Origin of the sequence: Aeromicrobium alkaliterrae (assembly GCF_039529015.1) — a bacterium.
GTDB lineage: Bacteria > Actinomycetota > Actinomycetes > Propionibacteriales > Nocardioidaceae > Aeromicrobium > Aeromicrobium alkaliterrae.
On the sequence record NZ_BAAAME010000004.1, the window covers coordinates 344,639 to 451,814 of the forward strand.

Genomic DNA, 107,176 nt, shown 5'->3' on the forward strand with positions numbered 1-107,176 from the left:
CGCCCGCCCGGACGCGGAGCCGCGCGGGCGCGAGGACGGGCCCGAGGACTTGCCCCGGCCCGGCCCCGACGACCCGCGCGATCCCGCCATCAGCTCAGAGCGACAGACGCGGGAAGGCCGACGCGCCGGCGTAGCTGGCGGCCGAGCCGAGCAGCTCCTCGATGCGCAGCAGCTGGTTGTACTTGGCCACGCGGTCCGACCGGGCCGGGGCGCCGGTCTTGATCTGGCCGCAGTTCGTCGCGACCGCGAGGTCGGCGATCGTCGTGTCCTCGGTCTCGCCCGAGCGGTGGCTCATCATGTTGGTGAACCCGGCACGGTGGGCGAGCTCGACGGCGTCGAGGGTCTCGCTGAGCGAACCGATCTGGTTGACCTTGACGAGCATCGAGTTGGCCGCGCGCTCGGTGATGCCGCGCGACAGGCGCTCCACGTTGGTGACGAACAGGTCGTCGCCGACGAGCTGGACCTGGTCGCCGAGGTCGGCGGTCAGGCCGATCCAGCCGGCCCAGTCCTCCTCGTCGAGCGGGTCCTCGATCGAGACGATCGGGTAGGCGGCGACGAGCTCGGCGTAGTAGGCCGACATCTCCTCGGCGCTCTTGGTCGCACCCTCGAAGGTGTACGAGCCGTCGGCGTAGAGCTCGGTGGCGGCGACGTCGAGCGCCAGCGCGATGTCGGTGCCGAGCTTCAGACCCGTCTTCTCGACGGCCTTCGCGATCAGGTCGAGCGCGGCGCGGTTCGACGACAGGTCGGGCGCGAAGCCGCCCTCGTCGCCGAGGCCCGTCGACAGGCCGTCGGACTTCAGGACGCCCTTCAGCGCGTGGTAGACCTCGGCGCCCTGGCGCAGGGCCTCGGCGAAGGTCGGGGCGCCGATCGGCGCGATCATGAACTCCTGGATGTCGACGTTCGAGTCGGCGTGGGCGCCACCGTTGAGGATGTTCATCATCGGCACGGGCAGGACGTGCGCGTTGGGCCCGCCGACGTAGCGGAACAGAGGCAGGCCGGCCGACTCGGCGGCCGCGTGGGCCGTCGCGAGCGAGATGCCGAGGATCGCGTTGGCGCCGAACGTGGCCTTGTTGGGCGTGCCGTCGAGGTCGCGCAGGGCGTTGTCGATCGCGCGCTGGTCGTCGGCGTCGAAGCCCTCGATGGCCTCGCCGAGCTCGCCGTTGACGGCGGCGACGGCCTTGAGGACGCCCTTGCCGACGTAGCGGTCGCCACCGTCACGCAGCTCGACGGCCTCGAACTGGCCGGTCGAGGCGCCTGACGGGACCGCGGCACGGCCGATGCTGCCGTCGTCGAGGGCCACCTCGACCTCCACGGTGGGGTTGCCGCGCGAGTCGAGGATCTCGCGTGCTCCGACGGCTTCGATGCTGGCCATGGGTCTCCTCAGAGAAGGGGTGTGACGTGCGGGGTCCAGCCTAGGGCCCCGAGGTTCCCGGGCCGGAGAGGCTCGACCGTCCGTGAGAGGACGAACCCCCTTCGAGGCTCGTACCTCGCACCTCAGGGGGCGGAGGGTCGACCGCGCCCTACGAGCAGCCTCGACGGGTGCACGTCAGCCACCGATAGGGGTGTCCGGGAGGGCGCGGACGGTGCGGCGCAGGGCCTCCTCGGCGTCGACGCCCTGGGCACGGGCCTCGGCCACGAGGGCCAGGAGGCGTGATCCGAGGTCGGCACCCGTCACCCCCAGCTCTGACAGCGGGGCGTCGCCCAGGCGCTTCAGCACCTTGTCGGCGTAGGCCAGGGCGGGCAGGGTCGCCGGGATGCCGTCGTGGACCGACGCCGCTCCCCCGCGCTCGGCCTTCTCCTGCGCCTTGACGGCCTGCCACGCCGCATCGATCTCGTCGGGCGTGCGGGCCTCGCCGTCGCCGAAGACGTGCGGGTTGCGGCGACGCAGCTTGTCGGCGATGCCGCGCGCGACGTCGTCGACGTCGAACCGCTCGTCACCGGCCTCCTCGGCGATGCGCGCGTGGAACACGACCTGCATCAGGAGGTCGCCCAGCTCGTCGCGCAGCGCGGTCCGGTCGCCGGAGTCGAGCGCCTCGAGCACCTCGTGCGTCTCCTCCAGCACGTACCGCGCCAGCGTCTCGTGGGTCTGCTCCGCGGTCCAGGCGCACTCGCGGCGCAGCCGGTCCATGACCTCGACCAGCTCGAGCAGTGCGTGCCCCTGCGGCGGCTCGCTCACGGCACGAGGCGGTACGCGCCGTCGGAGGCCGAGGTCGCCATCGAGGCGTAGGCCCGCAGCGCGGCCGAGACCGGGCGCACGCGGTCGACCGGGGTGTACGGCTTCTCCCGCGCCTCCTGCGCCTCGCGGCGACGCTCGAGCTCGGCGTCGTCGACGACGAGCGAGATCGAGCGGTTCGGGATGTCGATCGCGATCTCGTCGCCGGTCTCGACCAGCGCGATGAGGCCGCCCGACGCGGCCTCCGGCGAGACGTGCCCGATCGACAGACCCGACGTGCCGCCGGAGAAGCGACCGTCGGTGATCAGCGCGCACGCCTGCCCCAGGCCGCGGCCCTTCAGGAACGAGGTCGGGTAGAGCATCTCCTGCATGCCGGGGCCACCCTTGGGGCCCTCGTAACGGATCACGACGACGTCACCCGCCACGACCTCCTTGTTGAGGATGCCGGAGACCGCGTCGTCCTGGGACTCGTAGACCCGGGCCGATCCGGTGAAGGTCCAGACCTCCTCGGGGACGCCGGCGGTCTTGACGACGCAGCCGTCCGGGGCGATGTTGCCCGCGAGGATCGCCAGCCCGCCGTCGGCGGTGTAGGCGTGCTCGAGGTCGCGGATGCATCCCTCGGCGGCGTCGGTGTCGAGCGTCGACCAGCGGTTCTCGGTCGAGAACGCCTCGGTCGTGCGCACCCCGCCGGGCGCCGCGTGGAACAGCTCGAGCGCCTGCTGCGTGGCGGTGCCGCTGCGGATGTCCCAGGCGCCGAGCCACGTGTCGAGGTTCTCGGAGTGGATCGAGTGCACGTCCCGGCGCAGCAGACCGGCGCGGTCGAGCTCGCCCATGAGGGCCGGGATGCCACCAGCGCGGTGGACGTCCTCCATGTGGAACTTCTGGCTGTTCGGGGCCACCTTCGACAGGCACGGGACCCGGCGGCTGATGGCGTCGATGTCGGCGACCTGGAAGTCGAGCTCGGCCTCCCGGGCCGCGGCCAGCAGGTGCAGGATCGTGTTGGTCGAGCCGCCCATCGCGACGTCGAGCGCCACGGCGTTGTCGAACGCCGCGCGCGAGGCGATGTTGCGGGGCAGGACGGACTCGTCGTCCTTGCCGTAGTAGCGGTTCGCGAGGTCGACGGCGACGCGGCCGGCCTCCAGGAACAGGTCCTTGCGGGCGGCGTGCGTGGCCAGCGTCGAACCGTTGCCCGGCAGCGCCAGGCCGATCGCCTCGGTCAGGCAGTTCATCGAGTTCGCCGTGAACATGCCCGAGCAGGAGCCGCACGTGGGGCACGCGGCCTTCTCGATCTCGGAGAGCCGCTCGTCGCTGACGTCGTCGTTCGAGGCCGCGATCATCGCGTCGATCAGGTCGAGCTTCTCGTGCACCACGCCGTCGACGGCCACCGTCTTGCCGGCCTCCATCGGCCCGCCGGAGACGAAGACCGTGGGGATGTTGAGGCGCAGGGCCGCCAGCAGCATGCCGGGCGTGATCTTGTCGCAGTTCGAGATGCAGACCAGCACGTCGGCGCAGTGCGCGTTGACCATGTACTCGACCGCGTCGGCGATGAGCTCGCGGCTGGGCAGCGAGTACAGCATGCCGCTGTGACCCATCGCGATGCCGTCGTCGACCGCGATCGTGTTGAACTCGCGGCCCACGCCACCGGCCTCGGCGATCGAGCCGGCGACGAGCTGGCCCATGTCCTTCAGGTGGACGTGGCCGGGGACGAACTGGGTGAAGCTGTTCGCGATCGCGACGATCGGCTTGCCGAAGTCGTCGTCGGTCATGCCGGTGGCCCGCCACAGGGAGCGAGCGCCGGCCATCATGCGTCCGTGGGTGGACGTGCGGGAGCGCAGTTCTGGCATGCCCACATTCTCCACCCGCCCCCTGGGCGGTGAGATTGAGGCCGTTCCTCCCCTTGGGCGGTGAGCTGGCGTCCGTTTCTTCTGCCGCAACGGACGCCTGGTCACCGCCCGACGGCGGGTCAGAGGGCCTGGCCGCCGGAGGCCTCGATGCGCTGGCCCGTGACCCAGCCGGCGCTCTCGGACGCGATCGCGCGGACGGCCCCACCGATGTCGTCGGGCTCGCCGATCCGGCCGAAGGCGACGAGGCCGGAGATCATCGCGCGGTAGTCCTCGTCGTCGCGGATGACACCGCCCGCGAAGTCGGTCGCCGTGGCGCCAGGCGCGAGGACGTTGACCGTGATCGCGCGGGCGCCGAGCGCCTTCGCGGCGTACTTCGTGTACACCTCGATCGCGCCCTTCGCCGAGGCGTAGGCGGAGTAGGCCGGGTTCGCGACGAACCGGGTCAGGCCGGTCGAGACGAACACGATGCGTCCCCCGTCCGCGACGGACGGAGCGAGCAGCTCGGTCAGCAGGATCGGGCCCTTGACGTGCACGGCCAGGAGCTCGTCGAGGACCTCCTCGGTCATCTCGCCGAACGGGGTCCAGCCGGCGTACCCCGCGTTGTTGACCAGGACGTCGAAGGTCTCGCGGCCGAAGACGTCCTGCAGGGTCGCGGCGAGCGTCTCGGCGAAGGCGGCGAACGAGCCGGGCACCGTGGTGTCGAGCTGCAGCGCTGCGGCGCGACGGCCGAGCGCCTCGACCTCGCCGACCACGGCGGTCGCCTCGTCGGCGTTGCCGCGGTAGGTCAGGACGACGTCGGTGCCGTCGGCGGCCAGGGCGAGCGCGGCGGCGCGGCCGAGGCCCCGGTTGCCGCCGGTGATGAGGGCAGTGCGAGAGGAGGGGCGCGTCATGGGAGTTCCTTCCGATCGATGTGCCTCCAGCCTGCGACCGCCGATCTGGCCGCACCAGGCACGCCTCATCCCTGGATCGCGGATCCCTGGATGCGCGCGGGTCGGCGGGGGAGAATGGGGGAATGGACCGCGAACAGCTCGCCGACTTCCTGCGGACGCGCCGCGAGGCGCTGCAGCCGGAGGACGTCGGCACCGTCCGTGGCGCGCGACGCCGCACCGCGGGGCTGCGTCGCGAGGAGGTGGCTGCCCTGGCCGGCATGTCGACCGACTACTACAGCCGGCTCGAGCAGCGGCGCGGCCCGCAGCCGTCGACCCAGATCGTCGGCGCGCTCGCCCGGGCCCTGCGGCTCGACCTGCCCGAGCGCGACCACCTGTTCCGCCTCGCCGGGCACGCGGCTCCCGCGCGCCTTCCCACGAGCGACCACGTCGCGCCCGGCGTGCAGCGGATCCTCGATCGGCTCACGGACACACCTGCCCAGGTCGTCACCTCGACCGGCGAGACCCTGGTGCAGAACCCGATGGCGGTCGCGCTGCTCGGCGACCAGACGTCGTTCACCGGGCTCGCGCGCTCGACGGTCTACCGCTGGTACACCGATCCGGCGAGCCGCGACGTCTACCCCGCCGCCGACCACCCGCTCCGCGGGGGAATCTTCACGGCGGAGCTGCGGTCGGCCGCGGCGACCGCGGGCCCACGCTCGCGGGCGGCGGAGATCGTGGCGGCGCTGACGCGTGAGAGCGCGGAGTTCCGCGAGGTCTGGGCGCAGCACGACGTCGACGAGAAGCACACCCAGACCAAGCGTTTCGTGCACCGCGAGATCGGGCCGCTGGAGCTCGAGTGCGAGTCGCTGCTCGACACCGAGACGGGCCAGCGGCTGCTGGTGTTCACCGCACGCCCCGGCTCCGAGGACGCCGAGAAGCTCGCCCTCCTCGGCGTGGTCGGCACCCAGCGCCTCACCACCCCCTGACCCCCGGCGGGCGGTGAGCTAGTCGCCTATCCGCACCCCGAGCGGTGAGACAGTCGCCTTTCAGCCGTCTCGGGAGGCGACTAGCTCACCGCGCACCACGGCGATGGGCGACTAGCTCACCGCCCCACGGGTGGGTGGGGTCAGGCGGCGAGGGTCTGGATGACCGTGCGGGTCCACTCCAGGAGCTCGCGGCCGGCCAGCGGCTTGCCGCCGACCTGGGCCTCGCGCGGACGCGGGACGAGGACGATGTCGCTCGTGGGCTTGTAGAGGCTCTTGGGGTAGACCCGACGCAGCCGCATCTGGGCCGAGTCGGGCAGCTTGATGCCCGCGAAGCGGATGTTGCTGCCCGCGCTCGTGACCTCGTCGACACCCGCCTCGGCGACCGCGACGCGCAACCGTGCGACCTCGAGCAGCGTCTCGGTGACCTCGGGCGGCTCGCCGTACCGGTCGACGAGCTCGGCCCGCAGCTCGGCGATCTCCTCGACCGAGGCGACGGCCGAGAGCCGCTTGTAGACCTCCAGCCGCAGGCGCTCGCTGGGCACGTAGTCGGTCGGCAGGTGCGCCTCGATGGGCAGCTCGATCTTGACGTCGCGCCGCGCCGGCTCGGTGTCGCCGCGGAACTCCGCGACCGCCTCGCCGACGAGCCGCACGTAGAGGTCGAAACCGACGTCGGCGATGTGACCCGACTGCTCGCCGCCGAGCAGGTTGCCCGCGCCGCGGATCTCGAGGTCCTTCATCGCCACGGCCATGCCGCCGCCCAGCTCGGAGTGCTGCGCGATGGTCGCGAGACGGTCGTGCGCGGTCTCGGTCAACGGCTTGTCGGGCGGGTAGAGGAAGTAGGCGTACGCCCGCTCGCTGCCTCGACCCACGCGGCCGCGCAGCTGGTGCAGCTGCGACAAGCCGAGCACGTCGGCACGCTCGATGATCATCGTGTTCGCGTTCGACACGTCGAGGCCGGACTCCACGATCGTGGTGCACACCAGCACGTCGTAGCGCTTCTCCCAGAAGTCGACCATGACCTGCTCGAGCTCGGTCTCGCTCATCTGGCCGTGCGCCCCGGCGACGCGCACCTCCGGCACGAGCTCCTTGATGCGCGCGACGGCCTTGTCGATGCTCTGCACCCGGTTGTGGATGAAGAACGCCTGGCCCTCGCGCAGCAGCTCGCGTCGGATCGCGGCGACGACCTGCTGGTCCTCGTAGGCACCGACGAAGCTCAGCACGGGGTGACGCTCCTCGGGCGGCGTCGCGATGGTCGACATCTCGCGGATGCCCGTGATCGCCATCTCGAGCGTGCGCGGGATCGGCGTCGCCGACATCGACAGCACGTCGACCGCCGCGCGGAGGTGCTTCAGCGCCTCCTTGTGCTCGACGCCGAAGCGCTGCTCCTCGTCGACGATGACGAGGCCGAGGTCCTTGATGTGCACGCCCGGCTGCAGGAGCCGGTGGGTGCCGATGACCATGTCGATCGTGCCGTCGGCCAGACCGGCCATGGTCTCCTTCGACTCCTTGTCGCTCTGGAACCGCGACAGGGGCCGGATCGTGACGGGGAACTGGCCGAAGCGCTCGGCGAACGTGGCGTGGTGCTGCTGCACCAGCAGGGTCGTCGGGACGAGCAGGATGACCTGCTTGCCGTCCTGGATCGCCTTGAACGCCGCACGCACCGCGATCTCGGTCTTGCCGTAGCCGACGTCGCCGCACACCAGGCGGTCCATCGGCACGGTCCGCTCCATGTCGCGCTTGACGTCGGTGATCGTGACCAGCTGGTCGGGCGTCTCGACGTGCGCGAAGGAGTCCTCGAGCTCGCGCTGCCAGGGGGTGTCGGGTCCGAAGGCGTGGCCCTTGGTCGACTGCCGGGCCGCGTAGAGCTTGATGAGCTCGCCGGCGATCTGACGGACGGCCTTGCGGGCCTTGGCCTTGCGGTTGGTCCAGTCGGCCCCGCCCATCTTGTCGAGCGTGGGGTTCTCACCGCCGACGTAACGACTGACCTGGTCGAGCTGGTCCATCGGGACGAACAGCCGGTCGCCCGGTTGGCCGCGCTTGCCGGGCGCGTACTCGATCAGCAGGTACTCGCGGGCGGCGCCCTGCACGACCCGGTTCACGAGCTCGACGTAGCGGCCGACGCCGTGCTGCTCGTGCACGACCGGGTCGCCGGGCTTGAGCTCGAGCGGGTCGACCTGCTTGCGCCGGCGGGCGGGCATCGAGCGCGTGGACCGCTCGGCGGCGCGCTGGCCGACGAGGTCGTCGTGCGTGAGGACGGCGAGGCCGAGGGGGCGCGCGACGAAGCCGTGGGCGAGCTCGGCGCACAGCACGCGGACCACACCGGTCGCGGGCTCGTCGCCGCCCTCGGTGATGTCGGCGCCCGCGAGGTCGACCTCGGCGAGCCACTCCAGCGTGCGCTGCACCTGGCCGTGGCCCGGCACGACCAGCAGGACCTCGAGGTCGTCGGCGAGCCACCCGCGGATCGTGGTGGCGGCGGCTGGGAGGTCGCCGCGCAGCGCCGGCGCCTCCTCGACGTCGAGGTCGAAGACCGCGGACGACGCGGCGGTCTCGGCGTCGAGGCCGAACGGCGTGACGCCCCACCAGTCGTGGTCGAGCGAGAGGGTGTGCGCGCGGACGTCGTCGAGCGTGTGGAACGCGGCGGACCGCAGGTCGATGGGCGCCTCGGCACCCGTCGCCGCGGCGGCCCAGGAGGCCTGCAGGAACTCCTCGCTCGTCGCGACGAGGTCGTGGGCGCGGGCCCGGACCCGCTCGGGGTCGCACAGCAGCACCGCAGCACCGGCGGGCAGCAGGTCGACCAGCAGCTCCATCTCGTCGACCAGCACGGGGGCCAGCGACTCCATGCCCTCGACCGCGTGGCCCTCACCGACCTTGGTGAGCAGCTCGGCGAGCGACGGGTGGGCGGCGGCGAGCTGGCGGGCCCGCTCGCGCACCTGGTCGGTCAGCAGCAGCTCGCGGCACGGCGGGGCCCAGACCCGGGTGACGGCCTCGAGCGAGCGCTGGTCGGCGACCGAGAACTGGCGCAGCTCCTCGACCGTGTCCCCGAAGAACTCGATGCGGACCGGGTGGTCCTCGGTGGGCGGGAAGACGTCGACGATGCCGCCACGCACCGCGAACTCGCCCCGGCGCTCGACCAGGTCGACGCGGGCGTAGGCGGCGTCGGCCAGGTCGCGCACGAGCGCGTCGAGCTCGTAGTCGTCGCCGACCGACAGCTCGACGGGACGCAGGTCGGCGAGCCCCCGCACCTGCGGCTGCAGGATCGAGCGGACCGGCGCGACGACGGCCTTCAGGGCCACGCCGCCGGCGTTGGACTCCGGGTGCACGAGTCGGCGCAGCGTCGCCAGGCGTCGTCCGACCGTGTCGGAGCGCGGCGAGAGCCGCTCGTGCGGGAGCGTCTCCCAGGCCGGGAAGGCCGCGACCGCGTCGGCGCCGAGGGTCTCGCCCAGCGCCGCGGCGAGGTCGTCGGCCTCGCGTGCGGTGGCGGTGACCACCAGGACGGGGCCGTCACGACCCGCGAGCGCGTGCGCCACGAAGGGACGGATCGACGACGGCCCCCGGACCTCGACCTCGTGCACGCCGTCCGCGCTGTCGGCCAGCGCGGAGGTCAGCCCGGGAAGACCCGTGACACGGTCGGCGAGGGCCCGCAGCGGCAGTGCTGTGGGCTCAGCGGTTGAAGGCACTCTGCGTCTCCACCAGACCTCGGGTGATGAGCGACTCGACGGCGTCGGCCGCCTCCTCGACGTTGATGTCGAGCTCCTTGCGCTCGACCGACGACCACGGCTTGAGCACGAAGTCGTGCACCGTCTGCTGCCCCGGCGGGCGGCCGATGCCCACCCGCACGCGGTGGAAGTCGCCCGTGCCGAGCGAACCCCGCAGCGACTTGAGCCCGTTGTGCCCGTTGTCGCCGCCGCCGAGCTTGACCCGCAGACGACCGAAGTCGATGTCGAGCTCGTCGTGGATCACGACGAACTGCTCGGCCGGCACGTCGAAGAAGCCGCCGAGCGCCTTGAGGGGCCCGCCGCTCTCGTTCATGTACGAGCGCGATCGGCCCAGCACGACGCGCTCGCCGGCGAGGCGACCCTCGACGACGTCGGTGCGGCTCTTGCGGTGCGACGTCCACTTCCCACCCATGCGGGCGGCGAGGACGTCGGTCACCAGGTACCCGACGTTGTGTCGGGTGGTGGCGTACGCCGGGCCCGGGTTGCCGAGCCCGGCGATCAGCCAGGTCACTCCGACTCGGCGTCCCCGGCCTCGGCATCGTCCGAGTCGCCCTCGTCGCCGTTCTCGGCGTCGGGCTCGTCGTGCTCGATGCCGGCCTCGGCCTCGGCCTCCGCGAGCTCCGCGTCGACCTCGGCCGCGGTGGGCGCCGCGGTGACGTTGATGATGAGGAGGTCCTCGTCGACCGCGAGCGTGGAGCCCTTCGGCAGGACGAGGTCCTTGGCGAGCACCTGCGCGCCGACCTCGAGGCCCTCGATGCTCACCTCGATCTCGTTCGGGATCGCGGTGGCGTCGACCTCGACGGAGATCGTGGTGTTCTCGGTGACGACGAGCGCCTCACGCACGGCCTCGCCCGTGACGTTCAGCGGGACGTCGACGGTGACCTTCTCGCCGCGCTTCACGATGAGGAGGTCGACGTGCTCGAGGAAGCCCTTGAGCGGGTCGCGCTGGACCTGCTTGGGGATCGTCAGGTGCTTCTCCGAGCCCAGGTCGATCGTCAGCAGCGCGTTGGAGTTCTTCAGCGCGAGCATCAGGGTGTGGCCCGGGAGGGTCACGTGGACGGGATCGGAGCCGTGGCCGTAGAGCACGGCGGGCACCTTGTCGTCGCGACGGATGCGGCGGGCGGCGCCCTTGCCGAACTCCGTGCGGGTCTCGGCGGGAATCGTGATGTCGGCCACGGGAACTGCTCCTCGAATTGCTGATGCGGGGTTCTGGGGGTGAGCCACGGGCGCGCGACACAGCACTCGTACGAGCGCCCTGTCGATCACGGTCGGTCCTGCCGACCCTCGCCGAGGCAACCTGGCGAGCCTACCGCAGCAGCGCCCGAGCTCGGAAATCCGGCACGGGCGGCTCCCCGTTCCGCCTAGGATGGCGCCATGCCGCTGGGAGCCGACGCCGCTCGGGTCCCGGTATCACCGGGTCGATTGTTCGCGACCCAGACTGCGCTGCTGCTCGCGAGCGTCATCGTCACGGGCCTGACGCTTGGCTCCGACGTGCCGACCTCCGAGCCACGCCTCGTCTTCGGACTGGTGCTCCTCGTGCTCGTCACAGCCTTCGTCGGCCTGGCGACGTGGGACCGACCCTGGGCCCGGTACGTCGTCATCGTCATCCCGCTGTTCGACCTCGTGGCGATCAACCAGCTCCGGGCGGCATCACCGACGAGTGGATTCGGCTTCCTGCTCGTGCTGCCCGTCGCGTGGCTCGCACTGAACGCCGGACGCGTCGGTGCGGCGATCGGGATCGTCGGTGCCACCACCACGGCGTGGGCGCCTCTGCTGCTGGGCGAGCTCGGCTTCAACCCCGGCAACGTCGGCACCCCGTCGGTCGCCTCCACCGCGAGTCTCAACGTGACGGTCCTCGTGGTGGGCGGCGTCATCGCGGTCTCCAGCGAGCGCCAGGCCGCCCAGCGTCGCCTCCTCGCGACCCAGGCCCGACGGTCGGCACAGTCCTACAACCAGGCCCGCCGTGACGAGGGCGTGCTCAACGCCGTGATGGACGCCGTGCCGTTCGGGGTCGTGTCGCTCGATCCAAGCGGCACGTACCGCGGCAGCAACCGAGCGGCCCGCGCGATGGGCCGTCACCTGGGGCTCCCGGTGTCGACGACGCCACACGGCATGCCGATCTACCACCTCGACGGCGTCACGCCCGTCGCCGTCGAGGATCTGCCCTACGCCCGTGGACTCGCCGGCGACGCGATCGACGGCGAGACGTACTGGGTCGGCCACCCGGACGCCGTCCGGGTCGCGGTCGAGGTCAGTGGGCGACTGGTGCTCGACGCCGACGGCGCAATCGACCGGCTCGTGATCGTCTTCCGCGACGTCGGCGGATCGATCGAGGCGGAGGCGGCGCGTGACCAGGCCGTCAGCTCCGTCTCGCACGAGTTCCGCACGCCGCTCAGCTCGATCCTGGGCTACATCGAGCTCGCTGCGGACACGCCGGGGATGCCCGACGAGGCCGCCGAGCACCTCGCGGTCGCCGAGCGGAACACGACCAGGCTGCTGACGCTGGTCAACGACCTGCTCGCTGCGCGGGGCCGGGCACCGCGCACGGCCGTGCCGATGACCCTCGCGGGCTTGGACCTGGCCGAGGTCGTCACGGAGTCGGTGACGGCGCTCCGGCCGCTCGCCACGGACCGGGTCATCGCGATGACCCTGGACGCCCCGGAGTCCCAGGCCCTGCTCGGTGACGCGTTCCGGCTGCGCCAGGTCGTCGACAACCTCGTGACCAACGCGATCAAGTACAACGTCGAGGGCGGATCGGTGACGATCGACCTCACCGGCGACGACACCGCCGTGACCCTGACGATCACCGACACGGGCCACGGCATGTCCGAGCAGGACCACGTCGAGGTCTTCCAGCCCTATCACCGCACGGCGGAGGCGGTGGTCTCGACGGTCCCCGGCTCGGGCCTGGGGCTGGCCATCTCGCGCGAGATCGCCGAACGACACGGCGGCACGATCAGGCTGGAGAGCGCGGAGAGCGGCGGCACGACCGCCGTGCTCGTGCTCCCCCGCGACGCCGGCGGCGCCCGATGAGCCTCGACGCCACGACGGCGCAGCTCACCAGCTCGGCCCTGCTCGCCGCGATCACGGCCCACCTGATGCTGACGACCGTCCTGCAATACGACACGCGAGCCGGCCGGATCATCTCGGTTGCGTACGTCACTGTCACCGGGACCGGCGTGCTGACGGCGTCGCTGGCCGGCGACGGCACCCAGATGGGCCTCGGGGCCGTCGCGGCCGGCGGCATCACGCTCTCGTTCGGCCTGCTGCGATCGGGACTGCGGCTGCAGCAGCTCGGGAGCTCGCCCCAGCTCCCGCTCGCCCTCGGCGCGGCCGCCGTCACCGCTGCCTCGGTCGTGTTCGTGCCCCTGGCCGCGGACCGGCCGGTGCCGCTGGCTCTGTCCGTCGTGTTCTCCGCCGCCTTCGCCGTAGCCGCGGCCACGGACTCGCTGCGCGGACCCGCGGCCGAGCGGCCGTCCGCGCGGGTCCTCCAGGCGGTCATGGCCCTCGTCGCCGCGACGATCGTCGTGATCTCGGTCCTGATCGTGGTCGACACGATCGACTGGGACGGATCGATCGACCTCGCGGTCGCGATCGGGACCACCATCGCGTTCACCCTGGCCGCGCTCTGCGTCACCTCGCTGCGCGCCGAGGACGCGCGCACGACCTGGTGGGGCGACGACGCCCGGGGCGCGATCTCCGACTTCGACGTGGCCGGCGCCGCCGCCTTCCGACGGGACGCGGAGGACCGCATCGGACGGTCGTCGGTCGCCGGCGCCTCGGTCGGGCTGGTCTGGATCGAGATCGACGCCCTGGAGGACCTGGCCGAGGTGTACGGATCGGCGGTCCGTGATCGCGCTGTCGTCCACGTGGGCCGCGTCCTGAGGAGCCACGTACCGCCGTTCGCCCTCCTCGGCCACCTGGGCGGGGGACGGTTCGCGGTGCTGACGACGGCTCGGGCCCGCCGGCCGATCGACCGCGTGGCCGGAGCTGTGCGCACCGGTCTCAGTGAGCGTCCCGACGACCTGCCACTGCTCATCACCTGCCGCATCGGCACCAGTGTCGATCACCCCGGCACGGCGACCCTGGATCGTCTGCTCGCTGCGGCACAGGCCCGTTCCCGCCGGGACACCTACGGCGACCTCGACGCGCCAACCTCCTCCTGAGCAGATCCTGAGCCGAAACTGACGATCGACCGCGGTCCGACCTGAGGTCGCGCTGGTGGACTGTCTCCATGCGACCACGAAGCGCGGGGACGAGGGCAGCACGGTGACCGTTCCCACCGGAGATGCCAGCTGGGCCGTCGACCTGCTCGAGGGCATGGGTGGTCCCGCCACCCGACGCTCCACGATCGGTTGCGTCATCCCGGCCTACAACGAGGAGGACGCGATCGCCGGCGTCCTCGACTCGCTGCTCTCGCAGACGCGCCTGCCGGACGTCGTGCACGTCGTGGTCAACAACACGACTGACGCGACGGCCGAGATCGCCGGCCACTACGCCGGGATGCACGTGCGCGGCGAGGGCCCCGCGATGCAGCGGACCGAGATCTTCGTGCACGACATCGGCGAGAACCCCGACAAGAAGGTCGGAGCGCTCAACTACGGCTTCATGCTCGTCGAGGGCCTCGACTACCTGCTGGGTGTCGACGGGGACACGACCGCCGACCCCCGGGCCGTCGAGATGCTGGTCGGCGAGATCGAGGACGACGACCGGATCGGCGGCATCTCGGCGATCTACAGCATCGACGACACCGACGTCGACGGCTGGTTCGCGAAGTTCCTGATCGCGGGCCAGCGGGCCCAGTTCGCGGCCTTCAACCTGCAGAACCTCCTGCGCGGACGAAACATGGCCGTGCTCGGTGGTCAGTACTCGATCTTCGCGGTCGAGGCCCTGCACAAGGTCATCGAGCAGACCCACCAGCGGTTCCCGTGGGTGCGCGACAGCGAGATCGAGGACTCCCTGCTGTCGCTGCAGATCAAGAGCGCCGGCTACCTGACCAAGATCAGTGCGACCGCTCGCGCCAACGTGGGCGGGATGCCGAACCTGCGCTCCCTGGACGCCCAGCAGGTCAAGTGGAACACCGGAGCGATCGACCTGATGTGGCCCGGCCAGCGTGGCGACACCAAGGGGCAGCCCTTCCACCCCAACCTGCGACTGCGCTGGTTCGAGAACATCTCGATGGTCGTCAACGGCTTCACCCGCCTGGGCTTCATCGTGCTGCTGGTGTGCGCCCTGTCCTTCGACGCGTTCGAGTTCAGCCCCCTGTGGCTCGTGCCGCCGCTCGTCGCGACCTTCCTCAACGCCCGCGTCGCCCTGGCGATGCACGACGCCAACCGCAAGGACTACGTCTTCGCGATGGCGCTCGTGCCGGCCGAGCTCTACATGTGGATCCGGCTCGGCCACTTCTCGCGCTCGTGGGTCAAGTTCGCCAGCAGCTCCCAGACCGACAACTGGGCCCTCCAGGCCCGGGCCGAGAGCGGCGGCGCCAGTCCGACGTACCTCGTGCCGTTCGCGATCGTCACGGTCCTGCTGACCGCCGTCATCGCGGCCTGGTGGCAGCTCCCGGACGACCTGAAGTCCGACACCCTCGTGATCGGGTGGACGACGCTCGGGATCGTCACGATCGCCCAGACCGCCTGGCTCCTGCTGCGGGCCCTGCGCCGCCACCGCGGCTTCCGCGCATGACCCGCCCGACCCCCGCCCTCTCCTCGCTGCAGAACTGGACCACCCACCATGAGTCGACGTCCCCGTCCCGAGCGCCTGATCGCGCGCACCGCCCTCGTCGTCGCCCTGGCCGTCACCGCAACGGCCTGCTCGAACGGGTCACCGTCGGCCGAGCCGTCGCCCGTGCCGACCGAGGCGGCGTCGGCGACGGGTGCGGACGAGCCGACGGGCTCGATGTTCACCGACAACGGGACCTTCACGTCGTCGACCGTGATCGACGGGATCGACTACGTCCTGACGATCTACCCGACCGCGGCGACGCCCTTCACGCACCAGTGGTACCCCGGGGGCGACAAGCTCTTCACGATCTCGATGACTGCCTACGACACCGACCGCGGCGAGCGCGACCCGTTCTCGACCAAGCGCGTCGTGTTCCTCGACCGGGTCTCGGTCACCTCCGTCGCGACCGACGAGAACGGTGACACGGTCGGGACCGAGCCGTACCGGCTCGACGAGCAGGCCTCACGGGTGACGCTGGACCCCGAGCCCCTCGCCGACCCGCTGTACGGGATGGTCATCACCTCGCCCAAGGGCGCCTTCGAGCTGCGCGACCAGGTCATCGGCGACCTCGGCGCCCAGGTCCGCGAGGTCACCTTGTCCTTCCGGGCGACCGTCTGGGCGCAGAACGCCGCGGGGAGCGCTCAGGTCAACCGCCAGGAGATCACCGCCGAGATCCCGATCGTGATCTACGCGTCCGACAAGGACACGACGACCGTCGAGGACCCGACCACCGACCGTTGACGGTGCGGGGTCAGTCGGCCGCGAGGCGGTAGCCGACACCGCGCACCGTCTCGATCCAACGCGGTGTCGTGCTCGAGTCGCCGATCTTGCGGCGCAGGTTGGCCATGTGGACCTCGACGGCGCGCTTGTCGGCGTCGTTGACGTAGTACGTCGTGACGTACCCCTCGCCGCGCAGAGTCAGCACGAGGTCGGCCTTGGAGCGCACTCGTCGGCCCGACGCCAGCAGGGCGGCCAGGAGGTCGAACTCGCTGCGGGTGAGGTCGACCATGGAGCCGTCGACCGTCGCGACCCGCGTCGCCCGGTCGACCGCCAGGCCCTTCCAGTCCAGGACCTCGTGGCCCGCACCCTCACCGGGCGGGCTGATGCCCGCCGTGCCGGGGCCCGGGTCCGCGGCGACGGGCTGTCCGGACGGCGCGTGCTGCGGCCAGGACGGCGGGGCCGTGGGCGTCGGCGCGACGGGGGTCGGCGCGATCACCTCCGGCGGTGCCGCGGGCTGCTGGACCGGGGTCGGCTGCACGGTCGCGGGCGCCGGGGTCGGGGCGACCGGTGGGGTCGCCGGCTCCGGGGCGGCCTGTGGTTGCGCCGCCGGGGCGGCGGGAGCCGTGGGCTCGGCCCCGACCGTGCGGGGGCGACGCAGGAGCGAGTCCACCCGGGCGCGCAGCTCCCGGGGTCGGAACGGCTTGACGAGGTAGTCGTCGGCGCCGGAGTCGAGGCCCTGGATGATGTCGATCTCGTCGGTCTGGCCCGTCAGCATGATGATGTACGTGCTGCTGAACTCCCGGAGCCGCTTGGCCACCGCGAAACCGTCCATGCCCGGCATCTGGACGTCGAGGGTCGTCAGCACCGGCTCGTGGACCCGCACCGCCTCGATGCCGTCCTCGCCGTTGCTGGTCAGGATCGGCGAGAACCCGCTCTGCACGAGGATCGTGCGGAGCAGGTTACGAATGTCCGCATCGTCCTCGATCACGACGGCGATGCGCTGATCCGTCGATGAATCCATGGTGGGCACGGTAGCGGCAGCCGGGGTCAGACCAGCACGGGTCGCGCCCGGCTGTGGCGGTGGTCACAGTCCGCCAGCAAGCTCCACGGCCTGGTCGAGCCAGAATCGGCCGGCCTCCGGACCCCCGTGGCAGCGCCCGTCGCTCTCCCCCGGCGGCTTGATCCACAGCCGCGCGTCCAGCGCCGACCCGTCGTCGACCGCGGCCGGCCGCGAGCCGAGGACGCGCCCCGGCGGGTTGCACCAGTCGTCGGTCGCGCCGGCTCCGTTGCGTCCGGAGTCGACCACGTACCGCGCGTCCGGCAGCTCCTCCCGGATACGCTCGGCGTAGTCCAGCTCGTCGGCGTCGCTCTGGTAGTTCGCCACGTTGACGCTGAACCCGCGCACGTCCTCGACCCCGGCTCGGCGCAACCGCTCGGCCATGTCCTTCGCCGGCACCCAGGCCGAGTGCCCGGCGTCGAGGTAGACCGTCGCCCGGTCGCGCAGGAGGTTGGCGGAGTCGCGCAGCAGCATGTAGCGCTCGTCCGGGTCGCCGCACTCCTCCACGGTGGCGAGCGCGTCGGGCTCGAGCACGACCGCGACCCTGCCCTCGAGGGCGTCGTGGATCTGGCGCAGCCAGGCACCGTACTGCGCGGGCTCCAGTCCGCCGGCGGACTCTCCCCCGACGCAGTCCCGGTCGGGGATCCCGTAGACGACGAAGACCACGACGCGGTCGTCCGCCTCGTCCAGCACGTCCTCGACGAAGGCGCCCACCGCGCCCGTGCCGTGCGCCTCCGGGGTCAGCCAGACGGCGGTCGGCACCGCAGCGAGGTCGGCGAGCGCCTCGGCGTCCGCGCCGTCGACCCCCGCGGCAGCGGCCGCGGCACCGGAACCCGACCAGACGAACAGGTCGCGGCCGGCGAACGGGTTGTCGTCCTGCGGCGTCCCACGGGTCGCCAGGACTACCACCGCGACGAGGACGAGCGAGATCACCACCGCCACGACGAGCCCGCGGCGACCGAGGGCGCGCACGCGGGCCACGGCGAGGTCAGTCCTTGAAGAGGCTCGTGACCGAGCCGTCCTCGAAGACCGCGGCGACGGCCTGGGCCAGCAGCGGGGCGATCGAGAGGACCGTGAGCTTGTCGAACGTCTGCTCCGGGCTCAGGGGCAGCGTGTTCGTGACGATGACCTCCGACGCGACCGAGTCGCGGAGCCGCTGGACGGCCGGGCCCGAGAACACCGGGTGGGTCGCGAGGATGACGACCCCGGCAGCACCGTCGGCCATCAGGGCCTCGGCGGCCTGCACGATCGTGCCGCCGGTGTCGATCAGGTCGTCGACCAGGATGCACGTGCGGCCGGCGACCTCACCGACGACGCGGTTGGCCTTGCTCTCGTTGGGTCGGGTCACGTCGCGGGTCTTGTGGATGAACGCCAGCGGCGCGCCGCCGAGGGCGTTGGCCCACGACTCGGCGACCTTGATGCGGCCCGCGTCGGGCGAGACCACTGCGAAGGAGTGGTCGGCGTACTTCTCGCGGACGTACCGGGTCAGGATCGGCATCGCCAGCAGGTGGTCGACGGGGCCGTCGAAGAAGCCCTGGATCTGCGCGGTGTGCAGGTCGACCGTCATGAGCCGGTCGGCGCCGGCCGCGAGGAACAGGTCGGCCATGAGGCGGGCCGAGATCGGCTCGCGACCCAGGTGCTTCTTGTCCTGACGGGCGTAGCCGTAGAACGGCAGGACGACCGTGATGCGCTTGGCCGAGGCGCGCTTGAGCGCGTCGATCATGATGAGCTGCTCCATGATCGCCTGGTTGATCGGGGCCGCGTGGCTCTGGATCACGAAGGCGTCGCAGCCGCGCACCGACTCGTCGAAGCGGACGTAGATCTCGCCGTTGGCGAAGTCGTAGGCCGTCGTGGGCACGAGGTCGACGCCGAGGAGCTCGGCCACCTCCTGCGCCAGCACGGGGTGGGTGCGCCCCGAGAACAGCATGAGGTTCTTGGTGGTCGTCCGCTTGCTGGACGAGCGACCCGTCGTGGTCTCGGTGGTCACGCGTGGTTCTCCCGTGCTCGACGTGCGGCCTCGGCGGACGAGGTGCCGGGTCGCTTCGCCTCGACCCACCCGTCGATCATCCTCTGTCGCCCCTCACCGATCGCGAGCGCCCCCGACGGGACGTCGTCGCGGACCGTGGTACCGGCGGCGGTGTAGGCGCCGTCGCCGATCGTGACGGGAGCGACGAAGACGTTGTCGGACCCGGTGCGCGCGTGCTTGCCGACGGTGGTGCGGTGCTTGTGCTGGCCGTCGTAGTTGGCCGTGATGGTGCCGGCGCCGATGTTGGAGCCCTCCCCGATCTCGGCGTCGCCGACGTAGCTGAGGTGCGGGACCTTGGCGCCGGGACCGATGTGGGCGTTCTTGGTCTCGACGAACGTGCCGATCTTGCCGCCGGCGTCGAGCAGCGTGCCCGGGCGCAGGTAGGCGAACGGGCCGACCGTGGCGTCCGGCCCGACGACGGCGTCCGAGCCGTGGGTGCGCACGACCGTGGCCCGCTCCCCCACCTCGACGTTGCGCAGCGTGGTGTCGGGGCCGATCGTGGCGCCGGTCGCGACGACCGTGGCGCCGAGGAGCTGGGTGCCGGGCAGGAGGGTCACGTCGGGGGCGAGCTCGACGGCCGAGTCGATCCACGTCGTGACCGGGTCGACCACCGTGACGCCCTGGCGCATCCAGTGCTCGACGAGCCGCTCGTTGAGCTTGCGGCCCAGCTGGGCCAGCTGGACCCGGTCGTTCACGCCCTCGGTCTGCCAGACGTCCTCCAGCACGTGGGCGCCGACCGGCAGGCCCTCGCCGACCGCGTGGGCGACGATGTCGGTCAGGTACAGCTCGCCCTGGTCGTTGTCGTCGCGCAGGGCGGCGACCGCGCGGAGCAGGAAGTCGGCGTCGACCGCGAGGACGCCACTGTTGATCTCGGGGATCAGGCGCTCGACGTCGGTCGCGTCGCGGTGCTCGCGGATGGCCAGGACGCGGCCCGCCGCGTCGCGCACGATGCGGCCGTAGCCGCCGGGGTCGGCGGAGATCGAGCTGAGGATCGTGACGGCCCGCGCGTCGCCCTCGTGCTCGGCGATCAGGCCGACCAGCGTCTCGGTCGTCAGCAGGGGGACGTCGCCGTACGTCACGACGACGGTGCCGGTGGGTGCCTCGGCCAGGGCGTCGAGGGCGACCTTGACGGCGTGCCCCGTGCCGCGCTGCTGCTCCTGCACGACCTGGAGGACGTCGGGCGCGAGGCCCGCGACGACCTCCGCGACCTGCTCGCGGCCGTGACCGATCACGGCGACGGTGCGGTGCGCCCCGAGGCCTGCGACGGCGGCCAGCGCGTGGCCGACGAGCGGGAGCCCGCCGATCTCGTGCAGGACCTTGGGGCGCTCGGAGCGCATGCGGGTGCCGGCACCGGCAGCGAGGACGATGGCGGTGACGTGGGCAGACTCGTGGGCTGACACGTCCGCCAGTGTAGGGACGGACGCCGACGAGGGCCCACGGGCGGCGGCACGCTCGGGGTGCTGAGGCGGGCTGCGCCACCTAGGCTCACGGCATGTCGTCCTCGCTCACGGTCCTGGTCACCGGGGCCACCGGATTCATCGGCCGCCGTCTCGTCCCCGAGCTCGTGGAGCGTGGTCACGACGTCCGCGCCATGACCCGCCGTCCCGAGGAGTACGACGGCGAGGGCACACCGGTCGGCGCCGACGTCGAGGACTCGGAGTCGCTCGCCACGGCGCTCGACGGCGTCGACGTCGCGATCTACCTCGTGCACTCGCTCGACCAGGAGGACTTCGAGCGCACCGACGCCGAGGCTGCGTCGCGCTTCGGCACGATCGCCGCCGAGGCCGGTGTGCGCCAGATCGTCTACCTCGGCGGGCTCGGGGCCGACGACGACGACCTCTCCGCGCACCTGCGTTCGCGCCGCGAGGTCGAGGGGCTGCTGGGCAGCGGTGGGGTGCCCGTCACGGTGCTGCGGGCCGCGATCGTCGTGGGCCACGGTGGCATCTCGTGGGAGCTGACCCGCCAGCTCGTGAAGAACCTGCCCGCCATGGTCGTGCCGAAGTGGACCGCGACGATGACGCAGCCGGTCGCGGTCGACGACGTCATCCGGTACCTGGCGGGCGTGATCGACCACCCCGACGCGATCGGCCAGACGTTCGAGATCGGCGGGCCCGACGCGATGACCTACCGCGACATGCTGCAGGGCGCGGCCGAGCAGATGCAGGGCCACCGCGTCCCGATCGTCACGGTCCCGGTGCTCACCCCCAAGCTCTCGTCGCAGTGGCTCGCGTTCGTGACCGACGTCGACGCCACGACCGGCCGCAACCTGATCGACTCGATGGGCGTCGAGGTCGTCGTCACCGAGCAGCGCATCCGCGAGGTCGTCCCGGGCGAGCCGCTGACGTACGAGGAAGCCGTCCGGCGGGCCCTCGCCGAGCGCGCCGCCGAGGCCTGATCCCGCCCCCTCCGCGGGTTCCCACGAGACCGTCGGAATCCCGCGTCGAGCGCACGAAGCTTCGTGCGCTCGACGCGGGATTCCTGGGTTCACCCAGGAATCCGCACGTCAGCGGAACAGCAGCGGGAGCACGAACAGCATCGAGAGCGACCACGTGCAGTGCGTCAGGATCGGCGCGAGCACGCCACCGGAGGCCCGTCGCTGCAGACCGACGACGGCGCCGAGCAGGATGCCGGCGAACGCGAGCATCACGTTGCCCGTGGCCAGCGTCGCGACGACGTACGCGACCGTGGTCCACGCGACGGGGTTCCGCGGCACGGCGGCGTAGGCGGCACCGCGCCAGAAGACCTCCTCCGCGACGCCGTTGACCGCCGTGATCAGCACCAGCAGCACGATCGATCCCTGGTTCGCGATGTCGACGACCGAGCGCACCTGCTCGTCGAGCCACGGGATCTCGCGCACGACCAGCCCGCCGACCACGAACAGCGCGACGAGTGCCAGACCCAGCACGATCGGCTCGACGACCGGCCTCACGGACCGCTCGGCGGCGGGATCGCGGACGATCCGGCCGAGGTGGAGGCGTCCGGAGGCGAAGGCACCGGCGGTCCAGACCGCGGCGAGCGCCAGGGTCGCGGGGTAGAACCACGAGCTGCCCGGCTCGATCCGCAGCGAGATCCCCAGCAGCACGGCGCCGAGGACGATCGTGACGACGACGACGACCTGCCGGCGCCGCAGCCCGGCCGGCGTGTCCTGCTGGTCGCGGGGCACGACGTCCCACACCGACCTGCGGACCCAGCGCATCGACCACTCCTGTTCGTCCGGCTCCACCGTCGCCTCGAATCTACGGGGGAAGCCGCATCGACGCACGGCCACTAGATTCCAGCCATGACCGTGACCCGCTCGATCGTGCTGTTCGTCGTCGCCGCGCTGTTCGAGATCGGCGGCGCCTGGCTGGTGTGGCAGGGCGTGCGCGAGAACAAGGGGCTGCTCTGGGTCGGCGGCGGCGTGATCGCGCTCGGCATCTACGGCTTCGTGGCCACCCTCCAGCCGGACGCGAACTTCGGCCGCATCCTCGCGGCGTACGGCGGGGTCTTCGTCGCCGGGTCGCTCGCCTGGGGCATGGCCGTCGACGGCTTCCGGCCCGACCGCTGGGACCTGATCGGCGCCGCCGTCTGCCTCGTCGGCGTCGCCGTCATCATGTACGCCCCCCGCGACGCCTGACCCCGCAAGATGTGGTCACTCCGGTCACGCTTTCGCACCGATCTCGTGACCGAACTGACCACATCTTGCGGCAGCGACGGGTGGCGGTGCGCCCCGGACGGGGTGACGATGGAGCCATGACCAACCCGATCGACCCGACCAGCGACGCCGCGACGCAGGACGCCGTCCGCGCGCTGGAGAAGGCGCTGGAGGACCCGGAGATCGCCGAGGCCGTCCGCGGCGTCCGCGAGCACCTGGGTTCCTTCACCTTCGACCCCGTGGGCACCCTCGACGAGAACTGACCCCCGCCACCTGGCCCGCGAGGGGCGGGAACTCACTCCGCGAGGGGCGGGAATCCACTCGCCGAGGGGCGGGAATCCACTCGCGAGCGGTCGTTCGTGGAAGTGGCTCCCCGGGCAGGAGTCGAACCTGCGTCGCTTGTCCTGATTCAAAGTCAGGCGGGCCCTGCCGGCAGACCAACCGGGGATCGTGCGGGAATCAGGCTACCGGTCCGAGCGGGTCGCCACCGCGAACGTGCGCGCGAACGGCAGGACCGTGCCCCACGAGCGCTGCGGGTAGGCGTCGCGCAGCTCGGCCTGGTACTCCGCGACGAACTGCTCGCGCAGGCCCTCCGGCAGCGCCTGCACGTACGGTCGCGCGCCCGTTCCCGAGACCCAGCCCCACACGGCGTCGTCGCCCTGGAGGACGTGGAGGTACTGCGTGGTCCACGCGTCCGCCTGCCAGCCGAGTCCGGCGAACAGCTCCAGGTAGGAGGCGGCGTCGGTCCGCGAGAAGCGACGGACGCCTCTGGCGTGCTCCGCGAACGCCGGGCGCGCGGCCACCTCGCGCATCAGGGCGTGGCTCGGCGCGTCCTGGTTGTCGGGCACCTGCACCGCGAGCGCCCCGCCTTCCTGCACCGACTCGAGCAGCCGGGTGATGACGTCGAACGCCTCGGGGACCCACTGGAACATCGCGTTCGACACGATCACGTCGTACGGCCCGTCCGGTTCGAACGTCACGACGTCGGCCACCTCGTAGTGCCCGTCCGGGTCGACCTGGCGGGCGCGGTCGATCATCTCGGGCGACGAGTCCACGCCCGTGATCTCGGTTCCGAGCCAGCGGTCGCGCAGGACCGCGGTCAGGTTGCCCGCCCCGCACCCCAGGTCGAGCACGCGGGCCGGGGCCGTGACCGGAACCCGAGCGAGCAGCTCCACGAACGGGCGACCCCGCTCGTCGGCGTGACGGAGGTACAGGTCCGGGTCCCAGCGGGTCATGAGTCCACTGTCCCCCGAGCCGCCTCGAGCTGCGCCGCGAGGCCCATGAGTCGGACGTCGTCGCCGCGCCGCGCGACCAGCTGCACCGCGAGCGGCAACCGGTCCTGCGCCAGGCCCGCTGGCAGCGAGACGGCCGGCACGCCGGCGTGGTTCCACTGCACGGTGTAGGGGTAGAACGCGTTCATCGCCAGGACCAGGCCGAGCGCGCCCTTGCCCTCCCAGCGGCCGACCGGCAGCGCCGTCGAGCTCATGACCGGCGACAGGATGACGTCGACGCCGAGCTTGTCGTGCACCGCGCTCCCGAACTTCTCGCCGGCCCGCTGTGCCCACGCGATCGACCGACGTCCGAACGGCGCCCCGAGCCGGACGATCGCGCGCGTGCGCTTCTCGAGCAGCGACGCGTCGTCGACCCCGGCCGCCGCCGCCCGGATCCCACCGAGGTAGCGGACGGTCGAGGCCTTGGCGTCCAGGCCGTACGGCACGTCGACCTCGACGACCGTGTGGCCCGCGGCCCGCAGCAGCGCCGCGGTGCGCTCGAGCGCCGCGTCGACCTCGGGGTCGAGGTCCTCGGCGGAGGTGGCCGCAGCAGCGCTGCGGGTCAGGCCGATCCGCAGCGCACCCGGCGCCCCCGTGATGGCGGCCTCGGTCAACGACCCGTCGAACGTGCCGACGGCGTCGAGGTAGAGCGCCGTGTCGGCCACGGTCGGCGTCACGCAGCCCTGCGTCGAGAGTCCGCACCAGCCGCCGGAGCCGGGCACCGTGCCGTTGGTCGGCTTGAACCCGACCAGACCGCAGCTCGCGGCCGGGATGCGGATGGAGCCGGCGCCGTCGGAGGCCGTCGCGATCCCCACGGCGCCCGCAGCGACGAGTGCCGCCGACCCGCCCGAGGAGCCGCCGCTGGTGCGGCCGCGGTCGATCGGGTTACGGGTGACCCCGGTGAGTGCCGGCTCGGTGAAGCCCACGATGGCCAGCTCGGGCAGCGTCGTCGTCGCGACCGGCACGGCACCCGCGCGGCGCAGGGCCGCGACGAGGTCGCCGTCCGCGGGCGCGGCGTGCGTGACGCTCCGGCTACCGAGCGTCGTGATGTGCCCGGCGACGTCGAGGTCGTTCTTCAGCGCGATCGGGACGCCGGTCAGCGGACCCGCCGAGCCGTCGGCCCGTCGCCGGTCGGCCTCGTCGGCGGACGCCAAGGCCTCGGCCTCGAGCACCTCCACGACGGCGTTGATCCGCGGGTTCTCGCGGGCGATCGCCGCGAGCGTCGCCTCGGTCAGCTCGCGCGAGCTGATCTCCCTGGAGGCGAGCAGGTCGGACTGGTGGGCCGCACCGGCGGCGACGACGTGGTCGAGGGACATGTCGCCACGGTAGGGCGGCAGGGCCTCGCGCGTCCCGACATGTCGTCACTCACAGCCGATCAAGAATCTCGACATCAAGAATCTTGAGGAGTAGCGTGACGGCATGTCCGCCGAACCCGACGAGGTCGACGCGATCGTCGAGGCCTGGCTCCGCGAGCGTCCCGACCTCGACGTCACCCCGATGCAGGTCCTGAGCCGTGTCTCGCGCCTTGCGCGTCACGTCGACAGCGTCCGCAAGGAGGCCTTCGCGGCGCACGGCCTGGAGTCGTGGGAGTTCGACGTCCTGGCCGCCCTGCGTCGCTCGGGCGAGCCCTACGCGCTCTCCCCCGGCCGCCTCGTCGCCCAGACCCACGTCACGAGCGGCACCATGACGAACCGCGTCGACCGGCTCGCGGCCCGCGGCCTGGTCGAGCGTCAGCCCGACCCGGGCGACCGTCGCGGCGTGCTCGTGCGTCTGACCGGCGCCGGTCGCGAGCAGGTCGACGGCGCGATCGCCGAGCTCATGCGCAGCGAGGCCGGTCTGCTGGAGGACCTGTCCCCCGCCGAGGCCGAGGCCCTGGCCACGGCGCTGCGCACCCTGATGCGCCCGTTCCACACCGCCTGACGACACCGCGTCTCAGCCGAGGGACTCCGAGATCTCGAGCCAGCGGTCCTCGAGCTCGGCCAGACGGGTCGCGACCTCGGCGTGCTCGGTCGCGAGCTCGGTGAGGCGCGGGCCGTCGGAGGCGTGATCGGCCATCAGGCCCTCGAGCTCCTTGGTGCGCTGGTCGGACTGCTTGATCCAGCGCTCGACCCGCGTGAGCTCCTTGCGCAGCTCGCGGTCCTGCTGGGCGTCGCGGGCCGGGGCCGAGGCGGTGCCGCCCGCCGTGTCGGGGCGGGTCGAGGACGCGACCGCCGCTCCCCCGCCCTTCGCGAGCGTGAGGTACTGGTCGACGCCTCCCGGAAGGTGCCGCAGGTGGCCGTCGACGACCGCGAACTGGTGGTCGGTGACGCGCTCGAGCAGGTACCGGTCGTGCGAGACGACCAGCAGCGTGCCCGGCCAGGTGTCGAGCAAGTCCTCCACGGCCGCGAGCATGTCGGTGTCGAGGTCGTTGGTCGGCTCGTCGAGGATCAGCACGTTCGGCTCTTCGAGCAGCACGAGCAGGAGCTGCAGACGGCGTCGCTGCCCGCCTGAGAGGTCCTTGACCGGCGTCGAGAGCTGTCCGGTGCGGAAGCCGAGCTGCTCCAGCAGCTGGGTGGGCGTCTGCTCCTTGCCGCCCGCGAGGACCGTGGTGCGCTGCCGCGAGATGACGTCGGTGACACGGTCGTTCGCCACCGCGTCGAGCTCGCTGAGCGACTGCGTCAGCGTGGCGATCTTGACCGTCTTGCCGCGCTTGACCTTGCCCGCCGACGGCGTGACCTCGCCCGTCACGAGCCCGAGGAGCGTGGACTTGCCCGCGCCGTTGCGGCCCAGGATGCCCGCGCGCTCGCCGGGCCCGATCCGCCACTCGACGCGGTCGAGCACCTGCGTGTCGCCGTACGACACCGAGACGTCGAGGATGTCGACGACGTCGCGGCCGAGTCGCGACGTCGCCATCTTCTTGAGCTCGACGGTGTCGCGCGGCGGCGGCTCGTTCGAGATCAGCTCGGTCGCGGCGTCGATGCGGAACTTCGGCTTCGACGTGCGGGCCGGGGCGCCACGACGGAGCCACGCGAGCTCCTTGCGCATGAGGTTCTGGCGGCGCCCCTCGATCACGGCGGCCTGACGGTCGCGCTCGACACGCTGCAGCACGTAGGCGGCGTACCCGCCCTCGAACGCCTCGACGATCGCGTCGTGCACCTCCCAGGTGGTCGTGCAGACCGCGTCGAGGAACCACCGGTCGTGCGTCACGACCGCGAGGGCCTTGTCGCGCACGGCCCAGCCGTTGAGGTGTCGCGCCAGCCAGTCGATGCCCTCGACGTCGAGGTGGTTGGTGGGCTCGTCGAGGAACAGCACGTCCCACTCGCCGGCCAGCAGCGAGGCCAGCGCGGTGCGGCGCCGCTGCCCACCGCTGAGCGAGCCGATGGGGGCGTCCCACGCCAGGTCGGCGAGCAGCCCGCCCACGATGTCGCGGATGCGGGCGTCGCCGGCCCACTCGTGGTCGGGACGGTCGCCCACGACCACCGCGCCGACGGTCGCGTCGTCGTCGAGCACGTCGGCCTGGTCGAGGAACCCGACCCGCAGGTCGCGCCGCCAGGTCACCCGGCCCGCATCGAGGGTACGACGGCGCGCCAGCGCGCCCATCAGCGTCGACTTGCCGTCGCCGTTGCGCCCGACGACGCCGATCTTGTCGCCCTCGCCCAGGCCGATCGTCACCCCGTCCAGCACGCGCTTGGCGGGGACGTCGATGACGACACCCTCGCCCACGATGAGCGGGTTCACGCGATGATGCGGGCGCCAGGCGCCGGGCCGTGGGTGTGGATGACGTCGGCGCAGCCGGGCGCCGACCAGAGCTCGGTCGTGAGCACCTGGGCGTCGGCGTCGTCCTCCAGCAGGAAGACGCAGGTCGGGCCGGAGCCGGAGACGATCCCGGCGAGCGCCCCGGCGTCGACCCCGATCTGCAGCACGCGATCGAGCTCGGGCCGCAACGAGAGGGCCGCCACCTCGAGGTCGTTCGAGAGGTGCTCACCGAGGCGCTCGGCGTCGTGACCGCGCAGGGCCGCCATGAGCTCCGGAGCGATCCGCGGCGACTGCGGATCGGGCTCGAGCCGGTCGAACTCGGCGTAGACCTGGGGGGTCGAGAGACCCTCACGCGCCACGACGACCAGGAAGCCGTAACGGCCGCGGGACAGCACGGGCGAGATCTGCTCGCCGCGTCCGGTGCCGATGCCGACGCCTCCGTGCAGCAGGAACGGCACGTCGCTGCCGAGGTCGGCCCCGATCTCGGCCAGCTCCTCGCGGCTCCATCCGAGCCCCAGCTCCGCGTTCGCGCCGACCAGGGCTGCGGCGGCGTCCGCGGACCCGCCGGCCATGCCGCCGGCGACCGGGATGACCTTGCGGATCACGAGGTCGACGCCCGTCGAGACGCCGGCCGCGGTGCGCAGCCGCTCGACCGCGCGCACGGCCAGGTTGTCGGCGTCGAGCGGGACGTCGACCGACTCCTCGCGGTCGTCGGCGTCGACGTGCACCGCGACCGTGATCCGGTCGTCGTCCCGCAGGGACACCCGCACCGTGTCGTGGAGGTCGAGCGCCATGTAGACCGTGGCCAGCTCGTGGAAGCCGTCGTCGCGAAGGGGGCCCACCGACAGACCGAGGTTGATCTTGGCGGGCGCCCGCACGGTGGTCGACGTCACCCGACCAACCTAGCCGTCATCGCGGAGGGCGCTCGGTCCGGTCGGGCACGGCGGTGTCGAGGGCCGTGAGGTGCTGCGCCACGGCCTGGAACGCGTGGACGTCGAGCTGCTCACCCCGGGTGCGCGGGTCGATGCCCGCGGCCACCAGGGCCGCCTCGGCCTCGACGCCCGAGCCCGCGAGGCCCGACAGGGCCGAGCGGAGGGTCTTGCGGCGCTGCGCGAAGGCGGCGTCGACGACCGCGAAGGTGCGCAGGCGCGCCGTCTCGTCGCCGAGCGGCTCGGCGTGACGACGCCACCCGACGAGTTCGGAGTCGACGTTGGGCACGGGCCAGAACACGCTGCGCCCCACGGTGCCGGCGGCCGACGTGGTGCCGTACCAGGCGGCCTTGACGCTCGGCACCCCGTAGGTGCGCGAGCCTGGGCCCGCGGCCAGGCGGTGGGCCACCTCGGCCTGCACCATGACGAGGGCGCGCTCGATCGTGCCGAAGCGCTGCAGGACGTTGAGCAGCACCGGCACCGACACGTTGTACGGCAGGTTCGCGACGAGCGCGGTGGGCGCATCGCCCGGGAGCTCGCGCACGTGCATCGCGTCGGCCAGCACGACCTCGACGTCGCGGCCCGGGGCGAAGTCGGCCAGCGTGGCCGGCAGGAGGCCTGCGAGGACCTCGTCGATCTCGACCGCGACGACCCGGCGGGCCACCTCGGCGAGCGCGAGCGTCAACGAGCCCAGGCCGGGCCCGATCTCCAGGACGACGTCGTCGGCCTCGACGCCGGCGACCCGCACGATGCGCCGCACCGTGTTGCCGTCGACGACGAAGTTCTGGCCCTTCTGCTTCGTCGGACGCACCTGCGCCCCCTCGGCGAGCCGACGGACGTCGGTCGCGCCGAGGAGGCGCACAGGTGGGAGCGGGGGCTCGAGGTTTATCGCAGCCCCAGCTTCTTCGAGCAGGCGGGCCACTGGCCCCAGCCCGAACGCTGCTGGAGCATCTGGGCGCGCATGGTCTGCTCCTCGGCGGACGCCTCCGACGGCAGGCCGGAGCCGCCGACGGTCTTCCAGGTGCCGGCCGAGAACTGGTACAGGCCGTAGTAGCCGTTGCCGGTGTTGGCGGCCGGGTTGCCACCCGACTCGCACTGCGCCAGCGCGCCCCAGACACCGTCGGGGGCGACACCCGTGGCCACCGGAGCGGCCTTGGTGCCGTGCTTCTCGACCTGGGCGACCGGCTCGGTCGTCACGGTGCGCTCGAGCACGATGCGGTCGCGCACCTGGCCGTCGGCGATGACGACGTCGACCTTCTCGGTCGCCTTGCCCGGCGTGCCGGGGGTGACGACGGTCTTCTCGCCCTCGAGGGCCTCCGGGTCCTCCTGGACCTGGGTCTCGAACGGGACGTCGACCTCCTCGGTGCGCTGCTCCTTCTGGATGCGCACGACCTGCAGCGTCGCGTCCGGCGTGACGTAGGCGTCCTTGCCGAGCGTGACCTCGTCGTCGGCGCCGAGCGTCACCTTCGCCTCGTCCAGGACCTCCTCGACCGTGGGGGCCGTGGTCTGGACCTGCTGGGTCTGCCCGTCGGCGATGACGGTGAGGTTCTTCGGGGTGCTCACGACGACGTCGAGCCCCTTGCGCGGGATCTGCTCGTCGTGGTCGTCGGAGACGTAGTCGTCCTTGGACGGCTCGACACCGTGCTCGTCGAGCAGGTCGCCGACCGTCGGGGCGTACGTGACCTGCTCGGTGCTCGCGCCGTCGATCGTGACGGTCACGGGCTTGGCGTACTCCACCACGACCGGCTGGTCGGAGGAGGGAGCCGCTGCGAGGTCGACGTTGATCTTGTCGGACTCCTTCAGGTCGATGCCCTGGGAGTCGAGCACGTCCTCGACGGTGCTGTCGAAGGTGCGGATGGTCTCGGTCTTGCCGTCGACCGTGAGCTCCACGGTGGTGCTCATCGCGGCGTAGGCCGCGGCGCCTCCGGAGAGGACCAGGAGCACGAAGACGTTCAGGGCGATGACCCAGGGGGTCTTCGCACCTCCGTCCTCGTTCCGGCGAATCTTCGCCAGGAGGTCAGGTCGGTTGATGCGGGGGTGGGGGAACTTCAAGCTGCTTTCCTCGTCTGTTGGCACACGCTTCACGCGCTCGGTCAGCCCGGCCACAGTAGCGAGGACGAGGTCCAGGTCAAACCTGAATGCCCGGATTCACGGTCTTTTCAGGTTCCCCTCACCTGATGACGCGGCCAGGACCCCCCGAAGGCACGGTCGGTGTTCGCCTCGACCTGACGGCACAGGTCAGCCAGGTCGTCACCTCGCGTTTCGGCCATGTTTCGCAGGGTGAACGGGACGAGGAAGGACGCGTTCGGCCGTCCCCGGTGTGGGACAGGAGTGAGAAATGGGGCGTCGGTCTCGACGAGGATGCGATCGGCAGGTGTGACCTTCAACGCATCGCGGAGCTCCGGGGCGTTCGAGAACGTCACGGTGCCCGCGAAGGAGAGGTAGGCGCCGCGCTCCACGCAGGCCTGCGCGAACGCCGCGTCGCCGGAGAAGCAGTGGAAGATCGTGCGCTCCGGCACCCCCTCGTCGTCGAGGATCGCGAGCACGTCGGCGTGGGCGTCGCGGTCGTGGATCACGAGGGCCCGGTCGTGCTTCTTCGCGATGCGGATGTGCTGGCGGAACGAGTGGTGCTGCGCCTCGCGGCCCTCTTCTCCGGTGCGGAAGTAGTCGAGCCCGGTCTCGCCCACGGCCCGCACCACGGGGTCGGCGGCGAGGGCGTCGATCTCGGCGATGGTGGCGTCGAGGTCACCCGTCTCGGCCAGGCGGGGCGCCTCGTTGGGGTGCAGCGCGACGGCCGCGACGATCGCGTCGAACTCCCGGGCGGCCTCGACGGCCCACCGGGAGTCCTCCAGGTCGCAGCCGACCTGGACGATCCGCGGCACCCCCACGGCGGCCGCCCGGTCGAGCGCGTCGGCGACCTCGATCCGCAGGCCGCCCTTGATGCCGACGTCGAGGTGGCAGTGGTTGTCGACCACCGGCGCCGGCAGCGGCTCCGGCGCGTCGGGCCAGGGCCACTCGTCGGGCTGCGCTCCCACCGTCACTCCTCCGTGAGGTCGATGCGCGGGAAGAGGGCCGCCGTCTTGACGATCGGCGTGCCCGCCGCGACCTGGCCCCAGCGCGGGACGTCGGCGATGCGCTGGTCGGCGAGGTCGCCGATCGTCGCGCCGCCGACCGATTCCCACAGCACCGCGGTCGCCTTCGGCATGACGGGGTGGAGCAGCACGGCCAGGGCCCGCAGGCCCTCGACGGTGGTGTTCAGGATCGTGCCGAGACGCTCGCGCTGCGCCTCGTCCTTCGCGACCTGCCACGGCTGCTGGTCGGTGACGTAGCCGTTGAGCGCGTCGACGATGCGCCAGATCGCGGCCACCGCGTCCTGCGGGGCGATCGCCTCGATCGCGGCGTCGGCGTCGGCGGTGGCTGCGGCGACCAGGTCGACGACCGCGCGCTCGGCGTCACCGTGCTCGCCGGCCGGCGGGAGGGCGCCGTCGAAGTACTTGCCGACCATCGCGGCGGCGCGGGAGGCCAGGTTGCCGAGGCCGTTGGCGAGCTCCGCGTGGTACCGCGCGCCGATGTCCTCCCACGAGATCGACCCGTCGTTGCCGAACGTGAGGGCCCGCGAGAAGTAGTAGCGGTAGGCGTCGGAGCCGAACGTGTCGACGATCTGCGTCGGGTGGATGCCGTTCGCCTTGCTCTTGGACATCTTCTGTCCGCCGACCAGGATCCAGCCGTGCGCGAAGACCCGCTTGGGCGCGGGCAGCCCGGCGGCCATCAGCATCGCGGGCCAGATGATCGCGTGGAACCGCACGATGTCCTTACCGACGATGTGGACGTCGGCGGGCCACAGCTCGTCGAACCGCTGCTCGTCGCTGCCGTAGCCGACGGCCGTGGCGTAGTTCAGCAGCGCCTCGACCCACACGTAGAAGATGTGGTCGGCGTCCCACGGCACGGGGATGCCCCAGTCGAACGTCGAGCGCGAGATCGACAGGTCGGTCAGGCCGCGCGACACGAACGCGACGACCTCGTTGCGCGCCGAGGCGGGCTGGATGAAGTCGGGGTTCGCGTCGAAGAAGTCGAGCAGCTGCTGCTGGTAGTCGCTCAGACGGAAGAAGTAGTTCGACTCCGTCACGTGCTCCAGGCGCGAGCCGTCGAGCTTGGAGATCTTGTGGCCCTCGTCGTCGCCCTCGCCGTCGGCGACGTCGTCGTCACCGACGAACTCCTCCGAGCCGACGGAGTACCAGCCGGAGAACTCACCCCGGTAGACGGCGCCGTTGTCGTTGAGCTTCTTCCAGAACGCCTGGACACCGACCTCGTGGCGCTCCTCCGAGGTGCGGATGAAGTCGTCGTTGGCGAGGTCGATCGTCTCGAGCATGGGCTTCCACTCGCGCTCGACCAGGCCGTCGACCCAGTCCTGCGGGGCGACGCCGTTCTCGTCGGCCTTGCGGAGCACCTTCTGCCCGTGCTCGTCGACGCCCGTGAGGTACCAGACGCGCTCGCCGCGCTGCCGGTGCCAGCGGGTCAGGACGTCGCCCATCGTCTGCGTGTAGCCGTGCCCGATGTGGGGCGCGTCGTTGACGTAGAAGATGGGCGTGGTGACGTAGAACGTCCGATCAGCCATGCGGCAATCCTAGTGAGCGCCTGCCTGCTCAGGAGTGGGCGGCGTCGTACACGAGGTTCTTCGGGGCGCCGGTCTCGCGCGCGACCTGGGCGATGGCGTCCTTGCGGCTCAGGCCGGTGGCCTCTGCTCGGTCGACGAGGTCGCCGAGGACGTCGGGGTTCAGCTCGACCTCGTCGGCCTCCGCACCGTCGACGACGATCGTGATCTCGCCCCGCACGCCCTGCTCCAGGCCCTCGACCCACTCGACGAGCTCACGGGTGGTGCCCCGGACGACCTCCTCGTACGTCTTGGTCAGCTCGCGACACACCACGAGGCGTCGTTCGGGCCCGAAGACCGCGTGCATCGCGCGCAGCGTCGACTCGGTGCGGTGCGGCGACTCGAAGAACACCATCGTGCGGCGCTCGGTCAGCACGTCGGCGAGGAAGTGGTCGCGCGCCTTGGGCTTGCGGGGCAGGAAGCCCTCGAACGTGAAGCGGTCGACTGGCAGGCCCGAGATCGCGAGGGCGGTGAGGACGGCGCTCGGGCCCGGGATGACGCTGACCTCGATGCCGGCGGCGACGGCCTCCGCCACGAGGCGGTAGCCGGGGTCGGAGATGCTCGGCATGCCCGCGTCGGTCACGAGGACGACCGAGTACCCGACCCGCATCAGGTCGACGAGCTCGGTCGTGCGGGCCTGCTCGTTGCCCTCGAAGAACGACACGATTCGGCCGCGCGTCTCGACGCCGAGCTCGGCGGTCAGGCGGGCCAGGCGGCGCGTGTCCTCGGCCGCGACGACGTCCGCCGACGACAGCGCGGGCCCGAGGCGGCGCGACACGTCCGACACCTGACCGATGGACGTGCCCGCGAGGATCAGCATGCCTGCATCGTGCCACTCCGCCCCCTCCCCGTCAGGGGGCGGTAGCCGAGCCACCTTTGCCCCTCTGCCCGGGGCGGGCGGTAGGTCAGCCACCTTTGCGGGCACCTGATCGGTGGCTCAGCTACCGCCCACCGGGTAGGTCAGCTCGGGGCGAACTCCGACGGGCGCGGAGCGCGATGGCACCACTGCCACAGCTCCCCGAAGCTCGGCGGAGGCCCGTCGTATCCCTGCGCGACGAGCGCCCGATGGACGAGGCGGACCAGCCTGACCGGGTTCGCGAGGTCCCGTGCCGTGACCTGCAGGTACTGCCAGCCCAGCTGGCGCAGGATCCGGTACCGCTCGATGTCCCAGGCGAACTGCTGAGGGTCGAGCGCGTGTTGGCGGCCCTCGTACTCCACCAGGAGCTTCCATCGCCGCCCTACCAGGTCCCCGACGGCCACCAACTGGGGTCCGTCGAACACCGATGCGTTCACCTCGGGAGGTTCCAGACCGGCGGCGCTGATCGAGACGCGGGTTCGGCTCTCCTGCACCGAGGCCGACCTGCTGTCGATCAACGGCAGCAGCTGCGCCACCCTGCCCGCGCCTGGCCGCCACGGGTCGAGGTCCGCGACAGCCGCGAACGACTCCGGCGTCGCCAGCCCCTTCCGCAGGACGTGGTCGCCGGCCGCGACGACGTCGAGCGGCCGCAGTGTCGATGCGGTCTGGACCCACGCCGCCGAGATGCTCGCGCCGACCCTGTCGAGCGGGGGAAGCTTGACGGTGCGGTGAAGCATGACGCCGTCCATCGGGCGGTGGAGATCGCGGGCGACGGTGAAGTGCAGCGTCGGCGGACCGAGACGGACTCCCACCAGCTCGAGCCGAGTCATGTGACTCACGACGACGTCGTCCGGAAGAGCCAGGACGGCCGCCGCGATCAGACCCGCTCGATCCAGCTGCGTCGTCGCGAGCCGATAGACGCGCGGGAACACGCGCACGAACCTGGGATGCTCGAGCGCCCGGCTGCTCAGGCCCGCTGCGAGGGCCTCATCGCGGTGGAACGCTCGCCGGGCCATGTGCGCAGGAAGCTCTTGCCGGGGTCTCATGCTCCCAACGTCGCGAGCCGGTGCGGAGCTGCACGACCCCGAACTCGATGTCTGTGGATGGCCAAGGGCTGTGGAAACCGACTCCCGCACGTGGGCGGTAGGTGAGCCACCGATGAAGCCCCTTCAAAGGTGGCTCACCTACCGCCCACCCGGTCAGGGGCTGAAACGTGGCTCAGCTACCGCCCCCTGGGGTCGGTAGGGTGAGCGGGTGCGGCGGATCGACGAACGCGTGTGGGGGTGGCTCGGTCCGATCGGGGTCGCACTGCTGGCGTTCACGACGCGCATCTGGAACGTCGGGTCGCCGAAGCACCTGCTGTTCGACGAGACGTACTACGCCAAGCACGCGTGGTCGATGCTCGAGGTGGGGTACGCGCGCGACGCGGTCCAGGGGGCCGACGACAAGATCGCCGCGGGCCAGTCCTCCGGCCTCTTCACCGACCTGCCCACCCAGGTCGCGCACCCTGAGGGCGGCAAGTGGCTCATCGCGGTCGGCGAGCACTTCTTCGGCCTCGACGCCTTCGGCTGGCGCATCAGCGCCGTGGTCGTCGGCGCCCTGACCGTCCTCGTCCTGGCCCGCCTGGTGCGCCGCCTGACCGGGTCGACGTGGCTCGGCTGCCTCGCCGGACTGCTGCTCGCGGTCGACGGGATGCACTTCGTGATGTCGCGGCTCGCCCTGCTCGACGGGTTCCTGACGTTCTGGATCGTCGCGGCCGTCGCCTGCCTGGTCGCCGACCGCGACCGCATCGTGCGGCACCTGGAGACGAGCGACGCGTGGCGCCCGCTGCGCCCGTGGCAGCTGCTGGCGGGCGTGTGCTTCGGGATGGCCGTCGCGACGAAGTGGAGCGGCCTGTTCCCGCTGGCCGTCGCCGGCCTCCTGGTGGTGGGCTGGGAGGTCCTGCAGCGGTGGCGCTCCCCGTGGCGCGATCGCGACCAGCCCCTGCTGCGCTGGGCGACCCGCACCCTGCTGTTCGTCGGCGGCCCGGCCTTCGTCTCGATCGTCGTGGTCGCCTTCGTCGTCTACGTCGCGACGTGGACCGGATGGCTCGTGCACCACGAGGTCTACGCGCAGCGCTTCGACCTCGGCGACGGCAACCGGTTCAGCCAGCTGTGGGCCTTCCACCAGCTCGACTACCGCTTCCACACGGGCGACTTCCTCGCGGAGCAGACCCACCCGTACCAGTCGAGCGCGTGGGGCTGGCCGCTCCTCAGCCGCCCCGTCGCGGTCGAGGCCCAGAACGACCTGCCGGCCGCGATGTGCGGAGCCGGCGCGGGCGACTCGTGCATCCGCGTCATCACGATGCTGGGCAACCCGCTCGTGTGGTGGCTCGGCTCGGCCGCGGTCGTGGCGTGCGCGGCGATGTGGCTGTGGGAGCGCGCGTGGCGCCACGGCCTGATGCTGGCGATGATCGCCGCGCTCTGGCTGCCGTGGTTCCGCTTCGATGACCGCCCGATCTTCTCCTTCTACGCCGTCACGATGCTGCCGTTCATGATCCTGGCGATCTGCCTGGTGCTGCGCGACGTCTGGGACTCGGCCGGCCTGGTGGCCCGACGCTTCCTGCTCGGAGGCGTCCTGGCCTACGTGGTCGTCGCCGTCGGCCTGTTCTGGTGGTTCCACCCGGTGCTGACGGGCGAGACGATCCCCCGCTCGGCCTGGCAGGCGCGCATGTGGTTCCGCGCCTGGATCTGACGGTTTGCTAGCGTCGGACCTGTCCCGCCACGGGACTCCCGGACGAGGCGCGTCGTACCCGGCCAGCGACAAGACGATGCCGAGGAGCATCGTCATGCACTGGATCGTCCTGGTCGTCTCCGGAGTCCTCGAGGCCGTGTGGGCCACCGCCCTCGGCCGCTCGGACGGCTTCTCCCGCCTGGCACCGAGCGTCGTCTTCGCCGTCGCCCTCGTGGCGAGCATGGCCGGTCTGGCCTGGGCCATGCGGGGGCTGCCGGTCGGCACCGCCTACGCCGTGTGGGTCGGCATCGGCGCCACCCTGACCGCGGGCTACGCGATGGCGAGCGGCGACGAGGCCGTCTCACTCGTGAAGGTGCTGCTGCTCCTGGGCATCGTGGCCTGCGTCGTGGGCCTCAAGCTGGCCCACTGAGACGGATCAGCCGCGCGCGCCCCGCTCGGCACCATGCTGCGCGCCCCGCAGGGCGAGCGCGAGGATCCAGCCGATGTCGGCAGCCGCCTCGGCGGGCAGCTTCGACGGCCGCGTGATGGCCGACAGCACGAGCCGCACGACGCTCTCCACCGCGACGTCGAGCTCGCGCTCGGTGAGCGGCAGGTCGTGCCCGCCGTCGACGATGCACGCTGCGACCGCGACCTTGGCGGTCTCGATGATCTCGCCCGACTCGACCGTGAGGATCGAGATCAGGTCGGGGTCGTGCTCGCCGGGAACCGAGCCGACGATCGTGCGGACGAGCAGGCTGCGCTCCCCCAGCTCCAGGACGCCCTCGCAGGCGGCCGTGACCCCGTCGACGAGGTCGGGCTCGGCGGCCATGCGGTCGCGCACGACGTCGAGAAACCGCCCGAGCTCGCGCATCGCGAGGTGCTCGGCGAGCTGGCGCTTGGTGCCGAGCTCGTTGTAGACCGTCTGCCGGCTCACGCCCACGACATCGGCGATGCGCGACATCGTGACCGACGACCAGCCGCGTGCCTCGATCTGCGCCTGCGCAGCGTCGAGCAGCCGGTCGCGGAGGTGGCCCTGCACCGACGAGCGATACGTCGTGACGGTCATGGGGCGACCGTAGCGGGCCGGCGGTGAGGCATCAGCCCACCTGGGACATCGTGAAGTCGGCCTTGGCGGCTCCGCAGTCGGGGCAGGTCCAGTCGTCGGGGATGTCGTCCCACGTCGTGCCGGGCGGGAATCCCTCCTCCTCCCAGCCCTGCGCCTCGTCGTAGACGAACCCGCACTGCTGGCACTCCCACACCTTCATGACTGATGCTCCTTCTCGGCCCGCTGGCGCGCGAGCGCCTGCTCGCGCGTCTCGGCGCTGATCACGTTGCCGTCCTGGTCGTTGCGGACGAACTCCTCGGCGGGCACGAAGTCGACCTGCTCGCGCACGCCGCAGTCGGGGCACGTCCAGTCGGCGTCGACCTCGGCGAACGGCGTGCCGGCCGGCCAGCCCTCGCGGGGGTCGCCCTTGGCCTCGTCGTAGACGTACTCGCAGTTGGGGCAGATGAACTGGGCCATGTCAGACCGCCACCTGCTCCGGCGCATCGCTGGCCCCGTACCTCGCGTAGTACTTCTCCTTCAGGCGCGGGTGGACGTTGGCCTGGGTGATGTCGCCGTCGTAGTGGCCGAGCACGCGCTCGTCCATGACCTTGCGCCAGATCTGCGGGACCCACGTCGCGACGATCATGCCGGCGTACCCGGTGGGCAGCACCGGAGCCTCCTTGAAGTCGCGCAGCGCCTGGTACCGACGGGTGGGGTTGGCGTGGTGGTCGCTGTGGCGCTGCAGGTGGTAGAGCAGCACGTTGGTGCCGATGTTGTTGCTGTTCCACGAGTGCGAGGGGTTGACCCGCTCGTAGCGGCCCGACTCGAGCTTGGCGCGCTTCATGCCGTAGTGCTCGAGGTAGTTGACGCTCTCGAGCAGCCAGATGCCGAGGATCGCCTGGATCACGAGGAACGGGAAGATCTGCCAGCCGAACGCCGCCATCGCGAAGCCCCAGAGCAGCACCGTGAACATCCAGGCGTTGATGAGGTCGTTCTTGAGGCTGTAGGGCGACTTCTTGAGGCGGGCGAAGCGCTTCTTCTCCAGCTCCCACGAGCTGCGCAGGCTGCCGATCACGGTGCGCGGCATGAACTCCCAGACGGTCTCGCCCATGCGGCTCGACGCCGGGTCCTCGGGCGTGGCGACGCGGACGTGGTGGCCGCGGTTGTGCTCGATGTAGAAGTGGCCGTAGGCGGTCTGGGCGAGCGCGACGCGGGCGAACCAGCGCTCGAGCTCCTCCTTCTTGTGCCCCAGCTCGTGGGCGGTGTTGATGCCGATGCCGGCGACCATGCCCATGCCGGTGGCCAGGCCGACCTTGTCGTACCAGGTCAGGTTCTCGGCGATGCCCGGGAGCACGGACGCCGTGAAGGGGTCCCAGCCGAAGATCGTGCCGTCACCCAGGAGGAAGCAGCCCCAGAGGAAGCCCGCGATCTGCAGCGGGATGAACGCGAACGTCACCCAGCGGTAGTAGCGGTCCTCCTCGAGCGCCTCGATGAGCTCGTCCGGCGGGTTGTTGGGGTCGAGCCCGGCGACCAGGTCGAACAGCGGGATCAGGACGAACACGAAGAACGGTCCGAAGTACCACCAGACGTGCCACTCGGTGGCGGCGACGAGCCCCCAGATCATCATCGGGATCAGCGGGATGACCGCGCCCATGATCCAGAGGTAACGCTTCTTGTCGGTCCACTCGACCTTGTGGCCGTCGACCACTGCTGACACCGTCATGCTGCACTCCTCGCGTTGACTTGACACGAAGGTATGACATGTCAAGCAGATTGACAAGGGGGCGTGATGTGTAAAGCGCTCCACATGACACAGACCCGGGCCCGCCTCCCTCACAGGACGGGCCCGGGCAGTGCCCCCGAGGGAGCGGGTCTTTTCAGAAGGTCGCGTAGGCCGAGACGATCGCGGGCCCTAGCACGACGATGAACAACACGGGCAGGATGCAGGACATGAGAGGCATGAGGATCTTGACGGGCACCTTCTGCGCCTCGGCCTCGGCACGCATCTTGCGGCCGTGCCTCAGCTCGACCGCCTGACTGCGCACGACCGACGAGATCGAGATGCCGTACTCCTCGGCCTGGACGACCGCGCGGCAGAAGTTCCTGAGGTCGCCGACCGTCGTCCGGTCGGCCAACGCCATGTACGCCTCGCGCCGCGAGAGCCCCACGGTCATGTCCTGCGTCAAGCGCAGAACCTCCTCGGCCAGCGCACCGGTGTTTCGTTCGGCCGCGCGACTCAAAGCCTGCTCGAAGCCCACTCCCGCCTCGATCGAAATGACGATCTGGTCGAGCAGGTCGGGCAGCTCCTTCTGGATCTGCTCCTGCCGCTTCGTCGCCAGGTTGTAGATCAGCAGATCCGGGAGGAAGTAACCGAGCGGGATCAAGGCCAGTCCAAACAGGACGAACAACATCGAGCCGTTCGTGAGCAGCGCGACGAACAGGAGGACTCCGAGGCCCAACCCGATCGGCTTGTAGAGCACGACCTTCTCGAGCGTCCAGGACTCGGGTCGGCCGGCCAGGACGAGGTTGCGCTCCACCTTGTCGAGCATCGACTGGGGGGTGAGGCTCGCCAGCGTTCCGCGCGGAAGACGGTTGACCGTCATGACACGCTTGCCGGCCGGCTTCTTCACCTCTCGGTGAGCCATCTCCCGAGCACGCCGTTGCACCTCGCCGTTCGGCGTGGCCACGAGACCAAGTCCGACCGCCAGGGCCCCGAGCGAGCCGAGCAAGAGCACTGCTGCGATGAGAATCATGACATCTCCCTCAGAACTCGATCCGGACGATGGAACGCATCCAAAGCCCGCCCAAGACGTACATCAGAGCACTGGCCAGCAAGAGGATCTTCCCGATGCCTGAATCGATGAAAGTCGTCATCTGCTCGGCCGAGATGATCGTGTAGTAGCCACCAACCCCGACCGGCAGAAGCATCAGAATCACTGCGGAGAGCTTGCCCTCGGCCGCCAGTGCTGTGACCTGCTGACGTACGTGCTGGCGATCGCGAATGGTCGAGGCGACCTGGTCGAGGATCTCGTTGAGATTTCCGCCAGTTTCACGCTGGGCACCGATCGCGGCGCCGACCCAGCGGAAGTCCTCGCTCTGCATCCGCATCGCGACGTCGTCGAGCGAGATCAGCATGTCCCGACCGACTCGAGTCTCGTTGACGACCCGAGCCAGCTCGGGCCCGATGGGCGCCTCTGCCTCCTTGGCGACGGCATCCAGAGCGCGCGGCAGGCTATGTCCCGCTCGCAACGATGCAGCCATCATCTGCAGCACGCCCGGGAGCTGGTCGGAAAACTTACGGCGGACCCGTCCAGTACGCCAGTGGACGAACATCTTGGTCACAACGGGAACCGCTGCCGCCAGCAGGAAGCCGACGATCAGGCTTCCGAGCAGCACGGTCCCGACCGCCGCGGCGACGACAGCACCGCAGGCCATCAGGATCACGAGGTTCGGAACCGGCACAGCGATGCCGGCGAGCGCGAGCTCCTCGGCCGTGAACAACCGCCGGTTGCTCTGTTTCATGGCGGTGTCGACCTTCGCCTCGACCGCGGTCGCGACCCGGTTGAGCACGGTGGGCTGCTCGATCACGGCGTAGTCCGCCACGCGCTGACGATCGACACGCCTCACCGGGGTGCCGGCAATCGCGATCCACAGCGACGACAGGGCTCCTACTATCAGAAGGGAGGCAACGACGACCAACATCCTCACCACCCCCCGGCGTTGGCCAGGTTCGCCAGATCGAAGTGAATGCCCTCGTCCTCGAAGCGCTCGCTGAACCGAGGTCGCACTCCTGTCGGGGTGGCCTGACCCAGGAACTTGCCGTTCTCGTCAACGCCTGCGGCGAAGTTGAAGGTAAAGACGTCCTGGAGCACCACGGTGTCCCCCTCCATCCCCAGCACCTCGGTCACATGGGTGATGCGCCGACTGCCGTCACGCAGGCGCGCAATCTGGACGATCAGGTCGACCGCTGAAGCGCCCTGTTCGCGGATCGCTCGCAGCGGCAAGTCCATCCCCGCCATGAGCACGAGGGTCTCGAGGCGCGCCATGGCATCTCGCGGACTGTTTGCGTGCAGCGTCGAAAGCGAGCCGTCGTGGCCCGTGTTCATCGCCTGCAGCATGTCGAGCGCTTCGCCGCCACGGCACTCTCCAACCACGATGCGATCGGGCCGCATGCGCAGTGAGTTGCGCACGAGGTCGCGGATCCGAACCTCGCCGGCACCCTCGATGTTCGGCGGGCGGCTCTCCAACCGCACCACGTGCGGCTGCTGCAGGTTGAGCTCCACCGCGTCCTCGATCGTCACGATCCGCTCCCCCGGAGGAATAAACGCGGAGAGGACGTTGAGCAACGTTGTCTTGCCGGTGCCAGTGCCGCCACTGACCAGGATGTTGAGCTTGGCGAGCACGCAAGCCTCGAGGAGACGACCCATCTGCTCGGTCATGCTCCCGAACCCAATCAGGTCGCTCACCTGCAGCGGTGTCTTGGAGAACTTACGGATCGTCAGCGATGACCCGTCGACCGCCAACGGAGGGACGACCGCGTTGACACGAGATCCGTCCGCCAGGCGCGCGTCGACCAGAGGGGAAGACTCGTCGACACGGCGCCCGACTCGAGACACGATCCGGTCGATGACTCGCCGCAGATGGTCCTCGGACGTGAACCGTGCGGAAGAAAGAGCCAGCCTGCCGTTGCGCTCGACGTACACCTGGTTGAATCGGTTGACCATGATCTCGGTGACACTGTCGTCCTCGAGCAAGCGCTCCATGGGTCCGAGCCCGAGAGCGTCGTTCTCGACATCGCGCACGAGGCGACGCCGCTCGTCCGGCGACAGCAGCTGCTGGTCCTCCTCGATGATCTCGGTCAGCTCGTCGCGCACGATCTCGTGCAGCTGATCGTCGGTCAGCGACGAGTCATTGACCCTGGATCCCAAGCGCTCGAACAGGGAGGCGGAGGTCCGAGCCTTGATCTCGGCGAAGGCGTCGTTCGCCGCCGACATCGCGGCGATGGTGCCGTCCAGATCGGGGATCTCCTCAACCTCCACAGCCTCGAGCCGGGCGGCGCTGAGCTCTCGCGCCGAAGCGAGGCGGTCGCTGAGACTCATCACGCCACCTCCAGCCGCTTGTGGCCGGCCTTCGGCTCGACCTCGCGGGCCCGGTCGAAGATCCGCTTGGCGAGCGAGCGGATCGACTTCGAGAAGGGTCCGTTCTTGATGGTCGTCAGAGCCGGCACGCCGCGGTTGGCTGCGGATTGAACCTCCACCATGCGCGGCAGCACGGTGTCCGCCGGCAGACCGACGACTGCCTCAACGTCCTTGATGCGCAGACCAGACTGCTTGTCGGCGAAGTTGACCGCGAGGTACTTCGACGCCGGCAGGAGCGTGAGCTCGGTCAGCAGCTCGACCGCCTTGCGCACGCTGCGCAGGCACGCCATGTCCATCGTCGTCACGACGATGGCGTCGTGGCTGATCTCGAGCGCCGCCAGCGTCGCGTCGTCGAGACCCGAGGCCGTGTCGATCACGACGTAGCGGAACTGCGACTGCAGCTGCCGGAGTAGCTCGCCGACCTCGGCCCCCGTCACACCATCGTTGGCGGCCGGCGAGTCAGCACCGCACAGGACGTAGAAGCCCTGGTCGTGCACCGTGAGGAACGTCTTGAGCAGCAGGCTGTCGCGCCCGGCCGCACCGAAGGCGTCCTCCAAGGTATGCGTCGGCTTGAGGTTGAGCACCGTCGAGACGTCGCCGAACATCAGGTCGAGGTCGACCAGCACGACGTCCATGGGCGACTGCTCGGCCAGGGCGACAGCGAGGTTGACCGAGATGTTGGTCTTGCCCACGCCCCCCTTCGGCGACAGCACCGTGATGGTGCGCGACGCGAAGTCGACCGGCTGCTGAACCCTGGCGGCGATGACGCCGGCGGCGTTCGTCCCACCTTGGGCGTCGAGCTTGCTCCGCAGATTGGTCAGGAAACTTGCGTCGTCGAGCGACGGGGCGACGTCGCGGATGCCTGCGCGCATGGCCTCAATCAGCATCGTCGGCTCAGCCTGCGAGACAAGCACCATCGACACGTCCGGTCGCACGGCGTGAACCTCGGCTGCCATCGCGATCGATCGCTCGAACGGCACCTGGTTGGTGAAAACCATGACGCCGGGCAGCTGCGCGGCATCCATCCCCCGGAGCAGGCTCACGCTCGGAGTCGAGACCGAGGCGGCGCTCAGGGATACGGCGCGGTACCCAATCGCCGACCCGACGCGCTCGGCTGTGACATCGTCCGCGCCGACGATGAGCACGATGCCGATCATTGCGGGAGTCCCGTGAACGGAGCCACGTCCTGGTACGTGATGGTCCCACCACCACCGACGTCCGTCTTGTCGGTCTGACGCGTCAGCCAGATCGTTCCAAACTCCTTCGCGTGGATGATCTGCTCGGCCTGCATCGTCGTCACGGCAACGGTGACAACGGTGCCCGTCGTCGATCCGTTCGGCTCCTCGCCGCCCTCTGCCGTCTCGTCAGCGACCACGACCCCGTTGTCGACCTTGAGGACGAGGAGGTTGTTGATGGGGTTACCCGTGATACGGATGTTGCCGTCCAAGGTAAAGGACGTAAAGACCCCGACCTTGTCCCCCGCGACGACCGAACCGCCGACGAAGCGCTCGCCATCGATCTGGATCGACAGCTCCTGCATCCCGTCCGGCAGAGCCGCAGGTCCCTTGACCGACTGAGGATCGTCGAACTTCGAATCCGCCAGCTGGTCGCCGGCCACGATCTCGACTTTGGAGACCTGGCCCTCAAGCTCGTCCAGCGAGCGGATCGCACCTGGGACCTCGGCGGACTTCGGAATCTTGACCACCTCAACCTTGTCAGCGATCTCTGACGCCGGCGTCTTCACGGCAATGGTCTCGGTCGCCCGAAGGACCTCGACAGACTCGGTGCCCTCGAGTGCTCGGTCGTCGGCGTTGCCGGCGTAGACCACGAGTGCGCCGATGGCCAAGATCGCCAGCACGGCGGCGATGGCGATGGCGATGACTTGCTTCTTCATCTCTGCTCCCTCAGATCTGAAGTGATGTCCACCCGGGCTCCCTCCGCAGGTGGGGCGACCGGCCGAGCCGGTCAGCGGCGCCGAGGCGCCGAAGGCACGAGGGCGCGACGGTCAGTGACCGCCGCGCCCTCGCATCAAGCCTTGATCACCAGCTGCCGATGGTGGTGGCGAGGTCGCTGAAGAACGTGTTGAGCGCGCCGCCGAAGAGGCCGACACCGGCGACGATGATGATCGCGATCAGCGCGACGAGCAGGCCGTACTCGACGGCGGTGGCGCCCTTCTCGTCCTTCTTCGGGGCGGGGACGAACGCGAGCAGCGTGGCGTAGAACTTGGTCATGATGTTTCTCCCTCAGTGATGTGCCACCAGCGTGGTGGCGATTGTTGCCACCGGACTCGGTGGCTCTCCCTGCGGAAAAACGTAGGGGGACCAACGACACGGACGCTATAGAAGTTACGGGCCATCTTCAGGTAGTTACTTTGTGCTATGTCGCCCAGGCGTCCGCCAACTCGAGCTAGAAGGGGACGACGTCGAACAGCGCGCCGATCGCCTCACCCATGCCCAGAACCGTGCCCGCGATAATCACTGCAATCACAACGATCAGGAGTGCGTACTCCACGCTGGTGGCGCCTCGTTCAGCCTGATGGACCTTCCGGATCGTCTTCATGACGCACCCCTCCCTCCCCCGAACGGCAGCGTAGACCTCGCGCGGTCCGGATGTCATCGTCTCCGCATTCACGGACCGAAGTCCCGGGACGGTCCCGGGACGTTTACTAGCCAGACGGCCTGAATCACTTTTCGTGACGAAGATCGACCCGCTCGGGCTCAGACACGACGGTCGACATGCCCGAGAAATCAGTCGCTGCCGGGGGTTCTAGTTCGAAAGAACCAGAGACGATGAGCGCAGAGGACCCTAGGATCACCCGGGTAGAAGGTCCCGGACGCGGTGGGGAGACCACGTCACGGAGCACGACCTGGCTACCCGCCTTTGAGGAGAGACAGAGGCGGAGAACGGCAACACAGGGAGAGTTGTCATGGTTCGTCGACGCCATCGTGAGGACGGGTCGGCTGCGGTCGAGTTCGCCCTCATCGCACCGTTGTTCATCGCACTGCTGTTCGGGATCATCAGCTACGGCTACATGCTGAGCTTCCGCCAGGGCATCAGCCAGGCTGCCGCCGAGGGCGCTCGCGTCTTCGCCGTCGCACCGGCCGGCTCTCCGACGCTCAAGGCTGATGCCGTCGCTGCCGTCAATCGCAGCCTGAGCTCCTACGGCATCACATGCACGACGACCGGCACGCTGAAGAAGGGCGCCAGCACCGTGGGGACGTGCTCGGTGCCGTCGACTGCCACCGCGTGCGCGAACAATGCGGCAGCGCGGTGTGCGCGGGTCGAGATCACCTACTCCTACAGAGCCAACCCCCTGGTGCCGTCATTTCCCGGCCTTGGCATCACTCTCCCGCAAACACTGCGCTACGACACCACCGTTCAGGTGAACTCGTGAGGGCACGGCGTGGGCACAGCCCGTGGACGTCACCGTTCGATCGCGATGAACAGGGCGCGATCGTCCCGCTGACTGCGCTGCTCATGGTGGTTGTTCTCGGCGTTGCAGCCATTGCTGTCGATCTTGGGATCCAGCGTGCAGCTGCGCGGGACGTGCAGGCGGCCGCGGACGCCGTCGCGCTCGATGCGGCGCGTGTGCTTCCAGACGCCTGCAACGCCGCATCCGTCACGACAGCGGCTCAGCAGAGCCTCAGCCGCCAGGGCCTGCGTATTGGGCGCGGCCACACCATGACCGTGCAGACCGGCAATCTGGATTCCAACGGACGCTTCATGCAGATGACGACCGGCTCGTGTACTTCGGTGCGGGTCATCATCGGGGCCACGGTCGACTACGCGTTCGCTCCAATCCTCGGAAACAGCTCGGGCACAGTCAGCCGGCCGGCCGTGGGGTCGCGAGCAAAGCCTGCTCTCTGTTTCTCGGTCGGCACCAAGACCCTGTCGCTCAACACCACAGAGAGCGCCCTCGCTCCCCTGCTCGCCGGCGTGCTGCAGGCCGACCTGAGCGTCGTCGGCTACGAGGGCCTGGTCAACATCAAGAACACCCAGGTCCCGCTGGCCGCCATCGCGGCCGAGCTGGGCTTGGGCAGCACGCAAGCCGTCACGAACGCATCGGTCTCGCTCGGGTCGCTGATGCTCGCGACGGCTCGGGTGCTGCAGCGCGAGTACCCGGCGGTCAGCGTCACCGCACTGAACTCCGTCGCCGCTCAGGTCAACCACGTGACGGTCCGGCTCGGCGACATCCTGACCTTGGACACGACCGGGACGAACCCGCTCGAGGCGAACATCGGCGCTCTGGACCTGCTGACGGCCGGGATCCTCAAGGGTGCCCTGAACCTCAAGGGAGCGACCGGCCTGCACGCGATCGACGCCTCCGGCCAGGTGGCCGCTGGCTCGGGACTCTCGATCGCCGAGGTCAAGCTCACCGTCATCGAGGCCCCGAAGATCGCCTGCGGCCCGGTCGGCACCAAGGCTTCCAGCGCCCAGGTCCGACTCGGGCTGAGGACCGGCATCCCGGTGCTGGGTCTGCTCCGGGCCGCCGACCTCGCCCTCGGAGTCAAGGTGGGCGAGGGCAGCGCCACCCTCGCAAGCGTCAACTGCACCACGACGAGCCCCTCGGTGAACTTCAACGCGAGCTCCACCGGCGCGTCGATCACGGGGTTCGACGGGACGGGTCACGCCAAGCTCGACATCGTCAGCCTGCTGGGAATCCGGCTCGTAGGTCTCGACGTGGACGGCTCCGTCGCCGCGAGCTCGGGCAGCCTCGGGTTCAGCTATCCGGCCAGCACCGGCAACGCGAACCCGTCGACGAAGAGCTTCACGAGCGCGGTCAACCTCGAGCTGCACGTCATGCCGACCACGCTCCTCGGCCTGCTGCTGAGCCCCGTCACCACGATCCTCAGCAGCGTGGTCTCGACGATCGGGCAGTACGTGTTGACGCCGGTCCTGGGCGCGCTCGGTATCGGCATCGGCCGCACCGACGTCACCGTCATGGGCCGCCCGTCCTGCAGCGGGGTCAAGCTCGCGGGCTGACGGCGGCCCGTCTCCCTCTCGGGACGAGACGGTCTGCCCGCCTGCGGACATCTACTGTCAGAACAACCTGACGGAAGGTGTGCCGTGGACGACGTCTCCGACACGACGCTGATCGGTCGTGCCCGTTCGGGCGACCGGCAGGCATTCGGCCAGCTCTACGACCGCCACGTGCGGCCGGTGTACTGGCAGGCGTACGCGGTCCTGGGCGATGCGAACGCGGCCGAGGACGCCGCGCAGGAGACGTTCGTGACGGCGTGGCGTCGCCTCGGCTCGATCCCCGCGGCCGACTCGGCGCTGCCGTGGCTCCTGGTGATCGCCCGCTACGTCGCCCTCAACAGCCGACGTGGTGACGTCCGGCGGCAGCGGCGCTCGGCCGAGATGCCCGACGAGGTGCGCGCGGACGACGACGTCGAGGCGAAGGTCGAGGCCGCCGACGTGCGTGCCGAGATCGCCAAGGCCGTCGCCGCCCTGTCCGCCACCGACCGCGAGCTGTACGAGCTGTGCCTCGAGGACGGTCTGACCTACGCCGAGGCCGCCGAGCGCCTCGGGCTGACCCACGCCTCGGTCCGCAACCGGCTGTCCCGACTCCGGGCCCGCCTCCGTTCCGACCTGCGAGCCCTCAGGGAGACCGCATGAACACCTCCACCGTGCTCGACGACGAGCGCATCGCCGACCTCCGCTCCCGCGTCATGGCCGACGTCGAGACCGACGTCCGTCGCCGCGGCCGCCGCGCCCGCATCGCCGCCGGTGGCGTGGCCGCCTCGATCGTGCTGATCGCCGGTGCCGCGGGATTCTCCGCCGTGGTCACCGGCAACGACTCCACGCCGAGCTTCAAGGGAGCCCCCGTCCCGGGCGGCGCCTCGTCGACCGACGGCGACTTCTCGGAGTCGATCGAACCGGCTCCGGGCGGCGACGCCGCGGTCGGCCCGAGCAAGGTCGCCGAGCCCGACCAGCAGACCGTGCCGTCGGAGGCCGACCGCGATGTCATCACGACGGGCCAGGTCTCGCTCACCGTCTCTGACCCGGACGCGTCCGCCACGGACTTCGGCGCCTGGGTCGAGGGGGTGGGCGGTCGCGTCGACCACCGGTCCGACTACTCCGAGAGCTCGTCGCTGACGGTGCGAGTCCCGGCCGGCCAAGTCAACGCGGCCCTCGAACAGCTCCGGAGCCTCGGCGAGGTCGTGAGCACGTCGGTCGACCGGGTCGACGTGACGACCGAGGTCGTCGATCTCGACGCCCGGATCGCCGCCCTGCAGGCCTCGATCGCCCGCCTGACGCAGATCCTCGGCACGGCGGCGACGACGAGCGAGGTCGTGGAGGCCGAGTCGAACCTGACGCAGCGCCAGGCTGAGCTCGACGGGCTGGTCGCCCAGCGCGCCGCGCTCGGCGAGCAGGTCGACCTGTCGACGATCGACGTCACGTTCACGGCGACCGAGTCGGCCTCGAGCGTCGAGCCCGACGGCTTCCTCGGTGGGCTGCGCACCGGGTGGAACAGCCTCGTCGACACCGTCAACGGTCTCGTGACCGGTGCGGGCGTCGTCGCACCGTGGCTCGTGGTGGTGCTGGTGCTGGCCGGTGGCGCCTGGGCCGTCACCCGCCGCCGCACCCGACCCTGACCCCGGCCCGAGTCAGCCCCGCGCCCTGAGGTGCGACGAGGAACGAGGAGCCTCGAAGGGCATCCCGCCACCACGCGTGGCTGAGGCACCCCCTTCGAGGCTCGTCCCTCGCACCTCAGGGGCCGGGGAACCCACCGTCACCAGCTGGACTTGGTGATGCCGGGGAGGTGACCGGCGTGGGCCTGCTCGCGGAAGCGGATCCGCGAGAGCCCGGTCTTGCCGACGTGGCCGCGCGGGCGACCGTCGACCTGGTCGCGGTTCCGCACGCGGACGGCGGCCGAGTCGCGCGGGAGCCGGGCGAGGGCCCGCGACGCCTCGATCCGCTCCTCCATCGACAGGTTCACGTCCTTGCTGGCGCGCCGCAGCTCCGCACGCCGCTCGGCGTAGCGGGCCACGATCTCCTTGCGCCGCTCGTTCTGGACGATCTTCGACTTCTTGGCCATCAGCGCTCCTCCTTGAACTCGACGTGGCGTCGCACCACGGGGTCGAACTTGCGCAGCACGATGCGGTCGGGGTCGTTGCGGCGGTTCTTGCGCGTCACGTACGTGTAGCCGGTGCCGGCGGTCGACCGCAGCTTCACGATCGGTCGGACGTCGTTGCTCTTGCTGGCCATCAGAGCTTCTCCCCTCGGGATCGGATGTCGGCCACGACGGCGTCGATGCCGCGCTGGTCGATGGTCTTGATGCCGCGCGCGCTGAGCGTCAGCGTGACGTGGCGGCCGAGGCTCGGCACCCAGTAGCGCTTCTTCTGCACGTTGACGTCGAAGCGTCGCTTGGTGCGTCGGTGCGAGTGCGAGACGTGGTGGCCGAAGCCCGGCGTCGCGCCCGTCACCTGGCAGGTCCGAGACATTCTTCCTCCTGATGTACGATGAGACTCATTCTCATTAAGCATACGGGAGAGAACAACGTGAAGAAGAACCTGCACCCCGAGTACCGCCCCGTCGTGTTCCGCGACCGCTCCGCCGGCACGGCCTTCCTGACCCGGTCGACCCGCACCAGCGACGAGACCGTCGAGCACGAGGGCGCGACCTATCCCGTGGTGGACGTCGACGTGTCGAGCGCGAGCCACCCGTTCTGGACCGGCCGCGGCCGCGTGGTCGACTCCGAGGGACGGGTCGAGGCGTTCCGCCGCCGCTACGGGAGCGGCCGATGACGCAGACGCCCGTCATCCTCGTCACCGGCATCGACGACGCCGCGATGGAGGCCGCCACGGTCGGCCTCCAGTTCGACCTGCCCCACGCAGCGGTCATGCGGCACACGCTCGACGTGCCGCAGCAGCTGCTCACCCGCCGGGTCAGCGACCTGACCGGCCTGGTCGAGGCCGAGCAGATGGACCTCGACCACGCCTGCGTCAGCTGCGCCCTGCGGGAGGACATCGTGCCGACCCTGGAGCGGTTGGCCGCGACCGGACGCTGGGGCGCGATCATCGCGCACCTGCCGGTCTCGGCCGAGGCGCTGCAGGTGTGCCGGGTCGTCGCGATGGACAAGCGCATCGCGCCCCACGTCCGCATCAGCGCCGTGGTCCACGCGCTCGACAGCAGCACGGCCCATCACGACCTGCTGGGCGACGACCTCCTGGTCGAGCGCGGGGTGCACACCAGCGAGGAGGACACCCGCGGCCTCGCCGAGGCGCACTGCGCGCTGGTCGAGTACGCCGACGCGATCATCGCGGTCGGCGACCTCGACGAGCCCGACACCCACCTGGTCCGGGCGCTCGCCCGCCCCGAGGCCCTGCTCGTCCCCGACGCCACCGCCCTCGACCCCGCCGCCCTGACGGGCGACCTGCACCAGCACGGTCGCACCGAGCGCTGGGTCGACGTGGTCCGCCGCGGCACCCTGCCCGAGCTCGAGTCCGAGCACGTGTGGCGCCTCGACCTGCGCGCCACGCGCCCGCTCCACCCGGGTCGCCTGCTCGACGGCATCGAGTCGCTCGGCGGAGGACCCCGCCGCTCGCGCGGATGCTTCTGGCTGCCGACGCGCCCCGGCTCGATCTGCGCGTGGGACGGCGCCGGCGGCCAGCTCAGCATCGGCACCGCCTCGCCGTGGGGTCGCTCCACCCCCCTGACCCGCATCGTCGTGACCGGCGTCGACGACGAGCGCGAGGCGCTGGTCGAGGCGTTCCACCACGCGCTGCTCTCGGACGCCGAGTCGACCGATCGCGGCCTCTACTGGGAGGTCGCGCACGACGGCCTCGAGCCGTGGCTCGGCTACATCACCCGCGCCGCCTGACCCGACCACCCACGAACCGAGAGCAGACACCTCATGGCCGTCCCCAAGCGCAAGACCTCCCGCAGCAACACCCGCCACCGCCGCTCGCAGTGGAAGGCGACCGCGACCGACCTGGTCCCCGTGACCGTCGAGGGCCGCACGGTCCGCGTGCCGCGGCGCCTCGTCAAGGGCGTGCAGCGCGGACTCGTCGACATCTCGCACCTCTCCACCACCAGCCCCACCACGAACAGGAGCACCCGATGAAGGTCCGCAACTCCCTGAAGTCGCTCAAGAACCAGCCTGGCTCGCAGGTCGTCCGCCGCCGCGGCCGCACCTACGTCATCAACAAGCAGAACCCGAGGCTCAAGGCCCGCCAGGGCTGAGCCTCGTCCGGCCAGCGTCCCCGGTCAGCCGAGCAGGTCGACCGGGCCGCTCGCCACCACGTCGCCGGACGGCGCCGGGTTGCCGTCACGCGGCTCCCGCGTGATCCGGACGTCCGTGACGACGCTGGGATCGACCGCGGCGTGGAGCACGACGACCGTGTTCCCCTCCTCGTCGGGGTGGAACGTGCCGGCCGAGACCCACGTCTCGCCGTCCTCGTCGGTCAGGAACCACAGCTCGTAGAACTGCTCGTAGGGCACCACGGGCAGCGTGTCGGACCGCAGCGTCACGATGCGACCCTCGGGTGCCGCGGCTCCCTCGAGGTCGACCTCCGCTCCCGTCGCGCCGGTCAGCTCGGCCGTGAACTCCGCCGATCCGCGGGCCAGGAGGTCCTCGTCGTCGCCACCGGTCCAGGCCGTGGCGCCGACGCCGAGCCCGGCACCGGCGACGAGGAGGGCGACAGCCGCGACGAGCAGGCGCCACCGACCGCGCGCCGGCCGACGACGCTGCGCGGAGACGTGGTCGCGCAGCACGGCGACCTGTCCGGGTGTCGGTCCGTCCCCCGAGTCGGGGAAGGCCCGGCGAAGCTCCGCACCCAGAAGGCGCTCGAGCTCGGCATCGGCGCGACTCGTGTCGTCGGCCGGGTTTCCGTCCTCGTTCGTCATGCGTCCACCTCCTCGATGAGCGTCCGAAGGCGCGCGAGCGCCCTGAAGTTTGCCTGTCTGACTGCGCCGTGACCCTTCCTCAGGACCTCGGCCACCTCGGCGACCGACAGCTCGGCGACCTGTCGGAGCCAGAGCACCTCCTGGTCGTCGATCGAGAGCCGCTCGAACGCTACCCGCACGGAGCTGACTTGTTCGTCGCGCAGCACGTGCTCGAGCGGACCCCGGTCGTTCGTCGCCTCGACCAGACCGAGCGGGCTGTCGGCGACCGGTCGCTCCCGTTCCTGCCGGCCCGAGCGCCGGATCTGCTCCAGCACCACCAGGCGCAGGATGCCGTAGAGCCAGGCCTCGACCCGGACCCCCTGGTCGGCGAGGTCGCCGATGCGGTCGACAGCTCGGGTCAGGCACTCGCTGACCGCGTCGTGCGGGTCGTAGGTGCTGGGCAGCCGCCGACGGGCGTACTCGACGAGGCGTGAGTACGACCGTCGGTAGACGGTCTCCCAGGCGTCGGGATCGAGCTCACGGAACCGCACCAGCAGGTCACGCTCCGACGTGCCTGAATCCACGGACCCGATGATACGCACCCGCACTGCTCCCTTCCCGTGCTCCTCGTGCTCCCTGCTCCTCGTGCCCCGACGGACGGAGCACGCCCTCGCGCGTCGGCGTGCGTGGCGACCGGTGCTCGGCCACCACGCACGCCGACATCGCGACTCAGCCGGTGTAGGTCGGCTGTCGGGTCGTGGCCGTCGCCGGTGCCGCCGGGACGCCACCGCTGTTGCCGGCAGCGCCGCCGCCACCACCGTTGCCGCCACCACCGTTGCCGCCACCACCGTTGCCGCCACCGGCCGCAGCGACCTCGACCGCACCGGCGTCCGGAGCTGCACCGGAGTCGCGAGCGGCTCCGCGCTGGTCGGTGGTCAGGTCACCCAGACCGTCGACGCCCGCGTCGATCGCCGGGCTCCCGGCCGCGGGCAGGTGGGTCAGGGTGGGACCACCGTTGTCCGCCAGCGCCCCGAGGCGCGGGTCGTCGGTCTCCACGTCGTCCCCACCGCTGCCGTCGACCGCGGTGCCCACGACGTTGCCGCCGAGGGTCGTGATCGCGGTCTGGGCGTCGGCCCCCGTGTTGCCGGACAGGATGCTGTTGCCCAGCGTCACGGGTCCGGCGGTGCCGGTCGAGTTGTCGGTGACGGTGACGTGGATCAGCGTGGTGGCGTCGTCAGCGGCAGCCGGGTCCGTGGCGACACCGCCACCGACCGTGGCCGTGTTCCCGCTGATCGTGCTGCCCTCGACGGTGAGAGATCCACCGACGTTGTACAGCGCACCACCCTGGCCACCGGTCGTGTTGGCGTCCAGCGTCGTGCGCGTGACCGTCATCGTGCCGGTGCCCGAGTTCCACAGGCCGCCACCCTGGTTGGTCGCCGTGTTCGCGGTGACCTGCGAGGCGTCCACGGTCACCGTGCCCGTGCCGGTCAGGTGCAGTCCGCCGCCGTTGCCCGGGGTGGGCCCGGTCGAGTTGCCCTGCAGCAGCACGTCGCTCACCGTGGTGACCGACCCGTCGCCCACGGCCTCGATGCCGCCGCCAGCGCGGACCGCGTCGTTGTCGAGGATGTTGGTGTCGGTGACCGTCAGCGTGCCGCCTCCGGCGTTGAGGATGCCGCCACCCGATCCAGCGGCGCCGTCGGCACTGTTGGCCTCGATGAGGGAACCCTCGACGACCAGCTCACCGCCGTCGTTGTGCAGACCGCCACCGCCGGAGTCGGCCGGAGCGCCGGAGGCCGTGTTGTTGCTGATGTTCGACGCCGTGACGGTCATCGTGCCCGTGGCGGAGTTCCAGAGGCCGCCGCCCTCGTTGGAGGCCACGTTGCCCGCCACGACGACGTCGTCGATGCCGACCGTGCCGGCACCGGTCAGGTGCAGACCGCCGCCGTTGCCCGGTGCCGCGCCCGTGCTGTTCTCGTTGAGCGAGCCGCCCGACACCGTGGTGGTGCTGCCCGCGGTGGCCTCGATGCCACCACCGGCGCGGACGGCCGAGTTGTTGTCGATCGACGAGTCCGTGACCTCGAGCGTGCCGCCGAGGGTCAGCACGCCACCGCCCGAACCGGCAGCACCGACGGCCTCGTTGCCCTCGACCGTACTGCCGGTGATCTGCAGCGTGCCGCCGTTGTTGAACAGGCCGCCGCCGCCGTCGTCCGCAGCTGCACCGGAAGCGGTGTTGCCGGAGATCTCCGAGTCGGTCACCGTCATCGTGCCGGTGCCGTTCCAGAGTCCGCCGCCCTCGAGGGCCGCAGTGTTGTTCGTGACCGTCGAGTCACTGATGTCGGCGTCGCCGGCACCCGTGACGTGCAGGCCGCCGCCGTTGCCGGGCGCAGCGCCCGTGCTGTTGTCGTCGAGCGTCACGCCGGTGAGCGTGGTCTTGCCGATGTTGGCCTCGACGCCACCTCCGGCGCGCACCGCGGTGTTGCCGGAGATCGTGGAGTTCTCGACGACGACGTTGCTCTGGTCGTTGAGGATGCCGCCGCCCGAACCGGCAGCGCCATCAGCGCTGTTGTCGGTGATCGACGCGTTGCGCACGGTCAGCGTTCCGCCGCCGGCCTCCTGGAACAGGCCGCCGCCGCCCTGGTCCGCCGTGACGCCGGACGCGGTGTTGCCCGTGATCGTGGTGCCGTCGACCGTCATGGTGCCGGCGCCGGAGTTCCACAGGCCGCCACCCTCGGCGGCCGCGGTGTTGCCGGAGACGGTGCCGCCGGTGATCGAGACGGTGCCCGCGCCCGTGAGGTGCAGGCCGCCGCCGTTGCCCGGCGCCGCGCCCGTGGCGTTGTCCGTCAGGTTGGTGTCGACCAGGGTCGTGGTGCTCCCGGCCGAGGCCTCGATCGCGCCGCCGGCCCGCTCGGCCGAGTTGCCGTCGAGCACGGAGTCGGAGATCGACAGCGTGCCGCCGTTGAGGAACGCGCCGCCGGAGCCGCCGCCCGCGGCGGACGGAGCGTCGGCGGGACGGCCGCCCGTGACGGTGACGCCCGAGATGGTCAGGTCGCCGCCCGCGGCCACCTGGAACGCACGATCACCGAGACCGGAGGCGTCGATGGTCGCGCCGTTGCCCACGATCGTGATGTCGGTCGTGATGTCGAGGTCACCCTCGGCGCTCGTGAGCGCGTAGGTCGCCCCGCTCTGCAGCGTGATGACGTCGGCCTCGCCGTTCGCCTCGGCTGCGGCGATCGCACCGCGCAAGGTCGTGGGGTCAGCCGGGTCGTCGGCGGTGCTCGACACGGTGAACGACTCGGCACTGGCCGTCGTCGGCACCGCGATCATCACTCCACCAGCAAGGGCAACTACCCCCGCGGCGTGCATCCATCTGCGCATTAACTCGTCCCTCTCGACGTGTGGGCGAGGACGACGGACGCGTCCTCGACGCTTACATGACCGTTGCGGGCGATTCGTCACACGTGGACTTTCTCCACCTCGAGTTGAGCAGCGCGCCTCGGCGGAGGGTCGTAGCGTGAGCGCCATGACCGACACATCCCTGCCGGGCTGGACACGCCGCACGTTCTTCGCCGCCGCCGGTGGTCTCGCCCTCGCCGGCCTGGTCGCGTGCACCGGCTCTGACGAGCCCAAGCCCAAGCCCGAGTCGGACGCTGAGCCGGAGGAGACGTCCGGGACGGGGTCCGATCCGGAGCGGACCACCGTCGCGACGTCGGTCGTGCCCTCCCTGCAGGTGTACGGCGAGCCCGGCGACCTCGACAGCCCGGACGACGCGGGCGCCGAGCAGCTCGTGCTGAACCGCGCCGACGAGGCCTCCGGCAACGTCGTCCTGCTGGCGCTGGCCGTGGGAACCGCGTGGCTGCACGTCCAGCTCCCGGTGCGCCCCAACGGCACCACCGGCTACGTCCGCGCTCGCGACGTCCGGCAGAGCAGCCACGCCTTCGCGATGGACATCGCTCTCGCCGACCACGAGCTGGTCGTGACCGAGGCGGGCGACGAAGTGCTCCGCTCCGCCATCGGCGTGGGGACCACGGACCGCCCGACGCCCGGTGGCGAGTACTACATCAAGGAGCTCCTGCAGGCCCCCGACCCGACGGGCGTCTACGGACCGTACGCCTACGGGCTGTCGGGATTCTCCAACGTCCTCACCGAGTTCGCCGGGGGCGAGGGCGTCATCGGCGTCCACGGGACCAACCAGCCCGAGCTGGTCGGCACCGACGCGAGCTCGGGCTGCATCCGGCTGCCGAACGACCAGATCACCGAACTCGTCGAGAAGATCGGCCTGCCGCTCGGCACCCCGGTGACGATCCGGGCGTGAGCCGGTGGTGCGGGCCGGTGCGGGCGGCGGCTCAGCCACCTTTCACGGGGTCTGATCGGTGGCTGAGCTACCGCCCACCCCTCACGAAGGGCCCCACACTGCTCAGCACAAGCGAAAGGGCCCCACGTCTGTGGGGCCCTTCTCCTTCTGGTGGAGCATAGGAGATTCGAACTCCTGACCTCTTCGATGCGAACGAAGCGCGCTACCAACTGCGCCAATGCCCCAAGGTCGACGACCGGGTAAGAGCCTAGCACCCCGGCCCGGGTCAGTGACCGACGGCCCGGCGGGTCTCCGGACCCTCGTCCTGCGCCTGCGCGACCTCGTCGGCCTGGCCCGGGAGGGCGACGCCCTCGGCCTCGACGTGGCCCGAGGACCAGGTGCCGGCCTGGGCGAAGTCGATCGTGCGGACGGTGCGTCCGACGCGCGGCTTCGTGACGTACGTGGGGAGCGTGACGGGCAGCGGGTCCCACAGGGCCTCGCCCGTCGTGGCGACCGACGGCACCGCGATCTGCAGCTGGTCGTCGAGCGCGTCGACCGAGAGCGCCTCGACCTCCATGACGCGGGGACGGTTCGGCTCGATGTCCTCGAACTGGTGCGAGACGACCAGCGTGGTCTCCTCGTCAGCAGCCGTGCCACCGCGACGCTCCGTCGTCTCGGCCGAGGCCGACCGACGCAGGGACAGACGCGGCAGGCTGATCGACGGCGTGCTCAGACCGCGCTCGCCGCGGACCTGGATCCGGCAGGCCACGAGCCAGGCGACCATGAGGGCGACCGGGACAGCCGTCCAGACCTGCCCGATCGTCCCGGCCACACCGAGCCCCGCCACCACGACCAGGGAGGTGATCAGGGTGATGAGGACCCGTCGGCGACGACGGGCGGCCAGACGCGCAGCGGCACGGTTGACGGGGCGGGGAGCTGCCTCGGTGACCTGGGCCATGGCGGGTGCCTTCTCGGACGGGGACTCGGTGGTGACGGTGGTGTCGGCCTTCTCGGCCTCCACCTCGGGCTCGGTCTCGGCGACCGACTCGCTGCGTGAGGTGCGGGCGATGACCCGACTGAGGGAGGTGAACGAGCCGAGCGACGAGGTCTTGGAGGCCTCGTCGTACCGGCGGAGCATGAGCGGGACGACATACGCCACCCACACGATGACGACGACGGCAAAGATGACGCCGCTGGCTCCTCCGATCACGTACAGAACGGTAGGTCCCGGAGCGGGCCGAACGTGGGAGCCCGCGCGTGTGTCGTGACAGAAGTTACGGATGTGACGAGGTCAGACCCGGTCGAGCACCCGCCCCTGGACGTCCTCGGCGACGAGCTGGAACAGCCGGTGGTCGGCCCAGCGGCCCGCGATGTGCAGGTACCGCGGGGCGAGCCCGACGTCGGTGAACCCCAACCGGCGCACGACCGCGAGGCTGGGGTGGTTCTCCGGACGGATCGCGATGTCGACCCGGTGCAGCCGCGTGGTCCCGAACAGGTGGTCGCACACCAGAGCGACGCCCGTGGGGGTGATGCCGCGACCCGCGTGGTCGGCCGAGACCCAGTAGCCGATGCTGGCCGACCGGGCCGATCCCCCGACGATCGAGCTGACGCTGACCTGGCCCACCATGACGCCGTCCCACGTCGAGACGAACGGCATGCCCTCACCGTGCCGGGCCCGGCGGCGCAGCACCGAGATCATCTGCCGGTACGAGGTCACCTGCTGGCCGCCCTCGGGCGGCAGCGTGGCGTCCCACGGCGACAGCCACCCGCCGTTGGCGGCGCGCAGCTCGGACCACCGGTTCGCGTCGGAGCGCCGCAGCGGCCGGATCCCGATCCGCCCGTGGGTCAGCTCGACCTCCCAGGGGGCGGCCACCTCAGAACGGGCGGTCGAGCACGAGCGTCCGGACCGTGTCGCCGAGGTTGAGCGCCGTCTCGTCCTCGCCGACCACGACGAGCGCGTTGGCCTCGGCCAGGCGCGACAGGAGGAGGTCGTCGGAGTCGGGCAGCGGGGTGACCTTGGCACCGCGGTGCGTGACCTCGAAGACGGCCGGCACGTACTGACGACGTCCCGACGGCGAGGTGATGTCGGCGGCCAGGACCGCGTGGACCATGGGCCGACGGTAGGGCGTGCGCCCCATGAGACGCCGCAGCGCCGGCAGCACGAAGACCTCGAAGCCGACGTACGCGGCGACGCCGTTGGGCGGCAGCGTGATGATGGGCGTGTGGTCGTCGAACACGCCGCCGAAGCCCTGCACGCGGCCGGGGTGGATCGCGACCTCGTGGAAGTCGACCGTGCCGAGCGAGCGCAGCGTCTGGCGGATCGCGTCGCGATGGCCCGCCGAGATGCCTCCGGTGGTGACCACCAGGTCGGCGCGCACGAGCTGCTCGCTGAGGACGCGGCGGAACTCCTTGGGGTCGTCGCCGACGGCGCCGACACGGAACGCGATGGCCCCGGCCGAGCGGATCGCCGCCGCGAGCATGTAGCTGTTGCCGTCGAAGGAGGAGTCGTGCGAGACGTGGTCGCCCGGTTCGCGCAGCTCCGAGCCCATCGAGATCACGACGACGCGGGGCCGCGGACGCAGGGCGACGCGATGGGCACCGAGCGAGGCCAGGAGTCCGATCTCCCGGGCGCCGAGCACCGTGCCAGCCTTGACCGCGGTGGACCCGGCGACGACGTCGGACCCGGTCGCGCGGATGCCCTGGCCCACTTCGGGCGCCACGGAGACGGCGACCTTGGACTGACCCCGGTTGGTGTGCGACAGCGGCACGACGCAGTCGGCGCCGCGCGGGATCGGCGATCCGGCGCTGATGCGCGCCGCGGTTCCCCGGCTGATCGCGAACGGACGCGAGACCCCGGCCCGGATCTCGCCGGCGACGGGCATCACGGTGGGGGCGTCGCGCGTGGCCGAGGTGGCGTCGCCGGCAGCGACGGCGTACCCGTCGACGAGCGACTGGTCGAAACGGGGAAGGTCGACCGGGGTGACGTAGTCGGCGAACAGCGGCAGCCCGAGCGACTCGACGAGGGGCTGGTCGTAGGGCGCCAGGGGGCCGAGGCCGCGCAGCACCTTCTCGAGGTGGTCCTCGACCGTGAGCATCCCCTCCGGGATGCTCGAGGCGCGCGGACGGGGGCGCGGGCCGGCCGACTCCTGCGTGCGCGCGGGAGCGGCGGCGGGAGCGGGATCCGAGGTGGCCGCGGCCTGGGTCGGCGACGGTGTCTCAGGCTCGCCCTCGGGCAGGGGCTGCTCCGGCTCCGACGGCTGCGCTTGCGGCGTCGACGCCTCGGCGCTCGGGGCGGACTCGTCCACCGCGTCCGCGGCGGGCCGGGGGTCCGACTCGTCCTCGGGGTCGCTGACGGCCTCGGCCGTGGAGACGGGATCGACGTCGGGCAACGGGTCCTGTCCCGGCACGGCGGCGTCGCTGTCTCCGGAGACCATGAGGGTCAGCCTAACCGGGTGCCCTCCGCGACCCGCGTGGCCCGACCGGGCGCGTCGCCTGTTTTCCCGGCGGTCTCGTCCTCCTCCAGGAGCACCTCGCCGGCGACGACGACGTCGGCGCCGAAGCTCCAGTCGCCTCGCACCGTGAACCGCTCGGCCGACGCGAGCGACGGCACGTGCGGGAAGCGCGCCTCGAAGTCGGCGATCGTGCCGAAGTAGCGCTTGTCGAGGTCGACCAGCGGCGGCTCCACGGTCGCGCGGACCCGGAAGTCGTCGCCGACGCCGTACACGTCGGAGCGCAGCAGGAGCAGGTCGTTGGTGGTCTTGACCGGGAGGAAGCGCGCCCGGTCGACCTCGATGGCGGTGGCGCCGTCGAAGACCTGCACGGCCGCACCCATCGCGGTCTCGATCTGGATGACCTCGGGCGAGCCGGGATCGGCCGGGTCGACGACCTTGCGGTTCTTGATCAGCGGCAGCCCGAGGATGCCCTGGCGCTCGTCGAGCGTCTTCTTCAGGACCCGCAGGTCGAACCACAGGTTGTTGGTGTGGAAGTAGCGGTGCAGCGTCAGGTCGGAGGCCGCCGCGGCGTCCTCGGGCGGGGTCTGCGCCGTCTCGCGCAGCACGAGGCGTCCGTCGCTGCGGCGCACCACGAGGTGGCCACCCTTGACGTCGGCCGGGGTCCGGCGACACACCTCGGCAGCGTAGGGGGCACCGGACCCGGCGAACCAGGCCATCATCTCGGGATCGGGGGCCGCGCCGAGGTTGTCGGAGTTCGACACCGTCGCGTACAGGTAGCCGGCGTCGAGCAGCTGGTCGAGGATGCCCGAGGTCTGCAGCGCGGTGTAGAGGTCGCCGTGACCCGGCGGGCACCACTCGAGCTCGGCGTCGGCCGGCCAGTCGACGGGGGTGAGGTCGTCGGCGCGCAGACGCGGCTCGAGGTTCTGCACGAAGTCGATCGGCAGGCCCGGCGTCTCGATGCCCGGGTGGTGAGCCAGCGCCGCACGGGTGTCGTCACGGGTGCGGAACGAGTTCATGAAGATCAGGGGCAGGCGCACGTCGTGCGTGCGACGCACGTGCTCGACCTGCCCCACGATGATGTCGAGGAAGCTCAGGCCCCGGCGCACGGGCAGCAGCGACTTGGCGCGGTCCATGCCCATCGAGGTGCCGAGCCCGCCGTTGAGCTTGATGACCACGGTCGCGTCGGCGGCCGTGCGCACGTCCTCGGGCGAGGCCTCGAGGGTCGCGGCACGGTGGATGCCGCTCAGCGGCTCGACGTCGGCCTCGGGGATCATGCCCGTGGCGCCCGCCTGCAGCTGGTCGTAGTAGTGCGTGAACACGTCGATCGCCTGCTGGGGCACGCCCGCACTGACCATCCGTCGCTGCGCTTCCGCCAATCCGTCCACCCGCACACGATAGCGTCGCGACGTGGGTCACACCGGTTCAGCGAAGGATGATCTGCGTCGCACGCTGCTGCGGGCTCGACGCGAGCGATCCGAGGGCGACCTCGCGGAGGCGGCGACCGCGCTCGCGGCGCACCTGTCCGGCGACCGGGCGCTGCGGGGAGCCCGCCGCGCGGCGGCGTACCTGGCGATGCGGGGCGAACCGCCCACGGGCGCACTGCTGGCCGAGCTCCAGGCGGCGGGCACCGAGGTCGTCGTGCCCGTGACCCGCGCGGACGGCACGCTCGACTGGGTCACGCACGACGCGGCGGCTCCGACGACGCGGTCCTCCATCGGCGTCGACGAGCCCGTGGGCGCTCCCCTGCCGGGGTCTCCGCTGACCGAGGTCGACCTCGTGCTGGTGCCCGCCCTGGCGGTCGACCACCACGGCCGCCGCCTCGGGAGGGGCGCCGGCTACTACGACCGGGCCCTGGCCGAGGTCGTCGTGCGACCTCAGCGGCCGACCCTCGTCGCGGTCGTCTTCGCGGAGGAGATCCTGCCCGAGGTTCCGCACGAGCCGCACGACGTGCCGGTCGACCTGGTGCTCACCCCGTCCGGGATCTTCCGCCCGGAGCGCTAGGCCCTCGCGGGCTCAGGCGCGCTGGACGTCGCGGATCTCGCCGACGAGCTCCTCGAGGACGTCCTCGAGCATGATCACGCCGACGACGTGGCCCTCGACGTCCGCGACGCGGGCCATGTGGGATCCGCGCGACTGCATCAGCCGCAGCGCGTCGAACAAGCCGGCACCCACCGGCACCGTCACGAGCGGGCGCACCCACTTGTCGGCGATGACCCGGCCCCGCGCGTCGTCGTCGGTCTCGAGGGCGTCCTTCAGGTGGAGGTAGCCCGTCAGCTCGCCGGACTCGTCACGCACCGGGAACCGGGAGAATCCCGACTCCGCGCACGCGACCTCGACGTCGGCGGCGGTCGCGTGCCGGTCGATCGTGACCAGCACGTCGGTCGGCAGCACCACCTCGTCGATCGTGCCGCCCTGGAAGTCGAGCGCACCCTGCACCAGGCCGTACTCGTCGTCGTCGAGCAGGCCCTCGCGGCGGGACTCCTCGACCAGGTCGGCGACCTCGTCGTGCGAGAAGGTCGAGGCGACCTCGTCCTTCGGCTCGATCCGCAGGAGCCGGAGCGTGACGTTCGAGATGCCGTTGAGCGCCAGCACGATCGGCTTGAGCACCGCGACGACCGCCAGCATGAACGGGCCGAGGATCAGAGCCGCCTTGTCGGGCGCCGCGAGCGCCAGGTTCTTCGGCACCATCTCGCCGATCACGACGTGCGCGTAGACCACGAGCGTCAGGGCGATCGCGAAGGAGATCGGGTGCACCAACACCTCCGGCACGCCCAGGGCGTCGAAGGCCGGCTCCATCGCGTGGGCGATGACGGGCTCGCTGACGGCGCCCAGCAGCAGCGAGCAGATCGTGATGCCGAGCTGGGCCGCGGCCATCATGAGCGAGACGTTCTCGATCGCGCGCAGGGCGAGCTTCGCGGTGCGCGACCCCTGGGCAGCGGCCGGCTCGAGCTGCGTGCGCCGCGCCGAGAGGAGCGCGAACTCCGAGCCCACGAACAGCGCGTTGAGCGCCAGCAGGAGCGCCGTGACGGCGAGGCCGGTCCAGATGTTCATCGTCGGCCTCCCTCGGCCTCGGCCCGCGAGCGCACGGCCGGAGGGGCCATCGGCTCGGGTCGCTCGGCGGTCATCGTGAGGCGGTCGATGCGGCGGCCGTCGACCCGGTCGACGGTCAGGGCGACCGGCAGCGGCTCGGGCTCGTCGCCCTCGTCCTCGGGCGTCGGGTCGACCATCAGCGTCACGACGTCGCCGCGCTGGGCGAGGCGGCCGAGCTCCTGGACCACGAGCCCGCCGACCGTCTCGTAGTTGGGACCCTCGGGCAGCGGGATCCCGGTCTGCTCGAAGATCTCGTCGGGTCGCAGCAGGCCCGAGAGCGACCAGGTGCCGTCGGTGCGGTGACGGCTCGTCGCGGCGCCCCGGTCGTGCTCGTCGGCGATGTCGCCCACGATCTCCTCGACCAGGTCCTCCAGGGTCACGACGCCGTCGGTGCCGCCGTACTCGTCGAGCACGACCGCCATCTGCATGCCCTGGTCGCGCAGGAACGCCAGCAGCGGGTCGAGCTCCAGGCTGTCGGGCACCGTGGCCGCAGGGGCGCAGATGTCCTCGATGCGGGTCGAGCGGCGGCGATCGACCGGGACGGCCACGGCGTGCTTGACGTGCACGACGCCCACGATGTCGTCGGGGGTCTTGCCGATGACGGGGAACCGCGAGTGGCCCGTCGACCGAGCGGCCTCGATCACGGCCGCCGCCGTGTCGCGGCCCTCGAGGAACGTGACGCGGACGCGCGGGGTGCGGACGTCGGCGGCGGTGCGGTCGCCGAAGGTGATGCTGCGCGCGACGAGGCGGGCGGTGTCGTCGTCCATCGCGCCCTCCTGCGCCGAGCGCAGCACGAGCGATCGCAGCTCCAGCGGGGAGCGTGCCGAGCGCAGCTCCTCCTGCGGCTCGACTCCCCACGACCGCAGGACCGCGTTGGCGGTGCCGTTCAGCGAGCGGATCGGCCAGGCCATGACCTTGGTGAACCAGCGCTGTGGCAGCTGGGTCCAGCGCGCCGCGACCATCGGCACGGCCAGGGCGATGTTCTTCGGGATCAGCTCGCCGATCAGCATCGTCGCGAACGTGCTGAGCGCGAGGGCCACGAAGTAGGACGCGAAGCCGAGGGTGCCGCCGCTCAGGCCGAGGTCCTCGAACGGCCCCCGGACGAGACTGCCGATCGCGGGCTCGGCGAGGTAGCCGATCGCGAGGTTCGTGATGGTGATGCCGAGCTGGGCGCCGCTGAGCTGCGTCGACAGCGTGCGCAGCGCCGTGCGGGTCCCGACCGCGCCGGGCCGGTTCTCCTGGACCGCGCGGTCGACGGCGGCCCGGTCGACCGTCACGAACGAGAACTCGGCGGCGACGAAGACGCCGCAGGCGAACATCAGCGCGATGGCGACGGCGAGGAGGATCAGCTCGGTCACGAGGAAGATCCCGCGCCGGTACTCGGAGGCTCGTTCACAGTGGCGCCAACTGTACCCTTGAGCGGTTACGTCCACGAGTCGTCATGAGTGTCGGAGTCAGTCCAGTGCCCACCTATCAGTACCAGTGCACCGAGTGCGGTGAAGGCCTTGAGGTCCAGCAGTCGTTCAGCGACGACGCGTTGACCGTGTGCCCCGCCTGCCAGGGTCGTCTGCGCAAGGTCTTCAACGCCGTCGGCGTCGTCTTCAAGGGGTCCGGTTTCTACCGCAACGACTCCCGCAGCACCAGCACCTCCGCCTCCGCCGGGTCCTCGTCGGGCAGCTCGACGTCGGGGTCGTCCTCGACCTCGTCCAGCAGCTCCTCGAGCAGCTCGAGCACGCCCAGCTCCACGGGTTCCGGCGGCTCGGGCTCCGCGGCCTGACCCGCTCTCCGCTCCGGCCTGTGGACGAGTCCCAGCACCTCGAGGTCCGGCCCACCTAGCCTGCCGGGATGGACCTCCTGGACCGTCTCGTCTTCGCCCACCGCCGCCTGCTCGCCGCGACCTGCGCCGGGCTCGCCGTCCTGCTCCTCGCGGCGGGACTGCGCGGCGAGGACGACACCCGCAGGGCCGTCGTGGTCCGCGACGACCTCGACGCGGGCACCGTGCTGACCACCACGCACCTGCGCACCGTCGACCTCCCGGTCGACGCCGTCCCGGAGCACGCGCTCGCCTCGAGCGACGACGCCGTCGGCCGCGCCCTGGCCGGCCCCGTCCGCGCGGGCGAGGTCGTCACCGACCGCCGGGTCGTCGACGCCCGCGACCTGGCGGGCTACGGCGTGGAGGACCCAGCGCTCGCCACGGTTCGCGTCTCCGACCCCGCCGTCGTGAGCGGGCTCCGGGTCGGCGACCGGGTCGACGTCGTCGCGATCGACCCGCACGGCGAGTCGCCACCCTCGGTCGTCGCCGCCTCGGCCGTCGTCGCGGTGCTCCCGTCCGCCACGACGGCCGACGGCGTGGACGACGTCGTCGGCCTGGTGGCTCCCAGCGCGGCGGCCCTGGCCGTCGCCACGGCGGGGCTCGAGGCCGGACTGACCGTGATCGCCACCTGAGCGGGGGGTGTCACCCGGCCAGGCCTGGAGTATTTTGGCCGATCAGGCTCTCCCCGAGCCTGTCCCGTTCTGACCTCAACCATCTCGAAGGGTGCGACATGATCAAGGGTTTCAAGGACTTCCTGCTCCGAGGCAACATCGTCGACCTCGCGGTCGCCGTGGTCATCGGCACCGCGTTCACCGCGCTCGTGGCAGCGTTCACGGGCTCGTTCATCAACCCGCTGATCGGCCTGATCGGCGGCGGTGGCGTCGACGGCGGCACCTTCACGATCAACGGCCAGGTCTTCACCTACGGCGCGTTCATCAACGCCGTCATCACGTTCGTCCTCACGGCTGCGGTCGTCTACTTCGCGATCGTCGTCCCGATGAAGAAGCTCAACGAGCTCCGTGCGCGAGGCGTGGAGCCCGAGCCGGAGGGCGTCGCCGAGGACATCGAGCTGCTGCGCGAGATCCGCGACGCCCTGGTGGCCCGCCGCGACCTCTGAGTCGTCACGGCGGCGCGCACGACACGATGACGGGACCGGCCCTCGGGTCGGTCCCGTCAGCCGTGATGGGGAGGGACGTTGCGCCGCAGCTCGGCGTCGTTGCCTCCCGGGGACTCGCCCCACCCCTGGTCGGTGTCGTCACGCGTGCCCGACGGCTCCAGGTCGCCAAGCAGCTCGGCTGCCCGGCGCAGCCGCTCGCGCCTCGCCGCGACTGCGGGGTCCGGGGCCGGGTCAGCCACGGGCCCGCTCCCGGTCCGGCGTCGTGAGCCAGGAGGCGCTGAGCACGGGCCGCGTGGGCGTCCAGCCCGTCCCGTCGGCGAAGCGCTGCGAGCTCACCCGCTGCGAGCGCGTCAGGATCTCGAGCTTCTCGGCGCCGACGCGGCGGACCCAGGCCGGCAGCGGACGCGGCGGCGGGCCTCCCGCGACCGACGCCACGACGGCGGCGTACTCGCCGCGGCGCACCGGATCGGATCCGACGTTGTAGATGCCAGCCGGCGCCTGCAGGGCGTGGGCGACGGCCGACCCGGCGTCGTCCGGGTGCACCACGTGCATCCAGGAGCGGGGGTCGCCCAGGGTGAAGGCGCGGCCCGAGGCGGCCCGTCGGACCTGCCAGGCGGTGTTGGGGTCGGTCCCGGTGACGAGCCCGAGCCGCAGGCACACCGCCCGGCCGCCGTCGCGGGTGAAGGCCTCCATGTGGTCCTCGGCGACCACGACCGGCTCGGTCGCCCGCGAGACCTCGACGAGGCCGTCCTCGTCGATCCAGTCCTCGCCGGCGTCGGCGTACACGAAGCTGAGGCTCTGGTGGACGAGCACCTCGACCTCGGCTCGCCGCGCGGCGGCGGCGACGATGCGGGAGCCCCGGATGCGCAGGCGGTCGATCTCCCGCAGCGACCCGGGACGGAGCGCCGCCGATCCCACGGGGACCTTGGTGGCCAGGTTCGCGACCGCGTCGCACCCGCGCATCGCCTCGGCCAGCTCGGTGCCGTCGAACAGCTCGGCGGCGACCGGCTCGGCTCCGAGGCCGCTCACGACCCGGGCAGCCTCGCGGGAGCGGACGAGCCCCCGGACGTCGTGCCCGTCGTCGACCAGGGCGCGGACGGCGGCGCGTCCGACCACCCCGGATGCTCCGGTCACGAACACCTGCACCGGACCACTCACCTCCAGAACGAATCGCGCGGACCATCGATCCTACGCGACGCGCCTGTGGTCAGCCCTGGTCGGCGAGACCGAAGAACCGCACCATCTCGACCGTCGCCTGGATGGACGTGGTGGTCTGGCCCTGCCCGCCCACCCCGGTCGCGCCGGGCCAGGTGTGTCCGCCGCCGAGCACGACGAAGGCCTCGATCCGCGCGTCGTCCGCGCAGCCCCAGGTCCAGTGCTGGATGTCGGCGGCCGGCTCCTCGTAGTCCTGCGGGTCGCCGCACTCGTCCTTGGTCACCCAGGCCGACAGCGTCTCGGTGACCGGCTCAGCCACGCCCAGCGGCGTCGCTCCCCCGGTGTACGGGACGGCGACGTCGCTCGAGCCGTGGAAGTAGATGAACGACGTCGGTGGCACGGTGTCGCAGCCCGGGCCGTAGGTCAGGTAGGCCACTCCGCCGTAGGCGGCGAAGGGGAAGTCGCCCGAGCACGCGGCGGCGAACAGCAGGGCGGAGCCGTTCGACATCCCGGCGGCGTACTGCCGCTCGGGGTCGGCGCAGTGCCGCTCGACGACGGCGTCCGTGAGGGCCTTGACGAAGCCGAGGTCGGAGCCCTTGGCGTTGACCGTGGAGGCGATGTCCCAGCCCGGACCCTCGTCGCCGCCGAGCGGGGCGACGACGATGAAGCCGTGCTCGTCCGCCGCCTTGTCGAAGGCCGTGTACTTCACCGCGTCCTCGGGGTTCTGCCCCAGCCCGTGGAACAGGTAGACCACGGGGACGCGCGTGTCGGTGGGCAGACCCTCGGGGGCGAAGAGCCGGTACTGCCGCTCCTCGCCGCCGACGGTGATGCTGTGGATCACGTCGCCGTCCTCCGGCGCGACCTCGCAGGGGCCGGACGGCGGCGCGCTCGTCTCCTCGGACTGGTCCTTCGTGTCGGGCTCCGACGTGCAGGCCGTGAGCACGACGGCCACGCTGACTGCCACCAGGGCTCGCGCGAGCCATCCCCTCGTCCGCATGGGACCAGTCTGCCGGAGCGATCCAGCGCCGGCCGAGGAACCCTCGACTACTCCTCCGGCGCTGGGTCGGCTTCCCGCGCCTTGAGGTGCGAAGAGGATCGAGGAGCCTCGAAGGGCCGACCTCGACCGCCGGGAGCCGACGCAGTGCCCCCGAGAGGTTTCGAACCTCCGACCTGCGGCTTAGGAATGCGAATCCACCCGTCGCAGCATCTTCCGTCGTTGCAGGGAGGCACTGGCAGCCAAATCGGTGCGGCTGGTCCGTATGCGCCGCAACGGCACATTTCGGTCGTTGCCCTACCTCGTTCCGGGGCCCCGGAACCAAAGGACGCCGAGGAGGTCGCAGCTCGACGAGCCAAGGGCAAGACCGTCGGCGCTATCGCCGCTGACCTCAATCTGTCCGTCGCTACGGTCCGACGCACGTCCGAAGCCCTCACCCTCGCCCAGGAGATCGAAGTCGGCGATCACGATGCCAAGTACACGCGGGCCAGAATGAAGTCGTAGTCTCAAATGTGGGCGGTTGAATCGGGCAAGCCCCCCCCGAAAGCGGCGCCTGTTGGGAGCGAACTGCGGCATCCTTGAGTCGTGTACACAAGTCCAGATGATCTCGAGAACACCGGCGACGAGGCACTCGAGAATCTTGTCGCAGAGGTCGAGCGGGTAGCCCCTAGCCTCGTCTGGCACTACACGGACCAGAGCGGCCTCATCGGAATTCTCCGATCAGGAGCGATCTGGGCTACCGATGCCATGTTCTTGAATGACCGACACGAGCTGAGCCACGGCAAGAATCGCCTTCGCGCAGCGCTTGAAGACGAAGTGGATGGTGCCGATTTCGCGGGACTGTCGCTGTACCTCGAGCGTGGCTGGCGGCACAACGTTCGCACCGCAGTTTCATGCTTCTGCGCCGACGGCGATCTTCTGAGTCAGTGGCGCGGTTACTCCAGCCCTGGTGGCTTTGCTATCGGCTTCGACACTAATGATTTGGCGAGACGATGGATCGCCGGGCGTGCTGGGCTGTTCCTGCCTGTCGTGTACGCCCGCGACGACGACCAGGGCACCTTTCGTGAGTGGGCGCAGCGGGTAGCAAACGCCTGGCGCGAAGCGCTTGGCGGCGGGCTGCAGACCGCCGTAGGGGGCCGCAACCCGGTGGCCGACAGCTTGGCTGCCGAGATCGGCTCGAAGATCTGGCGGTTTGACCGCGAAGTCGGAAACTTGGATGCGCTCGCGGCGAGATTCAAGGACCCTTCGTTTTCGGAGGAGCAGGAGTGGCGGCTCATAACCATGATCGGAAATGAGTCCTCCGAAGCGGACGTGCGGCCTAGCGCAGGCGGGCTCGTCCCCTTCCGCTCCGTACCGTTTCAAGGTTCATCGGCAGATTCACCGGTCCGCGAGATTCGAGTAGGTCCAGGACTCGATTTCGAGCGGGAACAGTTGGCGGTGCAGCAATTATTGGACATAGTGGGATATAGCAACGTCACCATCTCCGGATCGACCGTGCCGTTCCGGCCCTGAGGCCTTCGCACTCCGCTACCTACTTCCGAGAGCGCGCCTCTTCTCCGCCTCAAACTCTCCTGCTGTCAAAGCGCCGGCGTCCCGCAGCGCCACGAGCCGCTCCAACGTCGAAACCACATCCCCCGCGGATCGCACCGCCAGCATCACCGACTTTGACCTGCGGTTGCTCAAACTATCTCTAGCACCGCCTGCTGGACGGCAAGCGCCTCGTTCAGGGCATTAACCACGTCATCCAACCGCGTGCGCCAGGCGTCGGTAGGCTCGCTCTCTGCTCGATCGATCAGAGCGTTCATGACGGACTTCTTGTTCGCGTCACGGATCTCCATGGCTACGAGCGTTCCGCTGGCGTCGACTGAAAAGTCCGCGAACCATTGCGGATGCTGGTCATACAAATCCGCGAGCCACTCATCCGGGAATAGCGCTTCGATCGGAAACCCCGCCCTGCAAACCACGTACTGCCGGTTCGCCTGATAGGGAATCTGCTTGTTCCCCAGGAAACGAACCAGATCCTTCCGTTCCTTCTCGCCGGCGAGGTCCCCGTCGAACAGCGCCACCAATGGCCGCTCGTCGCGCACGATGGCGAACGTGGCTCGGAGCCAGCCCCCCATGTGCTTCACGCCTCCGTGGTCTTGGATCTCGGCTTGTCGTAGGCATGCAAGTTCGCTTTCAGCCTCGGGGACGAAATCGAGGTACCAGTTGAGCAAACGCTTGTCGGACGGACCCTCGACGACAACGTTGTACTCACCCAAGTTGTAATAGTCCGAGAAGCGAACGCCCAGGGCCGCCCGAAGGTCCGATCCGGCTTCGACGGAGTTCCTGTAGCGCACCGCCTCCGTGTGGCCCGAAGAGTCGAGTCGAACTCCCACGATCTGATCGACGGAGTTCGGAACGAAGCTCAACGCGTGCGTCGACGTTACGACCATGGCAACTTCTGACAGCCTCTTGAGCAGTGAACTAACCGTGGACATGAGTTGCGGGTGTAGGTACGACTCGGGTTCCTCCAACAGCCAGATGCTCTTTCGACCAACCTTCAGCTCTTGCTGCGAGACCCACTTCAAGGCCGCGAGGAACGCAGTGCTTTGGATCCCCTGGCCCTTCTGGGCAATTGGAGTCTTGTTCGGGTCTTCCATGCTGAAGTCAAATCTGGAAAGCAGCCCGTCGATGCGTCCGTCGGGTAGTCCGAACGACGCGGTGAGTGAACTCAGTCCGACGGCAGCGAGCTCGCCATTCAAACCCTTCGCAACGTCCATCAGATCGTTCTCGAGTTGCTTAATCCGAGGCTCAACAGCGGACGCGGCGACCGTACGAAGGTACGGGTTCAGCACTTCGTCATAGAGTTGCGAGATGCTTTTTTCGGAGGGGATGTAGTGGCACGAGAATTTCGACAGCAGGTCTGTCACGAGCTGTCGCTGCAACTTGTTGATCTGATTCTGCGCGGTCGAGTCCCCGGGTTTCTTGACGTTCGGGAAGAACTGGTAGACCGGGCTGCCCGAGGGCGAGAACACGAGGGACAAGCTCACGGTGTCGTCTGAGCGCTGCCGCTCATACATGGCGTTCAGGCGGTCGAACGCCTCGAAGAAGTCCTTGTCCTCGATGGGGTCGCCCGCGAATGTGGCTTGAAGGCTTGTCTTCGCAGAACCACTGCTGAACGTCAGGTCCCGTTCTCGGGTGTACCCGAAGTCGTTGTCGTGCCCAGTGAAGAGCATCTCGATGGCCCGCAACATGTTGGTCTTGCCGCTGTTGTTCGGGCCAACAACCGTCAGGGGGGCACCCAGCGGCAAGCCGACCTCGGTCGGGCCGATTGTCCGGAAAAGTCGAACTCGAAGTCCCGTCAGCTCCACCCTATCTCCAATCCTTTTCGAGGACCGTAAACCACTGAGGGGTCGGCCGAGGCTGGATCTAGAGAGTTACCGCTCGCTCAAGAAGGCAGCGTCGAGCCTCGCACAGCGCTGCTCTTCGTGCTCCCTGTCTTCGAAAAGGTGCGTGTAGGTCTGCAGCGTGAAGGCGACGTTCGCGTGTCCCATCCACGCGGAAACCTCGACAGCCCGGTGGCCTAGGTGGGACATGAGACAGGCGTACGTGTGCCGGAGGTCGTGGATACGAACCGGTGCCAGACCAGCGACTCGGGCGGCTGCCGCGAACCGACGCCGGTAGAAACTTGCGAGGTCTCGTGGCCGTGACCCACTCCCCCAGAGGTAGTCGTCGCGTGCAGTGCCCGTACGTCGCGCAAAGTCCAGCACTTGCCCCATCAGCGTCGGTGAAACGGGAACGTGGCGGCGACTGAGTTTCGTCCTCGGCGCCTCAACAATCCATCCGCCACCAGGCGCCGCGACCACTGCCTCCGCGACGCGGACTCTGTTCCGCAGGGGATCGAGGTGGCGGAGCCGGAGGCCAGCGGCTTCACCACGCCGCAGATCTGTCTAGGCAAGGACCTTGACCAGCAACTCATCGCCCTCGGCCTTCAACTCGTCTACACGCGCACCCTTTCGCGGTGCCCCCGAGAGGATTCGAACCTCCGACCTGCGGTTTAGGAAACCGTTGCTCTATCCCCTGAGCTACGGGGGCGGGGACGGCCCCATCATTCCACGGGCGGTACGGCGTCGAGCACGACCCGCGCGGCCGACTCCGGCGTGGCCCCGGCGTCGATCAGATCGGCCATGCGGCGGACTCGGTCGATGTCGGCCGCGCTGTACCTGCGGTGCCCGCCCGTGGTGCGGAACGCCGGACCGACGTCGTACCGACGGTCCCAGGTCCGCAGGGTCGACGTGGCCACGCCGAGCTGGTCGGCGGCGGCGCTGACGCCCCACGTGAGCCCCTCACCGGGCGTGGGCTCGGCCTCAGCAGCCTCGTGCGGATCGGCCATCGTTGCCCTCCCCCCGGAGTCGAGATTGCCCCTCGACCATAAAACTTGTTCAGACATCTTGCATCTCTGAACAAGTTTTGAGTAGGTTATGAATCGGTTTCGAACGCAACGGGACCTCGGCCACATCGGCCAGCGAGCATGATCTTCGAGACCAGGGGGGCCTCCAAGATGCCGAACCTCAAGCGACTTCCGATGCCACTGATCGACGTCTACGAGTGGCAGCACTCCGGCGCGTGCGTCGGACTCGACTCGTCCGTCTTCTTCTCACCCGAGGCCGAGCGGGGCGCTGCCAAGCAGCTCCGCGAGCAGGGCGCCAAGGCCGTCTGCGGCCGGTGCCCCGTCCTCGACCAGTGCCGCGACCACGCCCTTTCGGCGCGGGAGCCGTACGGCGTGTGGGGCGGACTCACGGTCGACGAGCGCGAGCACCTGATCCGCGAGCGCCGCGTCAGCTGATCGCGCTCAGCTGAACGCCTGTGGGCCTCGGGGCCCGTGGGTGTTCAGCACCAGGACCGGACCGGCGGTGCGGGGCGCGATGTCCCGCACCGCCGCGAACGCCTTGGCGGTGTACACGGGCTCGAGCTCGAGCCCGTCAGCGCGGGCCGCCTCCAGCGCTGCCAGACCCTCCGGGGTCGAGGCGCCGTAGGTGCTGCCGAGGTAGTCGTCGGTCGCGTCCAGGTCCGACTCGTGCAGGACCACGTCGATCTCGGCGTTCCGGCGACGCAGCAGGTCGACCGTCGCGTTCGCCAGCCGCGTGACGACCTCGGCGTCGAGCCGGAACGAGTCGTTGACGACGATCCCGACCACGCGCGTCGCGAGCCCCGCGAGCTGGAGTCCCACCATCAGCCCTGCAGCGGTGCCGGCCGACCCGACCGGCGTGACCACCACGGCCGGCTCCGGGAGCATGCCGGACCTGACCTGGTCGGCGATCTCCAGCCCGGCGTCGACGTACCCGAGCGTGCCGACGGGGGACGATCCCCCGGCGGGGAGGTAGTACGGCAGGCGCAGGCCCTCCCGGTAGCGGAGCAGGAGGCCCGGCGCCGCGAGCTTCAGGCGTCCGACCGACGGGTACCGGTGCACGAGCGCGCCGCTGGCCCCGAGCCGTGCGAGCTGGTCGCGGACGTGGTCGTCGACCGGCTGGTCGACCAGGCCGAGCACGGTGCGGAGCCCGTGCTCCCGCCCGTACAGCGCTGCCGCGAGGCCCCAGTGCGTCCCGATGCCGCCGACCGTGAACAAGGTCCGCCGACCCCGGCGGTGCGCCTCGGGGATGATCCACTCGAGCTTGCGCACCTTGTTGCCGCCCCAGTGCCCGTCGCCGAAGGCGCTCTCGTCCTTGAGCCAGACGTTGCTCCCCCACGACTCGAGGCGTCGCACCGGCGTCGGCCGTGCCCCGAGGGGCACGTGGGGCAGATCGGCTCCGGGGAACCGGTCGTGCAGGAAGGTCACGCCTCCGCCGGTTCGACCGGTTCGACGACCTCGGCCACCGGGTCCGGCAGCACGTCCACCTCGGGCGTGCGCCAGCGCGCGACGCTGTAGGCCAGCAGCCCCCAGGCGACGATCGCGGAGGCGATCACACCGAGACCCGTGACCCATCCCTGGGCCGGCAGCTCGGGGCCGAAGCCCACGTTGAGCACCTCGAACTCCGGGATGGTCGGACCGACGATCCAGACCACGCCGATCGCGAAGAGCCAGACGCCACCGAGCGCGCTCAGCACGATGCGCGGCCACGTGGCGACGCCGTACCGGGCGGCCTCGACCGCCTTGCGCTGCAGCGGCTCGAGCAGCTGGCGGGCCCACGTGTAGTGGCGCGCGAGGAGGGCGAAGCCTCCGACCACGATCAGCATGCCCGGCCCGGGCAGCGGCATCAGGACGATCCCGACAGGGATCAGGATCCAGCCGAGCACCTCGGTGCCCGTGCGATCTGCCCATGCCCGCAGGCGTGCACCCCACGTCCGGCGCCCGGTCGGCCGAGCCTCCCCGTTCATGCCCTCATGATGCCACTCGGCTCGCGGGGCGTGCCGACGGATCACACGATTTCAGTTGGCGCGAACGGCGCGCACACGGTGCAATGGTCCGGTGACTGCCGCTTCCCGCCTTCTCTCCCTCGCCGAGGACGTTCTCGGCCTTCCCCTCCCCGTCCGGCTCCGCGCCTGGGACGGATCCGAGGCCGGCCCCGCCGGCGCCACGGTCGTCGTGATCCACGACCGCGCCGCGATCCGCCACCTGCTCTGGCAGCCGGGCGAGCTGGGCATCGCCCGCGCCTACGTGCAGGGCCACCTCGACATCGAGGGTGACCTGTCCGACGGACTCCGCGCGATGTGGGCCGCCGTCCGCGAGGCCCGGGCCGCCGATCCCGAGGCCGGACGCCCGCGCATCCGCCCGAGGCACGTCGCCCGCGCCCTCGGCCTGGCCGCGCGCTACCGCCTGGTCGGGCGTCGGCCGCAGATTCCGCTCGCCGAGGCCGTCCTGACGGGTGACCTGCACAGCCGCGAGCGCGACCTGGCGGCGATCAGCCACCACTACGACCTCTCGAACGAGTTCTACGAGCTGATCCTGGACCCGAACATGGCCTACTCCTCCGGCTACCACCGCGAGCCGGAGTGGTCGCTCGAGGAGGCGCAGACCGCGAAGCTCGACCTGATCTGCCGCAAGCTGGCCCTCGAGCCGGGGATGCACCTGGTCGACATCGGCTGCGGCTGGGGCTCGCTGACCCTGCACGCCGCCGAGAAGTACGGCGTGCGCGTGACCGGCGTGACCCTGTCGACCGAGCAGCGCGACTTCGTGCACAAGCGCGCCGCCGAGCGCGGCATCGGCGACCGCGTCAACGTGAGCCTGCGCCACTTCCGCGACCTCTCGGGCGCCGGTGTCGGCGACGGCGAGATCGACGCGGTGGCCTCGGTCGAGATGGGCGAGCACGTCGGCGACGCCGAGTACGAGGTCTTCACCTCCGCGATCTACCGCTACCTGCGTCCCGGCGGCCGCGTCATGATCCAGCAGATGTCGCGCAGCAACGGGGCCAAGGGCGATCGTCCCGGCGGCGGCCCGTTCATCGAGACCTACATCGCGCCCGACATGCACATGAAGCCGCTGCACCGGACGCTGGAGCTCATCGCCGGCGCGGGTCTCGAGATCCGCGACGTCCAGGCGATGCGCGAGCACTACCCGGCCACGGTCGCCGGGTGGGCCGAGAACCTGGAGTCGAACTGGGGCACCGCGGTGTCGCTGGTCGGCGAGGAGATGGCGCGCGTCTGGCGCCTCTACCTCGCGGGCGGCTCGCTGGCGTTCGAGGAGAACCGGATGGGTGTCGACCAGATCGTCGCGGTTAAGCCCTCCCCGGCCGGCGTCAGTGACATGCCGACGTCGCAGCTCGCCTGGCTGGCATGAGCGCCGACCTCTCGGTCAGCCTGACGGCGCTCGGCGTCGGGCTCGCGGTCGTGCTCGCGGTGATGGCAGCGGGCCTGACGAGCGCGAAGCGCACCGAGCGCCTCACGATCGTGGACACGCTGTGGCCGCTGGGGTTCGTAGCCGTCGGCCTGGCCAGCGCGCTGGTCTCGCTCACCGGCGACGCCGACCCCGTGCTGCCGTGGGTCCTGGCCGGCCTGACCGCCGTGTGGGGGCTGCGCCTGGCGACCTACCTGCACCGCCGCAACCACGGCAAGGCCGAGGACCCGCGCTACGCGGAGCTCGCCGAGCAGGACGGCCGCTCGTTCGCGGAGGTCGCGCTCAAGCGGGTCTTCCTGCCGCAGGGCATCGCGATGTACCTCGTCGCGACGCCGCTCATGGTGGGCGCCGGCACCCAGGACCCGATCTGGTGGCTCGTCGGCGTCGGCGCGGCCGTGTGGCTGCTCGGCTTCGTGTTCGAGTCGGTCGGCGACGCCCAGCTCGCCCGGTTCAAGTCCGACCCCGCCCACCAGGGCCAGCTCATGGACCAGGGCCTGTGGCGCTACACCCGGCACCCGAACTACTTCGGTGACGCCTGCGTGTGGGCCGGCCTCTGGCTCGTCGCCGCGTCGTCGTGGATCGGGCTGGCCACGGCCTTCAGCCCGATCGCGATGGCGTTCTTCCTGACCAAGGTCACGGGCGCGGCGAACAACGAGAAGGGCATGAAGAAGTCCAAGCCCGGCTACGACGAGTACGTCCGCCGGACGAGCGGCTTCATCCCCTGGTTCCCCAAGAAGGCCTGACCCCCGGGCGGAGTCGCAGGCGGCACACCTCGGCCCGTGTGGTGACCACGGGCCGAGCCGCGCGCCTCAGCTGGAGACGAAGATGTGGACCGCGGCGTCGTGGTCGATCTCGGCCGACTCGCCCTGGCGGGCGATCACGACACCGTCGTGCCCCTTGCTCACGAGCACGTCGTTGCCCGGCAGGGCCCCGACCCGGCGCAGCACGGACATGACCTGCGTGTCCTTCTGGATCTCCTCGGCGATACGGCGCACGACGAGCCGCTGCGGCTCGTCGTGGCCCGCCACGGCGCGCGGCAGCGACTGCACACCCTCCAGGAAGTCGCCGTCGTCGACGTCCTCGCCCAGCTCGGACAGGCCCGGGATGGGGTTGCCGTAGGGCGACTCGGTCGGGTGCTCCAGGAGCTCGATCAGCCGACGCTCGACCTGCTCGGAGATCACGTGCTCCCAGCGGCAGGCCTCCTCGTGGACGAACTCGAACTCGAGCCCGATCACGTCGGTCAGCAGGCGCTCGGCGAGGCGGTGCTTGCGCATGACGCGCGTCGCGAGCTGGCGGCCCTTGTCGGACAGCTCCAGGTGGCGGTCGCCCTCGACGGTCAGCAGCCCGTCGCGCTCCATGCGCGCGACGGTCTGGCTCACGGTCGGTCCCGACTGGTGGAGGCGCTCGGCGATGCGGGCGCGCAGAGGGACGATGCCCTCCTCCTCGAGCTCGAAGATCGTGCGGAGATACATCTCGGTGGTGTCGATCAGGTCGCTCACGGGATTCATTCTTCCATGACGTGCGAACCGCGGGGCAAGGACGCACGATGGGCCGGTGACAACTTCGGTGATGTGGTTCCGGCGCGACCTGCGACTGCACGACCAGCCGGCCCTGCGGGAGGCCGTCGAGGCCGGTCCTGACGGCGTCGTGCCGCTGTTCGTGCTGGACGACCGGCTGTGGGACACCGCCGGTCCGGTGCGTCGAGCCTCCCTCGCCGCCGTGCTGCGCGACCTGTCGGACCGCGTCGACGGCCTGCACGTCGTCCACGGCGATCCCCGCACCGAGGTCCCGCGCATCGCCCGCGCGGTCGAGGCCTCCTCGGTGCACGTCAGCGCCGACCACGGCCCGTACGGCGCGCGGCGCGACGAGGCCGTCGAGCAGGCCCTCGCCGAGCTCGAGGTGCCGCTGGTGCGCACCGGATCGGCCTACGCCGTCTCCCCCGGACGCGTGACGAAGCCGGACGGCTCGCCGTACCGGGTCTTCACGCCGTTCTACCGAGCCTGGCGCGAGCACGGTTGGCGGGCGCCCGCCCCGGCCGTCCGGTCCGCTCCGTGGATCCGGCCCGAGGGCCGCACGCACCGCATCCCCGACGCGGACGGCCCTGCGGGCCTCGACCTTCCCGCCCTCGGCGAGGAGGCGGCGCGGCGCCGCTGGCACGCGTGGGTCGACGACGTCGCCGACTACGACGACATCCGCAACCTGCCGGGCCGCGACGAGACCTCCCGCATGTCGCCGCACCTGAAGTGGGGGACGATCCACCCGCGCACCCTGCTGGCCGACCTCGTCTCGCGGCGGTCGGACGGCGCCGAGGCCTACGTGCGTGAGCTCGCCTTCCGCGACTTCTACGCCGACGTCCTGCACCACCGCCCTGACTCCGCCCGCGGCTACTACGACCGGAAGTTCGAGAAGATGCGCTACGACGAGCCGGGCGACGGCTTCGAGGCCTGGCGCGCGGGCACCACGGGGTTCCCGATCGTGGACGCGGGCATGCGCCAGCTGCGCGGCGAGGGCTGGATGCACAACCGCGTCCGCATGATCGTGGCGAGCTTCCTGGTCAAGGACCTGCACGTCGAGTGGCAGCACGGCGCCGCCCACTTCCTGGACTGGCTCGTCGACGGCGACCTGGCCTCGAACCAGCACGGCTGGCAGTGGACCGCGGGCTGCGGCACCGACGCCTCGCCGTACTTCCGGGTCTTCAACCCGACGGCCCAGGGCGCGAAGTTCGACCCCGACGGCACCTACGTGCGGCGCTGGGTGCCCGAGCTGCGCGACGTCGAGACGCGCTTCGTGCACGAGCCGTGGAAGGCACCCACCCCGCCGAGCGACTACCCGGCGCCCGTCGTCGACCACGCCGAGGAGCGGCGTGAGTCGCTCACGCGGTACGAGGAGATCCGCTGACGGGGCCGACCCCGGTCCACTGCGCGGACCCCCTAGCGTGGTCGCATGGTGACGATCCCCGCGCGCTTCAACGGGCCTGACCACTCCGGCAACGGCGGCTACGTGAGCGGTCTGCTCGCGGCCCAGGTCACGACCGACGGGCCCGTGACGGCGACCTTGAAGCTTCCGCCGCCGCTGGACGTCCCGCTCGCGTGGGAGCGGGCCGGCGAGGAGGTGCGGCTCGAGACGCACGGCGGGGCGCTGATCGGCACCGCGGCACCCGGGTCGTTCCAGCGCGACCCCCTGCCGTTCCCGTCCGCGAGCAAGGTCGCCTCCGGACTCGCGAGCTACCCCGGGTTCCACCTCCACCCGTTCGACCGGTGCTTCACCTGCGGCACGTCGCGCGACGAGGGCGAGGGGCTGCGTCTGTTCACCGGCCCGGTCGCCGCGGGCTGGACCGCCGGCCCCTGGCACGCCCACCCCGGTCTCGCGGTGGGCGGATCGATCCCCGACCCCGTGACCTGGGCGGCCCTGGACTGCCCCGGTGGGTGGGCCGCGGACTTCAACGCGCAGACCATGGTCCTGGGGCGCATGACGGCGCAGCTGCTGGAGCCCGTCGAGGTCGGCGAGGACCTGCACGCGAGCGGACGCCTCGACGACCGCAGCGGACGCAAGTTCATGACCTCGACCGCCCTGCACCGCCCTGACGGCACGCTCGTCGGACGGTCGGAGCAGGTCTGGATCGAGGTCGACCCGGCGCTGTTCGCCTGACCGCTGCCGGCCACGCGCGCTAGGGCGTCGGCTCCCGCGCGTCGTACGCGCGAAATCCCGGCTGGCGCCAGGCCAGCACCGCCACGAGCACGACGCACAGCGATCCGCCGACGACCATCGCGCCCGCCTCGCCCATGCCCGCTGCGAGCGAGCCGATCAGGAAGTCGCCGAGACGCGGACCTCCCGCGACGACCAGGGTGAAGATGCCCTGCATCCGGCCCCGCAGCTCGTCGGGCGCAGCGGTCTGCAGGATCGTCGAGCGGAAGGCCGAGCTCACCATGTCGGCACCACCGGACACCGCGATGCAGCCGACGCACAGCCACAGCAGTCCCGCGGCGCCCGTCGCGGCGAACCCCGCCACCGCGACGGCAGCGCCGTACACCGCGACGGCGACCAGCACGGCGAGGCCCTGCCGGCGCACCCCGCTGACCCAGCCGGACACGAGGAACGCGGCGAACGACCCGAGCGCGGGTGCCGCTTGGAGGAGGCCGAGCGTGCTGGCTGACGAGGCGAACACGCTCAGCGCGAGGGCCGGCATGAGCGCGCGCGGCTGGGCCAGGACCATCGCGACGATGTCGACCACGAAGGTCGCCCGCACGTTCGGGGCCCGGCGCAGGAAGACCAGTCCGTCGACGACCGAGCGGAGGCCGGGGACCGAGGGCGCACCGCTGGGCGGCGGCATCGCCGGAAGGCGCACCAGCGCGTAGAGCGACGCCGTGAAGGTCACGACGTCGACCGCGTAGGCTGCCTCGATCCCGTGCCAGGCGATGACGGCGCCCCCGCCGAGCGCACCGACCGAGAACCCGAGCGTGAACGCGGCCATGCCGAGCGCGTTGGCCGCCGGCAGCAGCTCGGGAGGCAGCAGGCGCGGCAGCATCGCCCCTCGCGCCGGGTTGTTGACCGCGAACATCGCCGACTGCACGGCGACGAGCACGTACAGCAGGCCCACCGACTCGTTGCCGAGCAGCGCCTGGACGAGGAACGCGATCGAGCAGACCCAGAGCCCCAGGGCCGACCAGAGCGCGACGGCGCGGCGGTCGTAGGCGTCGACCAGCGCCCCGCCGTACAGGCCGCCGGCCACCAGCGGAAGCAGGCTGCTGAGGCCGATCAGCCCGACCGCGAAGGACGACTCGGTCAGGCGGTAGACCTGGTAGCCGGTGGCGACGATCGTCATCTGCGCGCCGACGTTCGAGATCGTCTGGCCGGTCCACACGCGCCGGTAGTCGGCCGAGTGCCGCAGAGGTCGAAGATCGGTCAGGAGCCCCGCTCCCCGACGCGTGCGTGCATCCACCGCGACATCGTCGCACCCCGCAACCATCGCGGGACGACGCGTCCCGCAGGGTGGATCAGAGCTGGATCTCGCCGATCAACGGCGAGAAGGAGGAGCGGCGCGCTCGCGGCGCGTCGATCGCCCGCTCGGCCGAGACGACGTCGGGGGCGGCGACCACGCGGCGCGCCCCTCCGACGACCCGCACGACGACCATCGGCGTCGCGACCAGGACCGCCACGACCAGGCCGATCCAGACCGCACGCCCGAACAGGCCGTCGGCCGCGTCCGCCGCGACGGCGACGACGGATCCGCCCCCGACGTAGACCGCCGCCCAGGTGCAGGAGCCGGCGAAGGACGCCGTCACGAAGGCCCGGTAGGACAGGCCCGACGCCCCGGCGGCGGCCGGGGTGATCGTGCGCAGCACCGGCAGCAGCCGGGTGCCGAAGACCGCGACGGCTCCCCGGCGGCGCAACAGGTCCATCGCGCGGTCGAAGTGCTCGACCCCGAGGCGGCGCACGACCCGGGTGGTCCTCAGGCGGTCGCCGTAGCGGCGTCCGAGCAGGTAGCCGACGTGGTCCCCGGCGCAGGCGCCGACCGCGACCAGGAGGCCGAGGAGCAGCATGAGCTCCCACGTCGGGAGCGTCGCGGTGAGCACGACGATCGCCGTCTCCCCGGGCAGGAACATGCCGATCCCGAGCCCGGACTCCGCGAACGCGATGCCCAGGCCCGCCAGGAGCGACCACAGGACGTGCACGAGGCCAACCTCCACCCGCCGGGCGTCCTCCGGCGGACGGCGCGTCGACGACCGGGTGAACTCCCGGTGCAGAGCCGGTTCAGGGCGCCAGACGCTCCCGCCGCCACGCGCCGCCCTCGGCGACGAAGCGGATGCGGTCGTGCAGACGGTTCGGTCGGCCCTGCCAGAACTCGAACGACTCGACCTGCAGGCGCAGCCCGCCCCACGTGGCCGGGCGGGTCCCGGCGTCCGGCGAGGCCGCCGCCGCGTCCCAGCGCCGCTCGAGCTCGGCGCGGTCGGCCACGACCCGTGACTGCGGCGACGCTGCGGCGCTGATCCGGCCGCCCGGCGGGCGCGACACGAAGTAGGCGTCGGACTCCTCGGCGCTGATCCGCGCGACCGGCCCCTCCAGCCGCACCTGCCGCGAGAGGTCGTGCCACAGGAGCACGGCCGCCGCTCGAGGGTTCGTCTCCAGCTCGGTCCCCTTGCGGGACTCGTAGCTCGTGTGGAACACCGCACCGGCGGTGTCGAGCGACTTCAGCAGCACGATGCGCACCGAGGGCGCGCCGTCGCTCGAGGCCGTGGCGAGGGCCATCGCGTTGGGCTCGGTGATGCCGGCGGCGACCGCCTCGGCGAGCCATCGGTCGAACAGCGCGTACGGATCGGAGCCCGCCGTCTGCTCGTCGAGGCCCGTCTCGCCGTACTCACGTCGCATCGCGGACAGATCGGGGGTGACCATGACCACACCGTAGCGAGGGTGGCACGATGAGCCTCATGACTGAGGTACACCACGGACTCGAGGGCGTCATCGCATTCGAGAGCGAGATCGCCGAGCCCGACAAGGAAGGGTCGGCCCTGCGCTACCGCGGCGTCGACATCGACGACCTGGTCGGCCGCGTGCCGTTCGAGAAGATCTGGGGCCTCCTGGTCGACGGGTCCTACGAGCCGGGCCTGCCGCCCGCCGAGCCCTTCCCCATCCCGGTCCACTCCGGTGACATCCGCGCCGACGTGCAGAGCGCCATCGCGCTGACCGCACCGGCCTGGGGCATGAAGCAGCTCTACGACATCGACGACCTGCAGGCCCGCGAGGACCTGGCCCGCGCCGCCGTCATGGTTCTCTCCTACGTCGCGCAGGCCGCCCGCGGTGTCGGCCAGCCGTTCGTGCCGCAGAGCGAGATCGACCAGTGCACGACCGTCACCGAGCGCTTCCTCAAGCGCTGGCGTGGCGAGGTCAACCCCGACCACGTCAAGGCGATCGACGCCTACTGGGTCTCGGCGGCCGAGCACGGCATGAACGCCTCCACCTTCACGGCCCGCGTCATCGCCTCCACCGGCGCCGACGCCGCGGCCGCCCTCTCCGGCGCCGTGGGCGCCATGTCGGGCCCGCTGCACGGCGGCGCCCCGGCGCGCGTGCTGACGATGATCGAGGAGGTCGAGAAGCTGGGCGACGCCGAGGCGTACGTCAAGAAGCTCCTCGACTCCGGCGAGCGCCTGATGGGCTTCGGCCACCGCGTCTACCGCGCCCAGGACCCCCGCGCCCGCACGCTGCGTCGCACGGCCCAGGAGCTCAAGGCGCCCCGCGCCGAGGTCGCCGAGGCCCTCGAGAAGGCCGCGCTCAAGGAGCTCCGCGAGCGTCGTCCCGACCGCGTGCTCGAGACCAACGTCGAGTTCTGGGCCGCGATCATGCTCGACTACGCCGAGATCCCGCCGCACATGTTCACCGCGATGTTCACCTCCGCCCGCACGGCCGGCTGGAGCGCCCACATCCTCGAGCAGAAGCGCACGGGCCGTCTGATCCGTCCGTCCGCGATCTACACCGGCCCGGCCTCGCGTCGCGCCGACGAGATCGAGGGCTGGAACCCGGAGTGGGCCACCAGCTGACCGGCACCCGCCTGGACTGAGACGGGCGGGCGGGCTCACCACCGACGCCCTAGCGTGGGGGCATGACCATTCGCGACCTTCCCCTGAACGACTCCGTCACGATCCCCCAGCTCGGCTTCGGCGTCTTCCAGGTCGATCCGGCCGAGACCCAGAAGGCCGTCGAGACGGCCCTCGAGGTCGGTTACCGACACATCGACACCGCCCGCATCTACGGCAACGAGGAGGCCGTGGGCGCCGCCCTCAAGGCGTCCGGCCTGCCGTCTTCCGAGGTGTTCGTGACGACCAAGCTCTGGAACTCCGACCAGGGCACCGACGCGACCCTCGCGGCCTTCGACGCGAGCCTGGACCGCCTGGGGCTCGACGTCGTCGACCTGTACCTGATCCACTGGCCCACGCCCGAGCGCGGCCTGTTCGTCGACACCTGGAAGACGTTCGAGAAGCTGCACGCCGACGGCCGCACCCGCGCGATCGGCGTCTCCAACTTCCGCGCGCAGGACCTGCAGGTGCTGGCCGACCAGGGACTGACGACGCCGTCGATCAACCAGGTCGAGCTGCACCCGGCCCTGACCCAGGTCTCGCTGCGCGAGTACCACGCGGCCAACGGCATCCTGACCGAGGCGTGGAGCCCGCTGGCGCAGGGCGAGGTCCTCGACGAGTCCGTCATCACCGGCATCGCCGCCGCGCACGACGCCTCTCCCGCCCAGGTCGTGCTGGCGTGGCACCTGGCGATCGGCAACGTCGTGATCCCGAAGTCGGTCACGCCCTCGCGCGTCGCCGAGAACTTCGCGGCCACCGAGGTCACGCTGACCGACGCCGAGATCGAGCAGATCACCTCGCTGGACCGCGGACACCGCACGGGACCCGACCCCAGCACGTTCAACCGGGCCTGACCGGCCGGCCCCGGGGTCGCCGAGCAGCGCACGAGCGGCACGGCGACCCCGGGCCGGGCCTATCCTGACGGCGTGAGGTCTCGGGGAGTCGCGCTGCTGTCCGGTTCCGTCGTGCTCGTGGCCCTGGTGGCCATCGCGATCGGTCTGGTCTCCCCCAGCGGCGGCGAGCCCGCGGCTCCGCGGCCCTCGCCGACCACGGGCTCGAGCCCCGCTGCGGAGACCACGGCACCCGCCGCACCGGTCGATCCGGCGGCACTCGCGCCGGCCTCGGTCGCCGGCACCTGGCCCGGACGCCCCGCCGCCACGACGGAGGCCGGAGGAGTCGTCGACTGGTGCCCCGCCGTGCAGGTCTCGGTGTCGCCGTCGGCCGCGCGCGAGATCGGCGACGAGGCCGCCCGCGCCGCCGCCTGCCGTGCCGTCGCCTTCACGTTCGACGTCCGCTACTCCCGGCTCTCCCTGCCCCGTCAGTCGTACGCGCGCGAGGACTTCGCCGCGGTCGAGGCGCAGCTCACCGACGCGTCCCGCACGACGACCTACCCGGCTCGGATCGATGCCGTCGTCGCGTCGCCCGGCAGCAGTGCTGCGCGCGAGGGGACGGGGGTGGTGCTTCTCGACGGCCCGGGCCCCGGTGGCGGACGTCAGTACTTCGGCTCGCCCTGGAGCGACGCCGGATACGCGGACCGCGCCGTGTGGATCGATCCGAGCTGGAGCGTCGTGCAGGTCGACCTGGAGCGCGGGGGCCCCCGACCACGGGTGAACGTCAGCTTCGACGCCTCGGCCGGAGTGCCCGTCTGGAACCCGAGGGCCGTCCGGGCCGAGAAGCTCACCGTCTCGACGTCCGCGACCTACGTGCTCGACGGACCGGACTGGCGCATCAACGGCTGGAACCTGTCGATGGACCTGGGCGGCTTCGCACCACTGCCGTGAGGCAGCGGATCGGCGGATGACACCCCTGAAAATGATGCCGGGCCGACCATCCCCCCGAGATGGTCGGCCCGTATGGCACTGAGGAAAGACTATCCCGGCCTAGTCCTTTGTGACTAGTCCCGGTCCGATCATTTTTTGACCCCTCCCGTAGGTCACGCGCGCCCCGAGGCCCTCGCCGCGCACCTCCAGCGGCCTGACCTGCGACGATGCCGGTCGCGTCCGCCGCCCAGGCGGGGAGTCGGGCACTCAACCCACGCACAGCCGTCTCACATCATGAGATCTTGGGGTTCTCACAGCGAGATCCGCCGGTTCGGCCTCGCCTAGTTCCTTCGGGCTATGTTTCACTGGACGGGTCGAGCCGATGAGTCGTCCATCTCCCTGTGACGCGACCGCCCCCAACACCTGCGGTCCACGGCCTCGACCTAGGGCCCGCGCCGCTCCCTGCGCGGGCCCTCCCCCGTCTCCGACGGAATCAGTCGTCGTACGCGGCCAGCAGGCGGTCCGCCGCCTCGGCGGCGCCCAGGCGGCCTTCGAGGATCTCCTCGCGCACGTCGGCGCGAACCGCGCGCACGCCCTCGTGACGCCGGAGACGGTCCTCGAGCTCGTCCCGGACCAGGGCCCAGGTGAAGTCGAGCTGCTGCTGCGCCCGCTTCTCGGCGAGCCCCCGGTGCCCCAGGAACTCGCGGTGGCGCAGCACGCGGCTCCAGACGGTGTCGATGCCGGTGCCCTCGAGACCCGAGCAGGTCAGGACGGGGGGCACCCAGTCCTGGGTCCCGGCGTAGACCATCCGCAGGGCCCCGGCGAGGTCCTTGGCCGTCACCTCGGCCTCTCGCACCCGCTCGCCGTCGGCCTTGTTGACCGCGATGACGTCGGCGATCTCGAGAATGCCCTTCTTGATGCCCTGCAGCTGGTCGCCCGTGCGGGCGAGCGTGAGGAACAGGAACGTGTCGACCATGCCCGCGACCGTGATCTCGGACTGACCGACGCCAACGGTCTCGACCAGGACGACGTCGTAGCCGGCAGCCTCCAGGATCGTCATGGCCTGGCTCGTCGCGCGGGCGACGCCGCCGAGGGTGCCGGCCGACGGCGACGGACGGATGAAGGAGTTCGGGTCGATCGCGAGGGTCGACATCCGGGTCTTGTCGCCCAGCACCGAGCCGCCGGTGCGCACGCTCGACGGGTCGACCGCGAGGACGCCGACCTTGTGGTCGCGCCCCGTCAGGTACGTGCCGAGCGCCTCGATCGTCGTGGACTTGCCCACGCCGGGCACGCCCGAGATCCCGACGCGCACCGCTCCCCCGGCGTCCGGGGTCAGGGTCGTCAGCAGCTCTCGCGCCGCCGCCCGGTGATCGGCCCGTCGGGACTCCACGAGGGTGATGGCCCGCGAGATCGAGGCACGACGTCCCTCGCGCACGCCGTCTGCGAGCGCCGCGACGTCGACAGCCGCCATCAGTCCTGCAGCTGGGTGCGGAGCTTGTCGAGCAGCGACAGGGCCGAGTCGGCGATCACGGTGCCGGGGAGGAAGACCTCCGTGGCGCCCATCTCCTTGAGCGTGGGCACGTCGTCGGGCGGGATGACCCCGCCCATGACGACCATGATGTCGCCTCGGCCCTGCTCCTCGAGCGCCTTCTTGAGCTCGGGCAGCAGCGCCAGGTGTCCGGCCGCGAGGGAGGACACGCCGACGATGTGCACGTCGGCGTCGATCGCCTGCTGGGCGACCTCCTCGGGCGTCGAGAACAGCGGGCCCACGTCGACGTCGAAGCCCATGTCGGCGAACGCCGTCACGATGACCTTCTGACCGCGGTCGTGGCCGTCCTGACCCATCTTGGCCACGAGGATGCGGGGACGCCGTCCCTCGGCCTCCTCGAACTCGGCCGTCGCGTCGATGACGCGCTGGATGTTGCCACCCTGGCCTGCTTCGGTGCGGTACACACCCGAGATCGTACGGATCACGGCCTGGTGGCGCCCGTAGACCTTCTCGAGCGCGTCGGAGATCTCACCGACCGTCGCCTTGGCCCGGGCCGCGTCGACCGCCAGCGCGAGCAGGTTGCCGTCGAGCGTCCCGTCCTTGCGGGCACCGCGCTCGGCCGAGTTCGTCAGGGCCTCCAGGGCTCGGCGGACGTCGTCGCTGTTCCGCTCGGCCCGCAGCCGCTCCAGCTTGGCGACCTGCGCGGCGTAGACCGCGGCGTTGTCGACCTTGAGCACGTCGAGCGGGTCCTCGTCGCGCAGGCGGAACGTGTTGACGCCGATCACGGCCTGCTGGCCGGAGTCGATCCGGGCCTGCGTGCGGGCGGCGGCCTCCTCGACGCGCATCTTCGGGATGCCTTCCTCGATGGCCTTGGCCATGCCTCCGGCCGCCTCGACCTCCTGGATGTGGGCCCAGGCGCGGTTGGCGAGCTGACGGGTCAGCTTCTCGACGTAGAACGAGCCGCCCCACGGGTCGATGCTGCGCGTCGTGCCCGACTCCTGCTGCAGCAGCAGCTGGGTGTTGCGGGCGATGCGGGCGCTGAAGTCGGTCGGCAGCGCGATGGCCTCGTCGAGCGCGTTGGTGTGCAGGCTCTGCGTGTGGCCCTGCGTCGCGGCCATCGCCTCGATCGCGGTGCGCTGCACGTTGTTGTAGACGTCCTGCGCGGTCAGCGACCAGCCCGAGGTCTGCGAGTGCGTGCGCAGCGACAGCGACTTCGGATTCTTCGGGTCGAAGTCCTTGACCAGCCGGGCCCACAGGGCACGGCCGGCGCGCATCTTCGCGATCTCCATGAAGAAGTTCATGCCGATGGCCCAGAAGAAGCTCAGTCGCGGCGCGAACGCGTCGACGTCCAGGCCGACGTCGAGGCCCGCCCGGATGTACTCGACACCGTCGGCGAGCGTGTAGGCGAGCTCGAGGTCGTTCGTGGCCCCGGCCTCCTGGATGTGGTACCCGGAGATGCTGATGGAGTTGAACCGCGGCATCTTCTGCGCCGTGTACGCGAAGATGTCGGAGATGATCCGCATCGACGGCGACGGCGGGTAGATGTAGGTGTTGCGGACCATGAACTCCTTGAGGATGTCGTTCTGGATCGTCCCCGCGAGCTGCTCCGGCTTCACCCCCTGCTCCTCGGCCGCGACGATGTAGAGCGCCAGCACGGGCAGCACGGCACCGTTCATCGTCATCGACACGCTCATCTCGTCGAGCGGGATGCCGTCGAAGAGCGTGCGGGTGTCGTAGATCGAGTCGATCGCGACGCCGGCCATGCCGACGTCGCCCTTCACGCGCGGGTGGTCGGAGTCGTAGCCGCGGTGCGTCGCCAGGTCGAAGGCGACCGAGAGGCCCTTCTGGCCGGCCTTGAGGTTGCGGCGGTAGAACGCGTTGGACTCCTCGGCGGTCGAGAAGCCGGCGTACTGGCGGATCGTCCACGGCTGGGTCGTGTACATCGCCGGGTACGGCCCGCGCAGGAACGGCGCCTGGCCGGGGTACGTGTCGAGCGCGTCGGCACCCTCGAGGTCGCCCGCCGTGTAGAGCTCCTTGACGTCGATGCCCTCGGGGGCCGCCCACGGCTCCACGCCGTCGGCGGCACGCGCGTAGGCCTCGGCGTCGCCCGCGGGCTCCTGCTCGGGATCCAGCGGGAAGTCGGCGAAGCTGCTGGGGATGCTCGTCATGAGCCCAGCTCCTCTCGGGTGCGGCGGAGGAAGGCGAGGGCGTCGAGCCCCGCGAAGGCTTGGTCGTCGGCACCGACGTCGACCTTGCCCGCGACGACCACGTGGCGGGCGCCGGCCTCGCGCAGGGCGGCGACCAGGTCGGCACCCCACTCGGCGTAGGCCTTGTCGTTGCCGGTCAGGCACACGACGGGCGACCCGTCGTAGACCGCGACGACCTCGTCGACGCCGGCGGTGGGGCCGGCCGTGACGGTGTCGATGCCGCCGGCGGCGAACAGGTTGGCGGCGAACGTCGCCCGGGCCGTGTGGGCCGCGACGGGGCCCATCGTGGCCAGGAACACTGGCGTGGCGACGCGCTCGTCACGCATGTCCTCGAACTCGTGCGCGTAGCGGAACACGGCCTGCTCGGCCGGGTACGGACGACGCTCGGGCAGCTGCTCGTGCAGGTTCGGGAACTCGCTGACGCCGGTGAGCGGCATGGCCCGCTTGGCGATCTGCAGCGCCCGGGCCTCGCGGGTCGCGGCGATGCGCTCGGCGACCAGGTCGAGCGCCGACAGCACGCCGCCGGCGGCCTCGAGCTCACCGAAGCCGGCCCAGGTGGCGCGTGCGAGGTCGTCGGTCAGCTCCTCGACCAGGTGCGAGCCACCACCCGGATCGGTGACCTTCGCGACGTGCGACTCGCTGATGAGCAGGCTGGAGGTGTTGCGGGCGATGCGACGGCTGAACGCCTCCGGCAGGCCGAGCGGCTCGTCGAACGGCAGCACCGTGACGGCCGCGGCGCCGCCGACGCCGGCCGCGAAGGAGGCCACGGTCGTGCGGAGCATGTTCACGTACGGGTCGTACGTCGTCATCATCGGCCGCGACGTGACCGCGTGCTGGTGCTGGCCGCGCTGGGCCTCGGCGACCCCGGCCAGCTCGGCGACCCGCGACCACGTGCGGCGGGCAGCGCGGAACTTCGCGATGGTCGGGAACTGCTCGTCGGTCGCAGCCAGACGGAACTCCAGGAGGCCCGCGGCGTCGTCGACGGAGATCCCGGCCTCGGTCAGGACCCGCAGGTACGTGGCGCCGGCCGCGAGCACGTAGGCGAGCTCCTGGACGTCCGAGCCGCCGGCGTCGTGCACCGCGGTGCCGTCGACGACGATCGCGCGGATGCCGAGCGGGAGGGCGAGTCGCGCGGCCTCGACCGCGACGTCGAGGTCGGTCTGACCCACGCCGCGCACGGCGTTGCCGATCGGGTCGACGCCGAGGTTGGTGCCGTGGTGGGCCTGGACGGCCTTGTCCTCGAGCACCGCCGCGAGGGCCCGCGCCGCACCGAGCGGATCGTGCGCGTCCTGGACGACGACGGGCGCCAGGTCGAGGAACACCGGCTCGAGGATCGCCGCGAGGGCGTCGGTCGGCGCACCGTCCTGGCCCAGGGTCAGCCAGATCGAGTTGACCCCGTTCTCGAGGTCGGTCAGCACGTCGTCGGCGGTGCGCTGCCCGTCGGGATCGGTGAACCAGGCACGGATGTCCCACGCCCGGTTCTCGCGGAGCGCGTCGGCGCCACGGGTGAACGGCGCCTGGCCCGGCAGGCCGGTCGCCGGCAGGTCCGCGGTCAGCTCGGGCGTGCCGAGCGGCGTCACCTCGATGCCGTCCAGCGTGGTCGTGGTGAGACGGGCCCAGGCGGCGGAGTCCGGGTCGTCGTCACCGAGCTTGCGGGTCTTGCGCAGGACGGCGGCCGTGGCCGTCTCCCACGCCTCGCGCGTCGAGGTGAGGCCCTCGGCGAGCGGGACGGTCACCTCGGCGGGGGCGGCCGGCGTATCGGCTGACATGTGTCGCATCGTACGAGGCCCGGGGCCGACCTGCCCACTCGGCCCGGTCACCACTGACTGCACCGCAGGGCGGACCGCGGCGACGGCCTCGGACGAGGTGTCAGGCGCTCGCGTCGCGAACCGCGTCGGCGAGCTGGGCCCGCGCGCGGTTGATGCGGCTCTTGACCGTCTGCACACCGATGCCCTGGTGGGCCGCGATCTCGTCGTAGGTCATGTCGCCGTACTCCCGCAGGACCAGGGCCTCACGGAAGTCGGGCGAGACCTCGCGCAGCGCCGACGTGATCAGGTCGCGGTCGTCGACCTGCCCCGTGGTGTCGGCCGCCACGACGAGGTCGACGATGTCGTCGGTGTCGATCGGGATCGTGCGGCGCTTGCGGCACACCGCGATCGAGGCGTTCGCGGCGATCCGGTAGCACCACGTGCTGAACTTGGAGTTGCCGCGGAACTTGTGGATGTTCTGCCAGGCCGAGATCAACGTGTCCTGCAGCGCATCCTCGGCGTCGAGCGGATCGGCGGTGATGCGCAGGCACACCGACCACAGGATGTCGCGACTCTCGGTGACGAGCTGGGTGAAGGCGTCGGGGTCGCCGGCACGCGCACGTTCGACCAGCGTGCCGTCGGCACTCACGGTCTCCGTCATCGGACCCCCATCACTCGGACGGGCACCAGTATGACCTCTCCGGTCCGGCCACGAAAGACAACGGCACGGGGACCTCTCCCCACCGGCCGCCTCAGCCGGGCGGCGGGGGCGGCGGAGGAGGTACCCGGCGAGCCGTTGCTGCCGGAGCCTCTGCCGTCGCGACCGGAGGCTGTGCCGTTGCGGCCGGAGGCTGTGCCGTTGCGACCGGAGGTCGGGGAACCGGGAGCGGCTCCGGCGACTCGGCCCGCTGAGCGATCGCCCGGTAGGACTGCGCCAGCACCCGAGCCGCCTCCGCCTCACCCGGCGCGTACGCGAGCGTCGCCCGGGTCTGCGCCTCACCCGACCGGCGACGCGCCTCCGAGGCGATCTCGGCGGCCGGGGTGTCGCGCCCCAGGCCGAGCTGCTCGGCCGGGTGGTCGGAGCGGCTGAGCCGCTCGAGCTCGGGGATGAGATCGGTCGCGACGCGCGTGGAGCGCAGCATGCCGATCGCCTGGATCTCGCGCACGATCTGCAGCTCCGGAGCCACCAGCGCCTGCTCGACGAGGTCGAGCACCGCCTGGTCGGCACCGCTGTGCCGGGCCGCGCGCTCGACCGCGTCGAGGGCGCGGAGCGCCTTGAGCCCACCGGCACGGGCCTGGACGTGGTCGCGCACGAGCCGCTGCAACCCGTCGATGCCGGACACGTCCGACAACCACTCCCCGAAGCGGTCCGAGCCCTCGCTCGCCTCGAGACGCCCGGCCTCCAGGCCGAACGGGCCCAGCTTGTCCTGCAGGTCGCGAACGCGGTCCTTCGCCAGGACGGCGTCCAGGCCCACCCCGGTGCGCAGGCGCACGGGAGCCACCTCGGCCAGGGTCGCCAGGTCGACGACGTCACGCTCGCGCAGGCGACCCGTGCGCGAGGTCTCGGCCAGGAGGCCCGAGACGGGCACGACGTCACCCACCTCGCCGATCCGGGAGGTGGCGAGCCGGCGGGCCTGGTCGCGGGCGGGCCGCATCGGGTCGTCGCCGGCCGCGTCGGCCAGGAGGTCGGCCTGCGACAGCACGCCCACCGCGTTGACCGCGGAGCCGTTCATCTCGCCCGAGGCCGCGCGGAACTGCTTGAGGAAGTCCGCCTCGTCCTCGCGCTGCTCCTGACGGAACAGGAACAGCACCGCGTCGGCGTCGCCACTGGCGTGCTGCGACGTCAACGAGTCGCCGAGGACCGCGCTGCGCGTGACCTCCTCGTTCTCGCGGGTCAGCGAGGACAGACCGGGGGTGTCGATCAGCGTCAGGCCACGGAGCGAGGCCGACTGGAGGCGCACGACGAGCCGCTTGACCTGCTCGGCCGGCACGGGGAGGTCCTCCGGCAGGCGGCCGTCGACCAGCGAGATCGGGATCTCGCGGCCGTCGTGGCAGTGCACGACCGCCGCACCGTCGGGCGACCCGAACTCGAACCACGTGACGACGCGGGTGCACTCCCCGGCCCGGGTCGGGGCGATGCGGCGTCCGATCAAGGCGTTGACGAGCGTCGACTTGCCGGCCTTGACCCGGCCGACGACCGCGAGGCGGAGCGGGTCGTGCAGAGCGGCCCGACGGCGCGAGGCGACCTCACGGACCGTCGGGCTCGCGACCTGTTCGATCTGGAGGAGCAGCGTGTCGACACGCTGCACGACGGGTGTCACCCTCACCCGAGCCCGTCGTCGCCGACCCGACCGAGGTCGTCGGGATCGATCGCGTCGTCCGCCGGCGACCAGTCGTCGGTGTCCCACACGTGCGGGCCGTCGTCGTCCGCGCCGGCGAAGGCAGCACCGTCGTCGTCGGCACCGTCGTCGTCGGCACCGTCGTCGGCACCGGCCCCGAGGCTCGCGTCGTCCGGGTCGTCATCGTCGTCGCCGTCGTCGCCGGGCTGGTCGTCGTCGACGGCACCGGAGACCGGGTCGTCGTCGGGAGCGAGCGCGTCGTCGCCGGGCTCGGCGTCGGGGTCGAGGGCGTGGGCGAGGGCCCGGAGCCACGTGGACTCCGGGACCTCGGCCAGAGGCAGCTGGTCAGACATCGTGATCCAGTCTCGCGATCCGGATCAAGCCTGCGCCGCCGCGACCTCGTCGCCCCGCAGGACGACGGGCAGCAGGGCCCACTTGCCATCGAGCATGGTCGAGACCGCGTCCGACTGCGGGAGGCCCGAGCCGACCGTGGAGGCCGCGGTGTCGGGAGCCGGCTCGTCGCAGACGACGGCCTGGTTGTTGCCGTCCTCCCACGCGTCCTCGAAGTACTCGATCGGGATCTCCATGGCCTCGCCGTCCGGCGTGCCGGTGTCGTTGACGTAGACGACGCCCTTGTCCTCGTCGATGCCCGTGACCATCACGATGTGGTTGATCGCGTTGTCCTCCGGACCCGGGTCGTAGCCGTACATCGGACCCCAGTACTCGTCGGCGTCGACCATCACGGCGACGCCCACGTCGTCGGCGAGCATCTCCTTGAGGTCCTGGATCTCCAGACCCTGCTCCAGCTCGGCGGGGACACCGTGCGCCTCCAGCATGTCGACGATGTCGTCGGCGTACATGCCGGTCGTGGTGCCGTCGGGCAGCACCTCCATGACACCGTTGTCGATCGCCCAGTTGGCGAACTCCTCCTCGTTGGCGAAGGTCTCGCCGGTGTACTCCGAGACGATCTGGGCGATCGCGGACGGGCCGCACGTGCCGTTGACGGCCTGCTCGAACCACAGCTCGGCGTCGCCGAACGGGTCACCGACCAGGCCGGTGCTGCTGGGGTCGCCCTGCGGGTGCTTGCCGTCGTCGTCCTTGTCGTCCTCGTCGTCCTCGTCCTCGTAGTCGACGTTCTTGGTGTCGTCCTTGTCGTCCGGGGCGAACCAGCTGGTCGGGCTGTCCGAGTCCTTCTCGTCCTCGTCCGAGTCCTTGTCCTTCTCGTCGTCCTCGTCCGAGTCCTTGTCGCCGTCGAAGCCGGTCTGCTCGAACTCGGACTCGCCGAGCTCGTCGCCGAAGGTGTCGACCAGGTCGGGGGCGATCTCGGCCGCCTCCTCGAGGGTCATGACCGTGGGCTGGGCGGACGTGTTGGTGGGGTCCTCGTAGACCCCGACCTCGCCGTTGCCCAGGTCGACGACCGCGAGGTCGACCTCACCGTCGCCGTCGGAGTCGATGTCCGCCGCGTCGACCTCGCCGTCGCCGTCGGTGTCGTACGTCGCGATGGACGTGTTGTCGTCGAAGTACTCGACGACGGTGTCGACGACGCCGTCACCGTCGAGGTCGTCGAACTGCTGGTTGCCGATCAGGTCGTCGCTCGGGTCGGACATCGTGGGCTCCTCGGTCGCTGGGGTGGTTCGTCACACCTCTGAGGTGTCGCGCTGCGGATTTGTTCCCGAGGACTTTCGCCCCGTCGTTCGCGGACCAGGTCCAGGCGCGAGCGCCTCCACCATGACAGCCTGCAGCTCCTCGCGCTGCGCGCGCAATGCCTCGAGGTGACGCGTCTCGTTGGCGACCTCCCGGCGCAGGCGCTCGGGGGTCTCCGCCGCGGCCCGCCGGGCGGCCTCGAGCTCGGTCTTCGCCGAGTCGAGGGCGGCCTTGAGCTCGTAGCGGAAGGCGATCGTGACGTCGCGCAGCATCACGGTGCGAGCGCGGTCGACCGCGAACCGCAGGTGCGTCTCGGCCCGGTTCACGGCCGTCGAGGCGGTCTGGGTGACGAGCCGCTCGAGGTTGTGCGCCCGACGCGTGCGGTAGTTGACGATGTACCAGGCCGCGCCGCCCACGATCGAGAACACCGGGGCGATGATCGCCGGAGCGATCAGACCGGCGACGAGGCCGCCCATGCTGGAGCCGATCATCGCGGTGCTGGCCAGGGTCGCGTCGAAGCTGCCGCTGTACTCTGCCTCGGCGACCTCGGCCATCGCGAGGTCGTCGACGTCCGGGTTGAGGCGGACCGCGGTCGCCAGGTCGCGGCCGATCGAGCGGAAGAGCTGGTCGGCCTGCAGGTGGAAGCCGCCGATGAACTCCCCGATCGAGGCCGACACGATCGCCCGGAGCTGCGCGGTCAGGGCGACGGCGACCTCCTCGATGACCTTCTCGGGGTTCTCCTTGCGGCGCTCGTGCGCGACCACCGCCCACTGCTGACGCACCTGGGCGAGCTGCTGGGAGGCACGGTGCAGGACGTCGGCGCGCAGCACGCTGGAGTCGGAGTTCAGGTCGAGCGACCAGCGGTCGCCCTGCTCCTGGAGCTCGCGCAGACGGTTCACGAACGCGTCGAGCTCGGGCACCTGCTGCCCCGCCGACTCCAGGGCGTGGATCGTGCGGCGCCGCTTCTCCTCGTAGCGCTCGATGCCCGACAGTCCGGAGCGCAGAGCGTTCGCGACGGCGATCGACGACGGCTCCACGAGTCGCTCGCGGATCGCGGCGGACAGGGCGTCGATGCCCGCGTACTCGCGCAGGTCGGCGGTCTCGACCGGGTCGAGACCGGCCACCTCCAGCGACACCGTCGAGGAGACGGGGCAGATCGGGGCGTCGGCGAACCGCGGGGCGTGCTGGCGCAGCAGCGCCCTGTTCTCGGCCATGACCTCTTCCCACCCCGACGGGTGGTGGTCGATCTTGGCCAGCGCGAACACGGCCTGCTCGACGCTCGCCGAGACCTCGGTCAGGAACTCCAGCTCCGGGCGCGTGAGCACCTGGCCCGCGTCGGTGACGACGACGAGGACCCCGCCCTGCGCGGCCGCCAGCGCGGCGAGCTCGGTGTGCCCCCGGGTCAGACCGGCGATGCCGGGGGTGTCGACGAGGGCCACGCCGGGCAGCGAGGCGGACTCGTGGGCGATCGTGATGCCGACGAAGGCCGGGTCGTCGTCGTTCCCGGTCGTGCCGGACACGGCGACCTCGCGCGCCACGTCGAGACCCACCTGGCGGGTCGTGCCGTCGGCGAACTGCAGGCGCGCCTGCCCGTCGACGAGGTCGTCGGTGGGAGGGGCGACCCGCACGAAGCCGGCCGTGACGACACCCAGACCCGCCGGCACGAGGCCCGCCTCACCCAGGATCGCGTTGACGAGCGTGCTCTTGCCGCGCTTGACCTCGCCCACGACGACGGCCGAGGCCACCGTCGGCGCCGCCGCGGCCAGGGCCGTCGACATCGCATCGGCCCACGGCTGGAACTCGGTGCCCTTGAGGGCCGTGACGGTCGAGCGCACCGCGCGGCCCTGCGCCGACGTCAGGCGTGGACGGTCAGGCGACAGCGCCGGGCGGGCGGGACTCACGCCGCCGCACCCGGGTCAGGCACTCTGCCACCAGGCGTACAGCTCCGGCAGCAGGTTGTCGTCGGTCGCGGCCCACACCTCGGCCAGGGTCGAGGTGTCGGTCCAGGCGACGTAGCTCTGGTTCTCCTCCGTGCTGTAGTGCAGCAGGATCTGGCCGGCGTCCTCGGTCTCGCCCTGGAACTTCCAGGTGCCCCACCCCGGTGCGCCGTCGAGCGTCTGCGGCCCGCTGAGGCCCTCGTTGGAGATGACGCTCTGGAACACGTCCTCCATCGACGCGGCGTCGCCGTAGCCGTAGATGTTGAGGTGGTCGGGGGCGAAGCCCGTCTCGTCCTCGAGCGCGTAGCAGGTGATGCCGATCTGGGCGCCCTTCGGATCGTCCATCGTCACGCAGTCGGCCGGGTCGACGAGGGAGTTCGACGCGACGACGTCGTTGAGCAGGGCGCACTCCGTGGTCGAGAGGTCCGGACTGTCGACGCACTCCGGGTCGGTGCTGGCGTCGTCCGACGGCGAGGTGCGGGTGGGGTCGGGCTCGGCCGTCGGGTTGGGTGACGGGTCACCGCCACCGATCAGCACCACCGCAGCCGCGACGCCGCCGCCGACCAGCACCAGCGCAGCGGCGGCCAGGCCGATCAGCAGCGTGCGGCGCTTGCGGGGGCCGGACGGGCCGCTTCCACTGGGCCCGGCCGGACGGGAGTAGGACGCCGGTGCCGGGGTGTACGCCGGAACTGCGGGGATGCCGCCCGTGGTCTCGGTCGGGCTGGGCGTCGGCGCCACCGGGGCCGGAGCCGGGGCGGGAGCGGGAGCCGAGATCGGTGTCGGACGGGGCGCCGGCGCCGGAGCGGGCGGAGCCGGCGAGGCCATGGGCGCGATCGCGGGCTCGCGGAGCTGGCGGCCGAGCGGCGACAGGGCACCGAGGCAGGTGATGAGCTTGGGGTCGTCGAGCGTGGCGGCCGGCTGCCCCACGACGCGGGCGAGCGAGGTCTGCAGCGGGCGGACGAGCGACGCGCCACCCGTGAGGTAGACCGTGGCCAGCTCGGTCGGCTTGAGCCCGGCGCGCGAGCACGCCTCGATCGTCAGCGAGGTGATCTGCTCGACGTCGTCGGCGATGGCCTCGGCAAACTCGTCGGCCGTGACGGTGACCGTGACGGCCCCGCCCCTCGTGACGACCGGCACCGTCGTCGACTCGCTCTCGGACAGCGCGTGCTTGGCCTGCGAGACCTGCTCGCGCAGCGCCCGGCGGGCACCCAGTCCGGCCGTGCTCTCGAGCGCGGACAGCACCTCCGGGTGGCCGCCGGCGCGCACCGCGTCGAGCACGATGTTCTCGAGCCGCAGGTCGAACAGGCCACCGCCGAGGTCGGGGCGGCCCGCCGTCGAGACGACCTCGAAGGGGCGCAGGGCGTCGCCCGTGACCCGCATGACCGCGATGTCGGCCGTGCCGCCACCGATGTCGACGACACAGACGTGGCTGCCACCCGGGGGCAGCGGCGCGTGCTGGGCGTAGCGGGAGACCGCGGCGACCGGCTCGGGCAGGAGGCCGACGGCGGAGCGCGGGAAGCCAGCGCGCTCGGCGGCCTCGACCAGGACGTCGCGACGGGCCCGCTGGTAGCCGGCGGGGTAGGTCAGGGTGAGCTCGACGGGGCGCCCGCCTCCGGCCACGCGGGCTGCGCGCTGGGTGACGGTGCGCAGCACGGCGGCCACCAGGTCGACGACCTCGCGGTCGGTGCCGCCGAGCTGCACGACGTTCTGGCCCACGAGCCGCTTGGGGTTGCGCTCGAAGGCGCTCGGGTCGAGCAGCATGCGCCGCGTCGCCTCGACGCCGACCGTGAGGCCACCGGCGTCGGCGAACACCGCCGACGGCATGACGTCTCCGTTGTCGGACAGGCGGACCGTCTGCGGGTCGCGTCCGTCGATCTGGATCGCGGCCGTCGAGTTCGAGGTGCCGAAGTCGATGGCGAGTCGCCACGTGCTCACGCCATGCCACCCTTCGATCCGACTCGCCCCGCGGGGTCGGGGCTCTGATGTCTGGCAGCACCCTAGCCGTTCCAGGAGTCTGCGTCTGTCGTCCGGTATATCGCCCACGAGGCGGGCACCACAACGGGGACCGCTCCCCTGCGCGTGGCGCTCCACGTGACAATGGGACGGTGAAGATCCCCGCAGAGCTGCTCCCCCGCGACGGTCGTTTCGGTTCCGGGCCCTCCAAGGTGCGCCCCGAGGCCCTCGAGGCCCTGGCCGCGACCGGCACGGGACTGTTGGGGACGTCACACCGCAAGGCACCGGTCAAGAACCTCGTCGGCGCCATCCGCAGCGGGCTGACCGACCTGTTCTCGCTGCCCGACGGCTACGAGGTCGTCCTCGGCGTCGGTGGCTCGCACGCGTTCTTCGACGCCGCGGCGTTCGGGCTGGTCGACCGCCGTGCGCAGCACCTCGTGCACGGCGAGTTCAGCCGCAAGTTCGCCCGGGCCGTGGCCGCTGCCCCGTTCCTGGACGACCCGGACGTGCGCGAGTCCGAACCGCACACCCACCCGACGCCCGAGGCCGTGGCGGGCGTCGACACCTATGCCTGGGCCCACAACGAGACCTCCACCGGCGTCTGGGTGCCGGTCGAGCGGGTCGCCGGTGCCGACGCGGGTGCGATCAGCCTGATCGATGCGACCTCCGCCGCGGGCGGCCTGGCGGTCGACGTCGCGCAGTGCGACGTCTACTACTTCGCCCCGCAGAAGACCTTCGCGTCCGACGGCGGGCTGTGGGTCGCGCTGATGTCACCGGCCGCGATCGAGCGGGCCGAGCGCCTCAAGGCCTCCGGCCGTCACATCCCCGGGTTCCTCGACCTGCCCGCCGCGATCGACAACTCCCGCAAGGACCAGACCTACAACACCCCGGCGCTCGCGACCCTGTTCCTGCTCGAGCAGCAGGTCGCCTGGCTCAACGGCCTGGGCGGCCTCGACTTCGCGGCACGCCGCACCGCCGACTCGGCCTCGCGCCTGTACGCGTGGGCCGAGGACCGCGACTACACCGTGCCGTTCGTGGCAGATCCGGCCGAGCGCTCGAACGTCGTCGGCACGATCGACCTCGTCGGCGTGGAGGCCTCGGACGTGTCGGCCGCGCTGCGCGAGAACGGCGTCGTCGACGTCGACGGCTACCGCGGGCTCGGCCGCAACCAGCTGCGCATCGGCATGTTCCCCGCGATCGAGCCCGACGACGTCAGCGCGCTGACGGCCTGCATCGACCACGTGGTCGAGCAGCTCCGCTCCTGAGCGGAGGCTCAGCGGACGGGGACGGACAAGCAGCAAGGACCGGACGCCGGCCACCCCGCACCCTGGTCGTGACCGCCGATGATGCATCGGGGTCGTCATGGCGACCCCGATGCATCATCTCCGGTACCACCGGGACCGGGGATGATGCCTTTCGGCAGTCCCAGCGACCGCAATGCATCGGTCGCGCGCCGCCCACCCGCTCGTCCATGCGGAGCGACGCGCTCGCGACCACGAACGGCAGCCGCGCTCAGCCAGGACGGAAGTCAGTCGACGACGGAGCCGCCGCGGTGCAGCTCGCGGTGCTCGGTGTAGATCCGCGCGTTGCGGTGCAGCGACTCGACCTCGTCGTCGGTGAGCTCGCGGCGCACCTTGCCGGGCACGCCCGCCACGAGCGAGCGCGGCGGCACCTGCATGCCCTCGGTCACGAGCGCACCCGCGGCGACGAGGGTCTCGTCCCCGATCACGGCGCCGTTCATGACGACCGCGCCCATGCCGATCAGCACGTGGTCGCCGACCGTGGCCCCGTGGACGACCGCGTTGTGACCGACCGACACGCCCCGCCCGAGGGTCACCGGCTTGCCCTTGTCGACGTGGAACGCACAGCCGTCCTGCACGTTGGAGTCCGGCCCGATCACGATCGGCTCGTTGTCGGCGCGCAGCACGGCGGAGTACCAGATGCTGGCACCCTCGCCGAGCTCGACCGAGCCCACGAGGGTCGCGTTCGGCGCGACGAAGGCGGACTCCGGAACGGTGGGACGGCGGCCGTCACCCAGGTCGATCAGCATGGCCCCACGGTAGACGTCAGGTGAGCCAGCGCGTGATCGGGTCGATGCCGAAGTAGATGACGAACAGGCCCGCCACGATCCACATCAGGGCGTGCAGCTCGGCCGCCTTGCCGCGCACGACCTTGAGCAGCACGTACGTCACGAAGCCGGCGCCGATGCCGACCGTGATCGAGTACGTGAACGGCATCAGGGCGATCGTGAGGAAGGCGGGCAGCGCGATCTCGACGTCGTCCCAGTCGATGCCGCTGACCTGGGTCATCATCAGGAATCCGACCAGCACGAGCGCGGGAACCGCGGCCTCGCTCGGGATGTGCTGGACCAGCGGTGCCGCCAGGGTCGAGATCAGGAACAGGACGCCGGTCACGATCGACGCCAGGCCCGTGCGGGCACCGTCGCCGACGCCCGCGGCCGACTCGATGTACGACGTGTTGCTCGAGACGCCTGCAGCGCCACCGGCTGCGGCGGCGACCGAGTCGACGATCAGGATGCGCTGCGCGTTGGGCGGCGTGCCCTCGTCGTCGTTCAGGCCCGCCTCGGCGCCGACCGCCGTCATCGTGCCCATCGTGTCGAAGAAGTCGGCGAGCAGGAGCGAGAAGACCAGCAGGAAGGCCGCGACGACGCCGACGCGGTCGAAGCCACCGAGCAGGTTGAACTCGCCGAGCAGGCCGAAGTCGGGCGTCTGGAAGACCTGGTCGGGCCAGGACGGGACGTTCAGGTTCCACCCCTTGGAGGTCGGGTCGCCGCCGCCTCCGGGGGTGTCGGTGATGGCCTGGACGATGCCGGCCAGGATCGTGCCGAACACGATGCCGATCAGGATCGCCCCGGGCACCTTGCGGGCGTGCAGCGCGAACATCACGAGCAGCGTGATGCAGAAGACCAGGACGGGCCAGCCCGAGAGCGTGTTCCCGATGCCGAGCTGCACCGGCGGGGCCGGGATGCCGGACGTGCGCACGAAGCCCGCGTCGACCAGGCCGATGAAGGTGATGAACAGGCCGATGCCCACCGCGATCGCGGTCTTGAGCTGCGTCGGCACCGCGTCGAAGACGGCCTTCCGGAAGCCCGTCAGCACCAGCACCAGGATCACGAGGCCCTCGAGGACGACCAGGCCCATCGCGTCGGCCCAGGTCATCTGCGAGGCGACCGAGTAGGCGACGAAGGCGTTCAGACCCAGACCGGCCGCGATGGCCAGCGGGAAGTTGGCGATCGCGCCCATCGCGATCGACAGCGCACCGGCGACCAGCGCGGTGCAGGCCGCGATCGTCGCGAAGCCCGAGCCCGGCTCGGAACCGCCGCCGAGGAAGTTGCCGTCGACGTCCGGGACGCCCGCCAGGATGATCGGGTTCAGCACGATGATGTACGCCATCGTCAGGAACGTGACGACCCCGCCGCGCACCTCCCGGCCCACGCTCGACCCGCGCTGGGAGATCTTGAAGTAGCTGTCGACGGCGGTGGCCATGGTGCTCCTGACGTGCTGAGGGACGGCGCCCGAGTCGGCGCGCCGCACAGCATCATGTCCGACGGCGTCGGCGCAGGAGAAGGGCCCCGGCGAAAAGGCCCACGATCGTCGCACCGGCGACCCAGACGAGGGTCGACGGCGTCCAGGTGCTCTCGGTCTCCGCAGCGGCCGGGGTGGTCGCCGGGGCCTCGACCGGCTCGGGGGTCTGCAGCGCCAGTCGGTACAACGGCTGCCCGACGCCCTCGCTGCCCGCGAGGAACGTCGTGCCGGAGGGCTCGACCGCGAGCGTCTCGCCCTGCGGCTGCTGAGGGAGCTCGATCGAGGCGACCTGCGCGAAGTCGTCGCGGACGTCGTAGAGGGTCGCGCCGAGGTACGTGCGCACGACCGCGTAGTGGCCGTCGGGGGTGATCGACGCGTCCGTCACGAGGATCGGCATCGAGACGCCGGTCGACGTCGCGGTGCTGACCGCGTCGCTCGGCAGCGTGTCGGGCAGGGCCAGCAGCTCGCCGCCCGTCCACCCCTTCGTGACGACCCACTTCGCGTCACTCGTGGGGTCGACCAGCAGCGCCTCGACGTCCTCGCGGCCCGTCTCGAAGGTGAGCGGGTGGACCTCAGGGCGCACGCTGCCGTCCTCCCGGCCCGGCTCGGGCAGCGAGTACAGGCGCGCGTCGTCACGCACGCCGTTGTTGTCACCCGTGTCGGCGATCCACAGCGTGCCGGAGCCGTCGAGCGCCATGGCCTCGGGGTCGCGCCACGGCACGTCCTCGAGCTCGGTGACGCCGACGACCTCGCACGACGTCAGGTCGACCGCGTAGACCTCCGGGTCGCTGCCGGAGTCGTTGACGACGTAGGCCGTGTCCGGGTGCGCCGCGCTGACGGCGAGCCCGCTCTGCTCGTCGATGCGGTCGTCGGTCAGCGTGCAGGCCGCGGTGGCGTCGGTCGGGGCACTGCTGGTGGCGGCGTCGGCACGCCCCGTGAGGGTCGCCACGACGACCACGACGAGCAGCGCGATCAGGAGGCCCGGGATCAGCAGCCGGCGGTGGCGGGGGTTCATCGCGTCCCAGCATGCCAGGCAGGACCGGCAACCCGCGTCGCAGCGGTCACGCGAGTAGGGTGGGCCCCGTGAACGACGACGACCTGGTGCGCCCCGAGGACGGGCCCGAGACGGTCGAGCGCAAGCTGGGTCACCGCGAGCGCGAGCGCCTCGAGCGTGCCGCGCGCCGCCACGAGCTGGGCCGCCCCGACATCACCGAGCTCGAGATCGGCCGCAAGACCCACAAGGTCGCCGAGGTCGAGCCGATGGACGTCGACGGCGTCCGCACGATGGTCGTCGGCACCATCATGTGGGCCGTCGCCGCCGTGGCGCTCCTGCCGTTCCTGGGCACGCTGCGCGACCAGGGCGACGACTGGTGGTTCTGGACCACCGTCGCCGGCTTCGGCCTGGGCTGCATCGGCATCGAGTACTGCCGTCGCCGGCGCAACGCCCTCGCGCGCCGCCCCGGCCGCCGCAAGGCCTGACCTCCCGGACCGCAAGATGTGGTCAGTTCGGTCACGGATCCCGCGGAAAACCGTGACCGAACTGACCACATCTGGCGGACTCAGGCCACGGGGACCTGGATCTCGTCGGCGTCGCGCTCGGGCTCCGGGTCGCGGTCGATCGTGGTGCGCAGCGGGATCTCCTTGATGAAGAGCGCCGCCAGCAGGCTGACCACCGCGACGACCGCGGCGATCGCGAAGATGTGGCCCGTCGCGTCGCCGTACGCGCCCCGCACGATCTCGGCGACCGGAGCCGGGAGCGCGTCGAGGTCGAGCAGCGAACCGCTGCCCGCCGACGGCCCCGAGGCGCCGTTCGCGGCGAGCTGGTCGGTGACCGAGGTCTTGACGTCGTGCGCCAGGATCGCGCCGAGCACCGAGACGCCCACCGCACCGCCGAGCGACCGGAAGAACGCGACCGTCGCGCTCGCAGCCCCGACCGTCGAGACCGAGACGGTGTTCTGCACGGCGAGGACGTAGTTCTGCAGCAGCATGCCCATGCCGAGACCCATCACGGCCATCGAGGTCATCGCGTGCCACTCGGGCGTCGTGTGGTCGACCGTGGAGAGCATCGCCAGACCGATGACGAGCAGGGTCGAGCCGGCGACGAGGAAGCGCTTCCAGCGGCCGTAGCGGGTGATGAGCTGACCGCTCAGCACCGTGCCCACCAGCGAGCCGGTCATCAGCGGGATGCTCAGGACGCCGGCCCAGGCGGCGGAGTGTCCTCCGGCGACCTGGAAGTACTGGCCGAGGAAGACCGAGCCACCGAACATCGACATGCCGACCGCGATGCTGCCGACGATCGCGAGCGCCGTGGTGCGCTCCCGGACGACGGCGATCGGGAGCAGCGGCTCCGGGTGACGCGTCTCGACCACGACGACGAGCACCGCGGCGATGATCGTCGCGCCCCAGAACAGCGCGGTCTCGGTCGAGAGCCAGGCGAAGGAGTCACCGGCGAAGGTGACCCAGAGCAGCGGGAGCGACGCCGCGATCGTGATGAGCAGCGCACCCCACAGGTCGAGCTGTACCTTGCGACGCTGGGTCGGCAGGTGGAGCTGACGGTGCAGGATCACCAGGCTCGCGACCGCGAGCGGCACGCAGACGTAGAAGCACCAGCGCCAGCCGAGCCCCGGCGTGTCGACGATGACGCCGCCCATCAGCGGTCCGCTGACCGTCGCGACGGCCATCGTCGCGCCCATGTAGCCGCTGTAGCGGCCACGCTGGCGCGGCGGGATGATCGAGCCGATGATCGACTGCGACGTCGCGATCAGGCCGCCCATCGCCAGGCCCTGGAGGACGCGGCACGCGATGAGCCACGGGACGCTCTGGGCCGCGCCGGCCAGGATCGAGCCGATCACGAAGGTCACCAGCGCGATCTGCACGAGGGTCTTCTTGTTGACCAGGTCCGAGAGCTTGCCCCAGATCGGCATCGAGACGGTCATCGCGAGCAGCGACGACGTCACGACCCACGTGTACTGGGTCTGCGACCCGTTCAGGTCGGCGATGATCGTCGGCAGGGCGTTCGAGACGATCGTCGAACTGATGAGGGCGGTGAACATGCCGGCGAGCAGACCGACGAGAACCTGGAGGATCTCGCGGTGGCTCAGCGCGACGGAAGGCTGAGTTTGTTGCACAACGCAACTATACAGTCAGAACCCTGAACGCGCGGGCCGAGTGCCCGACCTCACAGCGACTCGGGCGACTCCGGCTCGGTGTCCGCAGGTGCCTCGGCGTCCGGGGCGGCCTCGGCGCTCGCCTCGGCCTCGGGTGCGGTCTCGACGACGACCTCGGCCTCGACCGCGATCTCCGGCTCGGCCGCGTCCGGGGTCTCCACCGGCTCCTCGGCCACCAGCTCCTCGGCGACGGGCTCCGGCTCGACCACGGTGGGCTCGGGTCGGGCGACGACGTCGCGGGTCAGCGTGTCGAAGTAGGGCTGCGGCAGCTCCTGGACCGCGGTGGCGCGGCTCAGCTTGACGCCGGAGTGGGCGCCGCAGCCGTGCTCGTGGTCGACCACACGGCCGTCGTCGTTGGCCATGCCGTTGGCGCACACCCCGAAGCGGTCGGACAGCGCGCCGGCCAGGCCGAGGCGGAAGCCGCACGTGCGGCACGTACCGGAGGCCTGCTGGGCGATGGCGGTGTGGGGGCCACCGGCGCCGTCGTGCCAGCGCTGGGCCGCCATGTCGCGACCCTCGAGCGAGAGGACCCAGGTGCGGCCGCCCGCGAGCTCCTGGGCGGCCTGACGATCGGCGGCCTCGACCTCGCCGTCGCCGGCCGACCAGGCCGGGACGAGTCGCAGGTCGTCGACGTCGGGCGGCAGCACGTCGCCGGGTCCGAGGTCGCCGGGACGGATGCGGTCGCGGTAGGGCGTCCAGGCCGGGGCCACGATGGCCTCGGCGCCGGGCAGCAGGACCAGGTCGTTGACGGTGGGCTCGGCGTCGGCCGCGACGGCCGTCAGGCTGACGACCCACGACCACCCGCGGTACCCGGGCTGCAGCGCCTCGAACGCGTGGGAGACCCAGCCGTCGGCGTCGACGTCGGCACGCAGGTGGGCGCCGACGACGTCCTCACCAGCGGCCTCGACCACGACGGCGCGGGCGAACGGCTCGGCGGCCTGCAACATCTGCTCGACGGACATGCCCCGATTGTCCCTCATGCCACCACGCGCGCAGGACACGGGTGAGGCAGGATGGACGCATGGGAGTGCCGCACGACGACGCCGACGGACGGTGGGACGAACCAGCGCCGCCGGTGGACGAGCCGGAGCGCGACCCCTACGCCGACCCGCGGTCGCCCCAGGAGCCCCAGGGCCCCCACGCCGCGGTCAAGGCGGTCCGCGGCACCGGACGCGTC

107 protein-coding genes, 3 tRNA genes and 1 riboswitch are annotated in these 107,176 nt (G+C 71.1%); of the genes, 35 read left to right on the forward strand and 75 right to left on the reverse strand.

The annotated features are described in order from the left end of the window. Positions 1 to 94 precede the first annotated feature (94 nt). The 4 genes from eno to ABD127_RS09705 all read right to left on the reverse strand — a co-directional run bounded on the left by eno (position 95) and on the right by ABD127_RS09705 (position 4,907). Positions 95 to 1,372 (reverse strand): phosphopyruvate hydratase, encoded by a 1,278-nt coding sequence (gene eno / locus ABD127_RS09690; protein WP_344200558.1) that lies wholly within the window; start codon positions 1,370 to 1,372, stop codon positions 95 to 97. Between the two features lie 174 nt (positions 1,373 to 1,546). Next, on the reverse strand, positions 1,547 to 2,176 hold the full coding sequence (locus tag ABD127_RS09695) for a nucleoside triphosphate pyrophosphohydrolase (RefSeq protein WP_344200561.1): 630 nt from the start codon (positions 2,174 to 2,176) through the stop codon (positions 1,547 to 1,549). After that, the gene (gene ilvD / locus ABD127_RS09700) at positions 2,173 to 4,017 is read right to left on the reverse strand and encodes a dihydroxy-acid dehydratase (RefSeq protein WP_344200563.1); all 1,845 of its coding nucleotides are present in this window, start codon (positions 4,015 to 4,017) and stop codon (positions 2,173 to 2,175) included. The genes ABD127_RS09695 and ilvD overlap by 4 nt, the downstream gene beginning before the upstream one ends. Positions 4,018 to 4,136: 119 nt before the next feature. Next, complete coding sequence (locus ABD127_RS09705) at positions 4,137 to 4,907, reverse strand: SDR family NAD(P)-dependent oxidoreductase (RefSeq protein WP_344200566.1); 771 nt, start codon at positions 4,905 to 4,907, stop codon at positions 4,137 to 4,139. Between the two features lie 122 nt (positions 4,908 to 5,029). On the opposite strand from ABD127_RS09705, the gene ABD127_RS09710 reads away from it, so the two are divergent. Next, positions 5,030 to 5,872: a helix-turn-helix transcriptional regulator gene (locus tag ABD127_RS09710; protein WP_344200569.1), complete on the forward strand. Its 843-nt coding sequence runs from the start codon at positions 5,030 to 5,032 to the stop codon at positions 5,870 to 5,872. A gap of 140 nt (positions 5,873 to 6,012) precedes the next feature. Here ABD127_RS09710 and mfd read toward each other — a convergent pair whose 3' ends face one another. Genes mfd through ABD127_RS09725 form a run of 3 tightly spaced genes read right to left on the reverse strand, consistent with a single transcriptional unit; the run spans position 6,013 to position 10,764 of the window. Next, positions 6,013 to 9,549, reverse strand: a complete 3,537-nt coding sequence (gene mfd, locus ABD127_RS09715) for a transcription-repair coupling factor (RefSeq protein WP_425545807.1) — start codon at positions 9,547 to 9,549, stop codon at positions 6,013 to 6,015. Further along, positions 9,533 to 10,099: an aminoacyl-tRNA hydrolase gene (gene pth, locus ABD127_RS09720; protein ID WP_344200572.1), complete on the reverse strand. Its 567-nt coding sequence runs from the start codon at positions 10,097 to 10,099 to the stop codon at positions 9,533 to 9,535. The genes mfd and pth overlap by 17 nt, the downstream gene beginning before the upstream one ends. After that, positions 10,096 to 10,764 carry a 50S ribosomal protein L25/general stress protein Ctc gene (locus ABD127_RS09725; RefSeq protein WP_344200574.1) on the reverse strand — a complete coding sequence of 223 codons (669 nt, stop codon included), beginning with the start codon at positions 10,762 to 10,764 and terminating at the stop codon, positions 10,096 to 10,098. The genes pth and ABD127_RS09725 overlap by 4 nt, the downstream gene beginning before the upstream one ends. Before the next feature lie 198 nt (positions 10,765 to 10,962). On the opposite strand from ABD127_RS09725, the gene ABD127_RS09730 reads away from it, so the two are divergent. From ABD127_RS09730 to ABD127_RS09745, 4 genes are all read left to right on the forward strand, one after another. Then, positions 10,963 to 12,621: a sensor histidine kinase gene (locus ABD127_RS09730; RefSeq protein ID WP_344200577.1), complete on the forward strand. Its 1,659-nt coding sequence runs from the start codon at positions 10,963 to 10,965 to the stop codon at positions 12,619 to 12,621. Beyond that, entirely contained in the window at positions 12,618 to 13,754 is a 1,137-nt protein-coding gene (locus ABD127_RS09735; protein WP_344200580.1) for a sensor domain-containing diguanylate cyclase, read from the forward strand. Before ABD127_RS09730 ends, ABD127_RS09735 begins: the two co-directional genes overlap by 4 nt. A 103-nt stretch (positions 13,755 to 13,857) precedes the next feature. After that, the gene (locus ABD127_RS09740) at positions 13,858 to 15,273 is read left to right on the forward strand and encodes a glycosyltransferase family 2 protein (protein WP_344200583.1); all 1,416 of its coding nucleotides are present in this window, start codon (positions 13,858 to 13,860) and stop codon (positions 15,271 to 15,273) included. A gap of 48 nt (positions 15,274 to 15,321) precedes the next feature. Beyond that, entirely contained in the window at positions 15,322 to 16,053 is a 732-nt protein-coding gene (locus ABD127_RS09745; protein ID WP_344200585.1) for a hypothetical protein, read from the forward strand. 10 nt (positions 16,054 to 16,063) lie between these two features. On the opposite strand, the gene ABD127_RS09750 is transcribed toward ABD127_RS09745, so the two are convergent. The 4 genes from ABD127_RS09750 to glmU all read right to left on the reverse strand — a co-directional run bounded on the left by ABD127_RS09750 (position 16,064) and on the right by glmU (position 20,515). Then, positions 16,064 to 17,053 (reverse strand): response regulator transcription factor, encoded by a 990-nt coding sequence (locus ABD127_RS09750; protein WP_344200588.1) that lies wholly within the window; start codon positions 17,051 to 17,053, stop codon positions 16,064 to 16,066. A 63-nt stretch (positions 17,054 to 17,116) separates the two neighbouring features. Next, positions 17,117 to 18,070 carry a glycoside hydrolase family 6 protein gene (locus tag ABD127_RS09755; protein WP_344200590.1) on the reverse strand — a complete coding sequence of 318 codons (954 nt, stop codon included), beginning with the start codon at positions 18,068 to 18,070 and terminating at the stop codon, positions 17,117 to 17,119. A gap of 7 nt (positions 18,071 to 18,077) precedes the next feature. Further along, a complete protein-coding gene (locus tag ABD127_RS09760; RefSeq protein WP_344200593.1) occupies positions 18,078 to 19,076 on the reverse strand; it encodes a ribose-phosphate diphosphokinase in 999 nt (332 codons plus the stop codon). Next, positions 19,073 to 20,515: a bifunctional UDP-N-acetylglucosamine diphosphorylase/glucosamine-1-phosphate N-acetyltransferase GlmU gene (glmU, locus tag ABD127_RS09765; RefSeq protein ID WP_344200595.1), complete on the reverse strand. Its 1,443-nt coding sequence runs from the start codon at positions 20,513 to 20,515 to the stop codon at positions 19,073 to 19,075. Before glmU ends, ABD127_RS09760 begins: the two co-directional genes overlap by 4 nt. 92 nt (positions 20,516 to 20,607) lie before the next feature. On the opposite strand from glmU, the gene ABD127_RS09770 reads away from it, so the two are divergent. Beyond that, positions 20,608 to 21,510, forward strand: coding sequence for an NAD(P)H-binding protein (locus ABD127_RS09770; RefSeq protein WP_344200598.1), 903 nt, complete (start codon positions 20,608 to 20,610; stop codon positions 21,508 to 21,510). Positions 21,511 to 21,618: 108 nt separating this feature from the next. On the opposite strand, the gene ABD127_RS09775 is transcribed toward ABD127_RS09770, so the two are convergent. Next, positions 21,619 to 22,311 carry a CPBP family intramembrane glutamic endopeptidase gene (locus ABD127_RS09775; protein WP_344200601.1) on the reverse strand — a complete coding sequence of 231 codons (693 nt, stop codon included), beginning with the start codon at positions 22,309 to 22,311 and terminating at the stop codon, positions 21,619 to 21,621. A gap of 84 nt (positions 22,312 to 22,395) precedes the next feature. Between ABD127_RS09775 and ABD127_RS09780 the strand changes: the two genes are divergently transcribed. Beyond that, positions 22,396 to 22,731, forward strand: coding sequence for a YnfA family protein (locus ABD127_RS09780; protein WP_344200604.1), 336 nt, complete (start codon positions 22,396 to 22,398; stop codon positions 22,729 to 22,731). Between the two features lie 116 nt (positions 22,732 to 22,847). Then, positions 22,848 to 23,012: a hypothetical protein gene (locus ABD127_RS09785; RefSeq protein WP_344200607.1), complete on the forward strand. Its 165-nt coding sequence runs from the start codon at positions 22,848 to 22,850 to the stop codon at positions 23,010 to 23,012. 103 nt (positions 23,013 to 23,115) lie between these two features. On the opposite strand, the gene ABD127_RS09790 is transcribed toward ABD127_RS09785, so the two are convergent. The 3 genes from ABD127_RS09790 to ABD127_RS09800 form a co-directional block, all read right to left on the reverse strand. Then, positions 23,116 to 23,197, reverse strand: a tRNA-Gln gene (locus ABD127_RS09790). Positions 23,198 to 23,213: 16 nt separating this feature from the next. Next, entirely contained in the window at positions 23,214 to 23,984 is a 771-nt protein-coding gene (locus tag ABD127_RS09795) for a methyltransferase domain-containing protein (protein ID WP_344200610.1), read from the reverse strand. Further along, complete coding sequence (locus tag ABD127_RS09800) at positions 23,981 to 25,336, reverse strand: amidase (RefSeq protein WP_344200613.1); 1,356 nt, start codon at positions 25,334 to 25,336, stop codon at positions 23,981 to 23,983. Before ABD127_RS09800 ends, ABD127_RS09795 begins: the two co-directional genes overlap by 4 nt. A gap of 103 nt (positions 25,337 to 25,439) precedes the next feature. On the opposite strand from ABD127_RS09800, the gene ABD127_RS09805 reads away from it, so the two are divergent. Continuing rightward, positions 25,440 to 25,940 (forward strand): MarR family winged helix-turn-helix transcriptional regulator, encoded by a 501-nt coding sequence (locus ABD127_RS09805; protein ID WP_344200616.1) that lies wholly within the window; start codon positions 25,440 to 25,442, stop codon positions 25,938 to 25,940. A 12-nt stretch (positions 25,941 to 25,952) separates the two neighbouring features. On the opposite strand, the gene ABD127_RS09810 is transcribed toward ABD127_RS09805, so the two are convergent. The 8 genes from ABD127_RS09810 to ABD127_RS09845 form a co-directional block, all read right to left on the reverse strand. Next, the gene (locus ABD127_RS09810) at positions 25,953 to 27,737 is read right to left on the reverse strand and encodes an ABC-F family ATP-binding cassette domain-containing protein (protein ID WP_344200619.1); all 1,785 of its coding nucleotides are present in this window, start codon (positions 27,735 to 27,737) and stop codon (positions 25,953 to 25,955) included. Next, a complete protein-coding gene (locus ABD127_RS09815; protein WP_344200622.1) occupies positions 27,734 to 28,648 on the reverse strand; it encodes a 4-(cytidine 5'-diphospho)-2-C-methyl-D-erythritol kinase in 915 nt (304 codons plus the stop codon). The genes ABD127_RS09810 and ABD127_RS09815 overlap by 4 nt, the downstream gene beginning before the upstream one ends. 16 nt (positions 28,649 to 28,664) lie before the next feature. Continuing rightward, on the reverse strand, positions 28,665 to 29,495 hold the full coding sequence (gene rsmA, locus ABD127_RS09820) for a 16S rRNA (adenine(1518)-N(6)/adenine(1519)-N(6))-dimethyltransferase RsmA (protein WP_344200625.1): 831 nt from the start codon (positions 29,493 to 29,495) through the stop codon (positions 28,665 to 28,667). 74 nt (positions 29,496 to 29,569) lie between these two features. Next, the gene (locus ABD127_RS09825; RefSeq protein ID WP_344200628.1) at positions 29,570 to 30,736 is read right to left on the reverse strand and encodes a resuscitation-promoting factor; all 1,167 of its coding nucleotides are present in this window, start codon (positions 30,734 to 30,736) and stop codon (positions 29,570 to 29,572) included. A gap of 107 nt (positions 30,737 to 30,843) precedes the next feature. Beyond that, positions 30,844 to 31,719 (reverse strand): TatD family hydrolase, encoded by an 876-nt coding sequence (locus ABD127_RS09830; RefSeq protein ID WP_344200631.1) that lies wholly within the window; start codon positions 31,717 to 31,719, stop codon positions 30,844 to 30,846. A gap of 2 nt (positions 31,720 to 31,721) precedes the next feature. Next, a complete protein-coding gene (gene metG / locus ABD127_RS09835; RefSeq protein ID WP_344200634.1) occupies positions 31,722 to 33,299 on the reverse strand; it encodes a methionine--tRNA ligase in 1,578 nt (525 codons plus the stop codon). A 28-nt stretch (positions 33,300 to 33,327) separates the two neighbouring features. Further along, positions 33,328 to 34,155: a 16S rRNA (cytidine(1402)-2'-O)-methyltransferase gene (gene rsmI / locus ABD127_RS09840; protein WP_344200637.1), complete on the reverse strand. Its 828-nt coding sequence runs from the start codon at positions 34,153 to 34,155 to the stop codon at positions 33,328 to 33,330. 140 nt (positions 34,156 to 34,295) lie between these two features. Further along, on the reverse strand, positions 34,296 to 35,123 hold the full coding sequence (locus ABD127_RS09845) for a hypothetical protein (RefSeq protein ID WP_344200640.1): 828 nt from the start codon (positions 35,121 to 35,123) through the stop codon (positions 34,296 to 34,298). A gap of 322 nt (positions 35,124 to 35,445) precedes the next feature. On the opposite strand from ABD127_RS09845, the gene ABD127_RS09850 reads away from it, so the two are divergent. Together ABD127_RS09850 and ABD127_RS09855 are read left to right on the forward strand one after the other, a co-directional pair. Next, positions 35,446 to 36,924 (forward strand): dolichyl-phosphate-mannose--protein mannosyltransferase, encoded by a 1,479-nt coding sequence (locus ABD127_RS09850; RefSeq protein ID WP_344200643.1) that lies wholly within the window; start codon positions 35,446 to 35,448, stop codon positions 36,922 to 36,924. Positions 36,925 to 36,940: 16 nt separating this feature from the next. Beyond that, positions 36,941 to 37,007: riboswitch (guanidine-III (ykkC-III) riboswitch) on the forward strand. An 11-nt stretch (positions 37,008 to 37,018) separates the two neighbouring features. Further along, positions 37,019 to 37,333, forward strand: coding sequence for a DMT family transporter (locus ABD127_RS09855; RefSeq protein WP_344200646.1), 315 nt, complete (start codon positions 37,019 to 37,021; stop codon positions 37,331 to 37,333). A gap of 6 nt (positions 37,334 to 37,339) precedes the next feature. Here the strand turns inward: ABD127_RS09855 and ABD127_RS09860 are convergent, their stop codons facing one another. The 11 genes from ABD127_RS09860 to ABD127_RS09910 all read right to left on the reverse strand — a co-directional run bounded on the left by ABD127_RS09860 (position 37,340) and on the right by ABD127_RS09910 (position 45,645). Then, entirely contained in the window at positions 37,340 to 37,969 is a 630-nt protein-coding gene (locus ABD127_RS09860; protein WP_344200648.1) for a TetR/AcrR family transcriptional regulator, read from the reverse strand. 31 nt (positions 37,970 to 38,000) lie between these two features. Continuing rightward, positions 38,001 to 38,168 carry a rubredoxin gene (locus tag ABD127_RS09865; RefSeq protein ID WP_344200651.1) on the reverse strand — a complete coding sequence of 56 codons (168 nt, stop codon included), beginning with the start codon at positions 38,166 to 38,168 and terminating at the stop codon, positions 38,001 to 38,003. Continuing rightward, positions 38,165 to 38,425, reverse strand: a complete 261-nt coding sequence (locus ABD127_RS09870; protein WP_344200654.1) for a rubredoxin — start codon at positions 38,423 to 38,425, stop codon at positions 38,165 to 38,167. The genes ABD127_RS09865 and ABD127_RS09870 overlap by 4 nt, the downstream gene beginning before the upstream one ends. Position 38,426: 1 nt before the next feature. After that, positions 38,427 to 39,671, reverse strand: a complete 1,245-nt coding sequence (locus ABD127_RS09875; protein ID WP_344200657.1) for an alkane 1-monooxygenase — start codon at positions 39,669 to 39,671, stop codon at positions 38,427 to 38,429. A gap of 154 nt (positions 39,672 to 39,825) precedes the next feature. Next, the gene (locus tag ABD127_RS09880) at positions 39,826 to 40,701 is read right to left on the reverse strand and encodes a type II secretion system F family protein (protein WP_344200660.1); all 876 of its coding nucleotides are present in this window, start codon (positions 40,699 to 40,701) and stop codon (positions 39,826 to 39,828) included. Between the two features lie 10 nt (positions 40,702 to 40,711). Next, entirely contained in the window at positions 40,712 to 41,650 is a 939-nt protein-coding gene (locus tag ABD127_RS09885) for a type II secretion system F family protein (RefSeq protein ID WP_344200664.1), read from the reverse strand. Between the two features lie 2 nt (positions 41,651 to 41,652). Beyond that, positions 41,653 to 43,047 carry a TadA family conjugal transfer-associated ATPase gene (locus ABD127_RS09890; protein WP_344200666.1) on the reverse strand — a complete coding sequence of 465 codons (1,395 nt, stop codon included), beginning with the start codon at positions 43,045 to 43,047 and terminating at the stop codon, positions 41,653 to 41,655. Continuing rightward, positions 43,047 to 44,129 (reverse strand): CpaE/TadZ family protein, encoded by a 1,083-nt coding sequence (locus ABD127_RS09895; protein ID WP_344200668.1) that lies wholly within the window; start codon positions 44,127 to 44,129, stop codon positions 43,047 to 43,049. The genes ABD127_RS09890 and ABD127_RS09895 overlap by 1 nt, the downstream gene beginning before the upstream one ends. Positions 44,130 to 44,239: 110 nt before the next feature. Continuing rightward, positions 44,240 to 44,980, reverse strand: coding sequence for a Flp pilus assembly protein CpaB (gene cpaB, locus ABD127_RS09900; protein ID WP_344200670.1), 741 nt, complete (start codon positions 44,978 to 44,980; stop codon positions 44,240 to 44,242). 145 nt (positions 44,981 to 45,125) lie between these two features. Beyond that, entirely contained in the window at positions 45,126 to 45,317 is a 192-nt protein-coding gene (locus tag ABD127_RS09905; RefSeq protein ID WP_344200672.1) for a Flp family type IVb pilin, read from the reverse strand. 175 nt (positions 45,318 to 45,492) lie between these two features. Continuing rightward, entirely contained in the window at positions 45,493 to 45,645 is a 153-nt protein-coding gene (locus tag ABD127_RS09910; RefSeq protein ID WP_344200675.1) for a Flp family type IVb pilin, read from the reverse strand. Positions 45,646 to 46,012: 367 nt separating this feature from the next. On the opposite strand from ABD127_RS09910, the gene ABD127_RS09915 reads away from it, so the two are divergent. After that, on the forward strand, positions 46,013 to 46,480 hold the full coding sequence (locus ABD127_RS09915) for a TadE/TadG family type IV pilus assembly protein (protein ID WP_344200678.1): 468 nt from the start codon (positions 46,013 to 46,015) through the stop codon (positions 46,478 to 46,480). Between the two features lie 29 nt (positions 46,481 to 46,509). On the opposite strand, the gene ABD127_RS09920 is transcribed toward ABD127_RS09915, so the two are convergent. Beyond that, positions 46,510 to 46,764 carry a hypothetical protein gene (locus tag ABD127_RS09920; protein ID WP_344202636.1) on the reverse strand — a complete coding sequence of 85 codons (255 nt, stop codon included), beginning with the start codon at positions 46,762 to 46,764 and terminating at the stop codon, positions 46,510 to 46,512. Here ABD127_RS09920 and ABD127_RS09925 point away from each other — a divergent pair. The 3 genes from ABD127_RS09925 (at position 46,675) to ABD127_RS09935 (ending at position 49,685) form a co-directional block, all read left to right on the forward strand. Next, complete coding sequence (locus tag ABD127_RS09925) at positions 46,675 to 48,069, forward strand: TadG family pilus assembly protein (RefSeq protein WP_344200681.1); 1,395 nt, start codon at positions 46,675 to 46,677, stop codon at positions 48,067 to 48,069. The genes ABD127_RS09920 and ABD127_RS09925 overlap by 90 nt on opposite strands. An 84-nt stretch (positions 48,070 to 48,153) precedes the next feature. Next, the gene (locus ABD127_RS09930; RefSeq protein ID WP_344200683.1) at positions 48,154 to 48,705 is read left to right on the forward strand and encodes an RNA polymerase sigma factor; all 552 of its coding nucleotides are present in this window, start codon (positions 48,154 to 48,156) and stop codon (positions 48,703 to 48,705) included. Then, entirely contained in the window at positions 48,702 to 49,685 is a 984-nt protein-coding gene (locus ABD127_RS09935; RefSeq protein ID WP_344200685.1) for a DUF4349 domain-containing protein, read from the forward strand. The genes ABD127_RS09930 and ABD127_RS09935 overlap by 4 nt, the downstream gene beginning before the upstream one ends. A gap of 137 nt (positions 49,686 to 49,822) precedes the next feature. On the opposite strand, the gene rpsN is transcribed toward ABD127_RS09935, so the two are convergent. From rpsN to rpmB, 3 genes are read right to left on the reverse strand one after another with little or no spacing between them, the layout of a single operon-like run. Next, positions 49,823 to 50,128 carry a 30S ribosomal protein S14 gene (rpsN, locus tag ABD127_RS09940; protein WP_344200688.1) on the reverse strand — a complete coding sequence of 102 codons (306 nt, stop codon included), beginning with the start codon at positions 50,126 to 50,128 and terminating at the stop codon, positions 49,823 to 49,825. Beyond that, positions 50,128 to 50,298: a 50S ribosomal protein L33 gene (gene rpmG / locus ABD127_RS09945; RefSeq protein WP_344200691.1), complete on the reverse strand. Its 171-nt coding sequence runs from the start codon at positions 50,296 to 50,298 to the stop codon at positions 50,128 to 50,130. Before rpmG ends, rpsN begins: the two co-directional genes overlap by 1 nt. Beyond that, entirely contained in the window at positions 50,298 to 50,534 is a 237-nt protein-coding gene (gene rpmB / locus ABD127_RS09950) for a 50S ribosomal protein L28 (RefSeq protein ID WP_344200693.1), read from the reverse strand. Before rpmB ends, rpmG begins: the two co-directional genes overlap by 1 nt. 57 nt (positions 50,535 to 50,591) lie before the next feature. Here rpmB and ABD127_RS09955 point away from each other — a divergent pair, with 57 nt between their 5' ends. From ABD127_RS09955 to ykgO, 4 genes are read left to right on the forward strand one after another with little or no spacing between them, the layout of a single operon-like run. Beyond that, on the forward strand, positions 50,592 to 50,837 hold the full coding sequence (locus ABD127_RS09955; protein ID WP_344200696.1) for a type B 50S ribosomal protein L31: 246 nt from the start codon (positions 50,592 to 50,594) through the stop codon (positions 50,835 to 50,837). After that, complete coding sequence (locus ABD127_RS09960) at positions 50,834 to 51,913, forward strand: GTP-binding protein (RefSeq protein WP_344200697.1); 1,080 nt, start codon at positions 50,834 to 50,836, stop codon at positions 51,911 to 51,913. The genes ABD127_RS09955 and ABD127_RS09960 overlap by 4 nt, the downstream gene beginning before the upstream one ends. 33 nt (positions 51,914 to 51,946) lie before the next feature. Next, positions 51,947 to 52,156, forward strand: coding sequence for a 50S ribosomal protein L32 (rpmF, locus tag ABD127_RS09965; protein ID WP_344200700.1), 210 nt, complete (start codon positions 51,947 to 51,949; stop codon positions 52,154 to 52,156). Continuing rightward, positions 52,153 to 52,275: a type B 50S ribosomal protein L36 gene (gene ykgO, locus ABD127_RS09970; RefSeq protein ID WP_344200703.1), complete on the forward strand. Its 123-nt coding sequence runs from the start codon at positions 52,153 to 52,155 to the stop codon at positions 52,273 to 52,275. Before rpmF ends, ykgO begins: the two co-directional genes overlap by 4 nt. A gap of 24 nt (positions 52,276 to 52,299) precedes the next feature. Here the strand turns inward: ykgO and ABD127_RS09975 are convergent, their stop codons facing one another. From ABD127_RS09975 to ABD127_RS09985, 3 genes are all read right to left on the reverse strand, one after another. Next, the gene (locus ABD127_RS09975; RefSeq protein WP_344200705.1) at positions 52,300 to 52,938 is read right to left on the reverse strand and encodes an anti-sigma factor; all 639 of its coding nucleotides are present in this window, start codon (positions 52,936 to 52,938) and stop codon (positions 52,300 to 52,302) included. After that, a complete protein-coding gene (locus ABD127_RS09980; RefSeq protein ID WP_344200708.1) occupies positions 52,935 to 53,501 on the reverse strand; it encodes an RNA polymerase sigma factor in 567 nt (188 codons plus the stop codon). The genes ABD127_RS09975 and ABD127_RS09980 overlap by 4 nt, the downstream gene beginning before the upstream one ends. Positions 53,502 to 53,646: 145 nt before the next feature. Then, positions 53,647 to 56,232: a beta strand repeat-containing protein gene (locus ABD127_RS09985; protein WP_344200710.1), complete on the reverse strand. Its 2,586-nt coding sequence runs from the start codon at positions 56,230 to 56,232 to the stop codon at positions 53,647 to 53,649. Positions 56,233 to 56,437: 205 nt separating this feature from the next. Between ABD127_RS09985 and ABD127_RS09990 the strand changes: the two genes are divergently transcribed. Then, positions 56,438 to 57,229: a L,D-transpeptidase gene (locus ABD127_RS09990; RefSeq protein ID WP_344200713.1), complete on the forward strand. Its 792-nt coding sequence runs from the start codon at positions 56,438 to 56,440 to the stop codon at positions 57,227 to 57,229. A 148-nt stretch (positions 57,230 to 57,377) separates the two neighbouring features. Here ABD127_RS09990 and ABD127_RS09995 read toward each other — a convergent pair. The 5 genes from ABD127_RS09995 to ABD127_RS10015 form a co-directional block, all read right to left on the reverse strand. Further along, a tRNA-Ala gene (locus ABD127_RS09995) sits at positions 57,378 to 57,453 on the reverse strand. A 41-nt stretch (positions 57,454 to 57,494) separates the two neighbouring features. Continuing rightward, the gene (gene sepX, locus ABD127_RS10000; RefSeq protein WP_344200716.1) at positions 57,495 to 58,418 is read right to left on the reverse strand and encodes a divisome protein SepX/GlpR; all 924 of its coding nucleotides are present in this window, start codon (positions 58,416 to 58,418) and stop codon (positions 57,495 to 57,497) included. Positions 58,419 to 58,499: 81 nt separating this feature from the next. Further along, positions 58,500 to 59,081 carry a GNAT family N-acetyltransferase gene (locus ABD127_RS10005; RefSeq protein WP_344200718.1) on the reverse strand — a complete coding sequence of 194 codons (582 nt, stop codon included), beginning with the start codon at positions 59,079 to 59,081 and terminating at the stop codon, positions 58,500 to 58,502. Between the two features lies 1 nt (position 59,082). Further along, a complete protein-coding gene (locus ABD127_RS10010; protein ID WP_344200721.1) occupies positions 59,083 to 60,642 on the reverse strand; it encodes a molybdopterin molybdotransferase MoeA in 1,560 nt (519 codons plus the stop codon). Positions 60,643 to 60,647: 5 nt separating this feature from the next. Then, positions 60,648 to 62,051 carry a UTP--glucose-1-phosphate uridylyltransferase gene (locus tag ABD127_RS10015; protein ID WP_425545809.1) on the reverse strand — a complete coding sequence of 468 codons (1,404 nt, stop codon included), beginning with the start codon at positions 62,049 to 62,051 and terminating at the stop codon, positions 60,648 to 60,650. A gap of 16 nt (positions 62,052 to 62,067) precedes the next feature. Between ABD127_RS10015 and ABD127_RS10020 the strand changes: the two genes are divergently transcribed. Next, positions 62,068 to 62,661, forward strand: a complete 594-nt coding sequence (locus tag ABD127_RS10020; protein ID WP_344200726.1) for a 5-formyltetrahydrofolate cyclo-ligase — start codon at positions 62,068 to 62,070, stop codon at positions 62,659 to 62,661. Positions 62,662 to 62,673: 12 nt separating this feature from the next. On the opposite strand, the gene ABD127_RS10025 is transcribed toward ABD127_RS10020, so the two are convergent. Together ABD127_RS10025 and ABD127_RS10030 are read right to left on the reverse strand one after the other, a co-directional pair. Beyond that, positions 62,674 to 63,711 (reverse strand): hemolysin family protein, encoded by a 1,038-nt coding sequence (locus tag ABD127_RS10025; RefSeq protein ID WP_344200728.1) that lies wholly within the window; start codon positions 63,709 to 63,711, stop codon positions 62,674 to 62,676. Next, the gene (locus tag ABD127_RS10030; RefSeq protein WP_344200730.1) at positions 63,708 to 65,108 is read right to left on the reverse strand and encodes a hemolysin family protein; all 1,401 of its coding nucleotides are present in this window, start codon (positions 65,106 to 65,108) and stop codon (positions 63,708 to 63,710) included. The genes ABD127_RS10025 and ABD127_RS10030 overlap by 4 nt, the downstream gene beginning before the upstream one ends. Before the next feature lie 104 nt (positions 65,109 to 65,212). Here ABD127_RS10030 and ABD127_RS10035 point away from each other — a divergent pair, with 104 nt between their 5' ends. From ABD127_RS10035 to mscL, 3 genes are all read left to right on the forward strand, one after another. Next, the gene (locus ABD127_RS10035; RefSeq protein ID WP_344202608.1) at positions 65,213 to 65,527 is read left to right on the forward strand and encodes an FmdB family zinc ribbon protein; all 315 of its coding nucleotides are present in this window, start codon (positions 65,213 to 65,215) and stop codon (positions 65,525 to 65,527) included. A 68-nt stretch (positions 65,528 to 65,595) separates the two neighbouring features. Beyond that, complete coding sequence (locus ABD127_RS10040) at positions 65,596 to 66,195, forward strand: SAF domain-containing protein (protein ID WP_344200732.1); 600 nt, start codon at positions 65,596 to 65,598, stop codon at positions 66,193 to 66,195. A 98-nt stretch (positions 66,196 to 66,293) separates the two neighbouring features. Beyond that, a complete protein-coding gene (gene mscL, locus ABD127_RS10045) occupies positions 66,294 to 66,680 on the forward strand; it encodes a large conductance mechanosensitive channel protein MscL (RefSeq protein WP_344200734.1) in 387 nt (128 codons plus the stop codon). A gap of 56 nt (positions 66,681 to 66,736) precedes the next feature. On the opposite strand, the gene ABD127_RS10050 is transcribed toward mscL, so the two are convergent. Genes ABD127_RS10050 through ABD127_RS10060 form a run of 3 tightly spaced genes read right to left on the reverse strand, consistent with a single transcriptional unit; the run spans position 66,737 to position 68,832 of the window. Further along, complete coding sequence (locus tag ABD127_RS10050) at positions 66,737 to 66,919, reverse strand: hypothetical protein (RefSeq protein WP_344200737.1); 183 nt, start codon at positions 66,917 to 66,919, stop codon at positions 66,737 to 66,739. Beyond that, entirely contained in the window at positions 66,912 to 67,838 is a 927-nt protein-coding gene (locus ABD127_RS10055) for an NAD-dependent epimerase/dehydratase family protein (protein ID WP_344200738.1), read from the reverse strand. Before ABD127_RS10055 ends, ABD127_RS10050 begins: the two co-directional genes overlap by 8 nt. Before the next feature lie 49 nt (positions 67,839 to 67,887). Further along, the gene (locus ABD127_RS10060) at positions 67,888 to 68,832 is read right to left on the reverse strand and encodes a CE1 family esterase (protein WP_344200740.1); all 945 of its coding nucleotides are present in this window, start codon (positions 68,830 to 68,832) and stop codon (positions 67,888 to 67,890) included. Between the two features lie 582 nt (positions 68,833 to 69,414). Between ABD127_RS10060 and ABD127_RS10065 the strand changes: the two genes are divergently transcribed. Continuing rightward, positions 69,415 to 70,341 (forward strand): DUF2971 domain-containing protein, encoded by a 927-nt coding sequence (locus ABD127_RS10065; RefSeq protein WP_344200742.1) that lies wholly within the window; start codon positions 69,415 to 69,417, stop codon positions 70,339 to 70,341. A gap of 167 nt (positions 70,342 to 70,508) precedes the next feature. Here the strand turns inward: ABD127_RS10065 and ABD127_RS10070 are convergent, their stop codons facing one another. From ABD127_RS10070 to ABD127_RS10080, 4 genes are all read right to left on the reverse strand, one after another. Continuing rightward, positions 70,509 to 72,182, reverse strand: coding sequence for an ATP-dependent nuclease (locus ABD127_RS10070; RefSeq protein WP_344200743.1), 1,674 nt, complete (start codon positions 72,180 to 72,182; stop codon positions 70,509 to 70,511). A 66-nt stretch (positions 72,183 to 72,248) separates the two neighbouring features. Beyond that, entirely contained in the window at positions 72,249 to 72,755 is a 507-nt protein-coding gene (locus ABD127_RS19080; protein WP_425545820.1) for a tyrosine-type recombinase/integrase, read from the reverse strand. Between the two features lie 78 nt (positions 72,756 to 72,833). Next, positions 72,834 to 72,906, reverse strand: a tRNA-Arg gene (locus tag ABD127_RS10075). 13 nt (positions 72,907 to 72,919) lie between these two features. Continuing rightward, complete coding sequence (locus ABD127_RS10080) at positions 72,920 to 73,204, reverse strand: MerR family transcriptional regulator (RefSeq protein ID WP_344200745.1); 285 nt, start codon at positions 73,202 to 73,204, stop codon at positions 72,920 to 72,922. A 192-nt stretch (positions 73,205 to 73,396) separates the two neighbouring features. On the opposite strand from ABD127_RS10080, the gene ABD127_RS10085 reads away from it, so the two are divergent. Beyond that, positions 73,397 to 73,657 carry a WhiB family transcriptional regulator gene (locus ABD127_RS10085; RefSeq protein ID WP_425545810.1) on the forward strand — a complete coding sequence of 87 codons (261 nt, stop codon included), beginning with the start codon at positions 73,397 to 73,399 and terminating at the stop codon, positions 73,655 to 73,657. A gap of 6 nt (positions 73,658 to 73,663) precedes the next feature. On the opposite strand, the gene ABD127_RS10090 is transcribed toward ABD127_RS10085, so the two are convergent. Beyond that, a complete protein-coding gene (locus ABD127_RS10090; protein ID WP_344200747.1) occupies positions 73,664 to 74,647 on the reverse strand; it encodes a 1-aminocyclopropane-1-carboxylate deaminase/D-cysteine desulfhydrase in 984 nt (327 codons plus the stop codon). Next, positions 74,644 to 75,186, reverse strand: coding sequence for a PGPGW domain-containing protein (locus ABD127_RS10095; RefSeq protein ID WP_344200749.1), 543 nt, complete (start codon positions 75,184 to 75,186; stop codon positions 74,644 to 74,646). Before ABD127_RS10095 ends, ABD127_RS10090 begins: the two co-directional genes overlap by 4 nt. 91 nt (positions 75,187 to 75,277) lie before the next feature. Between ABD127_RS10095 and ABD127_RS10100 the strand changes: the two genes are divergently transcribed. Together ABD127_RS10100 and ABD127_RS10105 are read left to right on the forward strand one after the other, a co-directional pair. After that, positions 75,278 to 76,585 carry a class I SAM-dependent methyltransferase gene (locus ABD127_RS10100; RefSeq protein WP_344200752.1) on the forward strand — a complete coding sequence of 436 codons (1,308 nt, stop codon included), beginning with the start codon at positions 75,278 to 75,280 and terminating at the stop codon, positions 76,583 to 76,585. Then, a complete protein-coding gene (locus ABD127_RS10105; protein WP_344200755.1) occupies positions 76,582 to 77,385 on the forward strand; it encodes a DUF1295 domain-containing protein in 804 nt (267 codons plus the stop codon). The genes ABD127_RS10100 and ABD127_RS10105 overlap by 4 nt, the downstream gene beginning before the upstream one ends. Positions 77,386 to 77,451: 66 nt before the next feature. Here ABD127_RS10105 and ABD127_RS10110 read toward each other — a convergent pair whose 3' ends face one another. Then, positions 77,452 to 78,141, reverse strand: a complete 690-nt coding sequence (locus ABD127_RS10110) for an iron-dependent transcriptional repressor DtxR (protein ID WP_344200758.1) — start codon at positions 78,139 to 78,141, stop codon at positions 77,452 to 77,454. 55 nt (positions 78,142 to 78,196) lie between these two features. Here ABD127_RS10110 and ABD127_RS10115 point away from each other — a divergent pair, with 55 nt between their 5' ends. Next, complete coding sequence (locus tag ABD127_RS10115; RefSeq protein ID WP_344200759.1) at positions 78,197 to 79,540, forward strand: cryptochrome/photolyase family protein; 1,344 nt, start codon at positions 78,197 to 78,199, stop codon at positions 79,538 to 79,540. A 45-nt stretch (positions 79,541 to 79,585) separates the two neighbouring features. Next, positions 79,586 to 80,290: a hypothetical protein gene (locus tag ABD127_RS10120; protein ID WP_344200761.1), complete on the forward strand. Its 705-nt coding sequence runs from the start codon at positions 79,586 to 79,588 to the stop codon at positions 80,288 to 80,290. Between the two features lie 19 nt (positions 80,291 to 80,309). Here ABD127_RS10120 and ABD127_RS10125 read toward each other — a convergent pair whose 3' ends face one another. The 3 genes from ABD127_RS10125 to pdxH all read right to left on the reverse strand — a co-directional run bounded on the left by ABD127_RS10125 (position 80,310) and on the right by pdxH (position 83,032). Then, positions 80,310 to 81,581, reverse strand: a complete 1,272-nt coding sequence (locus ABD127_RS10125; protein ID WP_344200764.1) for an MFS transporter — start codon at positions 81,579 to 81,581, stop codon at positions 80,310 to 80,312. Positions 81,582 to 81,636: 55 nt separating this feature from the next. Beyond that, entirely contained in the window at positions 81,637 to 82,314 is a 678-nt protein-coding gene (locus ABD127_RS10130; RefSeq protein ID WP_344200766.1) for a DedA family protein, read from the reverse strand. Positions 82,315 to 82,393: 79 nt separating this feature from the next. Next, the gene (gene pdxH / locus ABD127_RS10135; RefSeq protein ID WP_344200768.1) at positions 82,394 to 83,032 is read right to left on the reverse strand and encodes a pyridoxamine 5'-phosphate oxidase; all 639 of its coding nucleotides are present in this window, start codon (positions 83,030 to 83,032) and stop codon (positions 82,394 to 82,396) included. A gap of 35 nt (positions 83,033 to 83,067) precedes the next feature. Between pdxH and ABD127_RS10140 the strand changes: the two genes are divergently transcribed. From ABD127_RS10140 to ABD127_RS10150, 3 genes are all read left to right on the forward strand, one after another. Continuing rightward, complete coding sequence (locus ABD127_RS10140; protein ID WP_344200771.1) at positions 83,068 to 84,174, forward strand: citrate synthase 2; 1,107 nt, start codon at positions 83,068 to 83,070, stop codon at positions 84,172 to 84,174. Between the two features lie 62 nt (positions 84,175 to 84,236). Then, on the forward strand, positions 84,237 to 85,064 hold the full coding sequence (locus ABD127_RS10145; RefSeq protein WP_344200774.1) for an aldo/keto reductase: 828 nt from the start codon (positions 84,237 to 84,239) through the stop codon (positions 85,062 to 85,064). Between the two features lie 72 nt (positions 85,065 to 85,136). Beyond that, positions 85,137 to 85,991, forward strand: coding sequence for a hypothetical protein (locus ABD127_RS10150; protein WP_344200776.1), 855 nt, complete (start codon positions 85,137 to 85,139; stop codon positions 85,989 to 85,991). Between the two features lie 472 nt (positions 85,992 to 86,463). Here the strand turns inward: ABD127_RS10150 and meaB are convergent, their stop codons facing one another. From meaB to ABD127_RS10195, 9 genes are all read right to left on the reverse strand, one after another. Beyond that, positions 86,464 to 87,441, reverse strand: coding sequence for a methylmalonyl Co-A mutase-associated GTPase MeaB (meaB, locus tag ABD127_RS10155; RefSeq protein ID WP_344200779.1), 978 nt, complete (start codon positions 87,439 to 87,441; stop codon positions 86,464 to 86,466). After that, entirely contained in the window at positions 87,441 to 89,627 is a 2,187-nt protein-coding gene (gene scpA, locus ABD127_RS10160) for a methylmalonyl-CoA mutase (RefSeq protein WP_344200783.1), read from the reverse strand. The genes meaB and scpA overlap by 1 nt, the downstream gene beginning before the upstream one ends. Next, complete coding sequence (locus ABD127_RS10165; protein ID WP_344200785.1) at positions 89,624 to 91,435, reverse strand: methylmalonyl-CoA mutase family protein; 1,812 nt, start codon at positions 91,433 to 91,435, stop codon at positions 89,624 to 89,626. The genes scpA and ABD127_RS10165 overlap by 4 nt, the downstream gene beginning before the upstream one ends. A gap of 100 nt (positions 91,436 to 91,535) precedes the next feature. Further along, positions 91,536 to 92,075, reverse strand: coding sequence for an RNA polymerase sigma factor (locus ABD127_RS10170; protein ID WP_344200788.1), 540 nt, complete (start codon positions 92,073 to 92,075; stop codon positions 91,536 to 91,538). A gap of 91 nt (positions 92,076 to 92,166) precedes the next feature. Then, on the reverse strand, positions 92,167 to 93,741 hold the full coding sequence (locus ABD127_RS10175; RefSeq protein WP_344200791.1) for a dynamin family protein: 1,575 nt from the start codon (positions 93,739 to 93,741) through the stop codon (positions 92,167 to 92,169). Next, positions 93,738 to 94,106: a hypothetical protein gene (locus tag ABD127_RS10180; RefSeq protein WP_344200793.1), complete on the reverse strand. Its 369-nt coding sequence runs from the start codon at positions 94,104 to 94,106 to the stop codon at positions 93,738 to 93,740. Before ABD127_RS10180 ends, ABD127_RS10175 begins: the two co-directional genes overlap by 4 nt. A gap of 24 nt (positions 94,107 to 94,130) precedes the next feature. Continuing rightward, on the reverse strand, positions 94,131 to 95,360 hold the full coding sequence (locus ABD127_RS10185) for a C39 family peptidase (protein WP_344200796.1): 1,230 nt from the start codon (positions 95,358 to 95,360) through the stop codon (positions 94,131 to 94,133). A 30-nt stretch (positions 95,361 to 95,390) separates the two neighbouring features. Continuing rightward, positions 95,391 to 97,298, reverse strand: a complete 1,908-nt coding sequence (locus tag ABD127_RS10190; RefSeq protein ID WP_344200799.1) for a dynamin family protein — start codon at positions 97,296 to 97,298, stop codon at positions 95,391 to 95,393. A gap of 15 nt (positions 97,299 to 97,313) precedes the next feature. Then, positions 97,314 to 99,269 carry an Hsp70 family protein gene (locus tag ABD127_RS10195; RefSeq protein WP_344200801.1) on the reverse strand — a complete coding sequence of 652 codons (1,956 nt, stop codon included), beginning with the start codon at positions 99,267 to 99,269 and terminating at the stop codon, positions 97,314 to 97,316. A gap of 170 nt (positions 99,270 to 99,439) precedes the next feature. Between ABD127_RS10195 and serC the strand changes: the two genes are divergently transcribed. After that, positions 99,440 to 100,552, forward strand: coding sequence for a phosphoserine transaminase (gene serC, locus ABD127_RS10200; protein ID WP_344200804.1), 1,113 nt, complete (start codon positions 99,440 to 99,442; stop codon positions 100,550 to 100,552). A gap of 263 nt (positions 100,553 to 100,815) precedes the next feature. Here the strand turns inward: serC and ABD127_RS10205 are convergent, their stop codons facing one another. The 3 genes from ABD127_RS10205 to ABD127_RS10215 are packed head-to-tail and all read right to left on the reverse strand — an operon-like array spanning position 100,816 to position 103,847. Continuing rightward, the gene (locus tag ABD127_RS10205; RefSeq protein WP_344200806.1) at positions 100,816 to 101,337 is read right to left on the reverse strand and encodes a gamma carbonic anhydrase family protein; all 522 of its coding nucleotides are present in this window, start codon (positions 101,335 to 101,337) and stop codon (positions 100,816 to 100,818) included. A gap of 16 nt (positions 101,338 to 101,353) precedes the next feature. Next, the gene (locus ABD127_RS10210) at positions 101,354 to 102,793 is read right to left on the reverse strand and encodes an NCS2 family permease (RefSeq protein WP_344200809.1); all 1,440 of its coding nucleotides are present in this window, start codon (positions 102,791 to 102,793) and stop codon (positions 101,354 to 101,356) included. A gap of 52 nt (positions 102,794 to 102,845) precedes the next feature. Beyond that, positions 102,846 to 103,847 carry an SdiA-regulated/phytase-like domain-containing protein gene (locus tag ABD127_RS10215; RefSeq protein WP_344200812.1) on the reverse strand — a complete coding sequence of 334 codons (1,002 nt, stop codon included), beginning with the start codon at positions 103,845 to 103,847 and terminating at the stop codon, positions 102,846 to 102,848. 68 nt (positions 103,848 to 103,915) lie between these two features. Between ABD127_RS10215 and ABD127_RS10220 the strand changes: the two genes are divergently transcribed. Beyond that, positions 103,916 to 104,311 (forward strand): DUF2530 domain-containing protein, encoded by a 396-nt coding sequence (locus tag ABD127_RS10220; protein WP_344200814.1) that lies wholly within the window; start codon positions 103,916 to 103,918, stop codon positions 104,309 to 104,311. Positions 104,312 to 104,391: 80 nt separating this feature from the next. On the opposite strand, the gene ABD127_RS10225 is transcribed toward ABD127_RS10220, so the two are convergent. Next, entirely contained in the window at positions 104,392 to 105,960 is a 1,569-nt protein-coding gene (locus ABD127_RS10225) for an MDR family MFS transporter (RefSeq protein WP_344200816.1), read from the reverse strand. Positions 105,961 to 106,010: 50 nt separating this feature from the next. Next, positions 106,011 to 106,961, reverse strand: a complete 951-nt coding sequence (locus tag ABD127_RS10230) for a DUF3027 domain-containing protein (RefSeq protein ID WP_344200819.1) — start codon at positions 106,959 to 106,961, stop codon at positions 106,011 to 106,013. Positions 106,962 to 107,176: the final 215 nt, after the last annotated feature.

What these genes read in the sequence shown, in the direction of transcription:
- eno (WP_344200558.1), bottom strand. Translation starts at nt 1,372, where the DNA reads ATGGCCAGCATCGAAGCCGTCGGAGCACGCGAGATCCTCGACTCGCGC.
- ilvD (WP_344200563.1), bottom strand. Translation starts at nt 4,017, where the DNA reads ATGCCAGAACTGCGCTCCCGCACGTCCACCCACGGACGCATGATGGCC.
- ABD127_RS09705 (WP_344200566.1), bottom strand. Translation starts at nt 4,907, where the DNA reads ATGACGCGCCCCTCCTCTCGCACTGCCCTCATCACCGGCGGCAACCGG.
- ABD127_RS09710 (WP_344200569.1), top strand. Translation starts at nt 5,030, where the DNA reads ATGGACCGCGAACAGCTCGCCGACTTCCTGCGGACGCGCCGCGAGGCG.
- ABD127_RS09730 (WP_344200577.1), top strand. Translation starts at nt 10,963, where the DNA reads ATGCCGCTGGGAGCCGACGCCGCTCGGGTCCCGGTATCACCGGGTCGA.
- ABD127_RS09735 (WP_344200580.1), top strand. Translation starts at nt 12,618, where the DNA reads ATGAGCCTCGACGCCACGACGGCGCAGCTCACCAGCTCGGCCCTGCTC.
- ABD127_RS09745 (WP_344200585.1), top strand. Translation starts at nt 15,322, where the DNA reads ATGAGTCGACGTCCCCGTCCCGAGCGCCTGATCGCGCGCACCGCCCTC.
- ABD127_RS09750 (WP_344200588.1), bottom strand. Translation starts at nt 17,053, where the DNA reads ATGGATTCATCGACGGATCAGCGCATCGCCGTCGTGATCGAGGACGAT.
- ABD127_RS09770 (WP_344200598.1), top strand. Translation starts at nt 20,608, where the DNA reads ATGTCGTCCTCGCTCACGGTCCTGGTCACCGGGGCCACCGGATTCATC.
- ABD127_RS09775 (WP_344200601.1), bottom strand. Translation starts at nt 22,311, where the DNA reads ATGCGCTGGGTCCGCAGGTCGGTGTGGGACGTCGTGCCCCGCGACCAG.
- ABD127_RS09780 (WP_344200604.1), top strand. Translation starts at nt 22,396, where the DNA reads ATGACCGTGACCCGCTCGATCGTGCTGTTCGTCGTCGCCGCGCTGTTC.
- ABD127_RS09785 (WP_344200607.1), top strand. Translation starts at nt 22,848, where the DNA reads ATGACCAACCCGATCGACCCGACCAGCGACGCCGCGACGCAGGACGCC.
- ABD127_RS09795 (WP_344200610.1), bottom strand. Translation starts at nt 23,984, where the DNA reads ATGACCCGCTGGGACCCGGACCTGTACCTCCGTCACGCCGACGAGCGG.
- ABD127_RS09800 (WP_344200613.1), bottom strand. Translation starts at nt 25,336, where the DNA reads ATGTCCCTCGACCACGTCGTCGCCGCCGGTGCGGCCCACCAGTCCGAC.
- ABD127_RS09805 (WP_344200616.1), top strand. Translation starts at nt 25,440, where the DNA reads ATGTCCGCCGAACCCGACGAGGTCGACGCGATCGTCGAGGCCTGGCTC.
- metG (WP_344200634.1), bottom strand. Translation starts at nt 33,299, where the DNA reads ATGGCTGATCGGACGTTCTACGTCACCACGCCCATCTTCTACGTCAAC.
- rsmI (WP_344200637.1), bottom strand. Translation starts at nt 34,155, where the DNA reads ATGCTGATCCTCGCGGGCACGTCCATCGGTCAGGTGTCGGACGTGTCG.
- ABD127_RS09855 (WP_344200646.1), top strand. Translation starts at nt 37,019, where the DNA reads ATGCACTGGATCGTCCTGGTCGTCTCCGGAGTCCTCGAGGCCGTGTGG.
- ABD127_RS09860 (WP_344200648.1), bottom strand. Translation starts at nt 37,969, where the DNA reads ATGACCGTCACGACGTATCGCTCGTCGGTGCAGGGCCACCTCCGCGAC.
- ABD127_RS09865 (WP_344200651.1), bottom strand. Translation starts at nt 38,168, where the DNA reads ATGAAGGTGTGGGAGTGCCAGCAGTGCGGGTTCGTCTACGACGAGGCG.
- ABD127_RS09870 (WP_344200654.1), bottom strand. Translation starts at nt 38,425, where the DNA reads ATGGCCCAGTTCATCTGCCCCAACTGCGAGTACGTCTACGACGAGGCC.
- ABD127_RS09875 (WP_344200657.1), bottom strand. Translation starts at nt 39,671, where the DNA reads ATGACGGTGTCAGCAGTGGTCGACGGCCACAAGGTCGAGTGGACCGAC.
- ABD127_RS09880 (WP_344200660.1), bottom strand. Translation starts at nt 40,701, where the DNA reads ATGATTCTCATCGCAGCAGTGCTCTTGCTCGGCTCGCTCGGGGCCCTG.
- ABD127_RS09885 (WP_344200664.1), bottom strand. Translation starts at nt 41,650, where the DNA reads ATGTTGGTCGTCGTTGCCTCCCTTCTGATAGTAGGAGCCCTGTCGTCG.
- ABD127_RS09890 (WP_344200666.1), bottom strand. Translation starts at nt 43,047, where the DNA reads ATGAGTCTCAGCGACCGCCTCGCTTCGGCGCGAGAGCTCAGCGCCGCC.
- cpaB (WP_344200670.1), bottom strand. Translation starts at nt 44,980, where the DNA reads ATGAAGAAGCAAGTCATCGCCATCGCCATCGCCGCCGTGCTGGCGATC.
- ABD127_RS09905 (WP_344200672.1), bottom strand. Translation starts at nt 45,317, where the DNA reads ATGACCAAGTTCTACGCCACGCTGCTCGCGTTCGTCCCCGCCCCGAAG.
- ABD127_RS09910 (WP_344200675.1), bottom strand. Translation starts at nt 45,645, where the DNA reads ATGAAGACGATCCGGAAGGTCCATCAGGCTGAACGAGGCGCCACCAGC.
- ABD127_RS09915 (WP_344200678.1), top strand. Translation starts at nt 46,013, where the DNA reads ATGGTTCGTCGACGCCATCGTGAGGACGGGTCGGCTGCGGTCGAGTTC.
- ABD127_RS09935 (WP_344200685.1), top strand. Translation starts at nt 48,702, where the DNA reads ATGAACACCTCCACCGTGCTCGACGACGAGCGCATCGCCGACCTCCGC.
- rpsN (WP_344200688.1), bottom strand. Translation starts at nt 50,128, where the DNA reads ATGGCCAAGAAGTCGAAGATCGTCCAGAACGAGCGGCGCAAGGAGATC.
- rpmG (WP_344200691.1), bottom strand. Translation starts at nt 50,298, where the DNA reads ATGGCCAGCAAGAGCAACGACGTCCGACCGATCGTGAAGCTGCGGTCG.
- rpmB (WP_344200693.1), bottom strand. Translation starts at nt 50,534, where the DNA reads ATGTCTCGGACCTGCCAGGTGACGGGCGCGACGCCGGGCTTCGGCCAC.
- ABD127_RS09960 (WP_344200697.1), top strand. Translation starts at nt 50,834, where the DNA reads ATGACGCAGACGCCCGTCATCCTCGTCACCGGCATCGACGACGCCGCG.
- rpmF (WP_344200700.1), top strand. Translation starts at nt 51,947, where the DNA reads ATGGCCGTCCCCAAGCGCAAGACCTCCCGCAGCAACACCCGCCACCGC.
- ykgO (WP_344200703.1), top strand. Translation starts at nt 52,153, where the DNA reads ATGAAGGTCCGCAACTCCCTGAAGTCGCTCAAGAACCAGCCTGGCTCG.
- ABD127_RS09975 (WP_344200705.1), bottom strand. Translation starts at nt 52,938, where the DNA reads ATGACGAACGAGGACGGAAACCCGGCCGACGACACGAGTCGCGCCGAT.
- ABD127_RS09990 (WP_344200713.1), top strand. Translation starts at nt 56,438, where the DNA reads ATGACCGACACATCCCTGCCGGGCTGGACACGCCGCACGTTCTTCGCC.
- ABD127_RS10010 (WP_344200721.1), bottom strand. Translation starts at nt 60,642, where the DNA reads ATGGTCTCCGGAGACAGCGACGCCGCCGTGCCGGGACAGGACCCGTTG.
- ABD127_RS10025 (WP_344200728.1), bottom strand. Translation starts at nt 63,711, where the DNA reads ATGAACATCTGGACCGGCCTCGCCGTCACGGCGCTCCTGCTGGCGCTC.
- ABD127_RS10040 (WP_344200732.1), top strand. Translation starts at nt 65,596, where the DNA reads ATGGACCTCCTGGACCGTCTCGTCTTCGCCCACCGCCGCCTGCTCGCC.
- mscL (WP_344200734.1), top strand. Translation starts at nt 66,294, where the DNA reads ATGATCAAGGGTTTCAAGGACTTCCTGCTCCGAGGCAACATCGTCGAC.
- ABD127_RS10060 (WP_344200740.1), bottom strand. Translation starts at nt 68,832, where the DNA reads ATGCGGACGAGGGGATGGCTCGCGCGAGCCCTGGTGGCAGTCAGCGTG.
- ABD127_RS10080 (WP_344200745.1), bottom strand. Translation starts at nt 73,204, where the DNA reads ATGGCCGATCCGCACGAGGCTGCTGAGGCCGAGCCCACGCCCGGTGAG.
- ABD127_RS10085 (WP_425545810.1), top strand. Translation starts at nt 73,397, where the DNA reads ATGCCACTGATCGACGTCTACGAGTGGCAGCACTCCGGCGCGTGCGTC.
- ABD127_RS10095 (WP_344200749.1), bottom strand. Translation starts at nt 75,186, where the DNA reads ATGAACGGGGAGGCTCGGCCGACCGGGCGCCGGACGTGGGGTGCACGC.
- ABD127_RS10105 (WP_344200755.1), top strand. Translation starts at nt 76,582, where the DNA reads ATGAGCGCCGACCTCTCGGTCAGCCTGACGGCGCTCGGCGTCGGGCTC.
- ABD127_RS10120 (WP_344200761.1), top strand. Translation starts at nt 79,586, where the DNA reads ATGGTGACGATCCCCGCGCGCTTCAACGGGCCTGACCACTCCGGCAAC.
- pdxH (WP_344200768.1), bottom strand. Translation starts at nt 83,032, where the DNA reads ATGGTCACCCCCGATCTGTCCGCGATGCGACGTGAGTACGGCGAGACG.
- ABD127_RS10140 (WP_344200771.1), top strand. Translation starts at nt 83,068, where the DNA reads ATGACTGAGGTACACCACGGACTCGAGGGCGTCATCGCATTCGAGAGC.
- ABD127_RS10145 (WP_344200774.1), top strand. Translation starts at nt 84,237, where the DNA reads ATGACCATTCGCGACCTTCCCCTGAACGACTCCGTCACGATCCCCCAG.
- meaB (WP_344200779.1), bottom strand. Translation starts at nt 87,441, where the DNA reads ATGGCGGCTGTCGACGTCGCGGCGCTCGCAGACGGCGTGCGCGAGGGA.
- scpA (WP_344200783.1), bottom strand. Translation starts at nt 89,627, where the DNA reads ATGACGAGCATCCCCAGCAGCTTCGCCGACTTCCCGCTGGATCCCGAG.
- ABD127_RS10165 (WP_344200785.1), bottom strand. Translation starts at nt 91,435, where the DNA reads ATGTCAGCCGATACGCCGGCCGCCCCCGCCGAGGTGACCGTCCCGCTC.
- ABD127_RS10170 (WP_344200788.1), bottom strand. Translation starts at nt 92,075, where the DNA reads ATGACGGAGACCGTGAGTGCCGACGGCACGCTGGTCGAACGTGCGCGT.
- ABD127_RS10180 (WP_344200793.1), bottom strand. Translation starts at nt 94,106, where the DNA reads ATGTCTGACCAGCTGCCTCTGGCCGAGGTCCCGGAGTCCACGTGGCTC.
- ABD127_RS10185 (WP_344200796.1), bottom strand. Translation starts at nt 95,360, where the DNA reads ATGTCCGACCCGAGCGACGACCTGATCGGCAACCAGCAGTTCGACGAC.
- ABD127_RS10205 (WP_344200806.1), bottom strand. Translation starts at nt 101,337, where the DNA reads ATGCTGATCGACCTGGGTGACGGCCGCCGTCCCACCGTTCCGGAGTCC.
- ABD127_RS10210 (WP_344200809.1), bottom strand. Translation starts at nt 102,793, where the DNA reads ATGGCCACCGCCGTCGACAGCTACTTCAAGATCTCCCAGCGCGGGTCG.
- ABD127_RS10215 (WP_344200812.1), bottom strand. Translation starts at nt 103,847, where the DNA reads ATGAACCCCCGCCACCGCCGGCTGCTGATCCCGGGCCTCCTGATCGCG.
- ABD127_RS10230 (WP_344200819.1), bottom strand. Translation starts at nt 106,961, where the DNA reads ATGTCCGTCGAGCAGATGTTGCAGGCCGCCGAGCCGTTCGCCCGCGCC.